At 74.5% G+C, this 88,821-nt stretch carries 84 protein-coding genes (1 of these 84 cut by a window edge); 32 read left to right on the top strand and 52 right to left on the bottom strand.

The genetic code is table 11. The features are described from left to right. The 3 genes from ACI790_RS17020 to ACI790_RS17010 all read right to left on the bottom strand — a co-directional run. On the bottom strand, positions 1 to 319 hold a 319-nt coding region (locus ACI790_RS17020; RefSeq protein WP_456570974.1), incomplete at its 3' end, for a GntT/GntP/DsdX family permease. Between the two features lie 14 nt (positions 320 to 333). Beyond that, positions 334 to 1,887 (bottom strand): gluconokinase, encoded by a 1,554-nt coding sequence (locus tag ACI790_RS17015; RefSeq protein ID WP_456570973.1) that lies wholly within the window; start codon positions 1,885 to 1,887, stop codon positions 334 to 336. Between the two features lie 413 nt (positions 1,888 to 2,300). Next, entirely contained in the window at positions 2,301 to 3,665 is a 1,365-nt protein-coding gene (locus tag ACI790_RS17010) for an MFS transporter (protein ID WP_456570972.1), read from the bottom strand. Positions 3,666 to 3,771: 106 nt separating this feature from the next. Here ACI790_RS17010 and ACI790_RS17005 point away from each other — a divergent pair, with 106 nt between their 5' ends. From ACI790_RS17005 to ACI790_RS16985, 5 genes are all read left to right on the top strand, one after another. Continuing rightward, positions 3,772 to 4,404: a TetR/AcrR family transcriptional regulator gene (locus ACI790_RS17005; protein WP_456570971.1), complete on the top strand. Its 633-nt coding sequence runs from the start codon at positions 3,772 to 3,774 to the stop codon at positions 4,402 to 4,404. A gap of 619 nt (positions 4,405 to 5,023) precedes the next feature. Beyond that, positions 5,024 to 5,425 (top strand): cupin domain-containing protein, encoded by a 402-nt coding sequence (locus ACI790_RS17000; protein ID WP_456570970.1) that lies wholly within the window; start codon positions 5,024 to 5,026, stop codon positions 5,423 to 5,425. A gap of 112 nt (positions 5,426 to 5,537) precedes the next feature. Next, positions 5,538 to 8,390, top strand: coding sequence for an FAD-binding and (Fe-S)-binding domain-containing protein (locus ACI790_RS16995; protein WP_456570969.1), 2,853 nt, complete (start codon positions 5,538 to 5,540; stop codon positions 8,388 to 8,390). A gap of 25 nt (positions 8,391 to 8,415) precedes the next feature. Beyond that, positions 8,416 to 8,901, top strand: coding sequence for a cation:proton antiporter regulatory subunit (locus ACI790_RS16990; RefSeq protein ID WP_456570968.1), 486 nt, complete (start codon positions 8,416 to 8,418; stop codon positions 8,899 to 8,901). A 7-nt stretch (positions 8,902 to 8,908) separates the two neighbouring features. Next, entirely contained in the window at positions 8,909 to 10,075 is a 1,167-nt protein-coding gene (locus ACI790_RS16985) for a cation:proton antiporter (RefSeq protein ID WP_456570967.1), read from the top strand. 2 nt (positions 10,076 to 10,077) lie between these two features. Here the strand turns inward: ACI790_RS16985 and ACI790_RS16980 are convergent, their stop codons facing one another. The 11 genes from ACI790_RS16980 to ACI790_RS16930 form a co-directional block, all read right to left on the bottom strand. Continuing rightward, complete coding sequence (locus ACI790_RS16980) at positions 10,078 to 10,701, bottom strand: SGNH/GDSL hydrolase family protein (protein WP_456570966.1); 624 nt, start codon at positions 10,699 to 10,701, stop codon at positions 10,078 to 10,080. Positions 10,702 to 10,879: 178 nt separating this feature from the next. Next, entirely contained in the window at positions 10,880 to 12,466 is a 1,587-nt protein-coding gene (locus tag ACI790_RS16975; RefSeq protein WP_456570965.1) for an MDR family MFS transporter, read from the bottom strand. 61 nt (positions 12,467 to 12,527) lie between these two features. Continuing rightward, positions 12,528 to 13,136 (bottom strand): TetR/AcrR family transcriptional regulator, encoded by a 609-nt coding sequence (locus tag ACI790_RS16970; RefSeq protein WP_456570964.1) that lies wholly within the window; start codon positions 13,134 to 13,136, stop codon positions 12,528 to 12,530. A gap of 179 nt (positions 13,137 to 13,315) precedes the next feature. Then, positions 13,316 to 14,089 (bottom strand): 3-oxoacyl-ACP reductase FabG, encoded by a 774-nt coding sequence (gene fabG, locus ACI790_RS16965; protein WP_456570963.1) that lies wholly within the window; start codon positions 14,087 to 14,089, stop codon positions 13,316 to 13,318. Between the two features lie 135 nt (positions 14,090 to 14,224). Next, positions 14,225 to 14,635 (bottom strand): AAA family ATPase, encoded by a 411-nt coding sequence (locus ACI790_RS16960; RefSeq protein WP_456570962.1) that lies wholly within the window; start codon positions 14,633 to 14,635, stop codon positions 14,225 to 14,227. Positions 14,636 to 14,652: 17 nt separating this feature from the next. Then, a complete protein-coding gene (locus ACI790_RS16955; protein ID WP_456570961.1) occupies positions 14,653 to 16,089 on the bottom strand; it encodes an AI-2E family transporter in 1,437 nt (478 codons plus the stop codon). 54 nt (positions 16,090 to 16,143) lie between these two features. Then, complete coding sequence (locus ACI790_RS16950; protein WP_456570960.1) at positions 16,144 to 16,542, bottom strand: ankyrin repeat domain-containing protein; 399 nt, start codon at positions 16,540 to 16,542, stop codon at positions 16,144 to 16,146. A 107-nt stretch (positions 16,543 to 16,649) separates the two neighbouring features. Next, positions 16,650 to 17,360, bottom strand: a complete 711-nt coding sequence (locus ACI790_RS16945; RefSeq protein WP_456570959.1) for a dienelactone hydrolase family protein — start codon at positions 17,358 to 17,360, stop codon at positions 16,650 to 16,652. Between the two features lie 199 nt (positions 17,361 to 17,559). Beyond that, a complete protein-coding gene (locus ACI790_RS16940; protein ID WP_456570958.1) occupies positions 17,560 to 18,078 on the bottom strand; it encodes a hypothetical protein in 519 nt (172 codons plus the stop codon). Then, positions 18,075 to 18,662 carry a hypothetical protein gene (locus tag ACI790_RS16935; RefSeq protein WP_456570957.1) on the bottom strand — a complete coding sequence of 196 codons (588 nt, stop codon included), beginning with the start codon at positions 18,660 to 18,662 and terminating at the stop codon, positions 18,075 to 18,077. The genes ACI790_RS16940 and ACI790_RS16935 overlap by 4 nt, the downstream gene beginning before the upstream one ends. 38 nt (positions 18,663 to 18,700) lie before the next feature. Then, entirely contained in the window at positions 18,701 to 19,168 is a 468-nt protein-coding gene (locus tag ACI790_RS16930; protein WP_456570956.1) for a PPOX class F420-dependent oxidoreductase, read from the bottom strand. A 77-nt stretch (positions 19,169 to 19,245) separates the two neighbouring features. Between ACI790_RS16930 and ACI790_RS16925 the strand changes: the two genes are divergently transcribed. Further along, complete coding sequence (locus tag ACI790_RS16925) at positions 19,246 to 20,604, top strand: AI-2E family transporter (protein WP_456570955.1); 1,359 nt, start codon at positions 19,246 to 19,248, stop codon at positions 20,602 to 20,604. 112 nt (positions 20,605 to 20,716) lie between these two features. Further along, positions 20,717 to 21,670 (top strand): proteasome assembly chaperone family protein, encoded by a 954-nt coding sequence (locus ACI790_RS16920; RefSeq protein ID WP_456570954.1) that lies wholly within the window; start codon positions 20,717 to 20,719, stop codon positions 21,668 to 21,670. A gap of 239 nt (positions 21,671 to 21,909) precedes the next feature. Here ACI790_RS16920 and ACI790_RS16915 read toward each other — a convergent pair whose 3' ends face one another. From ACI790_RS16915 to ACI790_RS16875, 9 genes are all read right to left on the bottom strand, one after another. Then, a complete protein-coding gene (locus ACI790_RS16915; protein ID WP_456570953.1) occupies positions 21,910 to 23,568 on the bottom strand; it encodes a catalase in 1,659 nt (552 codons plus the stop codon). Further along, positions 23,565 to 24,056: a Fur family transcriptional regulator gene (locus ACI790_RS16910; RefSeq protein ID WP_456570952.1), complete on the bottom strand. Its 492-nt coding sequence runs from the start codon at positions 24,054 to 24,056 to the stop codon at positions 23,565 to 23,567. Before ACI790_RS16910 ends, ACI790_RS16915 begins: the two co-directional genes overlap by 4 nt. Positions 24,057 to 24,340: 284 nt before the next feature. Further along, positions 24,341 to 25,222, bottom strand: a complete 882-nt coding sequence (gene purU, locus ACI790_RS16905) for a formyltetrahydrofolate deformylase (protein ID WP_456570951.1) — start codon at positions 25,220 to 25,222, stop codon at positions 24,341 to 24,343. Between the two features lie 80 nt (positions 25,223 to 25,302). After that, entirely contained in the window at positions 25,303 to 25,803 is a 501-nt protein-coding gene (locus ACI790_RS16900) for an HNH endonuclease signature motif containing protein (RefSeq protein ID WP_456570950.1), read from the bottom strand. A 90-nt stretch (positions 25,804 to 25,893) separates the two neighbouring features. Continuing rightward, complete coding sequence (locus ACI790_RS16895; protein WP_456570949.1) at positions 25,894 to 26,850, bottom strand: DUF222 domain-containing protein; 957 nt, start codon at positions 26,848 to 26,850, stop codon at positions 25,894 to 25,896. 87 nt (positions 26,851 to 26,937) lie between these two features. After that, positions 26,938 to 27,873, bottom strand: coding sequence for a non-homologous end-joining DNA ligase (gene ligD / locus ACI790_RS16890; RefSeq protein WP_456570948.1), 936 nt, complete (start codon positions 27,871 to 27,873; stop codon positions 26,938 to 26,940). Positions 27,874 to 27,904: 31 nt separating this feature from the next. After that, positions 27,905 to 29,377 carry a non-homologous end-joining DNA ligase gene (gene ligD / locus ACI790_RS16885; RefSeq protein WP_456570947.1) on the bottom strand — a complete coding sequence of 491 codons (1,473 nt, stop codon included), beginning with the start codon at positions 29,375 to 29,377 and terminating at the stop codon, positions 27,905 to 27,907. 1 nt (position 29,378) lies between these two features. Then, the gene (gene ku / locus ACI790_RS16880; protein ID WP_456570946.1) at positions 29,379 to 30,410 is read right to left on the bottom strand and encodes a non-homologous end joining protein Ku; all 1,032 of its coding nucleotides are present in this window, start codon (positions 30,408 to 30,410) and stop codon (positions 29,379 to 29,381) included. A 136-nt stretch (positions 30,411 to 30,546) separates the two neighbouring features. Continuing rightward, on the bottom strand, positions 30,547 to 31,122 hold the full coding sequence (locus ACI790_RS16875; RefSeq protein WP_456570945.1) for a DUF1360 domain-containing protein: 576 nt from the start codon (positions 31,120 to 31,122) through the stop codon (positions 30,547 to 30,549). Between the two features lie 191 nt (positions 31,123 to 31,313). Here ACI790_RS16875 and ACI790_RS16870 point away from each other — a divergent pair, with 191 nt between their 5' ends. Together ACI790_RS16870 and ACI790_RS16865 are read left to right on the top strand one after the other, a co-directional pair. Continuing rightward, positions 31,314 to 31,727 (top strand): hypothetical protein, encoded by a 414-nt coding sequence (locus ACI790_RS16870; RefSeq protein WP_456570944.1) that lies wholly within the window; start codon positions 31,314 to 31,316, stop codon positions 31,725 to 31,727. 260 nt (positions 31,728 to 31,987) lie between these two features. Then, complete coding sequence (locus ACI790_RS16865) at positions 31,988 to 32,386, top strand: STAS domain-containing protein (protein WP_456570943.1); 399 nt, start codon at positions 31,988 to 31,990, stop codon at positions 32,384 to 32,386. Positions 32,387 to 32,455: 69 nt separating this feature from the next. Here the strand turns inward: ACI790_RS16865 and ACI790_RS16860 are convergent, their stop codons facing one another. Together ACI790_RS16860 and ACI790_RS16855 are read right to left on the bottom strand one after the other, a co-directional pair. Beyond that, the gene (locus tag ACI790_RS16860) at positions 32,456 to 33,463 is read right to left on the bottom strand and encodes a DNA topoisomerase IB (RefSeq protein WP_456570942.1); all 1,008 of its coding nucleotides are present in this window, start codon (positions 33,461 to 33,463) and stop codon (positions 32,456 to 32,458) included. A 58-nt stretch (positions 33,464 to 33,521) separates the two neighbouring features. Then, complete coding sequence (locus ACI790_RS16855; protein ID WP_456570941.1) at positions 33,522 to 35,342, bottom strand: SpoIIE family protein phosphatase; 1,821 nt, start codon at positions 35,340 to 35,342, stop codon at positions 33,522 to 33,524. 222 nt (positions 35,343 to 35,564) lie between these two features. Between ACI790_RS16855 and ACI790_RS16850 the strand changes: the two genes are divergently transcribed. Together ACI790_RS16850 and ACI790_RS16845 are read left to right on the top strand one after the other, a co-directional pair. Continuing rightward, positions 35,565 to 36,062, top strand: a complete 498-nt coding sequence (locus ACI790_RS16850; RefSeq protein WP_456570940.1) for an ATP-binding protein — start codon at positions 35,565 to 35,567, stop codon at positions 36,060 to 36,062. Continuing rightward, a complete protein-coding gene (locus ACI790_RS16845) occupies positions 36,059 to 37,006 on the top strand; it encodes an RNA polymerase sigma factor SigF (protein WP_456570939.1) in 948 nt (315 codons plus the stop codon). The genes ACI790_RS16850 and ACI790_RS16845 overlap by 4 nt, the downstream gene beginning before the upstream one ends. Before the next feature lie 85 nt (positions 37,007 to 37,091). Here ACI790_RS16845 and ACI790_RS16840 read toward each other — a convergent pair whose 3' ends face one another. Continuing rightward, positions 37,092 to 38,300, bottom strand: a complete 1,209-nt coding sequence (locus ACI790_RS16840; protein WP_456570938.1) for an SPFH domain-containing protein — start codon at positions 38,298 to 38,300, stop codon at positions 37,092 to 37,094. A 78-nt stretch (positions 38,301 to 38,378) separates the two neighbouring features. Then, positions 38,379 to 38,816 carry an NfeD family protein gene (locus ACI790_RS16835; RefSeq protein ID WP_456570937.1) on the bottom strand — a complete coding sequence of 146 codons (438 nt, stop codon included), beginning with the start codon at positions 38,814 to 38,816 and terminating at the stop codon, positions 38,379 to 38,381. A 74-nt stretch (positions 38,817 to 38,890) separates the two neighbouring features. On the opposite strand from ACI790_RS16835, the gene ACI790_RS16830 reads away from it, so the two are divergent. Continuing rightward, a complete protein-coding gene (locus ACI790_RS16830; RefSeq protein WP_456570936.1) occupies positions 38,891 to 39,664 on the top strand; it encodes a hypothetical protein in 774 nt (257 codons plus the stop codon). A 150-nt stretch (positions 39,665 to 39,814) separates the two neighbouring features. On the opposite strand, the gene ACI790_RS16825 is transcribed toward ACI790_RS16830, so the two are convergent. The 4 genes from ACI790_RS16825 to ACI790_RS16810 form a co-directional block, all read right to left on the bottom strand. Continuing rightward, positions 39,815 to 40,963: a ferrochelatase gene (locus ACI790_RS16825; protein ID WP_456570935.1), complete on the bottom strand. Its 1,149-nt coding sequence runs from the start codon at positions 40,961 to 40,963 to the stop codon at positions 39,815 to 39,817. Positions 40,964 to 41,001: 38 nt separating this feature from the next. After that, the gene (gene fabI, locus ACI790_RS16820; protein WP_456570934.1) at positions 41,002 to 41,778 is read right to left on the bottom strand and encodes an enoyl-ACP reductase FabI; all 777 of its coding nucleotides are present in this window, start codon (positions 41,776 to 41,778) and stop codon (positions 41,002 to 41,004) included. Beyond that, entirely contained in the window at positions 41,778 to 42,482 is a 705-nt protein-coding gene (fabG, locus tag ACI790_RS16815) for a 3-oxoacyl-ACP reductase FabG (protein WP_456570933.1), read from the bottom strand. Before fabG (ACI790_RS16815) ends, fabI begins: the two co-directional genes overlap by 1 nt. Before the next feature lie 144 nt (positions 42,483 to 42,626). Then, positions 42,627 to 43,547: a diacylglycerol/lipid kinase family protein gene (locus ACI790_RS16810; RefSeq protein ID WP_456570932.1), complete on the bottom strand. Its 921-nt coding sequence runs from the start codon at positions 43,545 to 43,547 to the stop codon at positions 42,627 to 42,629. A 175-nt stretch (positions 43,548 to 43,722) separates the two neighbouring features. On the opposite strand from ACI790_RS16810, the gene ACI790_RS16805 reads away from it, so the two are divergent. The 3 genes from ACI790_RS16805 to paaI all read left to right on the top strand — a co-directional run bounded on the left by ACI790_RS16805 (position 43,723) and on the right by paaI (position 46,577). Continuing rightward, positions 43,723 to 45,522 carry a SpoIIE family protein phosphatase gene (locus tag ACI790_RS16805; protein ID WP_456570931.1) on the top strand — a complete coding sequence of 600 codons (1,800 nt, stop codon included), beginning with the start codon at positions 43,723 to 43,725 and terminating at the stop codon, positions 45,520 to 45,522. Positions 45,523 to 45,631: 109 nt separating this feature from the next. Then, entirely contained in the window at positions 45,632 to 46,081 is a 450-nt protein-coding gene (locus ACI790_RS16800) for an ATP-binding protein (protein ID WP_456570930.1), read from the top strand. 55 nt (positions 46,082 to 46,136) lie between these two features. Further along, positions 46,137 to 46,577 (top strand): hydroxyphenylacetyl-CoA thioesterase PaaI, encoded by a 441-nt coding sequence (gene paaI / locus ACI790_RS16795; protein ID WP_456570929.1) that lies wholly within the window; start codon positions 46,137 to 46,139, stop codon positions 46,575 to 46,577. A gap of 15 nt (positions 46,578 to 46,592) precedes the next feature. On the opposite strand, the gene ACI790_RS16790 is transcribed toward paaI, so the two are convergent. Then, positions 46,593 to 47,222: a TetR/AcrR family transcriptional regulator gene (locus ACI790_RS16790; RefSeq protein ID WP_456570928.1), complete on the bottom strand. Its 630-nt coding sequence runs from the start codon at positions 47,220 to 47,222 to the stop codon at positions 46,593 to 46,595. Next, on the bottom strand, positions 47,219 to 48,556 hold the full coding sequence (gene paaK, locus ACI790_RS16785; RefSeq protein WP_456570927.1) for a phenylacetate--CoA ligase PaaK: 1,338 nt from the start codon (positions 48,554 to 48,556) through the stop codon (positions 47,219 to 47,221). Before paaK ends, ACI790_RS16790 begins: the two co-directional genes overlap by 4 nt. A 116-nt stretch (positions 48,557 to 48,672) precedes the next feature. On the opposite strand from paaK, the gene paaA reads away from it, so the two are divergent. Genes paaA through paaE form a run of 5 tightly spaced genes read left to right on the top strand, consistent with a single transcriptional unit; the run spans position 48,673 to position 52,538 of the window. Next, the gene (gene paaA, locus ACI790_RS16780) at positions 48,673 to 49,638 is read left to right on the top strand and encodes a 1,2-phenylacetyl-CoA epoxidase subunit PaaA (RefSeq protein WP_456570926.1); all 966 of its coding nucleotides are present in this window, start codon (positions 48,673 to 48,675) and stop codon (positions 49,636 to 49,638) included. After that, complete coding sequence (gene paaB / locus ACI790_RS16775) at positions 49,635 to 50,000, top strand: 1,2-phenylacetyl-CoA epoxidase subunit PaaB (protein ID WP_456570925.1); 366 nt, start codon at positions 49,635 to 49,637, stop codon at positions 49,998 to 50,000. The genes paaA and paaB overlap by 4 nt, the downstream gene beginning before the upstream one ends. A 16-nt stretch (positions 50,001 to 50,016) precedes the next feature. Next, complete coding sequence (gene paaC, locus ACI790_RS16770; protein WP_456570924.1) at positions 50,017 to 50,934, top strand: 1,2-phenylacetyl-CoA epoxidase subunit PaaC; 918 nt, start codon at positions 50,017 to 50,019, stop codon at positions 50,932 to 50,934. 8 nt (positions 50,935 to 50,942) lie between these two features. Then, a complete protein-coding gene (paaD, locus tag ACI790_RS16765; protein WP_456570923.1) occupies positions 50,943 to 51,443 on the top strand; it encodes a 1,2-phenylacetyl-CoA epoxidase subunit PaaD in 501 nt (166 codons plus the stop codon). Positions 51,444 to 51,446: 3 nt separating this feature from the next. After that, the gene (gene paaE, locus ACI790_RS16760; protein WP_456570922.1) at positions 51,447 to 52,538 is read left to right on the top strand and encodes a 1,2-phenylacetyl-CoA epoxidase subunit PaaE; all 1,092 of its coding nucleotides are present in this window, start codon (positions 51,447 to 51,449) and stop codon (positions 52,536 to 52,538) included. Between the two features lie 14 nt (positions 52,539 to 52,552). Here paaE and ACI790_RS16755 read toward each other — a convergent pair whose 3' ends face one another. From ACI790_RS16755 to ACI790_RS16735, 5 genes are all read right to left on the bottom strand, one after another. Then, positions 52,553 to 53,839, bottom strand: coding sequence for an amidohydrolase family protein (locus ACI790_RS16755; protein ID WP_456570921.1), 1,287 nt, complete (start codon positions 53,837 to 53,839; stop codon positions 52,553 to 52,555). After that, positions 53,836 to 54,852, bottom strand: a complete 1,017-nt coding sequence (locus ACI790_RS16750) for an amidohydrolase family protein (protein WP_456570920.1) — start codon at positions 54,850 to 54,852, stop codon at positions 53,836 to 53,838. Before ACI790_RS16750 ends, ACI790_RS16755 begins: the two co-directional genes overlap by 4 nt. Positions 54,853 to 54,955: 103 nt before the next feature. Next, positions 54,956 to 56,029: an ABC transporter substrate-binding protein gene (locus ACI790_RS16745; RefSeq protein ID WP_456570919.1), complete on the bottom strand. Its 1,074-nt coding sequence runs from the start codon at positions 56,027 to 56,029 to the stop codon at positions 54,956 to 54,958. Between the two features lie 25 nt (positions 56,030 to 56,054). After that, entirely contained in the window at positions 56,055 to 56,879 is an 825-nt protein-coding gene (locus tag ACI790_RS16740; protein ID WP_456570918.1) for an ABC transporter ATP-binding protein, read from the bottom strand. Then, the gene (locus ACI790_RS16735; protein WP_456570917.1) at positions 56,876 to 57,613 is read right to left on the bottom strand and encodes an ABC transporter permease; all 738 of its coding nucleotides are present in this window, start codon (positions 57,611 to 57,613) and stop codon (positions 56,876 to 56,878) included. Before ACI790_RS16735 ends, ACI790_RS16740 begins: the two co-directional genes overlap by 4 nt. A 420-nt stretch (positions 57,614 to 58,033) precedes the next feature. Here ACI790_RS16735 and ACI790_RS16730 point away from each other — a divergent pair, with 420 nt between their 5' ends. Both ACI790_RS16730 and ACI790_RS16725 read left to right on the top strand, forming a co-directional pair. Beyond that, the gene (locus tag ACI790_RS16730) at positions 58,034 to 59,422 is read left to right on the top strand and encodes an amidohydrolase family protein (protein WP_456570916.1); all 1,389 of its coding nucleotides are present in this window, start codon (positions 58,034 to 58,036) and stop codon (positions 59,420 to 59,422) included. Between the two features lie 38 nt (positions 59,423 to 59,460). Further along, positions 59,461 to 60,135, top strand: a complete 675-nt coding sequence (locus ACI790_RS16725; protein ID WP_456570915.1) for a GntR family transcriptional regulator — start codon at positions 59,461 to 59,463, stop codon at positions 60,133 to 60,135. A 6-nt stretch (positions 60,136 to 60,141) separates the two neighbouring features. Here the strand turns inward: ACI790_RS16725 and ACI790_RS16720 are convergent, their stop codons facing one another. Next, a complete protein-coding gene (locus ACI790_RS16720; RefSeq protein WP_456570914.1) occupies positions 60,142 to 61,392 on the bottom strand; it encodes a 3-deoxy-7-phosphoheptulonate synthase in 1,251 nt (416 codons plus the stop codon). A 226-nt stretch (positions 61,393 to 61,618) separates the two neighbouring features. Here ACI790_RS16720 and ACI790_RS16715 point away from each other — a divergent pair, with 226 nt between their 5' ends. Together ACI790_RS16715 and ACI790_RS16710 are read left to right on the top strand one after the other, a co-directional pair. Further along, complete coding sequence (locus ACI790_RS16715) at positions 61,619 to 63,235, top strand: acyl-CoA synthetase (protein WP_456570913.1); 1,617 nt, start codon at positions 61,619 to 61,621, stop codon at positions 63,233 to 63,235. 49 nt (positions 63,236 to 63,284) lie between these two features. Beyond that, entirely contained in the window at positions 63,285 to 63,488 is a 204-nt protein-coding gene (locus tag ACI790_RS16710) for a zinc-ribbon domain-containing protein (protein ID WP_456570912.1), read from the top strand. Between the two features lie 297 nt (positions 63,489 to 63,785). On the opposite strand, the gene ACI790_RS16705 is transcribed toward ACI790_RS16710, so the two are convergent. The 3 genes from ACI790_RS16705 to ACI790_RS16695 are packed head-to-tail and all read right to left on the bottom strand — an operon-like array spanning position 63,786 to position 67,115. Then, positions 63,786 to 65,270: a mannitol dehydrogenase family protein gene (locus ACI790_RS16705; RefSeq protein ID WP_456570911.1), complete on the bottom strand. Its 1,485-nt coding sequence runs from the start codon at positions 65,268 to 65,270 to the stop codon at positions 63,786 to 63,788. Beyond that, a complete protein-coding gene (locus ACI790_RS16700) occupies positions 65,267 to 66,346 on the bottom strand; it encodes a LacI family DNA-binding transcriptional regulator (RefSeq protein WP_456570910.1) in 1,080 nt (359 codons plus the stop codon). Before ACI790_RS16700 ends, ACI790_RS16705 begins: the two co-directional genes overlap by 4 nt. A gap of 40 nt (positions 66,347 to 66,386) precedes the next feature. Next, positions 66,387 to 67,115 (bottom strand): SDR family oxidoreductase, encoded by a 729-nt coding sequence (locus ACI790_RS16695; RefSeq protein ID WP_456570909.1) that lies wholly within the window; start codon positions 67,113 to 67,115, stop codon positions 66,387 to 66,389. Between the two features lie 219 nt (positions 67,116 to 67,334). Between ACI790_RS16695 and ACI790_RS16690 the strand changes: the two genes are divergently transcribed. Next, a complete protein-coding gene (locus tag ACI790_RS16690; RefSeq protein WP_456570908.1) occupies positions 67,335 to 68,030 on the top strand; it encodes a nucleoside/nucleotide kinase family protein in 696 nt (231 codons plus the stop codon). Positions 68,031 to 68,098: 68 nt separating this feature from the next. Here the strand turns inward: ACI790_RS16690 and ACI790_RS16685 are convergent, their stop codons facing one another. Genes ACI790_RS16685 through ACI790_RS16670 form a run of 4 tightly spaced genes read right to left on the bottom strand, consistent with a single transcriptional unit; the run spans position 68,099 to position 72,082 of the window. Further along, positions 68,099 to 69,094: an ABC transporter substrate-binding protein gene (locus ACI790_RS16685; protein ID WP_456570907.1), complete on the bottom strand. Its 996-nt coding sequence runs from the start codon at positions 69,092 to 69,094 to the stop codon at positions 68,099 to 68,101. Beyond that, positions 69,091 to 70,191, bottom strand: coding sequence for an ABC transporter permease (locus ACI790_RS16680; RefSeq protein ID WP_456570906.1), 1,101 nt, complete (start codon positions 70,189 to 70,191; stop codon positions 69,091 to 69,093). The genes ACI790_RS16685 and ACI790_RS16680 overlap by 4 nt, the downstream gene beginning before the upstream one ends. After that, positions 70,188 to 70,946, bottom strand: coding sequence for an ATP-binding cassette domain-containing protein (locus ACI790_RS16675; protein WP_456570905.1), 759 nt, complete (start codon positions 70,944 to 70,946; stop codon positions 70,188 to 70,190). Before ACI790_RS16675 ends, ACI790_RS16680 begins: the two co-directional genes overlap by 4 nt. Then, positions 70,943 to 72,082: a LacI family DNA-binding transcriptional regulator gene (locus ACI790_RS16670; protein ID WP_456570904.1), complete on the bottom strand. Its 1,140-nt coding sequence runs from the start codon at positions 72,080 to 72,082 to the stop codon at positions 70,943 to 70,945. The genes ACI790_RS16675 and ACI790_RS16670 overlap by 4 nt, the downstream gene beginning before the upstream one ends. A gap of 247 nt (positions 72,083 to 72,329) precedes the next feature. On the opposite strand from ACI790_RS16670, the gene ACI790_RS16665 reads away from it, so the two are divergent. Further along, positions 72,330 to 73,586, top strand: coding sequence for an AGE family epimerase/isomerase (locus tag ACI790_RS16665; RefSeq protein WP_456570903.1), 1,257 nt, complete (start codon positions 72,330 to 72,332; stop codon positions 73,584 to 73,586). A 4-nt stretch (positions 73,587 to 73,590) separates the two neighbouring features. Here the strand turns inward: ACI790_RS16665 and ACI790_RS16660 are convergent, their stop codons facing one another. Next, positions 73,591 to 74,424 carry a class II fructose-bisphosphate aldolase gene (locus ACI790_RS16660; protein WP_456570902.1) on the bottom strand — a complete coding sequence of 278 codons (834 nt, stop codon included), beginning with the start codon at positions 74,422 to 74,424 and terminating at the stop codon, positions 73,591 to 73,593. A gap of 195 nt (positions 74,425 to 74,619) precedes the next feature. Here ACI790_RS16660 and ACI790_RS16655 point away from each other — a divergent pair, with 195 nt between their 5' ends. Further along, entirely contained in the window at positions 74,620 to 75,591 is a 972-nt protein-coding gene (locus ACI790_RS16655; protein ID WP_456570901.1) for a 1-phosphofructokinase family hexose kinase, read from the top strand. Beyond that, entirely contained in the window at positions 75,588 to 76,976 is a 1,389-nt protein-coding gene (locus tag ACI790_RS16650; RefSeq protein WP_456570900.1) for an FGGY-family carbohydrate kinase, read from the top strand. The genes ACI790_RS16655 and ACI790_RS16650 overlap by 4 nt, the downstream gene beginning before the upstream one ends. Positions 76,977 to 77,028: 52 nt before the next feature. On the opposite strand, the gene ACI790_RS16645 is transcribed toward ACI790_RS16650, so the two are convergent. Continuing rightward, positions 77,029 to 78,270, bottom strand: coding sequence for an MFS transporter (locus ACI790_RS16645; RefSeq protein WP_456570899.1), 1,242 nt, complete (start codon positions 78,268 to 78,270; stop codon positions 77,029 to 77,031). Positions 78,271 to 78,535: 265 nt separating this feature from the next. Between ACI790_RS16645 and ACI790_RS16640 the strand changes: the two genes are divergently transcribed. Beyond that, on the top strand, positions 78,536 to 80,086 hold the full coding sequence (locus ACI790_RS16640) for an acyl-CoA synthetase (protein ID WP_456570898.1): 1,551 nt from the start codon (positions 78,536 to 78,538) through the stop codon (positions 80,084 to 80,086). Between the two features lie 937 nt (positions 80,087 to 81,023). Here ACI790_RS16640 and ACI790_RS16635 read toward each other — a convergent pair. Both ACI790_RS16635 and ACI790_RS16630 read right to left on the bottom strand, forming a co-directional pair. Then, the gene (locus ACI790_RS16635; RefSeq protein ID WP_456570897.1) at positions 81,024 to 81,773 is read right to left on the bottom strand and encodes an alpha/beta fold hydrolase; all 750 of its coding nucleotides are present in this window, start codon (positions 81,771 to 81,773) and stop codon (positions 81,024 to 81,026) included. 98 nt (positions 81,774 to 81,871) lie between these two features. Beyond that, complete coding sequence (locus tag ACI790_RS16630) at positions 81,872 to 84,607, bottom strand: ATP-binding protein (protein WP_456570896.1); 2,736 nt, start codon at positions 84,605 to 84,607, stop codon at positions 81,872 to 81,874. Positions 84,608 to 84,897: 290 nt separating this feature from the next. On the opposite strand from ACI790_RS16630, the gene ACI790_RS16625 reads away from it, so the two are divergent. Further along, complete coding sequence (locus ACI790_RS16625; protein ID WP_456570895.1) at positions 84,898 to 85,722, top strand: alpha/beta fold hydrolase; 825 nt, start codon at positions 84,898 to 84,900, stop codon at positions 85,720 to 85,722. A 317-nt stretch (positions 85,723 to 86,039) separates the two neighbouring features. Here the strand turns inward: ACI790_RS16625 and ACI790_RS16620 are convergent, their stop codons facing one another. Further along, on the bottom strand, positions 86,040 to 86,393 hold the full coding sequence (locus ACI790_RS16620; protein ID WP_456570894.1) for a nuclear transport factor 2 family protein: 354 nt from the start codon (positions 86,391 to 86,393) through the stop codon (positions 86,040 to 86,042). A gap of 78 nt (positions 86,394 to 86,471) precedes the next feature. On the opposite strand from ACI790_RS16620, the gene ACI790_RS16615 reads away from it, so the two are divergent. Both ACI790_RS16615 and ACI790_RS16610 read left to right on the top strand, forming a co-directional pair. After that, positions 86,472 to 87,266: a MerR family transcriptional regulator gene (locus ACI790_RS16615; RefSeq protein WP_456570893.1), complete on the top strand. Its 795-nt coding sequence runs from the start codon at positions 86,472 to 86,474 to the stop codon at positions 87,264 to 87,266. Positions 87,267 to 87,427: 161 nt separating this feature from the next. After that, positions 87,428 to 88,399 (top strand): quinone oxidoreductase family protein, encoded by a 972-nt coding sequence (locus ACI790_RS16610; RefSeq protein WP_456570892.1) that lies wholly within the window; start codon positions 87,428 to 87,430, stop codon positions 88,397 to 88,399. Positions 88,400 to 88,461: 62 nt separating this feature from the next. On the opposite strand, the gene ACI790_RS16605 is transcribed toward ACI790_RS16610, so the two are convergent. Continuing rightward, a protein-coding gene (locus tag ACI790_RS16605; protein ID WP_456570891.1) for a VWA domain-containing protein crosses the window boundary here: on the bottom strand, positions 88,462 to 88,821 show its 3' portion. Its footprint extends 597 nt past the window's final position; the window shows 360 of its 957 coding nt (coding positions 598-957); its start codon lies off the right edge, out of view; the stop codon is at positions 88,462 to 88,464.

Raw genomic sequence — 88,821 nt, 5'->3', positions numbered from 1 at the left:
GTTGGCCGCCAAAAGTCTTTAGCGGGAGGGCGCCCCCCCCGGCCCCCCCCCCCCCCCCCCCCCCCCCCCCCCCCCCCCCCCCCCCCCCCCCCCCCCCCCCCCCCCCCCCCCCCCCCCCCCCCCCGAAGCCGGTGGTCATCGTGGTGACCACGTCCTCCAGCGGCACCCGAGCCGCCAGCGCCACCCCCAGGCTGACCAGGACCAGCGCCAGGAAGGCGTGCAGCTTGACCTTCATGATGAGGAACAGCAGGATGCCGACCGCGGCCGCGGCGATCAGCAGCAGCGGTCCGGCACCCAACGCCGGTTCGACGTCTGGCATGGCTCCTCCAGGGATCAGGTCGGTCGGTTCGAGGCGTCACCCAGGGCATCGAGGGTGGTGAGGACGTCGACCAGGGCCTCCGTGGACCGGTCGACGAGCGGACGCAGCCCCCGGTAGACGGCGACGGCGTCCGGATCGGGCAGCACGGGGTCGTGGACGGCGACCAGTGAGGTGGCCGCGTCCAGGTCGGGCAGCTCGCCGAGGGCGTGCCAGCCGAGCAGGCACGCGCCCAGCCCGGTGCCCTCGGGTGAGTCGGCGACGCGCACCGGCAGGTCCAGGGCCGCCGCCAGCGTCCGGATCCACAGCGGGGAGGCGACCGCGCCGCCGGTCGCCCGCACCTCCCGCACCGGCACGTCGGTGGCGGCGAACGCGTCGCGCACCAGCGCCAGCTGCTGGCACACGCCCTCCACCGCGGCGCGCACGAGGTGCGGCCGGCGGTGCTCGCGGCGCAGCCCGAGGTAGGCCCCGCGCATCCCCGACCGCCACCACGGCGCCCGCTCGCCGAGCAGGTAGGGCAGGCAGATCAGCCCGGCGCTGCCCACCGGCACGGACCCGGCCTCGGCCAGCAGCCGGGCATCGAGCTCGTCGGCCGCCTCCCCCTCCGGATCGGGCCCGCCCTCCAGACCGGCGGCCAGGGCCTGCGCGGCCCACCGCACGACCGATCCGCCGTTGTTGATGGCGCCGCCCACCACCCAGGCGTCGTCGGTCAGCGCGTAGCAGAACAGCCGCCGGCCGGGGTCGACCGTCGGGGCGGGGACGACGACCCGCATCGCCCCGCTCGTCCCGAGCGACACCGCGGCGACGTCGGGGCGCACCGCACCCACGCCGAGGTTGGCCAGCACCCCGTCGGAGGCGCCGATCACCACCGGCAGCCCGGCCGGCAGGCCGGTCGCCGTCGCCACCTCCGGCCGCAGCCCGGGCAGCACCGCCGTCGTGGGCAGCACCTCCCCCAGCTGGCCGGTGCGCACCCCGGCGATCTGCATCGCCTCCTCGTCCCAGCGCCCGGCGCGGATGTCGTACAGCCCGGTCGCCGACGCGCAGGAGCGGTCCACCACGTGCGGCCCGCCGCACAGGGCGGCCACCACGAGCTCCTTGACCCCGCCCCACCGCGGCACCCCGGCCAGCCGGTCGGCGTCCTGCGCCCGTTCCCACGACAGCTTCACCAGGGGGGACATCGCGTGCACCGGGGTGCCGGTCCGGGCGTGCAGGTCCGGCGCCCGGCCGTCGGCGACCAGTGCCTGCGCCCACTGCGCGGCGCGGTCGTCGGCCCAGGTCACCACGGGCCCCAGCGGCCGCCCGTCCCGGTCGAGGGGCACCAGGCCGTGCATCGCGGCGCTCAGGGTGACGGCGACGACGCTGTCACCGCGCTCCCGGGCGCGGGCGGCGACCTCGCCGAGCGCCTCCACCGCTGCGGCGGCCAGGGTCCCCGCGTCCAGCTCCGCCCGGCCCGGCGCCGGCACCAGCAGCGGATAGGCCACGCTGACGACGTCCCGGACCCGCCCGTCGGAACCGGCCGTCACCGCCTTCGTCGCCGTCGTCCCCGAGTCGAGACCGACCACGACGTCCACGGCACCCCCCTCGACCGGCTCGTTCGCTGGCCGCATCGTGCCCGGACCCGGTGCAGGCGGCAACCGCCGGACGCGCGGAGGACACCCGGCCACGAGGCGGCCGGCCCCTCATCAGGCGGCGGGCGGGCGCCGGATGACGTAGCGCCGCGCCTGCCAGTGCGTCTCCGGCGCGTCGACGGCGGCGGCGTCGACGGCCTCCGCCCCGTGCACCGCCGCTCCGCGAGGGCCTGGCTCAGCCGGCCGGCGCCGCACCCGAAGTCCGGGACGCGGTCCCACGTGGTCGGCAGGCGGAGCCGGGCCAGCCGTGCACGGTTCAGAGGGGGTCCCCCGCACCCAGGGTCGTCCAGTCCCTGCGCGCCTGGTCGAAACTGGTCGCACCCACCGAAGTCGGAACCCCTCGCGGACGGCGGACGCTACCGGCTCCGGGACCGGCGGTTCCGGTCGCGCCCCGGGCGCGACCGCTCGGCGGCTCCCCCGGCCCCGCGCAGCCGTACCCGGACGGCGGCGTGCAGCGGCACCAGGACGACGCCGTCCCGGGCCAGCCGCGAGCGCAGCTCCCGGCGGTGCCGGACGACGCCGGCCAGGCCGATCGCCCAGAACAGGTACTGCACCGCGAACGCCGCCCGGAACGCGTCCAGGTCGTAGTCGGTGGAGGCGCCGGGGGTCAGCAGGTCCAGGACCGCCCCCACGGCCAGGATCGTCAGGAGGGAGGCGACGAACCCGCCGACGTTGACCACGCCGCTGGCGCTGCCCTGCCGCTCCACCGGGTTCTCCGTGCGGGCGTAGTCGAAGCCGATCATCGAGCCGGGACCGTTGGTGCCGAGCACCACCACGAGCAGGACCAGCAGCCACAGCGGGGCGCGACCCGGCCACAGCAGGACGACGGTCCAGACGGTGGCCGTGGCGGTCAGGATGCCGAAGACGAGCACCGACCGGCGCAGCGGCCAGCGCGCGCACAGCTTGCCCAGCACCGGCCCGACACCCATGCCGACCAGCACCAGGAGGGTGAGCAACCCGGCCGCCGTCCCGGGCGCGCGGTCCTGGCCGACGACCAGGAACGGATAGCCCCACAGCAGGGCGAACACCGTGCCGGAGAACTGGGTGACCAGGTGCGTGTAGAGGCCGATCCGCGTGCCGGGCTCCCGCCAGGTGTCGACCAGGCCGCGGCGCAGCTCGGCCACCGGCGGCGGGACCGGCCGCGGGGTGCCGGGCGGGGCGTCGCGCAGCGCCGTCAGCACGAGGACGGCGACCAGCACGCCGGTCGCGGCGGCCCCGAGGAAGGTCGCCGTCCACGAGGTCACGTGCAGCAGGGCGACCAGCGGGTAGGCCGCGGCGATCGAACCGATCTGGCCGAGGATGCCGGTCAGCTGGGTGATCAGCGGCGCCGACGTCCCGGGGAACCAGAACGCGACGATGCGCAGCACGCTGATGAAGGTCATCGCGTCGCCCGCGCCCACCAGGACCCGGGCGGCGACGGCCGTGGGCACGTCACCGGCGAGCGCGAGGACGAGCTGCCCCGCCGCCATCGTCACCGCACCGGCGAGGATCATCCGGCGGGACCCGAACCGGTCCAGCGCCACCCCCACCGGGACCTGCAGCGCCGCGTAGACGGCCAGCTGCAGCACGAGGAACAGGGAGACGGCCGACGCCCCGGCCGAGAACCGCTCCTGCGCCTCCACCGCGGCCACCCCGAGCGAGGACCGGTGGAAGACCGCGACCGCGTACGCCAGCAGCCCGACCAACCACATCGCGTAGGCGCGGGCCGGCGGTCGGGTCACGGGCACGGAGGTCACCGAGGAACGACGTCCGCCGCCCCCCGACGCTTCCGCCATGGCCGATGAGTTGCGTCACAGCCGGGCCCGGCCCGCCTAGGATCGGCGGTCGATGCACACGCTGCTCGACCCCAGCGACGACCCGACCGTGGACGACGGACACCGCCGCGGCCGGATCCTGTGGGCGCTCGCCACCTGCATGGCGGAGAAGGGCTACCGGGCCACCACGATCTCCGACATCGCACGCGAGGGCCGGGTGTCGAAGACGATCGTGTACGCCCACTTCCGCGACAAGGAGGACTGCCTCCTCGAGCTCTACACCCGGGCGAACGAAAAGGTGCTCGGGACCGTGCGCCGGGCGCAGGAGGAGGCGCACGCCGCCGGGCTGCCCTGGCGCGCCCGGCTGCACGCGGGCATCGGCGCCTACCTGGAGACGCTCGCCACGGGGCCCGCGGTCGCCTGGGCGGCGCTGGTGGAGGTGCAGGCGGCCGGCCCCCGGGCCCGGGCGCTGCGCCGGCAGGTGGTCGACCGGTACGTCGACCTCCTCTGCGAGGTGGCCGGCGGGCTCGCGCAGCAGCTCCCCGGCGAGGTGCGCCCGGTCGACCGGGCGCTGGTGCTCGCCGCGGTGGGCGGCATCAACGAGCTGATGCTCGCGCGGGTGGAGCGCGGCGAGACCGTCCGGCTGCCCGAGGACGTCGACGTCGCCACGGCGACGGTGGTGGGACTGCTGGAGCGCCGCTCCTAGTTCCGGAGCGCCGTCCCTGGTTCGCCAGGTGCGGTACCGCAGGGTGCCGTGGCCCGGGTCGTCGCGGCCGTCGCGCCCCTCTCCTGGACGGCGCTGGTGGGCCTCGGGCTCCTCGGGCAGCTGCTCGTCGACAGCCTGCGGAACCGCCTGCAGGTGCTCGCCCGACGGCGGACCGCCTGGCTGGCCCATGCCCTCGCCGTGGCCGTGGCCATCGGGGCCCGCCTGCTCTTCGCCGACGGCCCGCTGGTCGACGGCGCAGCCCTGGCCGAGGGCTCCGGCGCGCTGCCCGGCGTCCTCTGCGGGACGGTGCTCCCGGGCCCGGTCGGTGGGCCTGGCTGGTCGCCGCGGAGGCCGCCGTCGTCGAGGCCCTGGCGGGCACGGCGATGCTCGTCGCGGGAGCCCTCGTCGTCACCGGGCGGGTCCGGCTGCGCCACGGCCGGCCGGTCCCGGTCGGCGCCGGCGAGGGTGCGGTCGCCACCCCGGGAGCGTGATCCACCCCGCCGGGCGGGCACGACTACTCCCGGGGCGAACAGGGCAGGAGCACCGGCGTCGCCGGTCCGGCCGCTCCCACGGCGGGCGCGACCGCACCCCCTGCCCCGAGACGAGAGGAGCGCCGTCCATGGCGTCCGTCATCCACTACACGATCGCCACCGAGGCCGAGAAGAGCCCCGATTTCCGCCGGGTGCTCTGGACCGGCAAGAACACCCAGCTGGTGATCATGACCATCCCGCCGGGTGGGGAGATCGGCGAGGAGACGCACGAGGACATCGACCAGATCCTCACCTTCGTCAGCGGCATCGGTAAGGCCGTCATCTCCGGCAGCGAGAAGAACGTCGCGCAGGGCGACCTGGTCGTGGTCCCGGCCGGCACGAAGCACAACTTCCTCAACACCGGCGAGAACCCGCTGGTGCTCTACACGGTCTACGGCCCGCCCGAGCACGCCGACGGCGCGGTGCACAAGACCAAGGAGGAGGCCGACGAGGCCGAGGAGTCGGGCGAGGACGAGCCGCCGACCTCCTGACCTCCCGCAACGTCCGCCGGCCGTGGCCGGGCACGGGGGTGCCCGGCCACGGCCGTTCCCCGTCCCGGACCCGGGCGCGCCCGCGTCAGCGTCGGGTACCAGACTCGGCGGCATGAGCGCACCGGCCGCGAACCCGACGACGCGCACCGACGACGGCCGGGCGGTCGCCGCGGAGCTGCGCCGGGCGGGCATCGGCGACGTCGACGACTCCGGGCTCGCCCGGGCCCTCTACTCCTCCGACGCGTCCCTGTACCGGGTCCTGCCCCGCGCGGTGGTCCGACCGCGCGACCCCGACGAGATCGTGGCCGCCCTGGAGGTCTGCCGGTCCCTCGGGGTGCCGCTGACCCCGCGCGGCGCCGGCACCTCGATCGCCGGCAACGCGGTGGGCGCCGGCGTCGTCCTGGACACCAGCAGGTACCTCTCCCGGGTGCGCGCCGTCGACCCCGGGGCCGGGACCGCCACGGTGGACCCCGGCGTGGTCCAGGCCGCGCTGCAGACGGCCGTCCGCCCGCACGGCCTGCGCTTCGGCCCCGACCCCAGCACCCACAACCGCTGCACGGTCGGCGGGATGATCGGCAACAACGCGTGCGGATCCCGGGCGCTCGGCTACGGCCGCACGTCGGACAACGTCGTGGCCCTCGACGTGGTCACCGGCACCGGGCAGCGCCTGACGGTCGGCCCGGGCACCACGCCCCGCACCGGCGTCCTGGCCGACCTGCACCGCCTGGTCGGCGCGGAGCTCGCGACGATCCGCACCGAGTTCGGCCGGTTCGGCCGGCAGGTGTCGGGCTACTCGCTGGAGCACCTGCTGCCCGAGCGCGGCTTCGACGTCGCCCGGGCGCTCGTCGGCAGCGAGGGCACCCTGGCCGTGGTCCTGGGCGCGACGGTGCGGCTGGTCACCGACGCGCCGGTCCGCGGGCTGGTGGTGCTCGGTTACCCCACGATGGCCGACGCCGCCGACGCCACCCCCGGGCTGCTCCCCCACGAGCCGACCGCGGTCGAGGGGCTCGACCAGCGGATCGTGCAGCGGCTGCGGGACGTGCCGGCCGCGGTCGTGCCGGACCTGCCGCGCGGCGACGGCTGGCTGATCGTGGAGCTGACCGGCGACACGGTGGCCGAGGTGCAGGACAAGGCCCGCGGCGTGCTGGCCGACGCCGGCGCCCTGGACTCGCTCGTCGTCACCGACCCGGCGGAGGCCGCGGCGATCTGGCGGATCCGCGAGGACGGCGCCGGACTGGCCGCGCGCACCTCCGACGGCCGCCCGGCGCACGCCGGCTGGGAGGACGCCGCCGTCCCGGTGGAGCGGCTCGGCGACTATCTGCGCGGGTTCGAGGCGCTGCTCGACGGCCACGGGCTGCAGGGCGTGCCCTACGGGCACTTCGGCGACGGCTGCGTGCACGTGCGCATCGACTTCCCCTTCGGGACCGGTGACGACGGCGGGCGCGGCGCCTACCGGGCGTTCGTCGAGGACGCCGCCCGGCTGGTCGCCGGCTACGGCGGGTCGCTCTCCGGCGAGCACGGGGACGGCCGGGCGCGCAGCGCGCTGCTGCCGCACATGTACTCCCCCGCCGCGCTGTCGCTCTTCGAGCGGGTGAAGGCGGTCTTCGACCCGGACGACGTGCTCAACCCCGGGGTGCTCGTGCGGCCGGTGCCCGTCGAGGACGACGTGCGGGTGGCGGCCGCCCCGCGCCTGCGGGAGGGCCTCGCGCTGGCCTACCGGCACGACGGAGGGGACTTCTCCGCGGCGGTGCACCGCTGCACCGGCGTCGGCAAGTGCCGGGCCGACCTGCAGTCCTCCGGCGGCGTCATGTGCCCGTCCTGGCCGGCGACGCGGGACGAGAAGGACACCACCCGCGGCCGGGCCCGCGTGCTGCAGGAGATGCTCGCGCCCGGCGGCCCGGTGAAGGACTGGCGGGCAGCGGAGGTGCACGAGGCGCTGGACCTGTGCCTGTCCTGCAAGGGCTGCTCGTCCGACTGCCCGACCGGCGTCGACATGGCGTCCTACAAGGCCGAGGTGCTGCACCAGTCCTACCGGCGCCGGCTGCGGCCCCGTCCCCACTACACGCTCGGCTGGCTGCCGCGCTGGGCCGACCTCGCCGCCCGCGCGCCGCGGCTGGTGAACGGCGTCCTCGGCTCGAAGCTGGGCGGGCGGCTGGCGAAGTGGGGCGCGGGGATGGACCAGCGGCGCGAGGTGCCGGCCTTCGCGCCGCGCACCTTCCGCCAGCAGTGGGCCGCCACCGGGCAGTCCGGCGCGGACGGCGGCCCGCGGGTGGCGCTGTGGGTGGACTCGTTCACCGACCACTTCGCCCCCGAGGTCGCCGTCGCCACGGCCCGCGTGCTGGCGGCCGCCGGCTACCGCGTCGAGGTGCCCGGCGCCGACACCTGCTGCGGGCTGACCTGGATCACCACCGGGCAGCTCGACGCCGCCAAGCGCATCCTCGGGGACACCGTGCGCGCCCTGGCCCCGCTGGCCGCCGCGGGGGTGCCCGTCGTCGGCATCGAGCCCTCGTGCACGGCCGTGCTCCGCAGCGAGGCGCTGGAGCTGGTCGGCGGGGCGGAGGCGGAGCAGGTGGCCGCCGCGACCCGCACGCTGGCCGAGCTGCTCCGCGACACCCCGGGCTGGGCCCCGCCGTCGCTGGCCGGGGTCGAGATCGTCGCGCAGCCGCACTGCCACCACACGTCGGTGCTGGGCTGGGCGGCCGACGCCCGCCTCCTGCAGCGGGCCGGCGCCACGGTGACCCGGCTGGGGGGCTGCTGCGGCCTGGCCGGCAACTGGGGGGTCGAGCGCGGGCACCACGACGTGTCGGTGGCGGTCGCCGAGCAGCAGCTGCTGCCCGCCGTCCGGGACCTGTCCGACGACGCCGTCGTGCTGGCCGACGGGTTCTCCTGCCGGACCCAGCTCGACCAGCTGGCCGGGCGGCGCGGCCGGCACCTCGCCGAGCTGCTGGCGGAGCGGCTGGACTGACGGCGGGTCTGCGACGATGCCGGACGTGGAGCTCGAGGAGACCCTGCTGCCCGGTGTCGGCGTCCGGTACCAGCTGCGGACCCGGTCGGGTCAGCTGCTCGGCATCGTCGTCCAGCGCGAGGGCGGCGCCGAGATCGCCGTGTTCGACCGGCGCGACCCCGACCAGGCGCGGGAGACGTTCCGCCTCGACCCCGAGGAGGTCGACGCCGTCGCCGAGGTGCTGGGCGCCCCCCGGCTGACCCAGCGGTTCGCCGACCTCTCCCGCGAGGTGCCGGGGTTGGAGTCGGCCCGGATCACCGTCCGGGACGGCTCCCCCTTCGCCGGCCGGACCCTGGGCGACACCCGCGCCCGCACGCTGACCGGCTGCTCGGTGGTCGCCATCGTCCGCGGCGCCGACGTCGTCCCGTCCCCGGCCCCCGGCGACCCGCTGTTCGCCGGCGACGTGCTCGTCGCGATCGGGTCGGCGGCTGGGCTGGAGCAGCTGGAACGACGGCTCTCCGGCCAGGCCTAGGCCCGCGGTGGACCACGTCGCCGCCCTGCTGGTCGAGCTGGGGCTGCTCTTCCTCGGCCTCTCCGCGCTCGGGCTGCTGGCCCGGCGCCTGGGCCTCTCCCCCATCCCGTTCATCCTGCTGGCCGCGCTGGCGCTGGGCGAGGGCGGGCTGGTCCCGGTGGAGAACGCCGCGCCGTTCCTGGCGGCGGCCGCGGAGATCGGCGTCGTCCTCCTGCTGCTGACCCTCGGGCTGGAGTTCTCCGCCACCGAGCTGTTCGCGTCGTTCCGCCGGCACGCGCCGTCGGGGCTGGTGGACCTGGTGCTCAACGGCCCGCCCGGCTTCGTCGCCGGGCTGCTCCTGGGGCTGCCCTGGCAGGGGGCGCTCGCGCTCGGCGGGGTCACCTACATCTCGTCGTCGGGCATCATCGCGCGGCTGCTCGGCGACCTGGGGCGGCTGGCCAACCGGGAGACCCCGGCGGTGCTCTCGGTGCTGGTGCTCGAGGACCTGGCGATGGCCCTCTTCCTGCCGCTGCTCGTGGTCGCCCTGGCCGGCGAGGGGCCGGCGCAGGCGGCCGGCGGCATCGCGCTGGCCGTGGGGGCGGTGCTGCTGGTGCTCCTGGCCGCGCAGCGGCACGGGCACCGGCTGGGCCGGCTGCTCACCCACGACGACGACGAGCAGGTGATGCTCCGGCTGATCGGGCTGACCCTGCTGGTGGCTGGCCTGGCGCAGGCCATGGGTGCTTCGGCCGCGGTCGGCGCGTTCCTGGTCGGGCTGGCGCTGCCGGCATCCTTCGCCGAGCGCGCCCGGGCGATCCTGGGCCCGCTGCGCGACCTGTTCGCCGCCACGTTCTTCGTGGCCTTCGGCCTGGCCACCGACCCGGGGGCCATCCTGCCGGTGCTGCCCGCCGCGCTGGCGCTGGCCGCGGTCACCACGGTCACGAAGATCGGCACCGGCTGGTTCGCCGCGAAGCGGGACGGGGTCGCCGTGCCGGGCCGGCTGCGCGCCGGCACCGCGCTGGTGGCCCGCGGGGAGTTCTCCATCGTGATCGCCGGGCTGGCGGTCTCCGCCGGGCTCTCCGCCGTGGGCCCGGTGGCCACGGGGTACGTGCTCGTGCTCGCGGTGACCGGGCCGGTGCTCACCCGATTCGTGGAGCCGCTGTCGGCCCGGCTGGTGCGCGCCCCGGCGCCGGCCTGACGTCAGGCCGCGGCGTCGTCCCGCCGGGCGCGGGCCGCGGCCAGCACGTAGGGCAGGAGCACCTCGGCGATGCGCGCGTAGCCGGCCGAGGACGGGTGGAACCGGTCGGCGGAGAACAGCGCCGGGTCGGCCGAAAAGGCGGTCGCCACCTCGGCCGCGACCGGCGCCACCGTGGCGCCGCCGGTGGTGGCCACCTGCGACTGCCGCTGCTGGAGCAGCGCGCAGGCGCCGCGGACCAGCGCGCGCAGCGCGGGCGGCACGAACGGCACCATCGACATGTCCGGCGCCGGGACGACCACGACGTCGGTACCGGCGGCCCGCAGCGCGGTCACCGCGGCCGAGAGCGCGGCCGCGGCCTGCTCCGGCGGCACGAAGCGGGCGAGGTCGTTGGCGCCGATGACGACGACGGCGAGGTCGGCCGCCAGCGGCAGGGCGCGGCGCACCTGGTCGGCCAACCCGGCCGAGACGGCACCCGGGACGGCGAGGACGTGCAGGTCGACGTCGAACCCGTCGTCGGCCAGCGCGCGGGTCAGCCGCGGTCCGAGGGCGTCGGCGGGGCGTGCGGCCCCGGTGCCGAAGGCGAGGGAGTCGCCGAGGACGGCGAAGCGGAGAGACGTGCGAGTCACGCCCCGTGCAACGGTCCGCGCCGCTCCGCTATGCCTGGCCCGGTGGTCCGGAGCCGCACCGTGACGCGTGCCCTCGCACCGCGGCGCGTCCACCCCCACCGCCGCGCGTCCTCCCGCGCGGTGGACGGTGCGGGAGGACGCGCGTCGATCAGGTCAGCTGATCGTCGCCGGCCAGGGGTCAGTGCGGGGTGGGGGAGGTCTGCTGCTCCTCGGCCAGGCGCTGGCTGCCCGACGTCGTCTTGAGCGCCCGCTCCTTGATGAACAGCACGGTGACCAGCGCGAGCGCCGCGAGCGGCGTGGCCATGAGGAACAGCTCGGCGGTCGCGTCGCCGTAGGCGTTCTCCACCAGCGCGCGCACCGGCTCGGGCAGCACCGAGACGTCGGGGACCGCCCCCGCCTCGGATCCGCCCGCGGTGCCGAGGACGCTGAGGTCCTCGGTCACCCGCCCGGCCAGCAGGGCGCCGAGCGCGCTGACGCCGATGGTCCCGCCGAGGCTGCGGAAGAAGGAGACCACCGAGGTGGCCGCTCCGAGCTCCTGCGCCGGGACGTCGTTCTGTGCGGCCAGCACCAGGTTCTGCATCAGCGCGCCGACGCCGGCGCCCAGGACCACCATGAAGACGCCGAGCAGCCACGGCGAGGTGCCGGCGTCGATGGTCGAGAACAGCGCGAAGCCGATCGTCATGAGGACCGCGCCGCCGACCAGCCAGCCCTTCCAGCGGCCGGTCTTGGTGATCAGCGCGCCGGCGACCGTCGAGGACACCAGCAGGCCACCGACCAGCGGCAGGGTCAGCATGCCGGCCTCGGTCGGCGAGTAGCCCTGCGAGATCTGCAGGTACTGCGCCAGGAACACCGTGCCGCCGAACATCGCGACGCCGACCAGGGCGCTGGCGACGACGGACAAGGTCACCGTCCGGCTGCGGAAGATGCCCAGCGGGATGATCGGCTCGGCCACCCGCGACTCGACCAGCACGGCGAGGCCGAGCAGCACCACCGTGCCACCGACCATCAGCGCGGTCTCGGTGGAGACCCAGTCGAACCGGTTGCCGGCGAAGGTGACCCAGACCAGCAGCAGGCTCACGCCGCTGGTGAGCAGCAGGGCGCCGAGCCAGTCGATCGAGGCCTCGCGGCGCGCGACCACGGGCAGCTTGAGCGTCCGCTGGACCAGCACCATCGCCAGCAGCGTGAACGGCACGCCGAGCAGGAAGCACCAGCGCCAGCCCAGCCACGAGGTGTCCACGATGACGCCGCCGATGAGCGGCCCACCGACGGTCGCGACCGCGAAGATGGCCCCGAAGACGCCGGCGTACCGGCCGAGCTCGCGCGGCGGGATCATCGCCGCCATCACGATCTGCACCAGCGCGGTGAGGCCACCGGCGCCCATGCCCTGCAGCGCCCGGGCGACGATCAGCATCGTGGTGTCCTGCGAGAACCCAGCCAGCAGCGAGCCCACCACGAACAGGGTGAAGGACAGCTGCAGCAGCAGCTTCTGGCTGAAGAGGTCGGCCAGCTTCCCCCAGAGCGGCACGGTGGCCGTCATCGCGAGCAGCTCGGCGGTGACCACCCAGGTGTAGACCGACTGGCTGCCACCGATCTCGGGGATGATGACCGGCAGGGCGTTGGACACGATCGTCGCGGCCAGGATGGCCACGAACATGCCCATGAACAGGCCGGACAGCGCCTGCAGGACTTCGCGCTGGGACATCGGCGCGAGCGCCGTCCCACCCGGTTCGGCCGCGGTCGCGGCGGGCTCGGCAGTGGTGGACACGGTTCTCCTCGGGGAAAAGGTCGATCGACGGGGGCGGGCACGGCGGCACCGTGCCCGCGGCTCAGCTCGGGGAGTGCGGGTCGGGCAGCCCGGCCGCGAGGGCGTCGAGGGCGTCGTCGAGCAGCCGCAGGAGCGGTGCCCGCCCCTCCAGGCGGTGCCAGCGCGCCAGCGTGACGCGGACGGCGCAGCCGAGGACGGCGCCGAGCAGTGCCGGGTACAGGTCCCGCTCGGGGTCCTGCCCGGTGCGGGTGGCGATGGCGGCGGCCATCTCCCGCTCGTTCGTAGCGCCCAGCTCCACCAGCCGCGGGAGGAGCGTCTCGTCCCGGGCGATCACGGTGAGCCGGAGGTGCCAGGCGGCGCGGTCGTCCTCGAGCGCGGCCAGCTCCTGGTGCAGGGCGGCCCGCGCGGCGGCGAGCGGCGCCAGCGACGGGTCCTGGGCCAGCAGGTGGGCGGCGAACGTGCTGCCCCCGCTGCCGGTGGGCCGCAGCAGCGCCTCCTCCTTGGCGGAGAAGTAGTTGAAGAACGTCCGGTAGGAGACACCGGCCCGCGCGGCGATCTGCTCGACGGTGACCGCGGCCAGGCCGTGCTCGACCGCCAGCTCCAGGGTCGCCGCGGCGAGCGCGGCGCGGGTGTCCTGCTTCTTGCGCTCGCGCAGGCCCGGCTCGGTCACGGACCTACTCCAGCACCGTTGTGCACACTGTGCAATCTTGCTCGGTGTGCAACCAGTCACCCGGCGGCGCTCGCGCCGCGCGCCCCAAGTGTCCGGGGAGACGGCGCGGGGCCGGGCAGCCGCTGTGGCTGCCCGGCCCCGCGGGGCGGTTCCGTCCCGGCGGGGACGGTTCCGGTTGCTCAGGCCTTCGGGCCGCCGGCGGCGTAGACCACCTGGCCGGACACGAACCCGGCCCCCTCGCTGACGAAGAAGGACACCAGGTGGGCGATGTCCTCCGGCTTGCCCGTGCGGGCCACCGGGATCTGCGAGGCCGCGCCCTTGATGAAGTCGTCGAACGGGATGCCCATGCGGTCGGCGGTCGCCTTGGTCATCTCGGTCTCGATGAAGCCCGGGGCGATGGCGTTGGCGGTGACGCCGAACTTGCCCAGCTCGATGGCGAGGGTCTTGGTGAAGCCCTGCAGGCCCGCCTTCGCCGTCGAGTAGTTGGCCTGGCCGCGGTTGCCCAGCGCCGAGGTGCTGGACAGGTTGACGATCCGGCCCCACTTCTGGTCGATCATGTGCTTCTGCGCGGCACGGGTCATCAGGAACGCGCCCTTGAGGTGCACGTTCATCACGATGTCCCAGTCGGAGTCCGACATCTTGAACAGCATGTTGTCCCGGAGCACACCGGCGTTGTTGACCAGTACGGTCGGCGCGCCGAGCTCGGTGGCGATCCGCTCGACGGCGGCCTCCACCTGGGCGGAGTCGCTGACGTCGGCGCCGACGGCCAGCGCCCGGCCGCCGGCGGCCTCGATCGCCTCGACGGTGCCCTTGGCCTGGCCCTCGTCCAGGTCCAGGACGGCGACGGCGAAGCCGTCCTGCGCCAGCCGCTGGGCGGTCGCCGCGCCGATGCCGCGGGCCGCGCCGGTCACGATGGCTACGCGGGACGCGCCCGTGGTGCCTGCCTCGCTCATGAGAGTTCCCTTCGTCTCGGATGCCTGCGGTCACCGGGGCGGAGGCCCCGGCGCGCGGCGAGCTGCGCCCGACACGTTACGGCCGCCGGTCGAGGCGCCCGTCACAAGGTCCGGCGGGCGTCGTGCCCGCGCCGGTCAGGGGCCGCCCGGGACGACGTCGACCCGGTCGAACCCCTCCTCGGTGGACGGCGGCACGAACCGCGCGCGGGTGCCGAGCAGACCGGGCAGCGGGACCCGCGCGCGACCCTCGCGCGCGGCGTTGCGGGCCAGGCAGACCTCCAGCGGGGTGTCCAGCCACACCGCCCGCACCGGCACCCCGGCCGCCCGGGCGAGCGCGACGAGCGGAGCGCGCTCCGCCGGCGAGGGATGGGTGTTGTCGACGACGACGCTGCGCCCCTCGGCCAGCAGCTCGGCGACGACCCGCTGCTGGCGCGCCTCGCGCCGCCGGGCGTTGGGCCAGTGGTCCTTGCTGACCACGGCGTGGGTCCCGGCCAGGGTGCGCGCGGTCCAGGTGGTCTTCCCGCTGCCCTGCAGACCGGCCAGCACGACCAGCTCCTGCCCGCTCAGGCCAGCCCCGCCGGGCTGCTCGTGGTCTCCTCCGCCGCCGGATCCCGGCCCGCCCCCTCCCCGGCCGACCCGGACCGGCGGTGCGGGTGGTGGTGCAGCCGCCGCATCGACGCTAGCGTGGCGCGGCGGGCGTCCATCCGCCGGCGCGCCCGCATGGTGCGGGGCGCCCGGGGTTCCTCGCGCAGCAGCGCGTCGAGCCAGTGGCCGCGCGGGTCGACGTCGACGAGCAGGGCCTTGACGAGCAACGTGAGCGGGATGGCGAGCAGGGCGCCGAGGGCGCCGAGCACCCAGCCCCAGAACAGCAGCGCCAGGAAGGTGACGGTCATGGACAGGCCCACCGAGTCGCCGACGAAGCGGGGCTGGATGAGCGTCTGCACGACGAAGTTCAGCAGCGAGTAGACGACGATGATCGCGATCAGCTCGCCCCACCCGCCGGCGAGCAGGCCCAGCACCGCCGGGGGCGCCACGCCCAGCAGGAAGCCGATGTTGGGCACGTAGTTGGTGATGAAGGCCAGCAGCCCCCACAGCGGGGCGGCCGGGACCTCGAGCCACGCCAGGGCGATGGTGTCGCCGATCGCGACGATCGCGCCGAACACCGTGCTGACCAGCAGGTAGCTCCGGGTGCCGCGGGTGAAGAGGGTCATCGCCACGGGCAGGTGCGGGCGCTCGGCGCCGATCAGCGCCATCCGCCGGCTGAAGCCGCTGCTCTCGATCGCCATGAAGACCAGCGCCGACAGCAGGAGCAGCAGCGTGGTGGCCGCGTCGGTGAGCCGGCTGAGCAGGTCGGTGGCGAGGCCCACCAGCGAGCCGTAGTCGATCTGCTCGACGAGGTCGGAGAGCTGGCCGGAGACGATGCCCCGGCTGTTCAGGTCGGCGACGACGTCGTTGATCAGGAGCTCGGCGCGCCCGGCGTAGTCGGGCAGCAGCGCGGCGAACTGGGCGACCGAGGCGACCAGCAGCGCGACGAAGGCGAGCAGCACCGCCCACACGAGCAGCAGCAGCACCGTGGCGGCCAGCCATCCCGGCGCGCCGATCCGGCGCAGCCAGCTCTGCACGGGAGCCAGCGCGATCACGACGACCAGGGCCAGGAACACCGGCGCCACCAGCCAGGCGATGGCCTGCAGCCCGGCGATGGCGATCGTGGCGGCGGCCGCCCCGCCGAGGAGCAGCAGCCAGCGCGGCAGCCCGGAGGACGGCGCCAGCACCGCCGGCTCGCCGCCGTCGGCCGCGGCAGGCGGGTCGGCCCGGGCGGGCGGGTCGGGAGCGCGGTCGGCACCGGCGGGCAGGTCGGGAGCGCGGTCGGCACCGGCGGGCAGGTCGGGAGCGCGGTCGGCACCGGCGGGCGGGTCGGGGGCGCGGTCGGCACCGGCCGGCTGCTCCGCCCCGGGCAGCGGCAGCGGGCCGGACGTCGGCAGGTCCTGTCGTGCCGCCATGCCCTCCCCCTCGGTCGCGCCTGGTTCCCGCCGCGCCACCGCGCGGCGCGTTGGTCAGCCGCGGGCGTCCAGCATCGCGGTCATGGCCGGCAGGTCGAAGAACGCCGCGGTCGCCCGGGCGCTCGGGCCGCCGCCGTCGGGGTCGGCACCGGCGTCCAGCAGCCGCCGCACCGTCTCCTCGGACTGCTTGAAGACCGCGGCGGCGAGCGCGGTCTGGCCGCGGTCGTTCGCGCGGGCGTGGTCCGCACCGCGGTCCAGCAGCGCGCCCACCGTGCCGGCGTGCCCGTGGTAGGCGGCGAGGATGAGCAGGGTGTCGCCCTTGTCGTTGGTCAGGTTCACCGGGACGCCGGCGTCGACGTAGGCCGCCAGCTCGTCGGTGTGCCCGCCGCGGGCCAGGTCGAAGACCCGCCCGGCGAGTTCGATGACTCCGGGATCGATCGGCTGGCCGCTCACGGCAACAGCGTAGGAGACCGCCGCCAGCCGGGCCGGGAACGGCGGCACCGGCTGGCCGCGCGCGGACGGCCGCTCACGGCTCCTGCTCCCGCCCGGCGACGGGCGGCTCACCCGGGTCGCTGCTCGCCGACGCGGTCGGTGAGGGCAAGCACGTGCTCCCAGGCGTCGCGGCAGGCGTCGGCCCAGTCCGCGGAGGCCCGGTCGAAGAAGGAGTGCGGCGCCCCGTCGTAGACGACGGCGTCCACCTCGCCCCCGGCCGCGCGCATCCGCTCGGCCAGGGCCAACTGCTCCGCCACCGGCGTCGCCGTGTCGGCCCCGGCGATCACCATGACCGTGGGCCGGGCGGCCCGGTCGGCGGCGTCGCCCACCAGTTCCGGCCGGCCGTAGAAGCCGACGCAGCCGGCGAGGTCGGGACCGCCGCCGGCCAGCCGCCACGCGTGGCTGCCGCCGAAGCAGAAGCCGACCGCGACCACCGGCAGTCCGGCGCCGGCCCGCTCCCGGAGGTGCGCGACCGCGGCGGTGACGTCGGCGTCGACCCCCTCCGGCGTGGTGCGCGGGATGTGCGACTGCCAGTCGAAGTCCTCGGGCCGGACACCGTCCGCGCACACCCCGGCGGTGCGCCCGAACCAGTCGAGCGCGACCGCGGCCACGCCGGCCTCGGCGAACCGCTCGGCCAGCGCGACGTAGTAGGGGTGCAGCCCACGGATGTCGGGGAGGATCACCACGCCCGTGCGCGCGGCGCCCTCGGGCAGCGCGGTGGCGGCCGAGAAGGCGGTGCCGTCGGCCGCGGTGAGCGTGGTGGTGGCGCGTTCCCCCACCGGCCCGCTGCGCGGTGGGGCGGGTGGACGGCTGTCGTGGTCGTGGCACACGTCGACGGGCTCCCGGCTCAGCAGCCGGTCAGCGGGTGCGGGGTGCGGGCGGCACCGGTGGTGGGCGTCTCGGGCACGGGACCTCCGGAGGACGAGAGCGGTCGCCGGCCAGTGTGGCCGCCCCGGGATCCCCCCGCTCGGTGTGCGGTCAGCCGCGGAGCAGCACGGCGACGCCGACGCACGCCGCGGCCCACAGCCCGCTGGCCAGCGTGCCCACGATGAACCGCTCGGCCGCCGCCGGGGTGCGCAGCTCGGAGAACCGGCCCAGCCCCTTCACCGCGAGCACGACCGCGAGCCCCTCGGGCCAGTCGGCCAGCAGCGTGCCGGCGATCGCGCCGCGCTCCAGCACCCCGATCCAGGCACCGCCGCGGAGGATGTCGGGATCCTGCGGACCGCCGGACACTCCGGCGGCCGCCGGATCGGCGGCGTGCAGCACCGCCGTCGCCACCGGGCCGCCGCCGGTGACGGCCGCCAGCACCGCGAGGACGGCCCCGGCCTGCACGAGCCCGGCGCCCCCCTCCCCCGCCCAGGCGAACCCGCCGGCGACGGCCAGCGCCGCCGCCAGCGCCACGGCGCCGACCGCCACCCCCGGCCGTTCGCCCCGGACGACGAAGGCGAGGCCGGCGACGGCGACCAGCCCGAGCAGCACCAGCACCGCGGTCGTCATCCGGCGGCCCTGCCCAGCAGCCGGGCCGCCGTCGGTCGCAGCTCGCGCTCCAGCTCCCAGGACGCGGCGGCCAGCCGCTGCCCCACCGCCTGCCGGGTGATGCCCAGGGCCGTCGCGGCCTCGGCCTGCGTCCGTCCGTCCTCGACCAGCTCGATCGCCTCCCACGCCTGCTCGCTGCGCCGCCCCACCAGCACCGCCAGCGCCCCCAGGACGGCCTGCGCGTCCGCGGCGTCGGGGGCCACCGCGCCGCGCACGGCCAGCCTCACCGGCCGCTGCTTCGCCGCGTCGACGGCGCGCCGGGCGCACAGGAACGCCGGCCCGGCCGCGGCCCGGGTGCTCGCCGGCAGCGGGGCCTGGACGGCGCCCGCGCCGATGCCGATGCTCCAGCCGCCGAGGCGGACCAGGCGCAGCGCGACGTCCACGGCGGCCTCGGGCGTGGCCAGCACTCCCTGGAACTCGTCACCCGCCGTCCGCTCGAACGCCAGGACGGCGCGGACCTCGGCGTTCAACTCGGCGAGGACGTCGGCCACCCGGTCGGGCCCACGTCGGCTGGCACGCTGGTCGACGGTCAGCACGAACGGCATCAGGCAAGTTTGACAGCTTTCCTGAGCAAGAGCAAGGCTCAGAGCTTGTCGGCCACGTCCGCGGGGAAGCCGCCGGTGGCGACGGGCCCCCACCCGGTCACGGTGATCCGCAGCAGGGACTTCCCCTGCCGCGTCATCGCCGCGCGGTACTCGTCCCAGTCCGGGTGCTCCCCGCTGATCGCGCGGTAGTAGTCGACCAGCGGCTCGAGGGCGTCGGGCAGGTCGAGCACCTCCGCCTCGCCGTCGAGCTGCACCCAGGGGCCGTCCCACTCGTCGGAGAGCACGCACAGCGACACCGCGGCGTCCCGGCGGGCGTTGGTCACCTTGGCCCGCTGCGGGTAGGTCGACACGACGACCCGCCCCTCGGCGTCGATCCCGCAGGTCACCGGGGACAGCTGCACGGCTCCTCCGCGCCGGCGGGTCACCAGCACCGCGCGGTGCCGTGGGCGGAGGAACTCCAGCAGGGCGTCCCGGTCGACCCGGTCGGCGGTCGCGATCTTCGGCATGGACCGAACGCTACGACGCGGGTGTGATGATCGTTTCCCGCCCGGTCCTGTTCCCGCATCTGTGCTGAGATCGCAGCATGAGGATCCGCCTGCCCGGTCGCACCGACCCGTCACCGGACGAGACGGCCGACGTCGAGCCCGACCAGCCGACGCCGGAGCCCGGCGTCCGGCCCGCGACGCACGCACCGGCACCGACCAACCTGCGCGGGCAGCGCCTCCAGCGGGCGAGCCGGTCGCTGGCCATCGCCTCGGCCGAGCTGCTGCTCGTCGTCGGCGGGCTGATCGTCATCGGCTACGTCATCGGGAAGCTGTGGGTGGTCCTGCTCCCCGTCGTCCTCGGGCTGCTGTTCACCACGGTGCTGTGGCCGCCCACGCGCTTCCTCCGCAACCACGGCTGGCCGGCGGCGCTCGCCGCGATCACCGTCCTGATCGCGTTCCTCGCCGCCTTCGGCGGCATCATCGCGCTCATCGCACCGCCGGTCGTGGGCCAGGTCGAGGAGCTCGCCGCCGGCGTCAGCGTCGGCCTGCAGCAGCTGCAGGAGTGGCTCACCGGCCCGCCGTTCAACCTCGGTCAGGAGCAGATCGGCGGCGCCGTCGACCAGGCGATCGACTCGATCCAGGGCAACGCGCAGAACATCGCGCAGTACGCCGTCACCGGCGCCACGGCGATCGGCGGCCTGCTGATCAACCTGGTCCTGGCGCTCGTGCTGACCTTCTTCTTCCTGAAGGACGGTCCCCGCTGGGTGCCGTGGCTGGCCGCCCAGACCGGCCCGCCCGCCGCCCCGCACGTGGCCGCGCTGTCCTACAAGACGTGGTCGACGCTCTCGGAGTTCATCCGCCAGCAGGCCATCGTCGGGTTCGCCGACGCCTTCTTCATCGCCCTGGGGCTGTGGATCCTCGGCGTGCCGCTGGTCCTGCCACTGGCCGTGCTCACCTTCTTCGGCGCGTTCATCCCGATCATCGGTGCCTTCGTCGCCGGCGGCTTCGCGGTGCTCATCGCGCTGGTCGACAGCGGCTTCACGACGGCGCTGATCGTGCTGGGCATCGTGATCCTCGTGCAGCAGCTCGAGGGCAACGTGCTGCAGCCGATCCTGCAGGGCCGCGGGCTCAACCTGCACGCCGGCGTGGTCATCCTGGCCGTCACCGCGGGGGCCAGCCTGGCCGGCATCATCGGCGCCTTCCTCGCCGTCCCGGTGACCGCGCTCATCGCCGTCTCCTACCGCTACGCCCGGGACCAGCTCGACGGGAAGTCGCCGGAGATCCTCCCCGACGGGACGCGTGCGCAGATCACCGCCGACGAGACGGGCGCCCACCTCGTCCGGGAGCCGGTCACGTCGCCGGAGGACGACGGCGGCGCCACGGAGACCAGGCCGGCCACGGAGACCAGGCCGGCCGGCCCGCACGGGGCGTCCAGGGAGGACGGCGCGGCGCGCTGATCCGCCGCGTCCGGGGGACGGCGGCCCCGGCGGGAATGCAGTGGCCCCGGCAGGGGCTGTACCGGCAGGTGCGACCTGGTGTCGCACCGATCAGACCCTGAGGAGGACGACCGTGCCGCAGCGACCGGAGGATTTCGTCGAGCTGCTCCCGGCGGCGGAGCGCTTCCTCGCCCGCGAGTCGGCCGTCGGCGACCCGTCCCAGCGGCGCGGGCTGGTACTGGTGCACGACCTCGCCGGCGACTTCGACGCCGCGTCCGCCGGGACGCTGGCCGGCGCCCACCTGCTGGCCGCGCTGCCGCACGAGGTCGTCGCCCGCTTCGACGCCGACAGCCTGGTCGACTACCGCGCCCGTCGGCCGCGCATGACGTTCAACACCGACCGCTACGAGGCGTTCAGCGCGCCGGAGATCGCACTCTACGCGGTCGAGGACGACGCCGGTGAGTCCTTCCTGCTGCTGCACGGGGCCGAGCCGGACTACGCCTGGGAGCGGTTCGTCGCCGCCGTCGGGCAGCTCGTCGAGCGGCTCGGCGTCACCTCGGTGATCGCCCTGCAGGCCATCCCGATGCCGGTGCCGCACACCCGGCCGGTCACCGTCACCGCCCACGCGACGCGGCGGCAGCTCATCGAGCCCTATCCCGTGTACTGGGGCGAGATGCGCATCCCCGGCAGCGTCTCGGCCCTGCTGGAGCTGCGCATGGGGGAGGCCGGCGTGGACGCCCTCGGGGTCGCCGCGCACGTCCCCCACTACCTCGCCCAGGCGACCTACCCGGCCGCCTCGGTGACCCTGCTCGAGCACCTGGAGCGGCTGAGCGGGCTGAGCCTGCCCACCCAGGCGCTGCAGGAGGCCGCCGAGGCCAACCGCACAGAGATCGACGAGCAGATCGCGCGGTCGACCGACAACACCGCGGTCGTCGCCGCCCTGGAGCAGCAGTACGACTCGTTCACCGCCGCCCGCGAGGGCAGCGACCTCCTCGGCAGCGCCGGCGAGGTGCCCAGCGCCGAGGAGATCGGTGCGGAGTTCGAGCGGTTCCTGGCCGACCAGGACCGCAACCGCCCCCGCGACTGACCCGGGGCGCACCCCGCGACCCAAGGCGGCCGAGGCCGGTTCCCACAGGTGTGGGAACCAGCCTCGGCCGTCTCCCCGGCGGGCGCAGCGCCTGGACCGCTCGCAGGCGCCCGGATGCGGGAATGCCCCTCGCGGGGACCGCGCTCGGGCGCATCCGGGCGGGCACGGACCACCCGGACGGCGGACGGGCCGCGACCGGAGATCCGGTCGCGGCCCGCCGCGGTGTGCTGTGCCTCAGGTCAGGCGACGACGACGTGCTCGTTGGGCACGCAGTGCGTCATGACCAGCCCGGTCACGTCGCGCGGACCGTTCTTGCCGAGGTTCGCGGCGCGCTGCTGCTCCTCCTCGGAGAGGGTCTGCGTCTGCAGCGGGGGCAGGTCGCGGACGTCGTCAGCGGTGATGCCGAGCGCGTCACCGACGCGCTGACCCCACTCGTCCTCGCACATGAAGAAGTGCCAGACCATCCGCTCCTGGATCTCGCGGCGGCACTGCTGGAGGGCGCCGACCAGGTTGGTCACCAGGTCGTCTTTCTCCCACTGCTCGCTCAGCAGGTAGCGCTCGCCGGCCTGCTTGTAGTCGTTCGTCCGCGGGATCCGCTTGCGGGTGAGCCGGCCGTTGATGACCGGGCCCTGCTCGTCGTGCGTGGGGTAGGTGGCCTCCCGCAGGCCGCCGGTGATCGACGGCTCGTAGTTGACGTGCGGGTTGTCGCCCACGTTGTCGCGGCCGTAAGACATCGAGCCGCCCTGCTGGTTGGTGTTCACGCCCACCTTGGGACGGTTCACCGGCAGCTGCAGGTAGTTCGGGCCCACCCGGTAGCGCTGGGTGTCGGAGTAGGAGAAGGTCCGGCCGACCAGCATCTTGTCGTCGGAGAAGTCCAGGCCGTCGACGAGCACGCCGGTACCGAAGGAGATCTGCTCGTTCTCGGCGAAGAAGTCCTCGGGCATCCGGTTGAGGGTCATCGTCCCGACCTTGCGGAGCGGGAAGACCTCCTCCGGCCACACCTTGGTGTCGTCGAGCGGGTCGAAGTCGAGCTCGGGGTGCTCGTCGTCGCTCATGAGCTGCACGTGCAGGTCCCACGACGGGAAGTCGCCGTTGGCGATCGAGTCGTAGAGGTCCTTGGTGTGCGCACCGAGGGTCTGCGCCTGGACGGCGGCACCATCGGCGGCGGTGTAGGACTTCACGCCCTGCTTGGGCAGCCAGTGGTACTTGACCAGCACGGTCTCGCCCTGGGCGTTGACCCACTTGTAGGTGTTCACGCCGAAGCCCTGCATGTGCCGGTAGGAGGCCGGCAGACCGCGGGGGCTGAAGACCAGGGAGACCATGTGCAGGGCCTCAGGGGTCTGGCTGAAGAAGTCGAACGCCCGCTCGGCGACGCTGGCCTCGAAGGTGACGGGGTCCGGCTTCTGCGAGTGGATGAAGTCCGGGAACTTGATGGCGTCCCGGATGAAGAAGACACCCAGGTTGTTGCCGACGAGGTCCCAGTTGCCCTCCTCGGTGTAGAACTTCACCGCGAAGCCGCGCGGGTCGCGCGCCATCTCGGAGGAGTCCCGGCCACCGGCCACGGTCGAGAAGCGGATCGCCAGGTCGGTCTTCTTGCCCTTCTCGGAGAAGAGCTTCGCGCGGGTGTACTTCGCGATCGGCTCGTCACCGACCGTCCCGTCGGCCTCGAAGTAGCCGTAGGCGGTCACGCCGCGGGCGTGCACCACGCGCTCCGGGATGCGCTCCCGGTCGAAGTGGCTGATCTTCTCGAGGAACTGGTAGTTCTCCAGGGTCGCCGGGCCGCGGGCCCCGACCGTCCGCTGGTTCTGGTTGTCGTAGACCGGGTGGCCCTGACGGTTGGTCAGGACCGGCTTGCCGGCCTGGCTGGGCGCCGTGCCCTGCGATGCGACGTCGGTCATGCTCCTGCTCCTCCTCGGATGTGGTGCTGCAGTTCGACCTGCATGGAGTCGGTGCCTGCCGCGACCTGCCGGTCACGGCTCCGACAGGTGGCGCAGAGCCCCCAGAACACGACCTCGGCCTCGTCCACGACGAAGCCTGCGGTGTCCGACGGGCTCAGACAGGGGGCCGCACCCACGACGCAGTCCACGTCGGCGACCGTGCCGCACGAGCGGCAGACCAGGTGGTGGTGGTTGTCACCCACCCGCAGCTCGAACAGCGCCGGCGCCCCGGCGGGCTCGATCCGGCGGGCGATCCCCGCGGCGACGAACGCCTTGAGGACGCCGTAGACGGCCTGGGGGGAGAGCGAGGGGTGCAGCTGCCGCGCGCCGGTCACGATCGAATCGGCGTCGGCGTGGGGCTGGTCGGCCAGGACGCTCAGCACGGACAACCGGGGCCGCGTCACGCGCAGCCCGGCCTCCCGCAGCTGGTGCGCCCAGGTCGTCTCCATCGCTGGCCATCCAACGCGCTTTTCTTGATTGAGTCAAGACAACGACACGCGGAGTGAGCCGGACCACCCGTCCGCGTCCGCCCGCGAACCCACCGTCACCCGGTTCCCCGGCCGGCCGGTCCCGAACCACCGGAGCCCCGGCGTCCTGCGCACGAGCCGTGCGACGACGACGTCTCCGGCGTCCTGCGCACGAGCCGTGCGACGACGACGTCTCCGGCGTCCTCCGCACGAACTGTGCGGAGGACGACATCTCCGGCGTCCTGCGGTACGGCGCCGGGGCGGGGTCAGGCGAAGACGATCGTGCGGTCGCCCTCGACGATGACGCGGTCCTCCACGTGCCAGGTGACCGCCTGCGCGAGCACCTGCCGCTCGACGTACCGGCCGACCCGGCGCATGTCCTCGACCGTCGCCCGGTGGTCGACCCGCGCGACCTCCTGCTCGATGATCGGCCCGGCGTCCAGCTCGGCGGTGACGTAGTGCGCGGTCGCCCCGATCAGCTTCACGCCCCGGTCGTGCGCCGCCTGGTACGGGTTGGCGCCCACGAACGCCGGCAGGAAGCTGTGGTGGATGTTGATCAGCCGCTCGGGAAACCGCGCGCAGAACTCCGGCGAGACGATCTGCATGTAGCGGGCCAGCACCACCAGGTCGACGTCGCCCACGAGCTCCAGCGCCCGCGCCTCGGCCGCGGCCTTGGTGCCCGGGGTGACCGGCACGTGGTGGAACGGGATGCCCGCGGCGGCGGCGACCGGCTCGAGGTCCGGGTGGTTGGAGATCACCGCGACGATCTCGGCGCGCAGGTCGCCGGCGCGCACCCGGTAGATCAGCTCCTGCAGCACGTGATCGGTCCGGCTCACGAAGACCGCCACGGTGGGCCGGTGGGCCGCCTCGACCAGCCGCCAGGCCAGCTGCCACTGCTCCGCCAGCGCGGCCAGCCGCTGCTCGAGCTCGGGACGGCGCGTGGCCAGGCCGGCCAGCACGAACTCGAGCCGGAGGGTGAACGTGCCGCCGCTGGGGTCGGAGGAGTGCTGCTGCGACTCGGTGATGTTGGCGCCGACGTCGGCCATCAGCCCGCTGAGCACGGCGACGATCCCCGGCCGGTCGGGGCAGCGGACGACCAGCCGCCCGACGTCGGTGGTGCGGGGATCCTGCGGACCTGCGACTGACATGGGCGAATGGTCTCATTCCGGGCGGCCATGATCATCGCCGCGGCCCGAGGCTCGCCCTCGGGCCACCACGCCGACGGTCCTCAGAACGGTGGTGGCGTGTCGTCCGGTGGCGGCCGCGGTGGCGCGGGCAGCGCGGGTTGGTGCGCGGGGTCGCGCAGGCCCGGTGGGCGAGTGCTGCGGGTGATTCCCGAGGGCGTCGTCACGGTGAGCGTGCCGTCGGGCTGCATCTGGAACCGCCAGCCGCGGGCGAAGGTCTTGAGCCGGTGGTGGGTGCGGCACAGGCAGCAGAGGTTCTGGCAGGCGGTGCGCCCGCCGCAGTCGTAGGGCACGACGTGATCGAGATCGGTGCGCCCGGCCGGTTGCGCGCAGCCGGGATGCCGGCAGGTGCGGTCGCGCAGCCGGAGGAAGCGTTCCTGCGCGGCCGACCGGTCGTAGCCGGAGCGCTCTCCCGGCGGCCCGAGCAGCGTACAGCTGCAGGCGGCGTCCCGGCCGTGGGCGGGGCAGCCGCGGGCGGCCAGCCGGGCCAGCTCGGCCGGGGTGGCGGTGGCCAGCAGCGCGCCGTGCTCGTCGGTGATCGCCACCGCCAGGCTGCCGCCGGGCGGGGCCTGGCCCCATCGCACCGATCCCGGCCAGCAGTTCCCGCAGGTGCGCCGAGGTGATCGGGATGCCGTTCACGGCCGGACCGCACTCGCCCGTGACATCGGACTGCCCGTCGCAGCTCCGGCGGCCGGCAGGGGCGCCCGCGCCCTGGTGGTCGCGCGAGCGGTCCAGTGCCGGGAGCGGGGCGAGCACGGTGACGTGCCCGGTGAACGCCGGACCGTCGGTGCCGCCCGGGTCGAGCACCAGCGCGGCGTGCGCCTCGGCGCGCGCAGCAGCCCGATCGGCCGGTCGTCCCCGGCGGTGCGGGTCAGCTGCGCGACCCGGTCGATCACCGACCACATCGCGGCGGCCACCGCCGACGGCAGCTCGCTGGCGAACACCGACATCCCGTCGGCGGTGGCATAGGTGCGGACCCCGGCCCGCCGCTCCGCCTGCCGGCGGCGCTGTTCGGCGAAGGACTCGTCCGCAGCGATCGCCGCCGCCAGGAGCCGCTTGCGCAGCCGCCCCGACGACAACCCCGCCGCCACCGGCAGCAGCGCCGGCACCACCACGGCCACCACCTCGTCAGAGGCCGCACCCAGCACGTCGGCGAACACCCGCGCCCGGAACCAGTCCAGCTCCCCGGCACCGCACGCCCGCCACACCGCCGGCATCCGGTCCACCAGCTGGTGGGCGTCGGCCAGCACCCCGCCGGCGAAGGACCGGCAGCAGTTCAGCACCGCCGCCAGCTCATCGGGCAGGAACTCCGACGTCCCGGGCACCGGCGACCCGCTCCCCCGCCGGCGCGCCCCGGGATGCCCCGGCGGCGGATCGTCGACGTCGAGCCGGTGCCCCGCCAGCGCCACGACCAGCTCCGCCTCGTAGGCGGCGTCCATCGCCCTGCGCGCGTGCACCCGCTCCAGCTCCGCCGCGACCTCGGCGGCGGTCAGCACACCCACCGGTAGGCGATCCACCGACGGCGACCGCTCCAGCGCCCAGCCCACCAGCACGCCCTCCACGGGCGAACGCTCCAGATCGGCCACCGGCATGAGGTGAACATACGTTCGAGGTGCGACATTTCCGGCGCCTCACCGAGCGGTGTGCGCCGAGCGTGCGGGGGCCCAGGAGGGCGGACCTCAGACCTCGGGCAGGGGGACGCGAACGGCGCCGGCCACGTCGAAGAGGTCGCCGTACTCCTCGACCCGGGCGAGCACGTCCGCGGTGGTGAACCGGAGCGCCGCCGGGTCGAGGGATCCCGCGCGGACGGCGTCGACCTCGTCCCACCCGATCGGCGTGGAGACGGTGGCCCCGGCGCGCGCCCTCAGCGAGTAGGGCGCCACCGTCGTCTTGGCCGGGTTGTTCTGGCTCCAGTCGATGAGCACCTTGCCGGGGCGCAGCGCCTTCTCCATCCGCCAGACCACGTGCTCGGGCGTCTCGGCCGACAGCTCCTGCGCCAGCTTCCTGGCGTACCGGCTGGGGTGCTCGCGGTCGGCCGGCGGCTCGATCGGGGCGTACACCTGCATGCCCTTGGAGCCCGACGTCTTGACCACCGGGTCCAGTCCGTCGGCCTCCAGCCGCTGCCCGAGCCGCTCGGCGACCTCGCAGCACTCGGCGATCCCGGCGTCCGGGCCGGGGTCGAGGTCGAGCACCAGCAGGTCGGGCAGCTGCGCCACGCCCTCGTCGTCCACCTGCCACTGCGGCACGTGCAGCTCCAGCGCGGCGAGGTTCGCCGCCCAGGCCAGGTCGGCGACGTCCTCCAGCACGACCATGTCGAGGGTCTCCCGGCCCCGCGAGCTGCCGGGGCTGGGCAGCGTCACCCGGCGCACCCACTCGGGGGCGTGCCGGGCGCTGTTCTTCTCGAAGAACGCCTGGCCCTCCACACCGTCGGGCCACCGGGTGAAGGTGACCGGCCGACCGGCCAGGTGCGGCAGCAGCACCGGCGCGATGCGCACGTAGTAGTCGATGACCTGTGCCTTGGTGACGCCCACCTCCGGGAAGAGCACCTTCTCCAGGTTGCTCACGGCCAGCTGCCGCCCGGCGATCTCCACCCGCTGCCGAGCCGGGCTCACCATGACCCCGGTTCGCCACCGCGGCGCGCTCCGCTCACGGTTCGTGCACCACGTCGTCGGGCTCCAGGTCCTCGCGCACCCCGCGCCAGGCCGGGTGCCGGAGCCGCCCCTCCGCCGTCCACACCGCGTAGGCGACCTCGCCGACGAGATCGGGTTCCACCCAGCGGGCGTCACGGGTCACCTCCCGCGGCAGGGCGCCGTCGAACGGGGGCGTGGAGCGCGGCGTGAGGGTGCGCTGCAGGTGGCGCAGGTCCAGGTCGCTGAAGCCGGTGCCGACGTGCCCGACGTAGACCAGCCGGCCCTCGTCGTCGGGCACGCCGACCAGGAGCGAGCCGATGGTCCCCGCCCGCCGGCCCTGCCCGGGCCGCCAGCCGCCGACGACGACCGCCTGGGTGAAGAAGTTCTTGACCTTCCGCCAGTCGGGGCTGCGCACCCCCTCCCGGTACGGCGAGTCCAGCCGCTTGGCGACGACGCCCTCCAGGCCGTTCTCCTCGCTGGCTGCCCGCACCTCCGCGCCCCCGCCCCGGAACCACGGCGTGAGCACCCAGCGGTGCCCGGCGGGCGCGAGCTCGTCGAGCAGCTCGCGCCGCTCGGCGTAGGGCCGCCCGCGCAGGTCCTCGCCGTCGAGCGCCAGCAGGTCGAACACCAGGTAGGTGACCGGGGCGGCCGCCGCCATCCGCGGGACCTCCGGGCCGGTGCGGTGCATCCGGTTCTGCAGCGCACCGAAGTCAGGGCGCCCGGCCGCGTCCATCAGCACGATCTCCCCGTCGACGACGGCGTCGCGACCGGCCAGCGCGCCGGGCAGCCGCCCCACCTCGGGGTAGCGGACGGTGATGTCGGTGCCCTTGCGCGAGGTCAGCGTCGGCGCACCGGCCCGCACGGTGGCGACCGCTCGCACGCCGTCCCACTTGAACTCGTAGCCCCAGCCGCCGTCCTCCGCGGCCGTCGGCAGCCCGCCCGCGGTGGCCAGCATCGGCAGCGGCGCGGGCGGCGCCTCCGGCGGTGGAGTGGCGTCCAGCTTCCGCATGTTCCAGGTGCCGTCGGCGAGCGGGAAGAGCGCGTAGCGACCGGTGAGCCGGCGTCCGTCGAACGTCACGATGACGTGCCGCTCGTCCCACTTCTCGGTGGCGTAGCGGCCGGCGTCCCAGATGGCCACCTCGCCGCCGCCGTACTCGCCCGCGGCGATGGTTCCCGCGAAGGAGGCGTACTCAAGCGGGTGGTCCTCGATCGGGACGGCGAGCCGGTTCGCGCCCGGCTCCAGCGGCGGCCCCTTCGGGACCGCCCAGCTCTTCAGGACACCGTCGCGCTCGAGCCGGAGGTCCCAGTGCACCCGCTCGCCCGTGCGGCCGCGGGGCGTGTGGTGCTCCTGGACGACGAACGTGTCGCCCGCGCCCGTCGGCAGCGGTTGCCCGGCAGGCGGGATCGGCTCGGCGGTGCGGGCCGGGTCCCGCTTGGCGCGGTACTCGGCCAGCGGGTCGTCGCGCCGGCCGCCGCGGCGGGCGGGCACGTCAGGCGCTGCGGCGGGCGCGCTTGGCCGGCGGCTTCCCCGCGCTGGCGGTCTTCTCCGCCGCCGTCGCCTTCGTCGCCGCAGCGTTCTTCGCGGGAGTGGTCTTCTTCGCCGTGGTGCTCTTCGCCGGGGTGGCCTTCTTCGCCGGGGCCTTCTTCGCGGGCGCTGCCTTCTTCGCCGGGGCCTTGGCCGCCGCCTTCTTCGCCGGCGCGGCCTTCTCCGCCGGGGCCTTCTCCGCCGGCGCGGCCGGGGCCTCCTCACCACCGCGGGCCCGCTCCACGCTCCGGCGCAGGGCACTCATCAGGTCGACGACGGCGGCGCCGCTGTCGGGCACCTCCGGCGCCGACTGCACCTCGCCACCGGTCTGCTTGGCCTCCAGCAGCGCCGTCATGGCCTCGCGGTAGTCGTCGGTGAACTCGCTGGCGTCGAAGTCGCCGGACATCGAGGAGATCAGCGCCTCCGCCATCTGCAGCTCCTGCGGCCGGACGGCGACGTCCTCGTCGAGAAAGGCGAAGTCGGGGCGCCGGATCTCGTCCGGCCAGCGCATGGTGTGCAGGACCAGGACGCCCTCGCGGACCCGGAGCGCCGCCAGCGACTCCCGCTGCCGGATCGCGATCTTGGTGATCGCCACCTGGCCGGCGTTCTCGAGCGCGTCGCGCAGGAGCACGTACGGGCGGGTCGCGGGGCCGTCGGGCTCCAGGTAGTAGGTCTTCTCGAAGTGGATCGGGTCGATCTGGTCCTGGTCGACGAACTCCAGCACCTCGATCTCCCGCCGCGTGGTCAGCGGCAGCTCCTCGAAGTCCTCGTCGGTGAGCACGACCAGCTGGCCGTCGGGGAGCTCGTAACCCTTGGCGATGTCGGCGTACTCGACCTCTTCGCCGTCGATGGAGCAGACCCGCTTGTACTTCACCCGGCCGCCGTCGGTGGCGTGCACCTGGTGGAACCGGATGTCGTGGTCCTCGGTCGCGGAGTACAGCTTCACGCCGATGCTGACCAGGCCGAACGACACGGCGCCGCGCCAGATCGATCGCATGCCGACCCTCCCTCGCACCCGGTTCCCCGGGCGGTCCGGACCCGGAGCCGGGTCAAGATCGCAGAATAGGTCCGGAGGCGTACCCGCGGCAGCGCGAACGACGCGCCGCGTCCCCCTGTCGGAGGACCGCGACCGGTCAGGACGGCGGCTGGTCCTCGCCCTCGGCCGGCGCCAGCGCGCCGTTTTGGATGGCGTCGTACACGAACTGCAGGACGTCCGAGCCGGCGACCGTGGTCATGGTGAGCGCGGCCAGCCGGGTGGCCCGCGGCGCGGAGACGTAGCCGAAGACGAACGCCGTCCCCACCCACTGCGCCAGGCAGAACGGGCAGGTGAGCAGCTCCCCGACGGCGTGCTTCACCCCACCGTGCTCGCGCACCTCCTCGGCCACCTCTGCGTGCCCCGAGGCCCCCTGGAAGGAGGTGAACGGCGCGCGGAGCGGGGCGGTCACCGGGTCCTTGGCCAGCCGGCGGGCCAGCCGGAACGTCGCGATCGTCAGCAGCGCGGCGTCGCCGAAGGGGATCCGCTCCGGCAGCTGCCGGCCGGAGGCGCGCACCGCGACGGCGCCCGCCGCCACGAGGCTGGAGTACACCCCCATGGCGCCCAGGTCGCTGCCCAGCGGCCGGGCCTCGCCGTTCGTGTACTCGCGCTTCTGGGTCCGCGCCCACCGGAAGAGGGGTGCCCCGACCCGCTGCACCTCGTCTGCGATCGCCATGGGACCCCGGCTACCCCCGCCGTGCGCCGGCCATGCCGCCGCAGGCGCAGGAGTGCGCCGACGCACACCGGCGCATGCCCGGGCACCCGCCGGGTAGGGCGGTGGTCCGACGCCGGTCCCCGACCGGCTCCGCGTCCCCGCCGGACGCACGCAGAGCAGGCGCACCCATCGCGCAGAGACGGAGACATGGCATGACGCAGCCCGAGGGCCAGACCGCGCGCGACATCTTCCCCGAGGACGACGGCGTCCCCGAGGTGTCGCAGGACGACTCGCCCACCATGGAGCGGGCCGAGGACCCCCAGTTCGAGCCGCTCCCCGGCGAGCACGCCACCGCGACCACCGACTTCGGCACCACCGCCTTCGAGCAGTCCGAGGGCGAGTCGCTCAGCGGGCGGCTGGACCGGGAGGTCCCCGAGGACGCCGCGGACGTCCGCCCGGCCGAGGACCCGCAGCGGGCCGACGCCCAGCTCGAGCAGGACACCTCCACCACGCCCGAGAGCGACTCCGGCACCAACCGCACCGCCGACGACGTCGAGGCCACCGCCGACGTGCCCATCGGCGGCGAGGGCCCCGAGGAGAGCGCGGTCCACGTCATCGACGGCTGAGCGCTCCCGCAGACGCGGCTCCCACCCACCCCCGGCACCCCCTCGGGTGTGTCCCGGGGGGTGGGTTGGCGCGCGCGCGGCAGGTTGTCTACGTTGGGTCAGCGGTTCAGCAGGTAGCCGCACCGTGCCGGACCGGTGGTCCGGCACACACACCACGTTCGACCACCGGCGCATCGGGGACCACGGGTCCCCGGCACGCACGAGCGGTAGATTGTCCGGGCGGGCAGCCGTCCGGGTGCCGCCGAGAGGAGCAACTGTCCGTGAGCACTTCCGACCTGCCTGCCGAGGGGCAGCCCGACGTGTCGACCGAGGGCACCGAGGCACCCTTCGACGACGTGATCACGCTGTCGACCTCCACCGACGAGGACGGCACGGTCACGGTGACGGTCGTCGGCGAGGTGGACACCTTCACCGCCCCCGTGCTCCGTTCGACCCTGGACAGCCAGCTCGAGCAGCAGCCACGTGAGCTCGTGATCGACCTGTCCGGCGTCCAGTTCCTGGGCTCCGCCGGGCTGGCCGTTCTCGTGGAGACGCAGAAGTCGGCCCGCAGCCGCGAGGTCGCCCTCCGGCTGATCGCCACGACGCGCGCCGTCACCCGGCCGCTCGAGGTCACCGGCCTGATCGACCTGTTCACGATCGCCGACAGCCCCGCGCGCTGATCGACCGCCGGGTCCACCCCGGCACCCGACGAGGGCCCCCGCCGTACCTGGCGGGGGCCCTCGTCGTCGTCAGGCCGAGAGCAGCGCGCAGACGGCCTGCTCCAGCGTGCGCTGCGCGTCCCGGTCCGCCTCGGCCTCGCCCGCCGCCCGCAGCGCATCCGCCACGGTCTCCCCGTGCTCGAACCGGTCGACGACGCGGGGGTCGACGTAGCTGGCCTTGCAGACCGCCGGCGTGTTCCCCAGCTGCTCCGAGACGGTCCGGTACGCCGCGCTGACGACCTTCTTGCGCGCCGTCTTCGTCTTCGGCGGCGGCACCTCGGCGAGCGTGGCGGCCATCATGACGGTGGCGTTCCAGGTCCGGAAGTCCTTCGCGGTGATCTCCGCGCCGCTGATCTCCTTGAGGAAGCCGTTGATCTCGTCGCTGGTGACGTCCCGCCATCCACCGTCGTCGGTCCGGTAGGCCAGCAGTTCCTCGCCGGTGCCCTCGGGGCGTTCCAGCAGCTGCCGGACGACGGTGGCGGTGGGCCGGTCGGTCAGCTCGATCTCGCGCTCGATGCCGCCCTTGGCGGTGTAGGAGAAGAACGTCCGCTCCCCGCGCACCCGCACGTGCTCGCGCCGCAGGGTCGCCAGCCCGTAGGTGCCGTTCTCCTCGGCGTACTGCTCGCTGCCCACCCGGAAGGCGCCGAGGTCGAGCAGCCGGACCGCCGTGGCCAGCACCCGCTCCCGGTTGAGCCCGCGCGTCCGCAGCGCGGCGACGACCGCGTCACGGACGTCGGGAAGCTGCTGGGCGATCTCCAGCACCCGCTCGTGCTTCTCCGCGTCGCGCCGCGCCCGCCAGGCGTCGTGGTACCGGTACTGCCGGCGCCCGGCCGCGTCCAGTCCGGTCGCCTGGATGTGGCCGTTGGGCCACGGGCAGATCCAGACGTCCCGCCAGGCCGGCGGGACGGCCAGCGCCCGGATCCGGTCCAGCCGGTCGTCCTTGATCAGCGTTCCGTCGGTGTCGTAGTAGGCGAAGCCCCGCCCTGCCCTCCGGCGCCGGTAACCAGGGCCGTGCACGTCGCTACGCCGCAGTCTCACGGGCGGTGGATGAGCACCGCAGCCGTTCCGCAAACCCGCCGGGACGGAGGGTCACGCCTCAGCGCAGCTCGACCAGGCCGTCCAGACCGCTGATCTCCAGCACGTGCCGGGTCACCCCGCCCGCGGGCGCGTGCACCACCAGCCGCCAGGACTCGTCGCGGGCGATCCGCGCCATCGCGAGCACCACGCGGACGGCCGCGCTGCTGAACAGGCTGACGCGGGCCAGGTCCAGCTCCATCGGCATCGCCCCGCCGTGGGTGGCCTCCAGCATCCGGATCCGCAACTGCTCGGCGGCCGCGCCGTCGACCGCGCCGCTGGCCCGGACCACGGGCCGCTCCCCCGCGCGGTCGACCACCACGTCGGCGTTGTCGGGGAGCCGGTGCTGGGCGAGGTCCACGTCCGGGGTGCGGCGCAGCCGGAAACTGAGCGTGACCGTCGTCCCGTGGTCCTCCTCGAGCGTCACGCCGTCGACGAGCTGCCGCATGATCAGCAGCCCGCGCCCGCGGTCGCCGGGATCGCGGTCCGGCGGCCGCCACGTGCCCTCGTCCTGGACGGTCACGGTCAGCACACCGTCGACGTCGACCTGCGCGGTCACCGACATCGGGCCGGGTTCGGTGCCCCGGTAGGCGTGCTCGGCCGCGTTGGCGCACGCCTCGCCGACGGCGACCATGACGCCGACCCGGTCCTGCTCCCCCATGCCCAGCCCGGTGAGCCAGGCGGTGAGCCGGCGGCGCACCCCCGGCAGCGCCGACGGGACGGCGACGAGGTCCAGCCGCAGCGCCTCGTGCGTGGTGGCCCGGCGGTGCGCCACCAGGACGGCGACGTCGTCCAGCCAGCCGTTCGGTCGGCGCACCCCTTCCGCGATCGCGCCCGCCAGGCCCGACACGGCCTCGACGTCCAGCGCGCCGGGCGTCTCCAGCACCTCGCGGGCGGCCTCGCCGAGGCGGTCGAGGGCGTCGGTGGGCCGCTCGGCCGCTCCGGCGACCGCGCCGTTGGAGAACAGCACCAGCGTGGCGCCCTGGGGCAGGACGTCCTCGTGCACCGGCGCGGGAGCCCCGGGCAGGCTGCCCAGCGGCGGCCGCGGCGTCACCGCCAGGAACGAGCTGCGGCCGTCGGCCCGCACCACGAGGGGCGCCGGGTGACCGGCGGCGCTGTAGACCAGCCGCCCGGTCGCGGCGTCCAGGACGCCGTAGAAGACCGAGGTGCCCTCGACGTCGTCCATCTGCGCGGCGAAGGCGTCCAGGGTGGCCAGCACCCCCGCCGGCTCGGGGTCGCGCAGCAGCGTCGAGCGCATCGCGCCGCGCAGCCGGCTCATCGCGCCGACGGCGGGCACGCCGTGGCCGACGGCGTCGCCCACGACGAGGGCCACGCGCCCCTTGCCCAGCGGCACCGCGTCGTACCAGTCCCCGCCGGCCACGGCGAGGTCGGTGGCCCGGTGGTAGCTGCCGGACAGCCCGACGTCGGGGAGCATCGGCAGCGACGGCGGGAGCAGCGACTGCTGTGCCCGCTGCACGTCATCGGTGGCCGATGCCTCGATCACGACGAGGGCGCCCGGCCCCCCGGCGACGGTCATCGGGCGCGCCGTCGCCGTCGCCACCGGCCCGTCGTGCCCGAGCGTCCCGTGCACGCACTCCGCCTGCCCGCTCCGCACCGCGGCCTCGACCAGGTCGGCCACCGGCCGGCCGGAGATCTCCGGCAGGCCGGTGCGGCCGACGTCCAGCCCGCGCGCGCGGGCGTTGGCCCACAGCGGCTCGGCGGCGTCGGCGGCCAGGCAGAACACCGCGTCGGGCGCGCTCTCCAGCGCGGCGAGCAGCACGGCGGAGCCCTCGTCCAGGGTGCCGTCGGATGCGGGTGGCAGACTGCCGGAACTGGCGCTCATCTCGGGCCAGGAAACAACAGGGCCCCGGTCGCGGCAACCGCGTACGGGGGTCGTGGAACACGTGGCGGTCGCCACGTTTCACCGGCCCCTACCTGCGGGCAACCCGGAGGCTTGTGCAGTGACCGGGAACCGGTCCGCCCCACAGGTGGCCGGGCCACCCGGCAGGATGAACGGCCGCGACTCGAGGGTCGAGCGCGCCGGTGACGAAGGAGCGGACGACGGATGGTCGACTCGAGGGGCACCCTCGCGCAGGACGGACGACGCGCGGAGCGGCTGGAGCTGCGAGTGCCCACCACCGCCACCCAGCTGCCCGCCGTGCGGGCCATGGCCGGTGACCTGGCGATGCGCATGGACTACGACCTCGACGCGGTGGAGGACCTCCGGCTGGCCGTCGACGAGGCCTGCGCGACCCTGACCACGGTCGTCGCGGGCGACGCGCCGCTCACCGTGGTCTTCGAGACCACCCGCGCCGGGCTGCACATCGACGCCTGGGTGCCCACCGCCGACGGCACCGAGGTGCCCACCGACGGCTTCGGCTGGGCCGTGCTCGCCGCCCTGGTGGACGCGGTCGAGGGCCGCCGGTCCACCGAGCGCGAGGTGCCCGGCGGGAACGGCTCCGACGCCCCGGTCGCCGTCATCAGCCTGGAGAAGTACCTGCCCGGCCAGCATCCGACCGAGGTGGGCGGCGGTCCGGGTCAGAACCTCACGGTGGCCCGGTGAGCCCGTCGGCTGCCACCGACTCCCGCGAGGAGGAGCCGCTGAACGCCGCCGACGACGGCACGCCGGTCGGCCCCACGGCCGAGGCGCCTGTCGACACCCCGGACGAGCCCACGGCCGAGACCCCGGACGAGCCGGCGGCCGAGGTGGCGCCGGCTCCCGAGCCCGACGCACCGCCGCTGTCGGAGAACCGGAAGCGGGCCGAGCGCACCGCGCCGCTGTTCGCGGAGCTGGCCACCCTGGAGAAGGACGACCCGCGCCGTGAGCGGCTGCGGGAGATCCTGGTCGAGGAGCACCTGCCGCTGGTGCGGCACTTCGCCCGCCGGTTCAGCAACCGCGGCGAGCCGTTCGACGACCTGCTGCAGGTGGGCACCCTCGGGCTGATCGCCGCGATCGACCGGTTCGACCCGACCCGCGGGGTGGAGTTCCTCTCCTTCGCGGTGCCGACGATCACCGGTGAGATCAAGCGGCACTTCCGCGACCAGGGCTGGTCGGTGCGCGTGCCGCGCCGGCTGCAGGAGCTGCACCTGTCGCTGAACGCCGCCGTCGGCGAGCTCGCCCAGAAGAACGGCCGCGCCCCGACCCCGTCGGAGCTCGCCGAGCACCTGGGCATCCCCCGCGCCGAGGTGCTCGAGGGCCTGGCCGTGGCCAACGCCTACCGGAGCAGCTCGCTGGACGAGCGGCTCTCCGGCGAGGACGACTCCCCCACCCTGGCGGCGACGCTGGGCGAGGAGGACGCCGCGCTGGAGGGCGTGGAGTACCGCGAGTCGCTGCAGCCGCTGCTGGCCACCATCCCGGCCCGCGAGCGGCGCATCCTGATCCTGCGGTTCTTCGGCAACATGACCCAGTCGCAGATCGCCGCCGACATCGGCATCTCGCAGATGCACGTCTCCCGGCTGCTCAGCCAGACGCTGGCCAAGCTCCGCGAGGGCCTGCTCAAGGATTGACCCGCCCGCCCCGCAGGCGGCGGAGACGACGGGGGCCCAGGACCTCGCGGTCCTGGGCCACCGTCGTCCGGTGCGCGTGCTGGGGCTACTGCTGCCCGTCCTCGGTGCCGAACTGCTCCCGGACGACGGGATCGGCCGCCGGGCCGCTGTCCCGGACGTCCTGGGTCACCTGCGACAGGGGCGGCGGCGTCGGGACGGCGGGCCCCGAGTCGGTGATGCTGGACAGCTCGATCCGGGCCTCCGGCTGCTCGGCCGCGGCCGGTAGCTGCGACTCGAACCAGGTGCTCGTGTCCAGGCCGCCGCCCGACGAGCCGTTGCCGGCGCCCTGCGCGGGGTCGACGTCCATCCAGGACTTGCCGCCCTCGGCGCCGCCGAGGCTGGCCAGCCCCTCGAGCGCCTTGCTGAACTCGCTGGGCACGATCCACATCTTGTTGGCGTCGCCCTGCGCGATCTGCGGCAGCGTCTGCAGGTACTGGTAGGCCAGCAGGCCCTGGTCGGGCTTGCCGTCGTGGATGGCCTGGAAGACCGTCTCGATGGACTTCGCCTGCCCCTGCGCCTGCAGGTACAGGGCGGCGCGCTCACCCTCGGCGCGCAGGATCCGGCTCTGCCGCTCGGCCTCCGCCTCCAGGATCGCGGACTGCTTCTTGCCCTCCGCCGACAGGATCGCGGCGGCCTTCTCACCCTCGGCGGAGGTGATCGCCGCCTGCCGCTGGCCCTCCGCGGTGAGGATGATCGCGCGCTTGTCGCGGTCGGCGCGCATCTGCTTCTCCATCGAGTCCTGGATGGACAGCGGCGGGTCGATGGCCTTGATCTCGACGCGCGCCACGCGCAGGCCCCAGGGCCCGGTCGTGCCGTCGAGGACCGAGCGCAGCTGGCTGTTGATGCCGTCGCGGCCGGTCAGGGCGCCCTCGAGGTTCAGCCCGCCGACGACGTTGCGCAGCGTCGTCGTGGTCAGCTGCTCCATGCCGGTGATGTAGTTCGCGATGCCGTACACGGCCAGCCGCGGGTCGGTGACCTGGAAGTAGACGACGGTGTCGATGCCGACCTGCAGGTTGTCCGCGGTGATGACCGGCTGGGGCGGGAAGGAGATGACCTGCTCGCGCAGGTCGATCGTGGCCCGCACGCGGTCGATGAAAGGCACCAGCAGCGAGAGGCCCGGCGACAGGGTCCGGCTGTACCGGCCGAGCCGCTCGACGACCTTGGCCTGGGCCTGCGGAACGATGGTCACGCTCTTGGCGATCACGACGATCACCAGGACGGCGATGACGAGCAGTGCGATGAGGGCCGCGTCCACGGCTGGCTCCCTTCGTCGGGGGTCACCGTCGATCCTCCCCCGCCACCTCCCCCCGCGTCAGCACCCGGTGCACGGCGTTCACTCCAGCGCGTCGCCGACGACCGCCGTCGCGCCGTCCACCTGCAGGATGCGCACCGTCTCCCCGGCGGCGAACGACTCCCCGCTGTGCTGGCTCCGGGCCGACCACTCGTCGGCGCCGAGGCGGATCCGGCCGCCTGAGACGTCGACGTCCCGGGTGACCTTCGCCGTCTTCCCGATGAGCGTGTCGACGCCGTCCAGCTGGAGGGGCGTGCGGTCGGTGAGCTGCTTCTTCGCCAGCGGCCGCACCAGCGCCAGCAGCACACCGGAGACGACGATGAAGGTGACGATCTGCAGCACCGCGGCCCCGCCGAGCAGCGCGACCGTCATCCCGCCGACGGCGCCGCCGGCCAGCATGAGCAGCACCAGGTCGAGGGTGAAGACCTCGCCGATCGCCAGGAGTCCCGCACCGATCAGCCAGAGCAGCCAGGCAGCCATGCTCGAAGTCTGGCAGAGCAGCGGCGTCCGGGTGGCCGCGCGGCGGCCCGGCGGCGCCTTCGTAGCCTCGGCCGGTGCACGACTTCCCCGCCGGCCGCCTCGCGGTCTGGGCCACCGCCTGGCTCTCCGGACGCACCTCCTACGACGAGGCGCTGGAGTCGCTGACCGGCCCGCACGCCCACCTGGTGACCGGGATGCCCGGGGAGCCCGGGGCGGTGCCGCTCGGGGCGGCGCTGACCGCGCTGCGCGGGCTGGGTGAGCGGCGGCTGCGCCTCGTGCTGCCGGTGCCCGGCGACGTCCGCGGGCTCCCGGCCGTGCCGGGGCTGGCCCCGGTGGCGCTGGAGGCCGGTCAGGCCGCGGTGGGCGACCGGGTGGTGCTCGTGCCCCGGACGGGCCCGGAGGTGGTCACCTGGACGGCGTTCCCGCTGGACGGCGCGCCGCCCCCGCCGCCGGTGGAGGGCACGCTCCGGGCGGCGTCGGGCTCCCTCGACCTCGCCGTCGGCGACGCCGCCCGCACCCTCGTGGGCCTGGACCTGGCGCGCTGGCACCCCGAGGTCCCCGCGCTGCTGGCCGATCTGGCCCGCCCAAAGCCGGCCCCCGGCCTGCCGTTCGACCACGACCCGCTGGCGCTGTCGGTGCTGGGCCGCGCCCAGCGGCTGGCCGCCGTGCTGGACCTCGCCGCGACCGACGCGCCCGGAGCCGCGGTCACCCGGGGTCAGGCCGCCGCCCGCGACGCCGCCCTGCGCCCGCTCTCCGACGCGGTGCGCGAAGCGGTCGTCGCCGCCTACAACAACATCCCTCGTCCTCCGGACGAGACCGCCACCAACGGCCGTCCTGCCCGCCGCTGAGCCGCTGCACCGGCCCTGCGCGGAACCCTCCGGGCCCCACTCGGCCCGATCAGGCAGGCGCCGCGCGATCCCCCGCCGCTGTGGGGGTTCTGCTCGCGCTCTGGGGCTCCTGCAGGACCCCCAGAGCGCGAGGAGGACCCCCAGAGCGGTCTAGTGCGCCGCGAGACGGCTCGGGCGCGGGGGGACGAAACAGCACGACGCGGGGCAGTTGGTGCCCAGCCGGGGCTCGCCGCCGGCCCGGCGCTCCTCGAGCAGCTCGCGCAGCGCCGTCACGAACGCCGGGTGCGTGCCGGCGGTGGCGGCCCGGGCGAAGGCGAGGCCGAGCTCGCCGGCGGTCTCCTTCGCCTCGTTGTCGAGGTCCCAGATCACCTCGAGGTGGTCGCTGACGAAGCCGACCGGGAAGAGGACGACGGCCCGCTCCCCCGACTCCGCGAGCGCCCTCAGGTGGTCGTTGACGTCGGGCTCCAGCCACGGCACCGACGGCGGGCCGCTGCGGCTCTGCCAGACCAGGTCGAACGGCCGGCCCGGAGCCGCGCGGTCGACCACCTGCTGGGCGGCGGCCATCAGCTCCGCCTCGTAGCCGTGCCCCTCCGGCCCGGCGACGGCGGCCATCGTGTCGGGGATGCTGTGCGCCGTCGCGACCAGCCGGGCGCTGTCGCGGAGGTCCTCGGGCAGCTCGGTGAGCGCCGCGGCGAGCGCATCGGCGTTGGCCCGCACGAAGCCGTCCACGTCGAAGTAGTGCGGCAGCTTCTCCGCGGTCGGGCCGCCGGGCGCGGCGGCGTCGCCGGTCAGCGCCGTCCGGGCCCGGGCGATGTCCTCGTGGTACTGCCGGCAGCCGGAGAACGAGGCGTAGGCCGACGTCGCGAGCACGTAGGCGTGCTGGATCCCGTCGTCGGTCATCTGCTGCCAGACGTCCTCGACGTAGGGCGCCCAGTTCCGGTTGCCCCAGTAGACGGGCAGGTCGATCCCGGCGGAGCGGAGCTCAGCCTCCAGGGCGGCGATCAGCGCCTTGTTCTGGTCGTTGATCGGGCTGACCCCACCGAAGTGGTGGTAGTGCTCGGCGACCTCCTCGAGCCGCTCCCGCGGGATGCCGCGGCCACGGGTGACGTTCTCGAGGAACGGCATGACGTCGTCGTGGCCCTCCGGGCCGCCGAACGACAGGAGCAGCAGCGCCTCCCGCCGTCCGGGCGGGGCCGGCTCGGTCGACGGCGCGACGCCGCCGTTGTTGCGGACGGCGAGCGAGGGGTCCTCGTCGGGACGCTGACCGGCAGGGGTGATGTCGACGATGGCGCGGGGCACGTGGGTTCTTTCTTCTTGCGGGGCGTCGCCGGATGCACTCACACGCCGACGGCGTGGAAGCCCCCGTCGACGTGGACGATCTCCCCGGTGGTGGCGGGGAACCAGTCCGACAGCAGCGCGACGACGGCCCTGCCGGCGGGCTCGGTGTCGGTGACCGACCAGCCGAGCGGAGCGCGGCCTTCCCACGCCTCCTCGAACTGGGCGCTGCCGGGGATGGACTTCATGGCCATGCTGCGCAGCGGGCCGGCGGCGACGATGTTGGACCGCACCCCCTCGGGCCCGAGTTCCCGGGCGACGTAGCGGGAGGTCGACTCCAGCGCCGCCTTGGCCGCGCCCATCCAGCCGTAGACCGGCCAGGCAACGGTGGCGTCGAAGGTCAGGCCGACGACCGAGGACGGGTTCGCCAGCAGGGGCCGGCAGGCCTGGGTGAGGGAGGCGTAGGACCAGGCCGACACCTGGAACGCGGTGGCGGCGTGCTCCCAGGCGACCTCGGGGAAGCCCTCCCCCATCGCCTCCTGCGGCGCGAAGCCGATGGAGTGCACGACGCCGTCGAGGGAGTCGAAGCCCTGCTCGCGGAGCCGGTCGGCCAGCGTCGCCAGGTGCTCGGTGTCCGTGACGTCGAGCTCCACGACCGCGGCCTCCTGCGGCAGCCGCTTGGCGATCCGCTGGCACAGCGACAGGGCGCGGCCGAAGTTCGAGAGGACGACGGTGGCGCCCTGCTCCTGCGCCAGGCGCGCGGTCGCGAAGGCGATCGACGCCTCGGTCAGCACGCCGGTGACGAGGACCTTCTTGCCCTCGAGGATCCCGCCGCTCATCAGTGCCCCATCCCCAGTCCGCCGTCGACCGGGACGACCGCCCCGGTGATGTATGCCGCCGCGTCGGAGGCCAGGAAGCGCACGACGCCGGCGACCTCGTCGGCGTCGGCGTACCGGCCGAGCGGCACCTGCCCCAGGATCTCCTGCTGCCGGGCCTCCGGCAGCTCCGCGGTCATGTCGGTGGTCACGAACCCCGGCGCCACCACGTTGGCCGTGATGTTCCGGCTGCCGAGCTCGCGGGCGATCGAGCGGGCCAGCCCGACGAGGCCGGCCTTGCTCGCCGCGTAGTTGGCCTGCCCGGCCGAGCCGAGCAGCCCCACGACGGACGACACGAAGACCATCCGGCCGGAGCGGGCGCGCACCATCTTCGCGGTCGCCCGCTTGGCCACCCGGTACGCGGCGGTGAGGTTCGCGTCGACGACGTCGGTGAAGTCGTCTTCCTTCATCCGCATCAGGAGGCCGTCGCGGGTGATGCCGGCGTTGCTGACCAGCACCTCCACCGGCCCCTGGTGCGCCTCCACCTCGCCGAACGCACGGTCGACGTCCTCGGCGCTGGTGACGTCGCACCGCACCCCGAAGAGGCCGTCGGGGGCGCCGCTGCCACGGTGCGTCACCGCCACGGAGTCGCCCTGCTCGGCGAAGGAGCGGGCGATGGCCAGCCCGATCCCCCGGTTGCCGCCGGTCACCAGCACCGACCTGCCCACGTGCCACTCCCCCTGCGCCGACGCCTGATCCACTCCGAACCTAGCCCCTGGTCGCCGGGCGCACCGGCTACCGGCGAGTAGGTGATCACCGCCGCACCCGACGTCGGCCCGGGCGACCGCTCCCGCCACCGGACCGCCGGCCGGCTACTGCGGTGCCAGCACCGACCAGGCGCCGGGCTGCACCCGCCAGGTCCGGGCGACGGCGACCTCCCCGAGCTCGCCGTCGGCGTCGATCGCGACCGCGCTGCCCGAGATCCGCACCTCGCGGCCCCGGGTGACCAGGACGTCGGCGCGGTGGACGTGCCGGCCGCCGGTCAGCGCGGCCCCGAAGGCGACCCGCGCGACGGGGCCGGTCGCGGTGCTGACGACGACGTCGAGCCAGCCGTCGTCCGGTCGCGCGTCCGGGGCCAGCGGGGTGCCGCCGCCGATGGTCGCGCCGTTGCAGATGCCGAGCATGAGGAGCCCGGTCGAGCCGTCCGCCGCCCAGCCCTCCGCCGGGTGGGTGGCGACCCGGCCGTCGATCTCCACGCACAGCTCCCAGCCGGAGCCCGACATCCCGGCGATCGCGGCGCCGAGGGGGTAGGCGGCCGCCCCGAGCCGGCCCTTGAGCCGCACCGCCTCGGCCGCGGACTCGGCGCCGACGCCGGCGTGGACGGCGTTGACGACGATCCCGCCGTCGTCCTCGCGGATCAGGTCCAGGCGGCGGGTTCCGCCGGCGAGCACCGCGGCGGCGCCCTCGGCCGGGTCCAGCGGCAGCCCGAGGGTGCGGGCGAGGTCGTTGCCGGTGCCGCAGGCGATGATGCCGACCGGCTCCTCGGGGCCCAGCCGGCCGATCCGGTCGAGCGCCGCGACCACGGCGTGCACCGAGCCGTCGCCACCGAGCGCGACCACCCGGCGGCCGGGGTGATCGCGGAGCGCGTCGTCGAGTTCCGCGGCGTCGGAGGTCGCGGCGACGGCGACGTCGGCCCCCGTGCGCAGCTCGGTCAGCGCCGCCTCGACCGCGTCGTCCTCGGCCGTTCCCGCTGACCGGTTGACGACCAGCAGCAGGTCGGGGTTGTCGGGCACGGGATCTCCTGCCGTAGCGGTCGCAGCGTCGTGAACAGCGAAGTCTCCGCCGACGATGCCCCCGTACCGCTACCCGTGTCACCCGCACGGGCATCGCCGGAACCCGGTGGGCGTGGGCGTGCTAGAAGGGAGGCGTGCACATCGGCCCCGCGGCAGCCGCCCCGACGACCACGTCGTGAGCGACCGGGAACTCGCCGGGGACCCTGCGCGCCTGGCGGCGGTCCACGCCACCGACCTCCTCGACGCGGCCGCCGGTGACTCCTTCGACCGGCTGACGGCGCTGGCGCAGCGGCTGACCGGCGCGCCGCTGGCGTTCCTCACCGTGGTCGACGACGAGCGCTCGTACTGGCTCAGCCGCCAGGGGCTGCCCGCCGACGGCGCGGTGCAGAGCACCGTCGACGAGTCGTTCTGCCAGTACGTGCTGGGCGGGGACCGGCTGGTCCTGCCGGACGTGACGGCCGACGACCGGACCCGCGACAACCCCGCCGTCGCGGGCATGGGGGTCCGGGCGTGGGCCGGGTTCCCGGTGCACACCCCCGACGGCCAGGTGCTGGGCAGCTTCTGCGTCGTGGACACCGACGTGCACCCCTGGACCGAGGGCGACGTCGCGCTGCTGGAGGACCTCGCGGCCATCGCCACGCGGGAGGTGGCGCTGCGGGTGGCGACCTCCCGGGCCGAGCAGGCGACGGCGGCGGCCCGGGCCGAGACCCGGCGCGCCGCCCTGCTGGCCCGGATCGCCGACCTGCTGACCGCCGGCTCCGACCCCGCCGACGTCTGGCAGGCGATCGCCACCCTCGCCGTCCCCGCGCTGGGCGACTTCGCGTACGTGTCCACCATGGCGCGCGACCGCGGCCTCACGCCGGTCGCCGCGCGACACCGCGATCCGGCCGAGCTCCCCGCGCTGTGGGAGTGGGTCACCTCCGCCGGGCGGCGCACCGGGGAGGACGCCGGGCCGGGCCACGTCGCCGTCACCGGCGAGATCGAGCAGATCGACCTCCCGGACGCGGCGGGCCTGACGCCCGAGCAGCAGGAGGCCGCCGAGCGGCTGTCGGTCTGCAGTGCGCTGGTCGTGCCCCTGGCCAGCCGCCGGGAGGTGGTCGCCGTGCTGACCGTCGCCCGGACGACCGGCTCGGCGCCGTACTCCGACACCGACCGCGAGCTGGTGGCCGCCGTCGCCGACCGGGCGGGGCTCGTGGTGGAGAACGCGATGGGCCGGGCCTGGGAGCGGAGCCTCTCCGAGACCATGCAGCGCGCGCTGCTCCCTCCCCGGCTGCCGCAGCCCGACCGGCTGCAGCTGGCCTCCCGCTACCAGCCTGCCGGCAACGCCCAGCTGGTCGGCGGCGACTGGTACGACGCCTTCCACGACGCCGCCGGGAACGTCAGCGTGGTCATCGGTGACGTCGCCGGCCACGACATCGTCGCCGCGGCCACCATGGGCGAGCTCCGGGCGATGGTCCGCATGGCCGGGCACCACGGCACCGCCTCGGCGGCCGGCGTCCTCGCCGCCGTCGACGCCGCCTGCGACGGCCTCGGCCACCAGGTCTTCGCCACGGCCCTCGTGGCCCAGGTCCGCCCCGCGGCCGCGGCGCGGCCCGACCGGGAGATCCGGTGGTCCTCGGCCGGGCACCCGCCGCCACTGCTGCTGCGCCCCGACGGCCACGTCGAGGTGCTGGCCGACCCGGTGGGGCTCCCGCTCGGCGTGGACCCCCACCGGCCCCGGACGGCGCACGGCACGACGCTGCCGCCGGGCGGCACGCTGCTGCTCTACACCGACGGGCTGATCGAGCACTCCGCCGCGGAGCCGGGCGGCCGCGACCTCGACCGCGGGCTGTCCCGGCTGGTCGATCTGCTCGCCCGGTCCGCCGGCGACGACCTCGAGGCGCTGTGCGACCGGCTGATGGCGCACCTGCTGCCCGCGGCCGGCGCCGACGACGACGTGGCCCTCATTGCGATCCGGGTCGGCCGCGATGCCTGAACCCGGCACCGGGGCTACCGTGGGAGACCGCGGGTACGCAGCGCATCCTCGGCCACCCGGCCCCCTCGTCGAACCGGACGCGGACCCCGCCGAGCACCCGTGGGGAGCGATGAGCACCGACCGGCCCGACACCTGGGCGCACCGTCCGCTCCCTCCCCTGACCGGCACCACCGGCACGTGGACCTGGACGATCGCCCGCCCCGCCGAGCTGAGCGCGGCCCGCACCGAGCTGCGCCGCGGGCTCGCCGCGACGACGCTGCCGCACGGCGCCGACGCCGACGACGTCGACCGGCTGCTGCTCGCCTTCGAGGAGCTGGCCTCCAACGGCCTGCGGCACACCGGCGCCCCCGTCCAGGTGCGGGTGGCCGGCTGCGACGACGGCTGGCTCGTCGACGTCAGCGACGCCCGGCCCGACCGGCCCCCCGTCCCGGCCGTCGACCGGGATCCTGCCCGCGGCGGGCTGGGGCTGCACCTCGTCGCCCGGCTCTCCGCGCGCTTCGGCTGGGCGGTCGTCGGCGCCCGCAAGCACGTCTGGGCGGCGCTGGGCCCCGCGGCCTGACCGCGCGCACCGTCGCGGCTCCACACCTACGACCCCCATCGGGAGGCGACCGCCGATGACCGGTCCGTTCCCTCAGCGCCTCGCGGAGGACGCCGCCCGCCGCTACCTCGCCGGTGACTCGGTCGCCCGGGCGCTGGGCGTCACCGTGAGCGCCGTCGGCCCCGGCACCGTGACGACGCACCTGACGGTCCGTCCCGACATGCTCAACGGCGCCGGCAGCGCGCACGGGGCCGCCCTGTTCGCCCTGGCCGACATCGCCTTCGCGCTGGCCTGCAACTCGCACGGCTACCCGGCGGTCGGGCGCTCCTGCAGCATCGAGTACCTCGCCCCGGCCGCCGCCGGGGACGCCCTGCGGGCGACCGCCGTCGAGCGCGTCGTCGTCGGCCGGGGCGGGATCTACGACGTCGCCGTCACGCGGGAGGCCGACGGCGCGCTGCTGGCCGAGATGCGCGGGCACAGCCGGCAGGTGGGCGCCGCCCCGACCGGCCCCGCCTGAGCCGGCCGGCCGCCGTCAGTGCCGCCGGCGCAGCCCCTCGAAGCTGGTCACGACCAGGGCGTCGGCGAGGTCGTCGGCGGAGAGACCGCCGTCGGGGCGGTACCACTCGGTGAGGGAGTTCACGGCACCGAACAGCAGCCGGGCGGTGACGGCGGGGTCGACGTCGGGGCGCACGTCCCCCTCGTCCTCGGCCGCGCGCACCAGGTCGGTGACGATCCGGTCGAAGGCGCGCCGGCGCGCCAGCGCCTCCCGCTCCACCTCCGAGTTGCCCCGGACCCGCAGCAGCAGCGTGACGAACGGCAGCTCGGCGATGAGCACCCGCACCGAACCGCGGACCAGGTGCTCGAGCCGGTCGATCGCCCGGCCGCGCGTGGCCCCCGGTTCCTCGGTGACGGCGAAGAGCGCGTCCAGCGCGCGGTCCAGGGCCAGGCGCAGGAGCCGGACCTTGCTGGGCACGTGGTGGTAGATCGCCGACTTGGTGACGCCGAGCCGCGCGGCCAGCTCCTCCATGCTCGTCGCGTCGTAACCGCGCTCGTTGAAGGTCGCGACGGCGACGTCGAGCAGCGACTCCAGCGAGTGGCCCGGCCGCCCGCGCCGCACCCGGACGTCGGTCACGCCCTCCCGCCCCGTCGCAAGTTCGCTCACGCGCCTGCCCGTTCACGCCGGTCGGTCATCCGCTGCAGCTTGCCCACCGACCGCGGCAGCGTGTCCGGGTCCACCACGAGCACCTCCACCGAGGTCCCGACGGCGTCCTTCACGCCCTGCGCGACCTCGCCGGCGGCCGGGTCGCGTCGCTCGGCCGGGCAGTCGGGGCGCGCCTCGATCCGCACGGTGAGGTGGTCCAGGCGCCCGCGGGTGGTCAGCTCGAGGGCGAAGTGCGGGGACAGCCCCGGCGTGCGCAGCACGATCTCCTCGATCTGCGTCGGGAAGAGATTCACCCCGCGCAGGATGATCATGTCGTCGGTGCGACCGGTGACCTTCTCCATGCGGCGCATGCCGGGCCGGGCGGTGCCCGGGAGCAGGCGGGTGAGGTCGCGGGTCCGGTAGCGGACGACCGGCATGGCCTCCTTGGTCAGCGAGGTGAACACGAGCTCGCCGCGCTCCCCCTCGGGCAGCACCTCGCCGGTGAGCGGGTCGATGACCTCCGGGTAGAAGTGGTCCTCCCAGACGTGCAGGCCGTCCTTGGTCTCCCCGCACTCCTGGGCCACCCCGGGGCCCATGACCTCGGACAGCCCGTAGATGTCGACGGCCTCGATGTCGAGGCGCTGCTCCATCTCCCGGCGCATCTCCTCGGTCCACGGCTCGGCGCCGAAGATGCCCACCTCCAGCGAGGACGAACGAGGGTCGATCCCCCGCTGCTCGAACTCGTCGATCACGGTGAGCATGTACGACGGCGTGCCCATGAAGACGCGGGGCCGGAAGTCCTGGATCAGCTGGACCTGCCGCGGCGTCATCCCGCCGGAGACGGGGACGACGGTGCAGCCGAGCTTCTCCGCGCCGTAGTGCGCGCCGAGACCGCCGGTGAACAGCCCGTAGCCGTAGGCGTTGTGCAGCACGTCGCCCGGGCGCCCGCCGGCGGCGCGGATCGACCGGGCCATCACGGTGGCCCACACGTCGAGATCGCCCTCGGTGTAGCCCACGACGGTCGGCCGGCCGGTGGTGCCCGAGGAGGCGTGCACCCGGCGGACCCGGTCCCGCGGGACGGCGAACATGCCGAAGGGGTAGTTGTCCCGCAGGTCGGTCTTGCTGGTCGTGGGGAACCGGGTCAGGTCGGCGAGCTCCCGGCAGTCGTCGGGGTGCACGCCCGCCTCGTCGAACGCCCGCCGGTAGTGCGGCACGTTCGCGTAGGCGTGCCGCAGGCTGCCCCGCAGCCGCTGCAGCTGCAGCGCGCGCAGCTCGTCGACCGACATCCGCTCGGCGGGGTCCAGGGTGGCGGGCTCCGGGGTCTCGCCCAGTCGGCGCCGTCCGGTCGTCGTCATCCGTGCCGTCCTCGTCGCTCGGCTGCTGCGGGGGTGCCGGCGGCGCTTGTGCGCGGCTGCGGCGTGGGTCACACTATTCCTGACCGGACGGTCAGTAAACAGCTCGAGGAGATCCGATGTCCGCGCCCACGCTGGACCGACCCGCGGCCGAGAGCCCCGACGAGGCCGCGCTGCAGGAGCAGTTCGACGCCACGATCGCCGCCGGGCACCGGATCGAGCCGCGCGACTGGATGCCCGAGGGGTACCGGAAGACGCTCGTCCGGCAGATCGCGCAGCACGCGCACTCCGAGATCATCGGCATGCAGCCCGAGGGCGACTGGCTGCTGGCCGCCCCCAGCCTGCGTCGGAAGGCGATCCTGCTGGCGAAGGTCCAGGACGAGGCCGGTCACGGGCTGTACCTGTACTCGGCGGCGGAGACGCTCGGCGCCGACCGGGCCGACCTCACCGACAAGCTGATCGAGCGGAAGCAGAAGTACAGCTCGATCTTCAACTACCCCACGCTGACCTACGCCGACGTCGGGGTCATCGGCTGGCTGGTCGACGGCGCGGCGATCTGCAACCAGGTGCCGCTGTGCCGCTCCTCCTACGGCCCGTACGCCCGCGCGATGATCCGCGTCTGCAAGGAGGAGTCGTTCCACCAGCGGCAGGGCTACGAGCTGCTGATGACGATGATGCGCGGCACCGGCGAGCAGCGGGCGATGGTGCAGGACGCCGTCGACCGGTGGTGGTGGCCGTCGCTGATGATGTTCGGCCCGCCCGACGACGACAGCCCGAACTCCGCGCAGTCGATGGCCTGGGGCATCAAGCGGCACAGCAACGACGAGCTGCGCCAGCGCTTCGTGGACATGACCGTGCCCCAGGCGGAGGTGCTGGGCGTGACCCTGCCCGACCCGGACCTGGCCCAGGACCCCGAGACGGGCCGCTACCGGTTCGGCCCGATCGACTGGTCGGAGTTCAAGCAGGTGCTGGCCGGCGCCGGGCCGTGCAACGACGAGCGGATCGCCCGCCGCCGGGCCGCCCGCGACGACAACGCGTGGGTCACCGAGGCCGCGACCGCCTACGCCCGGAAGCACCCGTCATGAGCGACGTCACCGTCGAGGGCGGGCACGGCGCCGTCCCGACGGGCCCGGAGGTGCCGGTCGAGCCGAGGCCGGCGACCGCACGTCGCGACTGGCCGCTCTACGAGGTGTTCGTCCGGGGCAAGCGCGGGCTCAACCACGTGCACGTCGGGTCGCTGCACGCGCCGGACGACGAGATGGCGGTGCACGCGGCCCGGGACCTCTACACCCGGCGCAACGAGGGCGTGAGCATCTGGGTGGTGCGGGCGGCCGACATCACCGCCTCCAGCCCCGACGAGAAGGACCCGATGTTCGCCCCCAGCGGCGACAAGGTCTACCGGCACCCGACCTTCTACGAGATCCCCGAGAACGTCCCCCACATGTGAGACGACGGAAGGAGGCGTGGGCGTGGTGCACGAGGAGACGGTCTACGAGGCGCTCGACGCCGCCCACGGCGGCGAGGGCCAGTGGGCGTTCGGCACCGGGTTCGACGAGCCGCTGGCCGGCGTGGACACCACCGTCCCCGACGGCATCGACCCGGCCGACCTGGGCGCCTACTGCCTGATGCTCGGTGACGACGCCCTCGTGCTCGCCCAGCGGCTCACCCAGTGGGTCACCGCCGCCCCCGAGCTGGAGGAGGAGGTGGCGATCGCCAACATCGCGCTGGACCTGCTGGGCCAGGCCCGGCTGCTGCTGGCCCGGGCGGGCTCCGTCGGCGTCCTCGGCCGCTCCCGGGAGAAGGCGACGGCATCGACCCCCGACGAGGACGCGCTGGCCTACTTCCGGGACCCCGACGAGTTCCGCTGCACGGCCCTGGTCGCCGCTCCGAACGGCGACTTCGGGCGGACCATGATCCGGCTGCTCGCGGCGTCGACGACCCGGCTGGCGCTGGTCGACCGGCTGCGCTCCTCCCGCGACCCGGTGCTGGCCGCCATCGCCGCCAAGGGCGTGCACGAGCTCGCCTACCACCGCGACCACGCCGCCCGCTGGGTGCTGCGCCTGGGCGACGGCACCGCTGAGTCCGCCCGCCGGGCGCAGGCCGGCGCCGACGCGGTCTGGCCGCTGCTGGCCGACGTCTTCACCCCGACCGGGGTCGAGCAGCGGCTCGCCGCGGCCGGCGTCGCGGTCGACCCGGCCGGCACCCGGGACGAGGTCGTCGGCGTGCTCACCCAGGTCCTCGACCAGGCGACGCTCCGCGTGCCGGCCTGGCCGGCGGACGTCCCGCCGCGCGGCCGGCTCGGCACGCACGGCCCCGAGCTGGCGGAGCTGCTCGCCGAGTTCCAGGGGCTCGCCCGGGAACACCCGGCGGCTACCTGGTGACGGCGCCGATGACCACGGCCGACCCGCGCAGCGTGGCGGAGACCGTCACCGATCCCGAGCTGCCCACGCTCACCCTCGCCGACCTCGGCGTCCTCCGCGACGTCCGCACCGAGGACGACGGCACCGTGGTCGTGGAGATCACGCCCACCTACAGCGGGTGCCCGGCGATGGGGGTCATGCGGGCCGACCTGGTGCACGCGCTCCATCAGGCCGGGTTCCCGGACGTCGACGTCCGCACCGTGCTGGCGCCCGCCTGGAGCACCGACTGGATCAGCGCCGAGGGCCGCCGCAAGCTGGCGGCCGGCGGCATCGCCCCGCCCGGCCCCGCCCCGGAGCGCACGCCGGGGCCGGTGCCGCTCTCCCTGGGTCCGACGCGGCGCACCGCCTCCTGCCCGCTGTGCGACTCCCCGGACACCGTCGAGCTCAGCGAGTTCAGCGCCACCGCCTGCAAGGCGCTCCGCCGCTGCCGCGCCTGCGGCGAGCCGTTCGAGCACGTCAAGGAGATCTGAGCCGTGCCCAGCGCAGAGACCGCGACCCCCGCCCGCCGCCGGCCGCGGTTCCACCCGCTGACGGTGGCGCAGGTCGAGCGGCTGACCGACGACGCCGTCGCCGTCACCTTCGACGTGCCCGACCACCTGGCCGAGGACTACCGCTTCCGGCCCGGTCAGGCGCTCACCCTGCGGCGGGTGGACGGGGACCGCGACGAGCGCCGCTCGTACTCCATCTGCGCGCCGATGGGCGCCGCACCCCGGGTCGGTGTCCGCGAGGTGCCCGGCGGGTTCTTCTCCTCCTACCTCGTGCACCAGGTGCGGCCCGGCGACACGATCGAGGTGCTGCCGCCGTCGGGCACCTTCACCGCGGACCTCTCCGTCCCCGGCGACCACGTCTTCGTCGTCGCCGGCTCCGGGATCACCCCGGCGCTGTCGCTGGCCGGCACGGTCCTGGCCGACGGCGAGTCGACCGTGACCGTGTTCTACGGCAACCGGCGCACCAACACGGTGATGTTCGCCGACGAGCTGGCCGACCTGAAGGACCGCTACGGCACCCGCCTTCAGCTGGTGCACGTCCTCTCCCGCGAGCCCCGGGACGCCGAGCTGACCAGCGGCCGGCTCGACGGCGAGCGGCTGCGCACGCTGGTCGGCAACCTCGTCGACGCCCCCGGGGTGGACCACTGGTGGCTGTGCGGACCGCACGGGATGGTCGCCGACGCTCGTGCCCTGCTCGCCGAGCTGGGGGTGCCGGGCGAGCGGGTGCACCAGGAGCTCTTCTACGTCGACGACGTCCCGCCGGAGCCCGTCCGCGGCGACGAGGAGACCGTCGCGGGCCCCAGCTCCTCGGTGACCGTCGTCCTCGACGGGCGGACCACCACGCTGGCCCTCCCCCGCGACGAGCCGGTGCTCGACTCCGCGCAGCGCATCCGCGGCGACCTGCCCTTCGCCTGCAAGGGGGGCGTGTGCGGCACCTGCCGGGCGCGGGTGACCGAGGGCGAGGTGGAGATGCGCCGCAACTACGCGCTGGAGGCCTCGGAGGTCGAGGCCGGCTACGTGCTCACCTGCCAGAGCCTGCCGCGCTCCGACGCCGTCACCGTTGACTACGACGCCTGAGGAGGACGCGCCGGTCAGCTCAACGGGCGGCCGCCCGCACCGGTCCCGGCCGTCACCCCGTGCCGGGCAAGCACCCGGCCGGCCCGGACGACGGCGCGCGGGGCGGCGTGCCGGGCGAGCAGGTCGACGGTCCGTGCGGCGTCGTGGACCAGGAGGTCGGCCGGTCCGCCGACCCGCAGCCCGTACCCGGTCAGGCCCAGGACGCGCGCCGCCGACGTCGTCACCAGGTCGACGAGCTCCTCCTGCTGCACGGCCGAGCGCATGTCGAGCAGGTGCGCGGCCAGGAAGGCGACCTCCAGGAGGTTGTGCCGCCCGAAGGGGTAGTAGGCGTCCTCGATGTCGTCCTGGCCGAGCGCCACCGCGACCCCGGCGGCCAGCGCGCGCTCGACGGGCAGCGCCACCGAGCCGGTGTGCGGATCGCTCACCAGGCCGAGCCCGGCGCGCCGGGCCAGGCCGAGCACCGCGTCCTGGCGGGCTCGGTCGTAGTGGCCCAGCGCCCGGGCGTGGCAGGCGACGCCGCGGCCGGCCAGGCCGTGGTGGAGCATCGCCTCGGCCAGCATCCGGGTGGTCTCCAGCGCCGGGTCCGGCGAGTCGTCGGTGAGCATCGCGACGCGACGACCGGTGCGGGCGGCCAGCGCACAGGCCCACTCGACGTGCGCCGCCTGGTCGGCGACCGACTCCTCGATCCAGGGGATCCCCCCGACCACGTCGGCGCCTAGGACGAGCGCCTGCTCGACCAGGTCGGCCGACCCCGGGTCGCGGAGCACGCCGTCCTGCGGGAAGGCGACCACCGAGACGTCGACCCGCCCGCGGAACTCCTCCCGTGCGGCCAGCACCGCCTGCACGCCCACCAGGCCCGCGGCGGTGTCGACGTCGGCGAACGCCTGCACCGTGAGGACGCCGTGGGCCAACCCCTCCTCCAGCGCGCGGCGCACCTCCGGCAGCAGGCGCTCCACCGTGTAGTGCGTCTTCACGGCGCTGGCCAGATCGATCCCGCGCGCGGATCCGGTCATCCCCTCGGCCGTGTAGGCGGTCAGCGCTGCCTCGCCGACCAGCGGGAGCGTGCGGACCTTGTCCAGGTGCAGGTGCGCGTCGACGAAGGGCTCGGTGACCAGTCCCCCGGCCGCGTCGAGCACGTCGGCGCCGGAGGGGACGGCGAGTTCGCCGGACGGCGTGATCGCGCGGACCAGGCCGCCCTCGCACCACAGGTCGACGACCCGGCCGTCGCGCAGCCGGCCGGCGGTGACGACCAGCGCGGGGTCGCCGGACGCCGGGCCGCCGCTCGCCGTCCCCGCCGTCATGCCGGCTGCTCCACCAGCGCCGGCAGGCCGAACATCTCCTGCGCGTTCCTCGAGAGCACCGCCCGGCTCTCGGCCTCGGCGAAGGTCTGCGCGATGGACGCGATGTTGACGGCCGGGTCGGCGATGGCGAAGGGGTGGTCGGTGCCGAAGACCATGCGCCCGGTCCCCACCAGGTCGGCCGCGGCCCGCAGCGCACGAGGGTGGTAGACGAGCGCGTCCAGGTAGAGCCGGCCGAACGCGGTGGAGGGCGCCTGGCCCCGCCGGCCCCGCGCCTCGTCGTCCGGCGCCCAGCAGCCGTCGAGCCGGCCGGAGAGGTAGGGCAGCGTCCCGCCGCCGTGCGAGCCGATGACCCGGAGGTAGGGGTGGCGGTCGAGGACGCCGCTCATCGCGAGCCGGACCAGCGCCGTCGTCGTCTCGAAGGGGAAGGCCAGCGCCAGGGGCAGGGCGTGGCCGAACCCGTCCATCTCGGGCAGCCCGATCCCGTGGTGCGGGTGGACCAGCAGCGGCGTCCCGCCGTCGGCCAGCGCGGCCCACAGCGGCTCGAGCCCGGGGTCGTCGAAGGCGAGGCCGCAGAGCTTGGTCCCCGAGACGACGCCGTGGAGCCCGGGGGTGCCCTGGATGCGGCCGACCGCGGCCACCGCGTCGGCGACGCTGCCCTGCGGCAGGCAGCCCATGCCGACCACCCGGCCACCGGTCCGCTGCGCGAACGTGGCCAGCTCGGCGTTGAGCTCGTCGGCCAGCTCGCGCGCCTCCTGCGGGGCGAACGGGTCCAGCCACGGGTTGCCGAGGGAGACCACCGACTGGGTGATGCCCGAGCGGTCCATGTAGGCGAGCTTCTCCTCCAGCGACCAGTACGTCTCGTCGAGCCGCCGGCCCGCCTCGCCCGGGAAGATCACGAAGTACTCGCCGTCGGGCCTGCGGTCGACGAGGGGCAGCTCGGTGCGTGCCGCGAGCCGGTCCAGGTACAGGCGGGGATAGATGTGCGTGTGGACGTCCACGATCTGCTGGGTCATGTCTGCCTTCTTCGTCGACGGGGAGGAGCGGGCCGGCGGCGCCGGGGCCCGCGGGGTGGGGAGGAGCCGGTTCCGGACCGGCCCCTCCCCCGGGCGCAGCGGGTCAGGCGCAGAGCTGCTCGACGGCCCGCAGCTCGCCGTCGGGGGTGACGGCCTCGAGGAACTCGTCGGTGTAGAGCTCCTCGACCGGGACCTCCTCGTCGATCTGGCCGTTGGCCAGGAGGATCTCCTGCGCCTGGGCGTAGCCGGCCGGGTCGTTCCAGCCCAGACCGTGCTCGGTCCAGACGTCGGAGGTGCGGACGTCCCACAGCGCCTCGTAGGCCCGCCCGATGACCTCCTCGGGCACCTGGTCCTCCATCCGGCTCGAGGCCGCGGCCACGGCCTCCTCCTGGAATTCCGCCTGCTGGGAGTCGGCCATGCCGTTGAGGACCATGCCCAGGAACCGCTCGACGCTCTCCGGGTCCTGCTCCACCCGCTGCTGCGTGGTCACGATCAGGTTTCCCGGCACGGTGATCCCGTAGTCCGCGGCCCGCAGGAAGGTGAACTCGTCACCCTCGGCGATGCGGGCGTTGACGTCGGTGTTCGTCGGCCACAGCGACTTGACGTCGACCTGGCCGGTGAGCAGCGACTGCAGCCCGTAACCGACCGAGACGGTGGTCACCCGGGCGGCCTGGTCGGCCGCCAGGTTGTCCGCGAGCATCTTGTCGAAGAACCACTCCGAGTCCCCACCGGGTTCGATGCCGACGGTCTTGCCCACGAGGTCGGGCAGGTCGGTGACCCCCTGGTCGGCCAGGGCCGCGTAGGCGACCGGGGTGACGGCGACGTCCTCGCCGACGGCGATCACCGGCACGCCCTGATGGACGGCGGAGACGTAGGACAGCGGGTCCACGAGGGCGAAGTCGACGGCACCGCCCACGAGCAGTTGCATCGGGTTCTCGACATCGGCGGCGGTCTCGATGGTCAGGTCCATCCCGCACTGCTCGTCCCAGCCGCGATCCTGGGCGAAGTAGTAGTGCGCGTTCTGGACGTCGTGCAGGTAGGACAGCAGCAGGGTTACCTCCTCGGGCCCGGAGGCCGACTGGCCCGCGGAGCCTTCACCGCCGCAGCCGGTGAGGAGGAGGGTGGTGGCACCGGCGGCGGCCAGGCCGGCGCGGGCGCGCGAGCGGGTAATCGACATGGGGGTGCTCCTGTTCGGCGGGCGGTCAGACGGAGGAGGACGGGTCGTCGTCCCGGTGGAAGTCGGCGACGAGGTCGTCGGTCAGGCTGCGGAACAGCGGGTGCCGGCGGGTCTCCAGCGAGCGGGGCCGAGGCAGGTCGACCGGGATGTCGCGGCGGATCCGGCCCGGCCGCGCGCTCATCACCAGGACGCGGTCGGCGAGCAGGACGGCTTCCTCGATGTGGTGGGTGACGAAGACGACGCTGGTCCCCAGCCGCTGCACCACGTCGAGCAGGTGCAGCGCCATCTTGGAGCGGGTGAGCTCGTCGAGGGCGGCGAACGGCTCGTCCATGAGCAGCACCGAGGGCTCGTAGATCAGCGCCCGGGCGAGCGCGACCCGTGCCTGCATGCCGCCGGAGAGCTGGCTGGGCAGCTTGTCGGCGAACTCGGTGAGGCCCACGACGTCGAGGACCTCGTCCAGCCGCGGCCCGATGGAGGCACGCGCCCGCCGGCCGCGGCGGCCGATGTCGTAGGGCAGCAGGACGTTCTCCCGCACGGTGCGCCACGGCAGCAGGACCGGCGTCTGGAACACGTAGCCGATCCGACGCTCCCGACGGCAGGCACCGGCCGGCTCCCCGTCGATGAGGACGTCGCCACCGCTGGCGGTGAGGATGTCGCCGATGATCTTGAGCAGGGTCGTCTTCCCGCAGCCGGACGGTCCGACGATCGCGGTGAAGCCGCCGGCCTCCAGCTGGAGGTCGACCGGGTCCAGCGCGCGGACGTCGCCGTTGCCGTAGACCTTGCTGGCTCCCCGGACCTCGATGGCGCCGATCTGGACGGGGCGGGCGAGCGCCCCGGGTGCGGCGGTCACCGGCCGGTCCGCTGCCAGCGCAGGGCCCAGGACTCCAGGGCCTGGATGATCACGAACCAGACGACCGCCAGGGCGGCGACCGCGACGATGGCCCGGAACAGCAGCAACGTGTCCACGTAGTTGCTGGCCATGATCGTGAGGTAGCCGAGCCCCTGCTTGGAGCTGATCCACTCGCCGACGACCGCACCCACGAGCGCGGAGGCGACCGATATCTTCAGCGCCGCGAAGATCATCGGGGTGGCCGTGGGCACCTTCACCAGCCGGAAGATCTCGCCCCGGCCGGCGTTGAGCCCCCGCATGAGCTGCAGCGTCGTCGGGTCCACGGACTTGAAGCCCTGGATGCCGTTGACCAGCGTCGGGAAGAAGCAGATCAGCGCGGTGGCCGTGACGATCGGCCAGATGGTGAAGCCGAACCAGATGATCAGCAGCGGCGCGAGCGCGACCACCGGCAGCGACCGCAGGGCGAGCATCCAGGGGTAGAGCGCGTTCTCCACCGACCGGAACTCGGCCATGATCGCCGCGAGCACGAGGGCCACGCCGTTGCCGATGACGTAGCCGAGCACCGCCGCCGTCGCCGTCGCCCCGGTGTGCCGGGCCAGTTCGGCCCACTCCCCCGAGAAGCTGGCGGCGATCGCGCTGGGGGACGGCAGCAGGTACGTCGGCAGGTCCAGCAGCGCGACGGCGGACTCCCAGACGACCAGGAGGACGACCAGCACGGCCAGCGGCAGCAGCACGACGCTCGTCAGGCCCTGCGTCCGGGGCCTCCGGCGGGATCGTGGTGGTGGACCGGCCGGTGGTGCCGGTGGCACCCCGCGCTCCACGCGTCGCTGCACCTGAACTGCCGTCTCCGTCACCGCTGTCTCCTCGTTCCTCGGTCGCCGGGCGGTGCCGCCGCGGCGCCTGGTCGCCCCGGCAGGGAAGACGGAACCGCGCCGTCGTGACAGCGGCCGACGCGTTCGGTAACGGCTATGTAAATTTGGTATACCGCCATCCACGAGGGGATCCTGGTCGGCGGCGTTCGGACACCGATCCCCGCGCCGACCAGCAGAAACGCCCGCGCAACAGAGCGGCCCTAGGGTCGGCGTCCGCCCCGCCGAGGCGTGGCGCCCACGGCCGCGGAGCCCCCGCTGCCCTGATCGGGAGGGGTTCCCCAGGTGCGCAGGCTGTTGCTCCACCGGGCCGACCAGGTGCTGCAGAGCAGCACCGCCGCCGTACCGGACGGCGCGGTGCTGATCGAGGGACGGGAGATCCGGGACGTCGGGCGGAGCGAGGAGCTCGAGCGCCGGTATCCCGGGGCCGAGCGCCTCGACTGCACCGGGCTGATGCTGGTTCCCGGCTTCGTCAACGGCCACAACCACGCCTACGAGGTGCTCTGCCGGGGGATCCGCCGGAACCAGCCGCTCGAGCCGTGGCTGCGGGAACTGATCTATCCGGTCACCCGCCGGCTCACCGCCGAGGACTACCGCCACGGGGCGCTGCTGGCCGCGGCCGAGGCCTTCCGGACCGGGACGACGAGCATCGTCTCGCAGCTGACCAACTTCGCCCGCTTCCACGCCGACTCGGAGGCCGAGGCGTTCCGGAGCTGCGGGATGCGCGCCCGGGTCGCCCGGGCCAGCAGCACCGCCTCGACCATCGACCCGGCGGAGAACGGCGAGCCGGAGGCCGAGCTGCGGGACACCGAGGCGTTCCTGGACCGGTGGTCGGACGGCGACCTGGTCCGCGGCGAGGTCGGCCCGGCCGGGCTCTTCTCCTGCGACCCGCAGACGTTGCGCGCGCTCAAGCAGCTGGCCACCGCGCACGGCGGCCAGTACTACGTCCACCTGGCCGAGACGCGCGGGCAGCAGCAGGCCGCCGTGCGCGCCGGCTACCGGGGGCAGATCGACTGGGCCGACCGGATCGGGCTGCTCGACGAGCGGACGGTGGTGGCCCACGCCGTATGGATAAGCCCGGCAGAGGTCGCCGTCCTGGCCGGTACCGGCAGCATGGTGGTGCACAACCCAGGCTCCAACATGGTGCTGGCCTCCGGGGTCGCCGACCTCGGTGCGCTCCGCCGGGCCGGCGTGCGGGTGAGCGTGGCGACCGACGGCCCGGCGAGCAACGACTCCCAGGACATGGTGGCCGAGATGAAGACGGCCCTGCTCCTCCAGCGGGTGACGACGCTGCGGGCCGACGCACTGGAGCCCGCCGACGTCTTCGCCATGGCGACCGAGGCGGGTGCGCCGGCCATGGGGCTCGACGGCCGGATCGGGCGCCTGGAGCCGGGCTACCTGGCCGACCTGGCGGGGGTGCGGATCGCCGGCAACCCGGCGCTGCAGCCGGTCACCGATCCCGTCGCGTCGCTCGTGCTCGCCGGCAGCGGCCGGGACGTCGCCCTCACCATGGTCGACGGCCGGATCGTCTACCGGGACGGCACGTACCCCACGCTGGACCTGGCGGCCACGCTTACCCACGTGCGGGAGCGCACCATGCCGACGGTGCACGCGGCCCTCGGCATCCGTGCCGGGTCGCCGCGCGCGGCCGTCGCCTCCGGCAGACTCGCGTGACCGGGCCGGGGCGGCCCGACCAGTCAGTGGGAGAGCCGATGAGACCGCGGAGCAAGGCCGACATGGTCACCGAGGTCCTGCGGGAGCGGATCGAGAAGGGCGATCTCGCCCCCGGCGTCGTGCTGCGCCAGCGGATGGTCGCCGTGGAGCTCGGCGTGAGCGCCACGCCCGTCCGCGAGGCCCTGGAGCGACTGGAGGCCGACGGCTACGTCGCCTCCCGTCGCAACGGTGGGGCGGTCGTCGTCCGGGCCGAGGAGTCCCGGCTCTGGGAGAACGTGCTCATCCGCGGCGCCCTGGAGGGGCTCGCCGCCCGGCTGGCGGCCGAGCGCCGCAGCACCGCCGACCTCGCCGAGGTCCTCGCCCGGGAGCGGGCGTTCGCCGAGTGCCGTGACCCGGACGCTGCCGGCGCGTTGAACAGGCAGTTCCACTTCCGGATCTACCAGGCGGCCGGCTCCCCGGTCCTCATGCGCCAGCTGGAGTTCCTGTGGCGGTCGCTGGGCGCGGGGCCCCAGGTCTACCGCGCGCACGCCGACTCGGCGGCTCAGCACCAGGCCATCGGCGCGGCCATCGCCCGGGGAGACGGGGACGAGGCGGAGCGGCTCACCCGCGCGCACATCCTCGGCACCGCCGACAACCGCAGCAGCGGCGACGCGGCCGCGGGCATCGACCTGCTGGCCCCCCTCGGCGGCGGCCCCGCCGGCCCGCCGTGCTGATCCCGATCAGGTGCGCGCGACGACCTCCCGCCGCGTCCGGACCGCGGTCGCGAGCTCGGCCAGCATCTCCTCGGTGGTGCCGAGGTCGACGCACGCGTCGGTGACGCTGCAGCCGTAGGCCAGCCGCTCGGGGTGGCGCTGGTCGAGGTCCTGCCGCCCCTCGACGAGGTTGCTCTCGACCATCACGCCGCGGAGGGCCCGCTCGCCGCCGGCGAGCTGGCCGGCCAGATCGCGCACGACCTCGATCTGGCGCCGGTGGTCCTTCTGGCTGTTGCCGTGCGAGGCGTCGACCACGACCACCTCGGGCAGCCCGCGGGCGGCCAGCTTCTGCTTCGTGACGGCGACGTGCGCCGCCGAGTAGTTGGGACCGGACTTGTCCCCGCGCAGGATCACGTGCCCGGTGGCGTTGCCCGTCGTGGACAGCTGGGCGCTCACGCCGTGCGCGTCGACGCCGAGGAACTGGTGCGGCGCGCGGGCGGCCATGATCGCCTGGACGGCGACGTCGATGCTCCCCTCGGGGGAGTTCTTGAAGCCGACGACCGCCGAGAAGCCCGACACCCGCTCCCGCGCGGTCTGGTCGGTGACGTTCCGGGCGCCCACGCCGTTGTAGGTGACCAGCCCGTCGACGTACTGCGGCGTGAGCGCGTTGAGCGGTTCCGCGGCCACCGGCACGCCCAGCTCGGTGATCCGGCACATCAGCATGCGGGTCGCGACCAGCCCGACGCTGATCCGGCTGGAGCCGTCGAGGTACGGGTCGTAGGCGAAGCCCTTCCAGTCCACCTCCGTCCGCGGCTTCTCGGTGTAGGTGCGCATCAGGATCTCGAGGTCGTCCCCGTGGCGCGCCCGCATGCGGGCGAGGAAGCCGGCGTACTCCAGCGCCGCGGCCGGGTCGTGGATCGAGCACGGGCCGGCGATCACGACCAGGCGGTCGTCGGCGCCGTCGAGGACGTCGGTCACCGCGCGGCGCGCGGCCCTGGTCGTGCCGACCGACGCCTCGGACAGCGGGACGACGGAGGCCACGGCGGCGGGGGTGACGACGACGCTAAGACCGGTGATCCGCGCGTCCACCAGCCCGGTGAGGTCGACGGGTGCGGCGTCCGCCACGCCCACCCGCTGCCGTACCTCCGGGAGCAACGCGGCCAGGGCGGCCTCGATCTGCCCGTTCACCCGGGTCTGCACGTCGATCAGCAGGTCGGTGATCCGGGTGGCCTCGCCCAGGATCTGGTCCGCCGGAACGGCGAGCTCCTCCGTCGTCACGGGTCCTCCAACGCCTCGGTGGGGCCGCACCGCGGGATGCTGTCCGGCACCCACAGCATCCGCGACTCCCACGGGGCGGGCGCACCCAGCCCCCGCCGGCGCAACCCGACCGGCCGGGAGACGCGGGGCCGGCGGGCACGCCGACGGGCCGGTTCATCGGCGAGTATCACCAGGGAGACCAGGAGCGCCACGGAACCCCACCGCCAGCCCGGGAGGCAGCACCGCCATGCAGGCCACGTTCAGCTCGGAGACAGACACCGCCATCGCCCGCGCGCGCCAGCACTCGGTGGGCGATCTGCTGCACCGCACGGCCCGCCGTCATCCCGAGAAGCTGGCGATCGTCGACGGCGACCGGCGGGTGAGCTACGCGGAGTTCGACGTCGCGGTGAACCGGGCGGCGCACGCGCTGGCCGACCGCGGCCTGGGCAAGGGCGACCGGCTGGCGCTGCTGAGCCACAACTGCTGGCAGTACGCCGTCCTGGCCTTCGCCACGGCGAAGCTGGGCGTGGTGCTGGTGCCGGTGAACTTCATGCTCGGGGCCGACGAGGTCGCCTACATCCTGCGGCACTCCGGTGCGCGCGCGATCGTCGCCGAGGACGCGCTGGCCCCCACCGCGGAGAAGGCCCTCGCCGCCGCCGGGGTGGAGGACGGGGTGCGCGGCTGGATCGGTCTCTCCGGGGCGTCCCCGTCGGCCGGCTGGGAGGACGTCGACGCCTGGTGGCAGACCGGCGACGACAGCGCGCCGGAGGTCGCGGTCGCCGACGACGACCCGCTGCGGCTGATGTACACCTCCGGCACCGAGTCCCGGCCCAAGGGCGCCATGCTGTCGTCGCGGTCGCTGATCGCCCAGTACGTCACCTGCGCGATCGACGGCGGGATGAGCGCCGACGACGTCGAGGTGCACGCGCTGCCGATGTACCACTGCGCGCAGCTGGACTGCTTCTTCTCCGTCGACGTCTACCTCGGCGCGACCAGCATCATCCTGCCCGCGCCCGACCCCGCCACCGTGCTGGCCACGATCGCCCGGGAGCAGGTCACCAAGCTGTTCTGCCCGCCGACGGTGTGGATCTCCCTGCTCCGGCACCCCGACTTCGACACCACCGACCTGTCCAGCCTGCGCAAGGGCTACTACGGCGCCTCTGCCATGCCGGTCGAGGTGCTGCGCGAGCTGCAGCGCCGGCTGCCCGACGTGCAGCTGTGGAACTTCTACGGCCAGACCGAGATGGCGCCCGTCGCCACCATCCTGCAGCCGCACGAGCAGCTGGAACGGGCCGGCTCCGCCGGCCGGGCAGCGCTGAACGTCGAGACGATGCTGGTGGACGACGACGGCCACCCCGTCCCGGCCGGCACCGTCGGGGAGATCGTGCACCGCAGCCCGCACGCCACCCTGGGCTACTACGGCGACGAGGAGAAGACCGCCGCCGCCTTCGCCGGGGGCTGGTTCCACTCCGGCGACCTCGGGGTCATGACCGCCGACGGCTACCTCTCGGTCGTCGACCGCAAGAAGGACATGATCAAGACCGGCGGGGAGAACGTCGCCAGCCGGGAGATCGAGGAGGCCGTCTACGAGCTCGACGGCATCGCAGAGGTCGCCGTCTTCGGCATCAGCCACCCGCACTGGATCGAGGCCGTCACCGCCGTCGTCGTCCCCAAGCCCGGCAGCGCACTCACCGCCGAGCAGGTCGACGCCCACTGCCGGGAGAAGCTCGCCGGCTACAAGCGGCCCAAGTACGTCGTGATCGCCGACGCCCTGCCCAAGAACCCGAGCGGCAAGATCCTCAAGCGCGAACTCCGCCAGCAGCACGCGGACCTGGCGCAGGACGAGGCGCCCGTCGACCGGTGAGCCCGGCGACGCCCGCGCGGCGGGCAGGCCCGCTCCCTACGCTGGCGTGATGTTCTTCCTCTTCGGTTTCGGCACCAAGCAGCAGCACCTCGGACCCGGCGAGACGCGGACCTGCCCGAACTGCCACAACACCACGCAGTGGGCCCGCATCCGGCAGTTCAAGCAGTTCTCGCTGTTCTTCGTGCCGGTCGCCCGCTGGAAGCGCCGGCAGCTCGAGGTCTGCGGCGTCTGCGGCACCAGCGTCGCGGTCTGACCCCCGCCGGCCGGGCCGCACGGCGTCGACCGTGGGACCCGGCCGGCAGGCCCGATCTCAGTGCGCGCCGACGGGCCTGAACCGCTCCGCGTCGTCCGCTGCCGGGTCCCGTTCGTCGCCGCCGGCCACGAGGGGTCGGCCATCGACACCGATGGTGACCGCCGGGTCGGGACGGCTCGCCACCCACCGGTCGACGAGCAGGTTCAGCAGCAGGCCGGCCGCACCCCAGATCGCGACGACCAGCCGTCCCAGGCCCCTCCCCCGGCCGACGCCGGAACCGCTCCGCCGTCGTGACGGTCACGAGCCGATGATGCGTGCCGTCGCCCCCCGTGCCCCGAACCGGTCCAGCAGCTCCGCCGCCCGCGAGTAGGAGCGCCGGAATCCCTCGTCCTCGGCGAGATCACCGAAGACCTCCCGCACCGCGAGGACGGCCATCGGGTCCTCGTGCCGCGGGGGCAGCAGCGGGGCCAGCCGCTCCGAGCGGGCGTCCACCACGGCGATCGGGTCGCCGTTCTCGTCGACCCCTCCGGCGTACCGGGCCCATGCGGCCACGGCGAGCACCGCCAGGTCGACCGGGCCACCGGCGGCGAGCTGCTCGCGGATCACCGGCAGCACGAACGTGGCGATCCGCTCAGACCCCTCCGCGCAGTTGCGGGCCAGGGTGTCGCTGACCGCGGGGTTCGCGAACCGCTCGAGCAGGGTGCGCCGGTACTCCGCGAGGTCGGTGTCCGGCACCGGCGGAAGAGTCGGCGTGGCCTCGAGCCGCATGTACCGCTCGACCAGGTCGGCGAACAGCGGATCGGCCATCACCTCGTCGACCCGGCGGTACCCGGCCAGGTAGCCCAGGTAGGACAGCACCTGGTGACTGGCGTTGAGCAGCCGGAGCTTCATCAGCTCGTAGGGGCGCACGTCCGCCACCAGCTGGACGCCGACCTCCTCCAGCGGCGGGCGGGTGTCGCTGAACCGGTCCTCCAGCACCCACTGGAGGTACGGCTCGGCCACCACCGGCCACCGGTCGGCCACCCCGGTCTCGGCCGTCAGCCGCCGCCGGTCCTCGTCGGTCGTGGCCGGGGTGATCCGGTCGACCATCGAGTTCGGGAAGGCGACGGAGGCGGCGATCCAGTCGGCCAGCCCGTCACCGGTGTGCTCCTCCTGCAGCCGGGTGAACTCCAGCAGCGTCTGGCGCGTGAGGTCGCCGTTGCCCTCCACGTTGTCGCAGGAGACCACGGTGAACGGTGGCGTCCCGGCCGCGCGCCGCCGGCGCAGCGCCTCGGCGAGCAGGCCGAAAGCGGTCCGGGGGCGTGGAGCCGCGAGGTCGGCGGCCAGCGCGTCGTCGAGCCGGAAGAGGCCGGTGGACTTGTCGGTGCTGTAGCCGCCCTCGGTGATGGTCATGGAGACCAGCCGGGTCTCCGGCGCAGCCATCGCCGCCAGCACCGCATCCGGATCGTCGTCCAGCAGCAGGAGCTCCAGCAGCGAACCGACCACGGTCGGCTCGATCGACCCGTCCGCCGCCTTCAGCACCACCGTGTAGAGCCCGTCCTGGGCCCGGAGCGCCGTGTGCAGCGGCCGGTCGGCGGCGAGCACCCCGACGCCGGTGATCCCCCACTCCGCGTGCCCGAGCGCCAGCAACCGGTCGAAGTAGACCGCCTGGTGCGACCGGTGGAACGCGCCGACGCCCAGGTGGACGACGCCGCTGCCGGCCGCGGCGCGGTCGTAGGCCGGCCGCCGCACCACCTCGGGCAGTGCGGCCAGGGTCGTCCGGCTCAACGGGGTGGCGGTCACGGCGGGAGCTCCTCTGCGAGCGGTGGTGCGGGGTCGGCGGAACAGGGCCCGGTGTCCGGCTGCGGGCACGAGGACGGGAACAGGGTCGCCGCGTCCGCCGGCGACCAGCACGACCGGCGCCGCACGAGGCGGACCGGGAGGACGGTGTGCCGGCGGAACCGGCGCTGGGGCGCCCCGAGCCGCTCGACCACGCGCTCGGCGGCCAGCCGCCCGAGCGCGGCCGGGTCCTGGTCGATGACCGTCAACGCCGGCGAGAGCATGTGCGCCATCGGGAAGTCACCGAAGCCGACGAGGGCCACGCTGCTGCCGGCCAACGCGGGGACGAGGGTCATCGTCGTCCGGGCATCGCCGGTGATCAGCGCCGTCGGTGGCCGGGCGGCCGAACGGAGCCGGTTGACCACCTGCTGCGCACTCTCCGGGTTCCCGGCACCGAACGCGAGCAGCTCGTCGCTCGGCTGCAGCCCCGCCTCCGCCAGTGCCGACCGGTGGCCGGCGAGGCGCTCGACGGTGGTGGTCATCGCCGGGCTGTCCCCGACGAACGCGATCTCCCGGTGCCCGTGGGCGATCAGGTGCTCGGTGGCGAGCCGCCCGCCCGCGTGGTCGTCCCCGGTGAAGGCGTCGGCGGCCAGTCCCCGGGGCGGGCGGTCGACGAAGACGACCGGGAGCCGGCCGGCCCAGGCAGCGAGGTGACCGTGGTCCTGGGACGTCGGCGCCACCACCAGTCCGCTGAGCGACCGGCGCAGCAACGAGTCCAGCGCCCCGGCCTCGCGTCGCGGGTCGTACCCGATGCTGCTCACCAGGACGGCCATGTCGGCACGCGCGGCGACCTCCTCCACCGCCTTGGCCAGGACGGCGAAGAAGGGGTCGGCCAGGTCGGGGACCGCCACCCCCACCACCGGCGGGCGGCCGGTGCGGAAGGTCTGGGCCAGGGAGTTGGGGACGTAGCCCAGCTCGCGCAGCGCAGCGGCCACGCGGGCCCTGGTCTCCGGCAGCACGTGCGGGTCGTCGTTGAAGACCCGGGAGACCGTCTTGGCGCTGACCTCGGCGAGGGCCGCGACGTCCCGCATCGTCGTCATCGCGCTGCGGTCCGCCGCCGACCCGCCCGGGCACCCACGATCAGCGGGCGGTGTAGCCGCCGTCGATGGGCAGCGACACCCCGGTGATCATCGAGGCGGCGTCGCTCAGCAGGAAGACGATCGGCGCGGCGATCTCGTCCTCGGTCGCCCACCGCCCGAGCGGCATCTGGTCGAGGAACGGCCCCTCGATGTCGGGCCGGCCCCAGTACCACGCCGACATCTCGGTCATCACGACGGTCGGGTTCACACTGTTCACCCGGATCCCGTGCCTGCCGAGCTCGAGCGCCGAGACGCGGGTGATGTTGTCCAGCGCCGCCTTCGATGAGCCGTAGGAGATGTGGCCGGCCAGGGCCACCAGGCCGGCCTGGCTGGAGACGTTGACGATGGCACCGCCCCGGCCCAGCCGGATCATCGAGGCGGAGGCGTACTTCGTCACCAGCAGCGCGCCCCGGGCGTTGATGCTGATGACCTTGTCGAAGACGTCGATGTCGGTCTCCATCGGCGTCGCGATCTCACCGCCGAAACCGCCGCAGTTCACCACGCCCCACAGGTCCAGCCCCTCGAGCGCCGAGCGGACGCTCTCCTCGGAGGTGAGGTCGAACGCGAGCGGGCGGGCACCGGTCCCGGCGGCGAGCTCCTCCAGGGTCTCGATCGAACGACCGCTGGCGATGACGTCGGCGCCGGCGGCCAGCAGTTGGCGGACGGTGGCTCCACCGATGCCGCCGGTGGCTCCGGTGACCAGCACGGTGCGGCCGTCGAAGTCGGTCATGGGGGCGCATCTCCTCAGCAGGTGGCGGCGCGGTCGTGCACCGCCGCGCGAGCGCCGGTCCGCGTGCCGATGCAACCACACGCCGACCGCCATGTCACCGGTGACATGAGGATCCGTCGTCCGCGTTGACGGCCGGGTCGGGCCTCTCTACGGTCCTCGGTGGCCCGACTGCGCCCACCCCGCGCCGTAGCCGGCAGCCGGACCGAGAGGACGTGGACGGTGCAGGAGCAGGCTCTCCCCGGCGCGGGCCCCCCGCCGGTCGTCCGCGCGACGGTGCAGCAGCTGGTCGACCGGGCCGCTGCCCTGGCGGTTGCCGGCACCCGGCGCATCCTCGGCATCACCGGCGCCCCCGGGGCGGGCAAGTCGACGCTGTGCGCGGCCCTGCTCGACTCGCTCGGTGCGCGGGCGGCCCTCGTCGGGATGGACGGGTTCCACTACGCCAACGTGGAACTCGGGCGGCTCGGCCGCGGCGACCGCAAGGGCGCGCCGGACACCTTCGACGTCGACGGCTACGTCGCCCTGCTCCGCCGGTTGCGGACGCCGCCCGCCGCGCCGGTCTACGCACCGCTGTTCGACCGCGCCCTCGAGGAGCCGATCGGCAGCGCCGTCCCGGTCGACCCGGCCACTCCCCTCGTCCTCACCGAGGGGAACTACCTGCTCCTGGAGGAGCACGGCTGGTCGGCGGTGCGCGCCTGCCTGGACGAGGTCTGGTACCTCGACGTCCCACCCGACGTGCGGGAGCGGCGCCTGCTCCGTCGGCGGCGGTCCTACGGCCACGAGCCACAGGCGGCCGAGGACTGGGTGCGCTCCGTCGACGGGCGCAACGGCCGCATCGTCGAGACGTCGCGGTCGCGCGCCGACCTCGTGGTGCACCTCGACGTCCCCGAGGACGCCTGGGACGACGTCGCCGGCTGAACCCGGGCACGGACGCACGACGCCCCGCCCCTCGCGAGAGGGACGGGGCGCCGTGCGTCGCCGGTGGATCAGCAGTCGGAGCGGTACACCGCGTCCTGGTTGTCGGCCAGGTTCTCCTGCGTGAGGATCGTGAACCCGGTCTGGATCTCGGCCTCGGGCTCCTCACCGTTCAGCGAAGCGACGACCTGCTCGAGGCCCTGCCGGCCGATGTCGGCCGGCTGCTGGGCGACGAGGGCCTGCACGGTGCCGTTCTCCAGCGCCTCCACCTGGGCCGGGCCGGCGTCGAACCCGACGACGGTCACCTGCTCCGCGGCATTGGCCTGGCGCAGCCCCGTCGCGGCGCCCTCCGCCGCGAACAGGTTCGTGCCGAAGATCCCGACCAGGTCCGGGTGCGCCTGCAGCGTCGAGGTGACGATGCGGGCACCCTCGGCGACCTGGTTCTCCGCGTACTGCGTGGGCAGGGCGGTGAACTTCGGGTCCTCGGCCAGGGCCTCGAGGAAGCCCTGGATCCGCAGCTCGTTGGTGCTGATCCCGGGCTCGTGCCCGACGACGAGGACCTTGCCGCCGTCGGGGTTGGCCTCCTGGATCGCCTGGAACGCCGCGGCCCCGCCACCCAGGTTGTCCGAGGCGACCTGGGTGACCGCCATGGACGGGTCCTCCAGGGTCGTGTCGACCAGGCCGACGGTGATCCCGGCATCCGCGGCCGCCTGGATCGGGCGGTACATCGCGGTCACGTCGGTCGGGGCGATGAGCAGCCCGTCCGGCGCGCTGGCCACGACGCTGTCGACGATCGGGGTCTGCAGCGCGGGGTCGAACTGCTGGGGGCCCTGGGTGGTGACCTCGACGCCGAGCTCCTCGGCCGCCTCCTGGATCCCGCACTCCATGGTGATGTAGAACTCGTCGCCCGCGACGCCCTGGACGAAGGCGATCTCGTAGGCGTCCGACCCACCCCCGCCGCCGCCCCCGCCCGCGCCGCCGTCCCCGGCGTCGTCACCACCGCAGGCGGCGAGGCCGAGGGCCAGTGCCGAGATGGCGGCGATCCTGGCAGTGATGCTTCTGTTCACTGTGCTTCCTTTCGACGGGCCCCTTGGGGGCGGGAGAACCGGGAGAGCAAGGACGTGCGACTGCTCGCTCCGCGGCTAGCGGCGGCGCGGCGGACCTGGTCGACGTAGACCGCGGCGATGAGGAACGCACCGACGACGACCTGCTGCCAGAAGGGCTGGACGCCCATGATCACGAAGCCGTTCTGCAGGACGGCGGGGATGAAGAGGCCGATCACCGTGCCGGCGATCGTGCCGATCCCGCCGAAGAGGCTCGTGCCGCCGATGACGACACCGGCGATGACGTTGAGCGCGGTGTTCGACTGCCCGGCGATCGTGGTCGACGAGAAGAAGGCGAGGTTCAGGATCCCGGCCAGGCCGGCGCAGAAGCCGGCCAGCGTGTAGACGAGGATCAGATGCCGGTCGGCCTTCACGCCGACCCGTCGCGCGGCCTCGTCGTTGGAGCCGACGGCGTAGGTGTAGCGGCCGAACCGGGTGCGGTGCAGGATCACCGCGCCGACGACGATGACGAACAGCGCGATGAGCGACAGGTAGGGGATCTGGCCGAACAGCCGCCCGAACCCGATCGTGTCGGTCAGCACCGTGGGGGCGCCACGCAGGTCGATGCCGCCGGTGAGGATCTGCGCGGCGCCCAGCGCCATGCCCAGGGTTCCGAGGGTGACGATGAGCGGCGGCACCTTCAGGCGGGCGACGACCACGCCGTTGAACAGGCCCCACAGCGTGCCCGAGGCACAGGCGGCCAGGGCACCGATGATCGACACGCCGACGCCCTGCCCGCCCAGCGCCTCCATGACCTTGGCCGCGACCACCCCGCTGAAGACGAGCACGCTGCCGACGGACAGGTCGATGCCCCCGGTGATGATGATGAACGTCATCCCGACGCCGATGATCGCCAGGATCGAGACGTTGACGACGACGTTGCGGAAGTTGTTCACCGACAGGAACGCGTCGGGCTCGGCGATGCTGAACAGCACGATGAGGATGAGAAGCACGCCGAGGATCTGGAACGCCTGGGCGCCCACGAGGCGCTGCAGCGGGGTCTTCGGCCGTTCCTCGTCGGCGGGTGCGGCGTCCTGCTCCGGCTCCGTCGCGGTGGTCATGCCGCCTCCTGGCTGATCGCGCCGGTCATGGCCCCCACCAGTTCCTCCATCGAGGTCTTCTTGGCGTCGTAGGTCGCCACCCGGCGACCGAGTCGCAGCACCTGGATGCGGTCGGCCACCTCGATCACATGGGGCATCGAGTGGCTGATGAGGACGACGGCGATGCCGCGGTCGCGCACCCGCCGGATCAGGTCGAGCACGTTGCGGGTCTGCACGACGCCGAGGGCAGCGGTGGGCTCGTCGAGGAAGATCACCCGGCTGGCCCACGCGGCGGCGCGCGCGACGGCGATCTGCTGCCGCTGCCCCCCGGACATCGCGCCGACGGGCGCGGAGAAGTCGCGCACCGTCGCCCCGAGGTCGGCGAACGCCCGCTGGGTCTTCTCCTTCATCTCGGCGTGGTCCATGAAGCCCAGCCGCCCCAGCAGGCCGGACCGCATGACCTCCCGGCCCAGGTACATGTTCTGCACCGGGTCGAGGTGCGGGGCGAGTGCGAGGTCCTGGTAGACCGTCTCGATGCCCAGCGCGCGGGCATCGGCCGGGGTGTCGATCGTGACCCGCTTCCCGTCGCTGTACAGCTCGCCCGAGTCGACCGCGAGCGATCCGGACAGCGCCTTGACCAGGGTGCTCTTCCCGGCGCCGTTGTCGCCGATGAGGGCGACCACCTCGCCGGGGTCGATGTCGAAGTCGGCGCCGTCCAGGGCACGGACGTGCCCGAACTCCCGCCGGAGGCCCCGGGCCTCGAGGGCGGGGGTCATCGCGCCCTCTCCTGTGCGTGTGGCGACGTCATGGTCGACGTCCTCCCTCCTGCTCCGTTGTGTGCCCAGTCCTGCTCCCTGCCCTGGCCCAGGGCGAGGTCATGGTCGTGCGGCCGACGCCGCGCCGGGCCCGCCCGCGGCGGCAGCTCGCCGGAGCCGCGCGGCACCAGGCGCACCGGCACCGTGACCGTCTCCGCCGGGGCATCGAGGTCGTCGAGCCGGGCGAAGAGCCGCTCCGCCGCGGCACGGCCGATGACCTCGGGGTCGTGGTCGATCACCGTGATCGCCGGTACCAGCGAATCGGCCATCGGGAAGTCGTCGAAGCTGACGACCGCTACGTCGGTGCGCCCGCGGCCGTGCAGCAGCGGCACCAGCCCCAGGGAGCAACGCATGTTGGAGGAGAAGATCGCCGTGGGTGGCTGCGGGCCGGCGAGCAGCCGCTCGGCCGCCGTGCGGGCCTCTCGGGCCGATCCGGCACCCACGGCGACGAGCGCCTCGTCGTCGGCCAGCCCGCGCGCGGCCAGCGCCCGGCGGTAGCCGGCCAGCCGCAGCCGGGTCGTCGGGTTGCGCAGCTCGGACCCCAGGAAGGCGACCCGGCGGTGGCCGGTGTCGAGCAGGTGGCGGGTCGCCATCTCCCCGGCGGCGAGGTCGTCGACCAGGACGGCGTCGCTGACCAGCCCCTCCGGGAGCCGGTCCACGAACACGATCGGCGTCCGCCGGCCCGTCCCGGCGAGGTAGGCGTGGCTCTGCGCCATCGGGGCGACGATGAGGCCGGCGACCTGGCGGACGAGCAGGCTCTCCACGATCACCGACTCCCGCTCCGGCTCCTGGTTGCCGACGCTGGAGACCATCACCGCCAGGCCCCGCTCGTGGGCCGCCTGCTCGACAGCGCTGGTGAGCCGGGCGAAGAACGGGTCGGCGAGGCTCTCGACGACCAGTCCGACCACGTCGGTGCGGCCCACGCGCAACGACCGGGCCACCAGGTTGGGCTGGAAGCCCAGGTCGGCGATCGCCTGCTCGACCCGGGCCCGCGTAGCGGGCGTGACGTGGGCGTCCCCGTTCACCACCCGGGAGACCGTCTTCGCGCTGACCGCCGCGATGCGCGCGACATCACGCAGCGTGACGCGATCAGGCACGACCGCCACCCCGGCGTGCACCCGTCAGGACCGTCCCCAGAGGGGGCGGAGCCGGAACGGGAACTGGCACGGCACGCACCTTTGCGAGTCGAGAATCGGTCAGCGAGTGACCCGGGACATGCAACAACCGCTTTGTCATCGATGTCAAGCCGTCGATATCTAGTCGAAACCCAGCCGACGCGGAGGGCTAGTGTCGCTCGACCGATCGCTCCAGCCCGGCCGAGACGGCCGATCCCGAGGAGGACGCATGACGATCTCCGGTGACTCCCCGCAGTCAGGCTCCTGGACCTCCCTGCCGGCCCACCGCGCCTGGCTGGACGGCGAGGGGGACCGGCTGCTCACCTTCGCCGAGGCCGCCGCCGGCGGCGCCGTGACCGGGTTCGCCTGGCTCGACGACGACGGCCGCCCCGACCCCACGCAGCCGCCGCAGCTGTGGATCACCGCCCGGATGACGCACGTCTTCGCCCTCGCCTGCCTGCGCGGGCGCCCCGGCGCCGCCGTGCTCGTCGACGCCGGGCTGGCCGCGCTGACCGGCCCCTTCCGGGACGCCGAGCACGGCGGCTGGTACTCGTCGCTGGCCGCCGACGGGGCACCCGCGGCCACGGACAAGTCCGCCTACGACCACGCCTTCGTCGTCCTGGCCGCCGCCAGCGCCACCGCCGCCGGTCGGCCGGGCGCCGCAGACCTGCTGCAGGAGGCGCTCTCGGTGGTCGAGCAGCACTTCTGGTCGGCCGAGGAGGGCCGGGGCATGGAGAGCTGGGACCGGACCTGGTCGCAACCCGAGGCCTACCGCGGCGCGAACAGCAACATGCACACGGTCGAGGCCTTCCTCACCGCGGCGGCCGTCACCGGCGACGACCGGTGGCTCGCGCGAGCCCTCAGCATCGCCGAGGGGCTCGTGCACACGGCGGCCCGGGAGAACGGCTGGCGGCTGCCCGAGCACTTCGACCCCCAGTGGCAGCCGCTCCCCGACTACAACACCGACCGCAGGAACGACAAGTTCCGCCCCTACGGCTCCACCCCCGGCCACTGGCTGGAGTGGTCCCGGTTGCTGCTCCACCTGGAGGCGGCCCTGGGTGCCGACGCCCCCGACTGGCTGCTGCCCGACGCCCGCAGCCTGTTCGACGCCGCCGTCGAGGTCGGCTGGGCGGCCGACGGCGAGCCCGGCTTCGTCTACACACTGGACTGGGCGGACCGACCGGTCGTGGCCTCCCGGCTGCACTGGGTCCTCACCGAGGCCATCGGCGCGGCAGCCGCGCTGGTCCAGCGCACCGGCGACGCGCAGTACGAGCGCTGGTACCGCACGTTCTGGGACGAGGCCGCGACCCGCTTCATCGATCGGGAGCGCGGCAGCTGGGTGCACGAGCTGCCCGTGGGGGACGCGGAGGCCGTCTGGTCGGGCAAGCCGGACGTCTACCACGCCTACCAGGCCACGCTGCTCCCCCAGCTCCCGCTGGCCCCCGTGCTCGCCGCCGCCCTCCGTTCGGAACTGGGCGAGCCCTGACCGGTCACTCCGCGAGGAGGCGGACCAGCCGCTCGACCTCCCGCGCGGTCGCCGTCCGGGCGGCCCCGAGGTACTTCCGGGGGTCGACGAGCGAGGGGTCGGCGGCGAGGGCCTCGCGGACCGCCCGGGTGAACGTCCCGTTCAGGTGCGTGGAGATGTTGATCTTCGTCATCCCCGCCGCGACGGCCTCCCGCAGGTGGTCGTCCGGAACGCCGGAGGAGCCGTGCAGCACCAGCGGCACCGGCACGGCGGACCGGATGGCGGTGATCAGGTCCAGGTCGAGCTGCGCGGTGCGCGTCGTCATGGCGTGCGAGCTGCCCACCGCCACCGCGACCGCGTCGATCCCGGTCGCCTCGACGAACCGGGCGGCATCCTCCGGCCGGGTGCGCACGCCGGGCGCGTGGACGCCGTCCTTGCCCCCGATCTCGCCGATCTCGGCCTCCACCGAGACGCCGCGGCCGTGCGCCCGTTCGACGACACCTCGGGTGGTGGCGAGGTTCTCCTCGACCGGCAGCGTCGAGCCGTCGAACATCACCGACGTGAATCCCAGCGCCAGGGCCTGCGCCACCAGCTCGAGGTCGGTCGCGTGGTCCAGGTGCACCACGACCGGGACCGCGGCCGCGTCGGCGATGGCGAGCATGGCGCTGCCGACCGGTGCGAGCGCCCCGTGGTACCGCACCGCGTTCTCGCTCAGCTGCAGCACCGTGGGCCGGCCGGCCGCCTCCGCACCGGCCACGATGGCCTCGGCGTGCTCTACCTGGATGACGTTGAAGGCGCCGAGGCCGCTGCGGCCGTGCGCGGCCGTGGACAGGACGTCGGTCAGTGCTGCGCGTGGCACGGAGAGCTCCTCGGGTCGGTCGTCCCCCCGGCAGCGTCCGGGCGTGCCCAGGGGTGGCGGGACGGGCCCGCGCGGTCCCGGGGTGTCGCTCCCCCACGACCAGCGCCCTCAGCCCGGCGGCGAACGTAGCAGCCGCTCCTCCACAGCCCGTTCCGCTGCCCACCGTGCTCACCCCCGACTCGTCCAGGAGGACTCGTGCACGAACGTCCCACCGGCCCGACGGTCCACGTCGTCAGCCCGAACCCTGCGCAGGACCGGCTGCAGGTGGTCCCCCGGCTCCTGATCGGCGAGGTGAACCGCGCCACGGAGGTCGTCAGCCGGCCGGGCGGCAAGGGCATGATCGTCGCCCGCGGCGTGGTGCGACTGGGCGGCCGGGCGACGGTGCACGGCTTCGTCGGCGGGTCGGTGGGCGCGCAGATCTCGGCCGGCTGCCGGGAGCTCGGCATCGAGGACCGGCACGTCCCCATCGACGGGGAGACCCGGGTCAGCACGGTGCTCGTGGACAGCGCCACCGGCGCCTCCACCGTCATCAACGAGCCGGGCCCCGAGGTGCGCCCCGACGAGGTGGATGCGCTGGTGGAGGGGCTGCTGGACGCGGTACGGCCGGGGGATCTGGTGGTCTGCACCGGCAGCCTGCCGCGTGGCGCCCCGGCCGACCTGTACGCGCGGTGCGTCACCGCACTGCGCGGTCGCGGGGTCCTTTCCGTCGTCGACACCTCGGGGCCGGGTCTGGCCCTGGCCGTCCGGTCGGGCCCCGACGTGCTGAAGGTCAACGAGGACGAGCTGCGGGCCGACGCCGGCCTCACCGGGCCCGGCGAGGTCGCTGAGCTGCCCACCCTGATGGGGCGGGTCCTGGACGCCGGGGTCGGGGCTGTCGTCGTCACCCGTGGCGCCGCGGGCCTGTCCTACCGTTCGGCCACCGAGGGATGGGACGTGGCGAGCCCGTCCGTGCCGGTGGTCAACGCCACGGGCTCCGGGGACATGATGCTGGCCGGCTTCGTCACGTCCCTGGCACGCGGGGACGACCGCGCGTCGGCGCTGCGCACCGGAGCAGCCGCGGGGGCCGCGAACGCGGCCCGGCTCGAGCCCGACCTCAGCGGGCCCGACGAGGTCGCCGAGCTGCGGGCGCACGCCGTCGCCAGCGCCGTCCCGGGGATCCGCGGATGAGCGCGACCTTCCTCGGGATCGACGTCGGCACGACCCGCACCAAGGCGGTGCTGCTCGCACCGGACGGCGTCGGCGTCCTCGCCACGGCCGCCGCCCCCACCCCCCAGGGGGTCGTCGGAGGCGTCACCGTCCACTCCCCGCAGGCGATCCGCGACGTGGCGGTCGACGCGGCCCGGCGTGCCCTCGCCGAGGCCGGTGCCGAGGCGCGCGCCGCGCTGGGCGGCATCGCCGTGACGTCGGTCGGCGAGGAGGCGGTGCTGCTCGACGCCGCCGGGCGGCCGGTCGGGGACGTGCCGACCTGGTTCTCCGGCGTCGGGCACGCCCCCGCCCGCGAGCACGCCGCCGAACTGGACCGGCGCGCTCCGGTCACCGGGCTCCGGCATCCGGAGTACACCGTGCACACGCTCGCCTGGTGGTCGCGTGCCCGCCCGGACCAGGCGCGGTCCGCCGTGACCCTGACCGATCTGGGCAGCTGGCTGCTGTCCTCCCTGGGCCCCGGCGACCTGGTGATGGACCACTCGCACGCATCCCGCACCGGGTTGTTCGACGCGCCCACCCGCTCGTGGCGCCCCGACGGGCTGGACGTGGTCGGGATGGGCGGGCTGGCCCTGCCCCGGTTGGTGCCGTCGGGAACGGTGATCGGTGAGCTGGGCGCCGAGGCGGCGGAGCAGTGGGGCGTCGCACCCGGCGTGCCCCTGGTGACCGGCGGGCACGACCACTTCTGCGGCGCCCTGGCCGCGGGGGCCCGCTCCCCCGGCGACCTCTTCGTCTCGGCCGGGACCTCCGAGGCCCACCTGCTGGTCACCGACTCGCTCGACCCCGCGGCGACGGCCGGCAGCGAGGTCGGCTGCTTCGTCGCCGACGGGCTGTTCTACCTGCACGCCGCGCTCCCCTCCGGAGGGCTGTACCTGTCCTGGACCCGGCTGCTGGGCCTGGACCCGGCCACGCCGCTGGACGACCTGCTCGGCCACGAGCCGGTCGGCAGCCGCGGCGTCCGCGGGGAGATCTCCGCCGACCGCCGGCTGTCCCTCACCGGCGTGCCGCTGGAGGTCACCGCCGCGACGCTCCTGCGCGCCCTCATGGAGACCACCGCGGTGGCGTCCCGGGATCTCACCCGCGACCTCAGCCGAACCGCCGGTCGCGCCGTCGTCCAGCGCCTGCTGGCCGGCAGGCCGACGGAGTCGGCGGCCTGGCGGGAGATCCGCACGGCGGTCGGGGAGGGCGCCGCCGCATTCGTCGACGCGGACGAGGCGACGGCGCTGGGTGCCGCCCACCTGGCCGTGCGGGCGGTGACCGGGACCCTTCCCCCGCCGGTCCCCCGGCGCCGTCCCGATCCCGACCCGTCCCCGGCCCGCCTGCTGGAGTACCGGCGCGCCCTGGGCTGAACCGGACGGCGGACGCCGACGCTCCGGGTCGTCCCCGAGCGCGGGCCGTCGGCTAGGGGGTCGAGTCCACCGGGGACGCGGTCGGGACGGTGAGCACCACGGCGGTGGCCACCGTCCCGATCGCCAGGGCCGCCACGATCACCGGCAGGTACTCCCCGGTGGCGCCGATGACCCCGCCCGCAGCCGGGGGTCCGATCGCGGACCCCAGCGCCGCGGAGGTGTAGAGGATGCCGAGCAGCCCACCGAGTCCCCGCACCCCGAAGAGGTCGGCGACCAGGGCCGGGCCGAGCGCGACGAATCCGCCGTACCCGACGCCGAGGAGCGCGGCGAAGACGACCAGCCGCGGATAGCCGGGCGCACCGAGCCACAGCAGGAAGCTGCCGGCCATCAGGGCGAAGCAGGCCTGGTAGGTGCGGAGAACCCCGGTACGCGCGGCGGCGGCGCCGAGAGCCAGCCGGCCCACGATGCTGGCCGCGCCGATGATCCCGACCAGCGTCGCCGCCGCCACCTCCCCCGCACCCCGGCTCGCGGCGTACGCCGGCAGGTGCACGAACGGGACGAACAGCACGATCGAGAGCAGCAGCCCGCCCACGTAGAGGCGCACGTACGCCGGGGTCCGCAGGCGCGGGAGCAGCGGCACCGCGTCGCCCTCGGTGGCTGCGGGGGCGGCGCGGACGAGCAGTGCGCACCCGACGAGCGCGACCGTGCTGATGGCCGCGAGGACGAGGTAGGCGTCCCGCCAGCCGTGGCGGGTGATGAGGTCGGCGGCCAGCGGGGCGACCAGCAGCGTGCCGAGGCCGATGCCGGACACGGCGATGCCGACCGCGAGGGTGCGCCGCCGGGTGAACCACCCGCCCACCACGGCCACCAGCGGCACGTAGCTGCAGGCCACCCCGAGCCCGACGCCGAGCCCGTGTCCCAGGACGGCGTGCCACAGCTCCGTGGCGGCGGAGGTGAGCACGAGACCGAGACCCATCGCGAGGGCTCCGACGAGCACCACCCGCCGGGGCCCGAACCGGTCGACCGCCGGGCCGGAGAGGGCGCCGAGGCCGAAGAGGGCCATCGTGGTCAGGGAGAAGACGGCGGCGGTGGCCCCGGGCCCGGACCCGAGCGCCTCGCTCATCGGGAGCAGGAACGCGCCGAAGCTGTAGGCCACGCCGAAGCTGGTGAACATCGCGACGAAGGCCGCTGCCACGACCGACCAGGCCCGCGGACCGTCCGGCAGTTCGGGTGCGCCGGGTGCGGACGCCGGGCGGGACGGCGGCCGTCCGTGCGGCAGCGGGGCGCTGGTCACGACCGCAGCACGACGTCGACCATTCGCACGGCCCCTGCCACGGCACCCCCATCGGTCGCTGACGGCTGAGCAGAACGTACCCGTGATGCGGACCGGCCGTCCCCGCCTGAGCAGCGCCGCACCTCTCCTGCGACCGAACCGGTCCGACGTCGCCGAGCCGGACCGGGTCGGATGTCGGCCACCTCACGCAGCGCGTGCCGGAGGCCCTAGCCTCGCGGGTGCCGACCAGAGCCCGCCAGGGCGACGCCCACTCCGGAGGTCCACCGTGCCGTTCCCCGGCGCCCACGCGGCGACGACGCCCGACAAGCCCGCTGTGGTCATGGCGGGCTCGGGCGAGACGCTCACCTACGCAGAGCTCGAGGAGCGCTCCACCCGCCTGGCGGCCCACCTGCGGGGGCTCGGCCTGCAGCGCGGCGACGTCGTCGCGTTGCTGACCGACAACCGACCCCAGGCCAGCGAGGTGTACTGGGCCTGCCAGCGGGCGGGGCTGTACGTCACCGCCGTGAACTGGCACCTGACGCCCGCGGAAGCCGCGTACATCGTCGACGACTGCGGCGCGACCGTGCTGATCGCATCGGCCGGACTCGGAGACCTCGCCCGGGACGTGCTGGCCGGTGCGCCGGCGGTGCGTCACGCGCTCGCCTACGCCGGTGACGTCGAGGGGTTCGGGGACTACGAGGCCGCACTGGCCGCCGCCGATCCCGTGCCCCCGGCCGACCAGCCGCGCGGCGCCGACCTGCTCTACAGCTCCGGCACGACCGGCCGGCCGAAGGGCATCAGACCGGCGCTGCCGGATCGGCAGGTGACCGAGCCGGGCGATCAGCTCACCGCTGTCTTCGGCGGCCTGTACGGCTTCGGGCCCGACACCGTCTACCTCTCCCCCGCGCCGATCTACCACGCCGCTCCCCTGCGCTTCGTCGGCATCATCCAGTCCGTCGGCGGGACCGTGGTGATGATGGAGTCCTTCGACGCGGAGCGCGCGCTCGCGGCCATCGACCGGTTCCGGGTCACGCACAGCCAGTGGGTGCCGACGATGTTCGTGCGGATGCTCAAGCTGCCCGAGGAGGTGCGCGAGCGCTACGACGTCTCGAGCCTGCGCTGCGCCGTGCACGCCGCCGCACCGTGCCCGGTCCAGGTGAAGCGGGCGATGATCGACTGGTGGGGCCCGGTGCTCTACGAGTACTACGCGAGCACCGAGGCCAGCGGCGGCACGTTCATCGACAGCGCCCAGTGGCTGGCCAAGCCCGGGTCGGTCGGGCACGACGGCGTCATGGGCATCGCGCACATCGTCGGCGAGGACGGCGGCGAACTCGGACCCGGTGAGGTCGGCGTCGTCTACTTCGAGCGCGAGGAGATGCCGTTCAACTACCACCACGACCCGGCGGCCACGGCGGCGGCCCAGCACCCGGACCACCCGAACTGGACGACGGTGGGCGACATGGGCTACCTCGACGAGGACCGCTTCCTGTTCCTCACCGACCGCCAGTCGTTCATGATCATCTCCGGTGGGGTGAACATCTACCCCCGCGAGGTCGAGGACGTGCTGGTGCTGCACCCGGCGGTCACGGACGTGGCGGTGATCGGCGTGCCCGACGAGGAGATGGGCGAGGCGGTCACCGCCGTCGTCCAGCTCGCCGAGGGCGAGGCGTCCTCCGACGAGCTCGCGGCGGAGCTGATCGGCTACGCCCGCGACCGGCTGGCGCACTACAAGTGCCCGACGTCGGTGGACTTCGTCGAGCAGCTGCCGCGCACCCCGACCGGCAAGCTGCGCAAGCACGTGCTGCGACAGAAGTACTGGCCGGCGACCGCCAGGTGAGGACCGCGCCCACCGGGAGAGGCGGCCCGCCCACGCAGGGCGTCGGCTCGGGGCAACACCCACCACCGACACAGCCCTCAGCAGACGGTCCTGTGACAACTGCGGGTCCTGCGGCGCACACCGCCATCGCGCTCTCGCGGCCGGGCACATCCTCCATCGGACCGGACGACACGACGTGGGCTGAAGCACTACGGACGGCCATCGGCGAAGACGGTCCGGGAACCTGGAGCTTCCACCTAGCGGCAGGTGACTGAGCGCGCCACCGTCACGAAGAACGGCAGCCCGGTGGCCGTCATCCTCGCCGTCGAGGACTACGCGGCTGTCGACCCCGCCCGTCCGCCGCGGCGGTCCCGAGCTCCTCGACGTCGTCGACACCCCCGAGCTGGCGGCCGGCCCCAGCCAGCAGCTCCACGACGTCTCGGCGGCCGGCGTGGACCTCGCCGACACCTACGACGAGGGAACCGTTTAACGACGACCGGCCAGTTCGCAGTTCTCGAAGCACTCGACGGCCGACGGCCATGGCTGTTCCACCGTGCGCGAGTCGTCCTCATGGGCGTACGAACCAGCCTTCGAGGCCCACCGCGGACGCTCAGCCGCCCCGTGCGGCACGCCTCGGAGGACCTGCCGATGGAGGCGCGGGCGTGGTGGCAACTCTGAGTGGTTCAGTCACCGGGTGCCATCTGGCCCGCGTAGTGCTGGAGCCAGCGGAACGGCCAGCACCCACCGCCGCGTCTGCCGGAGCGACTGACGCCCCGTCGGCGACGTCGAGCGCGGCGACCGCCCCCACCCCCGGGCGGAGAGCTGCTTCCGGCGAAGATGCCGATCAGGTCGAGGATCACCGACCTCCTGGCGGTTGGGTGGCGGCGCCGTGCCGACCGCCCCGAGCCGCTCCGTCGGCTGGATCCCGGAGCAGTCGGGACGGTCGTGGTGCGGCGTCTCAGCCGGCTGTCGCGCGGGCGGCCTCGACGATCAGGTCGGCGACCGCGCCGGGCCGGGACACGGCGACGGCGTGGGAGGCGTCGACCTCGACGGCCGTGGACTGCGCGCGCTGGGCCATGAAGATCTGTGCCTCGGCCGGGACCGCGAGGTCCTGCCGGGTGACCAGGGTCCAGGACGGGATCGTCCGCCAGGCCGCCGCCGTGGCCTTCTCCTCCAGCGCCTCGCTGGTGATGGGCCGCTGCGTCGCGATCATCAGCTCGGCGACCTCCGGTGGGACATCCGCGGCGAACACCTGCCGGAACTTGTCCGGCTGGATATACAGGTCGGTCACCGTGCCGCCGCGCCCGTCGGGGACGGGGACGGTGTCCAGCGCGGACCCCAACTCGTTGCCGGGGAACTTCCCGGCCAGCTCACCGGTGCTCTCCCCTTCCTCCAGCAGGAAGCTGCCCACGTAGACGAGCGCCCGGACGCCGGGGTGCCCGTCGGCAGCCACGCTCATCACCGAGCCGCCGTAGGAGTGGCCGGCCACCACGATCGGGCCACGCACCTGGTCCAGGATGCTGCGCAGCTGGTCGGCGTCGTCGCGCAGGCCCCGGAGCGGGTTGGCCGCGGCGATGACCGGGTAGCCGTCGCTCCTGAGCTGCTCGATCACCCCGTTCCAGCTCGCGGACTCGGCGAAGGCGCCGTGCACGAGCACCACGGTGGGCTTCTCCTGGGCCGGCCGGCGCTCGTCGGTGTCCATGGTCATCGTCGTTCCTCTCGATTCGCAGCGACCGGGACGACCGGAGTGGCCGCCTCAGCGCTGATGGATCGACCGTAGGAAGCGCTGCCCCCTCCTCGCGTACGTCAGGTGACCGTCGCGCCGACGGTGGATCGGGCCGGTTCCGGGCCGATCGCGGCCCGCAGGGCCACGCGGGAGGTGATCCCCAGCTTCGGGAAGATCCGGTGCAGGTGCGTGCCGATCGTCCGGTGCGAGAGGTACAGCCGGGCGCCGATCTCCCGGTTGGTCAGGCCCTCCGCGGCGAGCTGCGCGATCAGCAGTTCCTGCGGGCTCAGCCGCTCGCGCGCCTCCGGGGTGCGCGGCCTGCTCTGCTCCCCGGAGGCGCGCAGCTCCTGACGCGCCCGGTCGCCCCAGGCAGCGGCTCCCAGGGCGTCGAAGGTGTCCCGCGCGGCTCGCAGCGGGGCACGGGACTCCGCCGCCCGACGGCACCGCCGCAGCCAGGCCCCGTGGGCCAGCTGCAGCCGGGCGCGGGCGAAGGGCCAGGCACTCAGGTCGGCCGCCAGGGCGGCCGCGAAGAGCTTCTCGGCCTCGTCCTCGGGGGCCAGGAGCGCCCGGCCGTACCGCAGCCCGATGTGCAGCACCGGTGACGGCGTCCGCGCCGCGATCGCCTCGAGGTCCGCCAGGATCGGCTCGACCTCGGCCCGGTGCCCGCTGTGGACGGCGGCCTCCACCAGGTCGCCGACGGCGAAGCTGCGCACCACGGGGTGGTGGGCAGGGTCGGCGGGGTCGGAGAGGCGGACGAGCTGGTCCCAGGCTGCCTGGTGCAGCCCCAGGTTGAGCGCGACCATGCCCCGGGCGAACTGCACACCCGCCAGGACGGCGTTCGAGTCCACGTGCAGGCCGAGCCGGGCCGCCTCGGCGAGGCGTTCCTCGACGTCCTCGGCACCGCAGACCGCGGAGACCACCGACTGGACCACCAGGGCGACGGCCCCCATCAGCGGCTGGGCGGAGTCGGCGGCGAGCCGGGCGGCCACGTCGGCGGCCGTGGCAGCCAGGTCGAACCGCCCGATGTTGAGCGCACTCCATGCCTGCACGGCCAGGGCCCGGCCCAGGAGTCCGAGCCGACCGTCGGCCCGGAGGCCGGTCAGCGCCGACGTCAGGAACTCGACGGCGAGCGGGAAGTCACCCACGACGCTCGCCGCCTCGCCGGCGGCCTGGGCCCGCGCCGCGTCGAGCGGACCGTCGGACACGGCGCGCAACCGTTGGTGCAGCATCGCCCCGCGGTCGAACGGCGCCACGTAGGAGAGCACCTCGAGCACGAGCACGTCGTCCGGTTCGAGTGCCTGCTCGACGACCTCCAGCAGGTGGGCGCGCGCCTCCGCGCCCGGCTCGGCCCACCAGCACCGCAGCGCCGCGGCCCGGAGGAACCGCAGCGCCTGGTCGGCCCGGCCGTCGGCCGCAGCCGCGGCGGCGACCTCGGTCAGCATCCGGGTGCCCGCGCGGACGTCGTGGATGCCCTCCTCGAACCCCTCCCGGATCACCGTCATGCGGGCCCGCTCCCGAGCCGGGACGTCGAGGGCCGCGGTCTCCTGCAGGAGGCGGTCGACGACGTCGGGCCGCCCCCACTCGAAGGCCAGCTCGGCCGCCTGCAGGTAGCGCCGCACCCGTTCCGCCGGGTCCGCGGTCAGTCGGGCGGCGCGCTCGAGCGTCGCCTGCGCGGCGGCCACGCCACCTCGGCGCTGGGCGCGGGCCGCGGCGTTCTCCAGTTCGGCGGCGACAGCGTCGTCCGGCGCATCAGCGGCCGCAGCCCGATGCCAGATCTGCCGGTCGGTGCCGCGCAGCGTCCCGGCCAGTGCGATGTGCGCGCGCTGCCGCTCGGCCAGGGTGGCCCGCTGGCGGATCGCGTGGCGGACCAGCGGATGACGGAAGGTCAGCTTCCCGCCGTCGGCGGCGACGAGCGCGACCTCGACGGCCGAGTTCAGTGCATCCGCAGTGACCTCGGCGCCGCGGAGTGCGGACGCCGCGACCAGTGCCTCCCCCACGTCGCCCTCGTCCTCCAGCGCAGCGACGAGCAGCAGGTCCCGGGTCACGTCGGGCAGCCCGGAGAGCCGGGCCGCGAACGCGTGCTCCAGTCGCGCGGTCAGCGTCAGGGGTGCGCCCTCGTCCCGCGCGCCCTCCAGAGGCAGCTCGGCCAGCGCGAGCGGGTTCCCCGCGGCCACGGCCAGCAGGCGCCGGCGGTCGACCGGATCGAGCTGCGGTGCCCGACGCGCGAGCACGTCCTCGGCGGAGCGAGGGTCCAGGCGCTCCAGGCGGTGCTCGCCCAGTGCCGGGCCGGCGAGGACGGGCGGGAAGCCGTCGCGCTGGGCCGCCACCATCACCACCGCCTCGGAGTCCAGCCGCCGCGCGACGAAGCCGAGGACGTCGGCAGTGGGCCGGTCGAGCCAGTGCGCGTCGTCGATCACCAGCACGAGGGGCTGGTCCGCGGCGCTGTCGCTGATCAGGGTCAGGGCCGCCAGACCGATCAGGAAGAGCTCCGGTGCAGCGTCGTCGGTCATGCCGAACGCCGCCTTCAGCGCGCGCCGCTGCGGGGCGGGCAACCCGGGGAGGCGACCGAGCAGTGACCGGACCAGTTGGTGGAGGCCGGCGAACGGGAGGGTCATCTCGGACTCCACGCCGGTCGTGCTCAGCACCCGTAGCCCGCGTTCGGCCGCGGCTTCGCACACGTGATGGAGGAGCGCGGACTTGCCGATCCCGGCCTCGCCACGGACGAGGACGGCGCCGCCGCGGTACTGCACGCTGCGGAGCAGTCGATCGAGCGCGTCGATCTCCGTGTCCCGGCCCACCAGGCCGGCTGTCGTCACGTCCGCACCCATCAGCGCCCACCACCGTCCGGCTACTGCGCGAGCCCTGCCGGGCGATCCGCGATCCGGGTCGACGACGGCAAACTAGTGGTCGAGGGCCGTCGGGGTAAAGGTCCGGTGCGACGTCTGCGGTTCCGGTGTGCCGGCCAGGGCCACCCGGGAGCGAACGGCACCGAGCCGGTCACATGACGGATGCGGAGCCGGCCCGCCGTCGTCGAGCATCGTCTCCCTCACCTCGTCCGTCGGAGCCATCCCGTCCGGCGGACCCCACGGAGACGAGGAGGCCCGCCATGGGCACGATCACCAACGCCGACGGTCTCGAGATCTTCTACAAGGACTGGGGCGCCGGTCAGCCGATCGTCTTCAGTCACGGTTGGCCGCTGTCCGCCGATGACTGGGACCCGCAGTTGATGTTCTTCCTGGCCCACGGCTACCGGGTCATCGCGCACGACCGGCGGGGCCACGGCCGCTCGACCCAGACCGCCGACGGGCACGACATGGACCACTACGCAGACGACCTGGCCGCACTGACCGCGCACCTCGACCTGCACGACGCCGTCCACGTCGGTCACTCGACCGGTGGCGGGGAGGTCGTGCGCTACCTCGCTCGGCACGGCCAGGACCGCGTCGCGAAGGCGGTACTGATCAGCGCGGTGCCGCCGCTCATGGTGCAGACCGACGCCAACCCCGGCGGGCTGCCCAAGGGCGTCTTCGACGGCATCCAGGAGCAGGTGGCCACCAACCGGTCGGCGTTCTTCCGCGACCTCGCCGCCACCGCGTTCTACGGGTTCAACCGGCCCGGGATGGAGCCGATCGAAGCGGTCATCCAGAACTGGTGGCGGCAGGGGATGATGGGCGGCGCCAAGGCCCACTACGACGGCGTCGTCGCGTTTTCCCAGACCGACTTCACCGACGACCTGAGGAAGATCACCGTGCCCGTGCTGGTCATGCACGGCGACGACGACCAGGTCGTGCCGTACGCCGATTCCGGTCCGCTCACGGCCGAGCTGCTGCCGAACGGGACGCTGAAGACCTACGCCGGCTTCCCCCACGGCATGCCGACCACGCAGGCCGACACCATCAACGCCGACGTGCTCGAGTTCATCCGCGCCTGACCCGACTACCGTCAGCGGGGGGCTCCCAGGGAGCCTTCCGCTGACGCGGTGGACGGGCCTGGACGACCGGGTCTCGCCGTCGGGCGGCCCGGATACGGGCGGCCGAGACGAGGCGGTCGTCGCCGTCGCGGAACTGCCGTCGCTCCGCGGCCGGCTGGCGGATGGCGATGAGCGAGGCCGGCTCCCTGCTCGGCGATGTCGTGGACGGGTCGTCCTGGTCTGAAGTCATGTCGGGATGCTCGCCAGGCGCCGGGCCAAGAACCTCCGTCGGATGACCGGTCGTCGACCTGCTCACCCGGCACTCGAGGCCGGGGTCGTCACGGCGCGATGACGAGCTCCGCGATGAGGTCGCCGTCCATCGCGAAGCGGTAGCGGAGGTCGACGACGCCGCCGGGGAAGTCGCCCTCCAGGTGCTTGGTGGCCACCCAGTGCGCGTCGCCGGCGCGCTGCGCACCGACGAGGGTGCTGGTGTACGTGAACTCGGCTCCGGCGCTGGACAGGAACCTGCGGATCTCCTCGGTCCCGCGGTACGTAACGCCGTCGTCGACCACCACTGCGGTGGGCGTGAAGGCGCGCAGCGCGGTGTCCGCGTCGCCGGCGTCGTGCGCAGCCAGGTAGCTGCGGATCGTGGCCGGGAGCTGGTCGGGCTGGATGCTGGTCGGTGTGGTCATGGCTCCACGGTGCGAGCTCCCGATGCGGGAGGGTCAAGCGCTGGACTCTCCCCCGGGGAGAGGGTGCACAGTGCACGCATGCTGGCGATCGGCGAGTTCTCCCGGCTGACCCACCTCAGTGTGCGCACGCTGCGCCGCTACCACGACGCCGGCCTGCTCGAGCCCGCGGCGGTGGACGCCACGACCGGATACCGCTACTACAGCGCGGATCAGATACCGATCGCCCAGGTCATCCACCGGCTGCGGGACCTCGACGTCCCGCTGTCCGACGTCCAGCGCATCCTGCGCTCCCCCGACCCGAGCACTCGTGCCGCTCTCGTCGCCGACCACCTGCAGCGACTCGAGTCGGAGCTGGATCGGACCCGTGCCGCGGTGGTGTCGCTGCGCCGGCTGCTCCGGCCGGAGCCGGCCCCGTTGGACGTCGAGCTCCGCACGGTCCCGGCGACGACGGTGGCCGCGGTCGAGGACGACGTGGCGCACGACGAGGTGCTCGCCTGGTACGCCGGCGCCATGGCCGAGCTGGACGCCGTGGTCCGTCAGCCGATGGGGGTTCCGGGCGGGCTGTACGACAACGCGCTGTTCGAGCGCGGCCACGGGCACGTTCTCGTCTACCGGCCGACGACGGAACCGCCGCGCAGCGGGCGGGTGCATCCGGTGACCCTGCCGAGCGTGGAGCTGGCCGTCACCACCCACGTCGGTGAGCACGACGACATCGACGTCACCTACGGCGAACTCGGCACCTGGGTGGTCAGCAACGCGCTGGCCGTTGCCGGGCCCGTACGGGAGACCTACCTGGTCGGCCCACGGGACACCGCCGACCCGGCTGCCTGGCGCACAGAGATCGGCTGGCCCGTCTTCCGGACGGCCCCGTGATGAGCGGTCAGCCGGTCCGGCCCTCCTGGCGACCAGGTCACCGACCTACGCGTGGATGCGTCACAGCTGCGGCTTCGAAACGAAGAGACAGAGGAGCGTCACGGCGCCGACGCGGACGGCCCTCAGGTGTACCTGGCGGGCGAAGCCCTAACCTTCCCGTCGTGCGCGCTGTCCAGATCACCCGCTTCGGCGGTCCCGAGGTCCTCGACGTCGTCGACATCCCCGAGCCGGAGGCCGGTCCCGGCCAGAAGCTCTACGACGTCTCCGCCGCCGGCGTGAACTTCGGCGACACCCACCAGATCGAGAACTCCTACCTGGCCGAGCAGAAGCTGCCGCTCGTCCCGGGCGCGGAGTTCGTCGGTACCCCGGTGGGCGGCGGCCAGCGGGTCGTCGGCCTGCTCGACGGCGGCGGGTACGCCGAGAGGGTCGTCGCGAACGACTTCCTCACCTGGCCGGTGCCCGACGGCGTCAGCGACGAGCAGGCGCTGTCGCTGGTGCTGCAGGGCAGCACCGCCTGGCACCTGCTGCGCACCAGCGCCCACCTGGCCGAGGGCGAGACCGTCGTCGTCATCGCCGGGGCCGGCGGCGTCGGCTCCCTCGCCGTCCAGCTGGCCCGCCGCTGGGGCGCCGGCCGGGTCATCGCCACCGCCTCCAGCCCGGAGAAGCGGAAGCTCGCCGAGGACCTCGGCGCGCACGCCACCGTCGACCCGGCCCTTGCCGACGAGGACCCGAAGCAGTTCACCGGCGCCCTGCGCGAGGCCAACGGTGGCAAGCCGGTCGACATCGTGCTCGAGATGACCGGCGGCAACGTCTTCTCCGGCTCGCTCTCCGCCCTGGCGCCGTTCGGCCGGCTGGTCACCTACGGCATGGCCGCGCGGCAGCAGACCCCCGCGGTGCCCCCGGGCATGCTCATGCAGAAGAGCCGGGCGGTCATCGGCTTCTGGCTGGCGCACTGCATGGGGCGCCCGCAGATGATGGACGCGGCCATGACCGACCTGCTGCAGCAGGTCGCCGACGGGCAGCTGCACCCGGTGATCGGCGGCCGCTACCCGCTGTCCGCCGTCGCCGACGCCCACCAGGACCTGCTCGCCCGCCGCACCACCGGCAAGCTCGTCCTCGACCCCGCCCGCTGAACCTGCTTTTCCGCGGAAAGGCGTGTGCGCCTTTCCGCGGAAAAGCAGTGGTACCGCGCGGCTCAGATGAGGCGGTTGGTCCACAACAGGCTGAGGACCGCGCCGACCAGCACGGCCAGGACGCCGGCCCGCACGAACCACGGGCTGATGTCCTTGGGCTCGGTGGTGTACCCGATCTGGCTGCCCAGGTCGGAGTAGACCTGCTCCAGCTCCGCGGCGGACGCGGCCTCGCTGAAGCTGCCGCCGGTCTGGTCGGCGATCTCCTCGAGTGCCGCCCGGTCCACCGGCACCGGCACCTGCTCGCCGTCGATGTCGAGGGTGCCGTAGTCGGTGCCGAACGCGATCGTCGAGACCGGCACTCCCGCGGCGCGGGCGGCGTCGACGGCCTGGGTGTTGTCCCGGCCGACGGTGTTCGTGCCGTC

This window comes from Blastococcus sp. SYSU DS0539 (assembly GCF_054050855.1).
The sequence above is the reverse complement of the archived record's forward strand: the minus strand, read 5'-3'. Positions and strand labels throughout refer to the sequence as shown.

What these genes read in the sequence shown, in the direction of transcription:
- ACI790_RS16955 (WP_456570961.1), bottom strand. Translation starts at nt 16,089, where the DNA reads ATGGCGGCACGACAGGACCTGCCGACGTCCGGCCCGCTGCCGCTGCCC.
- fabG (WP_456570963.1), bottom strand. Translation starts at nt 14,089, where the DNA reads ATGAGCGAGGCAGGCACCACGGGCGCGTCCCGCGTAGCCATCGTGACC.
- ACI790_RS16715 (WP_456570913.1), top strand. Translation starts at nt 61,619, where the DNA reads ATGCAGGCCACGTTCAGCTCGGAGACAGACACCGCCATCGCCCGCGCG.
- ACI790_RS16620 (WP_456570894.1), bottom strand. Translation starts at nt 86,393, where the DNA reads ATGACCACACCGACCAGCATCCAGCCCGACCAGCTCCCGGCCACGATC.
- ACI790_RS16615 (WP_456570893.1), top strand. Translation starts at nt 86,472, where the DNA reads ATGCTGGCGATCGGCGAGTTCTCCCGGCTGACCCACCTCAGTGTGCGC.
- ACI790_RS17000 (WP_456570970.1), top strand. Translation starts at nt 5,024, where the DNA reads ATGGCGTCCGTCATCCACTACACGATCGCCACCGAGGCCGAGAAGAGC.
- ACI790_RS16675 (WP_456570905.1), bottom strand. Translation starts at nt 70,946, where the DNA reads ATGACCCCCGCCCTCGAGGCCCGGGGCCTCCGGCGGGAGTTCGGGCAC.
- paaB (WP_456570925.1), top strand. Translation starts at nt 49,635, where the DNA reads ATGAGCGACGTCACCGTCGAGGGCGGGCACGGCGCCGTCCCGACGGGC.
- ACI790_RS16875 (WP_456570945.1), bottom strand. Translation starts at nt 31,122, where the DNA reads ATGGCGATCGCAGACGAGGTGCAGCGGGTCGGGGCACCCCTCTTCCGG.
- ACI790_RS16750 (WP_456570920.1), bottom strand. Translation starts at nt 54,852, where the DNA reads ATGACCCAGCAGATCGTGGACGTCCACACGCACATCTATCCCCGCCTG.
- ACI790_RS16850 (WP_456570940.1), top strand. Translation starts at nt 35,565, where the DNA reads ATGGTCGACTCGAGGGGCACCCTCGCGCAGGACGGACGACGCGCGGAG.
- ACI790_RS16625 (WP_456570895.1), top strand. Translation starts at nt 84,898, where the DNA reads ATGGGCACGATCACCAACGCCGACGGTCTCGAGATCTTCTACAAGGAC.
- ACI790_RS16695 (WP_456570909.1), bottom strand. Translation starts at nt 67,115, where the DNA reads ATGACCGACTTCGACGGCCGCACCGTGCTGGTCACCGGAGCCACCGGC.
- ACI790_RS16915 (WP_456570953.1), bottom strand. Translation starts at nt 23,568, where the DNA reads ATGACCGACGTCGCATCGCAGGGCACGGCGCCCAGCCAGGCCGGCAAG.
- ACI790_RS16700 (WP_456570910.1), bottom strand. Translation starts at nt 66,346, where the DNA reads ATGACGACGATGCGGGACGTCGCGGCCCTCGCCGAGGTCAGCGCCAAG.
- ligD (WP_456570948.1), bottom strand. Translation starts at nt 27,873, where the DNA reads ATGGTGAGCCCGGCTCGGCAGCGGGTGGAGATCGCCGGGCGGCAGCTG.
- ACI790_RS16680 (WP_456570906.1), bottom strand. Translation starts at nt 70,191, where the DNA reads ATGACCACCGCGACGGAGCCGGAGCAGGACGCCGCACCCGCCGACGAG.
- paaI (WP_456570929.1), top strand. Translation starts at nt 46,137, where the DNA reads ATGACCGGTCCGTTCCCTCAGCGCCTCGCGGAGGACGCCGCCCGCCGC.
- purU (WP_456570951.1), bottom strand. Translation starts at nt 25,222, where the DNA reads ATGTCAGTCGCAGGTCCGCAGGATCCCCGCACCACCGACGTCGGGCGG.
- ACI790_RS16930 (WP_456570956.1), bottom strand. Translation starts at nt 19,168, where the DNA reads ATGCCGAAGATCGCGACCGCCGACCGGGTCGACCGGGACGCCCTGCTG.
- ACI790_RS16755 (WP_456570921.1), bottom strand. Translation starts at nt 53,839, where the DNA reads ATGACGGCGGGGACGGCGAGCGGCGGCCCGGCGTCCGGCGACCCCGCG.
- ACI790_RS16995 (WP_456570969.1), top strand. Translation starts at nt 5,538, where the DNA reads ATGAGCGCACCGGCCGCGAACCCGACGACGCGCACCGACGACGGCCGG.
- ACI790_RS16895 (WP_456570949.1), bottom strand. Translation starts at nt 26,850, where the DNA reads ATGCCGGTGGCCGATCTGGAGCGTTCGCCCGTGGAGGGCGTGCTGGTG.
- ACI790_RS17005 (WP_456570971.1), top strand. Translation starts at nt 3,772, where the DNA reads ATGCACACGCTGCTCGACCCCAGCGACGACCCGACCGTGGACGACGGA.
- ACI790_RS16910 (WP_456570952.1), bottom strand. Translation starts at nt 24,056, where the DNA reads ATGGAGACGACCTGGGCGCACCAGCTGCGGGAGGCCGGGCTGCGCGTG.
- ACI790_RS16935 (WP_456570957.1), bottom strand. Translation starts at nt 18,662, where the DNA reads ATGCCGTTCGTGCTGACCGTCGACCAGCGTGCCAGCCGACGTGGGCCC.
- ACI790_RS16635 (WP_456570897.1), bottom strand. Translation starts at nt 81,773, where the DNA reads ATGACCATGGACACCGACGAGCGCCGGCCGGCCCAGGAGAAGCCCACC.
- paaK (WP_456570927.1), bottom strand. Translation starts at nt 48,556, where the DNA reads ATGACGACGACCGGACGGCGCCGACTGGGCGAGACCCCGGAGCCCGCC.
- ACI790_RS16855 (WP_456570941.1), bottom strand. Translation starts at nt 35,342, where the DNA reads ATGAGCGCCAGTTCCGGCAGTCTGCCACCCGCATCCGACGGCACCCTG.
- ACI790_RS16710 (WP_456570912.1), top strand. Translation starts at nt 63,285, where the DNA reads ATGTTCTTCCTCTTCGGTTTCGGCACCAAGCAGCAGCACCTCGGACCC.
- ACI790_RS16725 (WP_456570915.1), top strand. Translation starts at nt 59,461, where the DNA reads ATGAGACCGCGGAGCAAGGCCGACATGGTCACCGAGGTCCTGCGGGAG.
- ACI790_RS16925 (WP_456570955.1), top strand. Translation starts at nt 19,246, where the DNA reads ATGAGGATCCGCCTGCCCGGTCGCACCGACCCGTCACCGGACGAGACG.
- ACI790_RS16870 (WP_456570944.1), top strand. Translation starts at nt 31,314, where the DNA reads ATGACGCAGCCCGAGGGCCAGACCGCGCGCGACATCTTCCCCGAGGAC.
- ACI790_RS16835 (WP_456570937.1), bottom strand. Translation starts at nt 38,816, where the DNA reads ATGGCTGCCTGGCTGCTCTGGCTGATCGGTGCGGGACTCCTGGCGATC.
- ACI790_RS16650 (WP_456570900.1), top strand. Translation starts at nt 75,588, where the DNA reads ATGAGCGCGACCTTCCTCGGGATCGACGTCGGCACGACCCGCACCAAG.
- paaA (WP_456570926.1), top strand. Translation starts at nt 48,673, where the DNA reads ATGTCCGCGCCCACGCTGGACCGACCCGCGGCCGAGAGCCCCGACGAG.
- ku (WP_456570946.1), bottom strand. Translation starts at nt 30,410, where the DNA reads ATGCGATCGATCTGGCGCGGCGCCGTGTCGTTCGGCCTGGTCAGCATC.
- fabI (WP_456570934.1), bottom strand. Translation starts at nt 41,778, where the DNA reads ATGAGCGGCGGGATCCTCGAGGGCAAGAAGGTCCTCGTCACCGGCGTG.
- ACI790_RS16665 (WP_456570903.1), top strand. Translation starts at nt 72,330, where the DNA reads ATGACGATCTCCGGTGACTCCCCGCAGTCAGGCTCCTGGACCTCCCTG.
- ACI790_RS16745 (WP_456570919.1), bottom strand. Translation starts at nt 56,029, where the DNA reads ATGTCGATTACCCGCTCGCGCGCCCGCGCCGGCCTGGCCGCCGCCGGT.
- ACI790_RS16800 (WP_456570930.1), top strand. Translation starts at nt 45,632, where the DNA reads ATGAGCACCGACCGGCCCGACACCTGGGCGCACCGTCCGCTCCCTCCC.
- ACI790_RS16940 (WP_456570958.1), bottom strand. Translation starts at nt 18,078, where the DNA reads ATGACGACCGCGGTGCTGGTGCTGCTCGGGCTGGTCGCCGTCGCCGGC.
- paaD (WP_456570923.1), top strand. Translation starts at nt 50,943, where the DNA reads ATGACCACGGCCGACCCGCGCAGCGTGGCGGAGACCGTCACCGATCCC.